General features: G+C 64.4%; 112 protein-coding genes and 2 pseudogenes (1 of these 114 cut by a window edge). 78 read left to right on the top strand and 36 right to left on the bottom strand.

The annotated features are described in order from the left end of the window. Positions 1-551, bottom strand: a pseudogene (gene aqpZ, locus AWB81_RS10610) (aquaporin Z); it reaches 150 nt to the left of the window's first position. A gap of 306 nt (positions 552-857) precedes the next feature. On the opposite strand from aqpZ, the gene AWB81_RS10605 reads away from it, so the two are divergent. Further along, positions 858-1,154 carry an H-NS histone family protein gene (locus AWB81_RS10605; RefSeq protein WP_062634959.1) on the top strand — a complete coding sequence of 99 codons (297 nt, stop codon included), beginning with the start codon at positions 858-860 and terminating at the stop codon, positions 1,152-1,154. Between the two features lie 136 nt (positions 1,155-1,290). Here the strand turns inward: AWB81_RS10605 and AWB81_RS10600 are convergent, their stop codons facing one another. Further along, on the bottom strand, positions 1,291-2,355 hold the full coding sequence (locus tag AWB81_RS10600) for a glycosyltransferase family 4 protein (RefSeq protein WP_062634957.1): 1,065 nt from the start codon (positions 2,353-2,355) through the stop codon (positions 1,291-1,293). Positions 2,356-3,021: 666 nt separating this feature from the next. On the opposite strand from AWB81_RS10600, the gene flhD reads away from it, so the two are divergent. The 15 genes from flhD to AWB81_RS10520 all read left to right on the top strand — a co-directional run bounded on the left by flhD (position 3,022) and on the right by AWB81_RS10520 (position 18,473). Beyond that, complete coding sequence (gene flhD / locus AWB81_RS10595) at positions 3,022-3,345, top strand: flagellar transcriptional regulator FlhD (RefSeq protein WP_062634955.1); 324 nt, start codon at positions 3,022-3,024, stop codon at positions 3,343-3,345. Positions 3,346-3,400: 55 nt separating this feature from the next. After that, positions 3,401-3,979 (top strand): flagellar transcriptional regulator FlhC, encoded by a 579-nt coding sequence (flhC, locus tag AWB81_RS10590; RefSeq protein ID WP_062634953.1) that lies wholly within the window; start codon positions 3,401-3,403, stop codon positions 3,977-3,979. Between the two features lie 165 nt (positions 3,980-4,144). Next, a complete protein-coding gene (gene motA / locus AWB81_RS10585) occupies positions 4,145-5,005 on the top strand; it encodes a flagellar motor stator protein MotA (RefSeq protein ID WP_062634950.1) in 861 nt (286 codons plus the stop codon). A gap of 36 nt (positions 5,006-5,041) precedes the next feature. Next, positions 5,042-6,151 carry a flagellar motor protein MotB gene (motB, locus tag AWB81_RS10580; protein ID WP_087134886.1) on the top strand — a complete coding sequence of 370 codons (1,110 nt, stop codon included), beginning with the start codon at positions 5,042-5,044 and terminating at the stop codon, positions 6,149-6,151. Positions 6,152-6,203: 52 nt separating this feature from the next. Continuing rightward, positions 6,204-6,590, top strand: a complete 387-nt coding sequence (locus AWB81_RS10575; RefSeq protein WP_062634948.1) for a response regulator — start codon at positions 6,204-6,206, stop codon at positions 6,588-6,590. Positions 6,591-6,684: 94 nt separating this feature from the next. After that, positions 6,685-8,946, top strand: coding sequence for a chemotaxis protein CheA (gene cheA / locus AWB81_RS10570; RefSeq protein ID WP_062634946.1), 2,262 nt, complete (start codon positions 6,685-6,687; stop codon positions 8,944-8,946). A 32-nt stretch (positions 8,947-8,978) separates the two neighbouring features. Continuing rightward, the gene (gene cheW, locus AWB81_RS10565; protein WP_062634944.1) at positions 8,979-9,503 is read left to right on the top strand and encodes a chemotaxis protein CheW; all 525 of its coding nucleotides are present in this window, start codon (positions 8,979-8,981) and stop codon (positions 9,501-9,503) included. A 725-nt stretch (positions 9,504-10,228) separates the two neighbouring features. Then, positions 10,229-12,067 carry a methyl-accepting chemotaxis protein gene (locus AWB81_RS10555; RefSeq protein WP_062634942.1) on the top strand — a complete coding sequence of 613 codons (1,839 nt, stop codon included), beginning with the start codon at positions 10,229-10,231 and terminating at the stop codon, positions 12,065-12,067. A 167-nt stretch (positions 12,068-12,234) separates the two neighbouring features. Further along, positions 12,235-13,161, top strand: a complete 927-nt coding sequence (locus AWB81_RS10550) for a CheR family methyltransferase (protein WP_062634941.1) — start codon at positions 12,235-12,237, stop codon at positions 13,159-13,161. Next, positions 13,158-14,039: a chemoreceptor glutamine deamidase CheD gene (gene cheD / locus AWB81_RS10545; RefSeq protein WP_062634938.1), complete on the top strand. Its 882-nt coding sequence runs from the start codon at positions 13,158-13,160 to the stop codon at positions 14,037-14,039. The genes AWB81_RS10550 and cheD overlap by 4 nt, the downstream gene beginning before the upstream one ends. Next, positions 14,036-15,145 carry a protein-glutamate methylesterase/protein-glutamine glutaminase gene (locus tag AWB81_RS10540; RefSeq protein ID WP_062634937.1) on the top strand — a complete coding sequence of 370 codons (1,110 nt, stop codon included), beginning with the start codon at positions 14,036-14,038 and terminating at the stop codon, positions 15,143-15,145. The genes cheD and AWB81_RS10540 overlap by 4 nt, the downstream gene beginning before the upstream one ends. Before the next feature lie 83 nt (positions 15,146-15,228). Next, positions 15,229-15,624 (top strand): chemotaxis response regulator CheY, encoded by a 396-nt coding sequence (cheY, locus tag AWB81_RS10535; RefSeq protein ID WP_062634934.1) that lies wholly within the window; start codon positions 15,229-15,231, stop codon positions 15,622-15,624. A gap of 2 nt (positions 15,625-15,626) precedes the next feature. Then, the gene (gene cheZ / locus AWB81_RS10530; protein WP_062634932.1) at positions 15,627-16,331 is read left to right on the top strand and encodes a protein phosphatase CheZ; all 705 of its coding nucleotides are present in this window, start codon (positions 15,627-15,629) and stop codon (positions 16,329-16,331) included. A 327-nt stretch (positions 16,332-16,658) separates the two neighbouring features. Beyond that, the gene (locus AWB81_RS10525; protein ID WP_062634930.1) at positions 16,659-17,183 is read left to right on the top strand and encodes a DUF2844 domain-containing protein; all 525 of its coding nucleotides are present in this window, start codon (positions 16,659-16,661) and stop codon (positions 17,181-17,183) included. An 18-nt stretch (positions 17,184-17,201) separates the two neighbouring features. Next, the gene (locus AWB81_RS10520; RefSeq protein WP_062634927.1) at positions 17,202-18,473 is read left to right on the top strand and encodes a DUF3443 domain-containing protein; all 1,272 of its coding nucleotides are present in this window, start codon (positions 17,202-17,204) and stop codon (positions 18,471-18,473) included. A 94-nt stretch (positions 18,474-18,567) separates the two neighbouring features. On the opposite strand, the gene AWB81_RS10515 is transcribed toward AWB81_RS10520, so the two are convergent. The 4 genes from AWB81_RS10515 to argS form a co-directional block, all read right to left on the bottom strand. After that, complete coding sequence (locus tag AWB81_RS10515) at positions 18,568-19,344, bottom strand: SDR family oxidoreductase (RefSeq protein ID WP_062634925.1); 777 nt, start codon at positions 19,342-19,344, stop codon at positions 18,568-18,570. Positions 19,345-19,359: 15 nt separating this feature from the next. Next, positions 19,360-20,013 carry a thiol:disulfide interchange protein DsbA/DsbL gene (locus AWB81_RS10510; RefSeq protein WP_062634923.1) on the bottom strand — a complete coding sequence of 218 codons (654 nt, stop codon included), beginning with the start codon at positions 20,011-20,013 and terminating at the stop codon, positions 19,360-19,362. A gap of 126 nt (positions 20,014-20,139) precedes the next feature. Then, positions 20,140-20,910: an SPOR domain-containing protein gene (locus AWB81_RS10505; protein WP_087134885.1), complete on the bottom strand. Its 771-nt coding sequence runs from the start codon at positions 20,908-20,910 to the stop codon at positions 20,140-20,142. A 156-nt stretch (positions 20,911-21,066) separates the two neighbouring features. Continuing rightward, the gene (gene argS, locus AWB81_RS10500) at positions 21,067-22,851 is read right to left on the bottom strand and encodes an arginine--tRNA ligase (protein WP_062634921.1); all 1,785 of its coding nucleotides are present in this window, start codon (positions 22,849-22,851) and stop codon (positions 21,067-21,069) included. A gap of 329 nt (positions 22,852-23,180) precedes the next feature. On the opposite strand from argS, the gene AWB81_RS10495 reads away from it, so the two are divergent. Next, positions 23,181-23,507, top strand: coding sequence for a DUF1840 domain-containing protein (locus AWB81_RS10495; protein ID WP_062634919.1), 327 nt, complete (start codon positions 23,181-23,183; stop codon positions 23,505-23,507). A gap of 172 nt (positions 23,508-23,679) precedes the next feature. Here AWB81_RS10495 and AWB81_RS10490 read toward each other — a convergent pair whose 3' ends face one another. From AWB81_RS10490 to AWB81_RS10460, 7 genes are all read right to left on the bottom strand, one after another. Then, a complete protein-coding gene (locus tag AWB81_RS10490) occupies positions 23,680-23,877 on the bottom strand; it encodes a hypothetical protein (protein ID WP_062634917.1) in 198 nt (65 codons plus the stop codon). A 153-nt stretch (positions 23,878-24,030) separates the two neighbouring features. Then, a complete protein-coding gene (gene metH, locus AWB81_RS10485) occupies positions 24,031-26,748 on the bottom strand; it encodes a methionine synthase (RefSeq protein WP_062634915.1) in 2,718 nt (905 codons plus the stop codon). Positions 26,749-26,787: 39 nt separating this feature from the next. Continuing rightward, the gene (locus AWB81_RS10480; RefSeq protein WP_062634913.1) at positions 26,788-27,870 is read right to left on the bottom strand and encodes a homocysteine S-methyltransferase family protein; all 1,083 of its coding nucleotides are present in this window, start codon (positions 27,868-27,870) and stop codon (positions 26,788-26,790) included. 207 nt (positions 27,871-28,077) lie between these two features. Continuing rightward, on the bottom strand, positions 28,078-28,335 hold the full coding sequence (locus AWB81_RS10475; protein ID WP_062634911.1) for a BTH_I0359 family protein: 258 nt from the start codon (positions 28,333-28,335) through the stop codon (positions 28,078-28,080). Positions 28,336-28,449: 114 nt separating this feature from the next. Next, positions 28,450-29,238, bottom strand: a complete 789-nt coding sequence (locus AWB81_RS10470) for an alpha/beta fold hydrolase (RefSeq protein WP_062634909.1) — start codon at positions 29,236-29,238, stop codon at positions 28,450-28,452. 70 nt (positions 29,239-29,308) lie between these two features. Continuing rightward, positions 29,309-30,547 (bottom strand): DUF3108 domain-containing protein, encoded by a 1,239-nt coding sequence (locus AWB81_RS10465; RefSeq protein WP_062634907.1) that lies wholly within the window; start codon positions 30,545-30,547, stop codon positions 29,309-29,311. Between the two features lie 136 nt (positions 30,548-30,683). Then, positions 30,684-31,523, bottom strand: a complete 840-nt coding sequence (locus tag AWB81_RS10460; protein WP_374730479.1) for an IclR family transcriptional regulator — start codon at positions 31,521-31,523, stop codon at positions 30,684-30,686. A 93-nt stretch (positions 31,524-31,616) separates the two neighbouring features. On the opposite strand from AWB81_RS10460, the gene AWB81_RS10455 reads away from it, so the two are divergent. The 4 genes from AWB81_RS10455 to AWB81_RS10440 all read left to right on the top strand — a co-directional run bounded on the left by AWB81_RS10455 (position 31,617) and on the right by AWB81_RS10440 (position 35,588). Further along, complete coding sequence (locus AWB81_RS10455) at positions 31,617-32,603, top strand: fumarylacetoacetate hydrolase family protein (protein ID WP_062634902.1); 987 nt, start codon at positions 31,617-31,619, stop codon at positions 32,601-32,603. Positions 32,604-32,762: 159 nt separating this feature from the next. Beyond that, positions 32,763-33,884 carry an ABC transporter substrate-binding protein gene (locus AWB81_RS10450; protein ID WP_235025758.1) on the top strand — a complete coding sequence of 374 codons (1,122 nt, stop codon included), beginning with the start codon at positions 32,763-32,765 and terminating at the stop codon, positions 33,882-33,884. A 23-nt stretch (positions 33,885-33,907) separates the two neighbouring features. After that, the gene (locus tag AWB81_RS10445) at positions 33,908-34,738 is read left to right on the top strand and encodes an enoyl-CoA hydratase/isomerase family protein (RefSeq protein WP_062634899.1); all 831 of its coding nucleotides are present in this window, start codon (positions 33,908-33,910) and stop codon (positions 34,736-34,738) included. Between the two features lie 76 nt (positions 34,739-34,814). Further along, complete coding sequence (locus tag AWB81_RS10440) at positions 34,815-35,588, top strand: PhaM family polyhydroxyalkanoate granule multifunctional regulatory protein (RefSeq protein ID WP_062634897.1); 774 nt, start codon at positions 34,815-34,817, stop codon at positions 35,586-35,588. Positions 35,589-35,662: 74 nt separating this feature from the next. Here AWB81_RS10440 and AWB81_RS10435 read toward each other — a convergent pair whose 3' ends face one another. The 3 genes from AWB81_RS10435 to AWB81_RS10425 form a co-directional block, all read right to left on the bottom strand. Further along, positions 35,663-35,908, bottom strand: coding sequence for a pentapeptide MXKDX repeat protein (locus AWB81_RS10435; RefSeq protein ID WP_062634895.1), 246 nt, complete (start codon positions 35,906-35,908; stop codon positions 35,663-35,665). Positions 35,909-36,011: 103 nt separating this feature from the next. Further along, positions 36,012-36,806: a molybdopterin-dependent oxidoreductase gene (locus AWB81_RS10430; RefSeq protein WP_062634887.1), complete on the bottom strand. Its 795-nt coding sequence runs from the start codon at positions 36,804-36,806 to the stop codon at positions 36,012-36,014. A 34-nt stretch (positions 36,807-36,840) separates the two neighbouring features. Next, positions 36,841-37,479, bottom strand: coding sequence for a cytochrome b/b6 domain-containing protein (locus AWB81_RS10425; RefSeq protein ID WP_062634885.1), 639 nt, complete (start codon positions 37,477-37,479; stop codon positions 36,841-36,843). A 192-nt stretch (positions 37,480-37,671) separates the two neighbouring features. Here AWB81_RS10425 and AWB81_RS10420 point away from each other — a divergent pair, with 192 nt between their 5' ends. Further along, positions 37,672-38,256 (top strand): sigma-70 family RNA polymerase sigma factor, encoded by a 585-nt coding sequence (locus AWB81_RS10420; protein ID WP_062635024.1) that lies wholly within the window; start codon positions 37,672-37,674, stop codon positions 38,254-38,256. Beyond that, positions 38,256-38,453, top strand: coding sequence for a zf-HC2 domain-containing protein (locus tag AWB81_RS10415; protein ID WP_062634883.1), 198 nt, complete (start codon positions 38,256-38,258; stop codon positions 38,451-38,453). The genes AWB81_RS10420 and AWB81_RS10415 overlap by 1 nt, the downstream gene beginning before the upstream one ends. A gap of 4 nt (positions 38,454-38,457) precedes the next feature. Here the strand turns inward: AWB81_RS10415 and AWB81_RS10410 are convergent, their stop codons facing one another. From AWB81_RS10410 to AWB81_RS10400, 3 genes are read right to left on the bottom strand one after another with little or no spacing between them, the layout of a single operon-like run. Further along, the gene (locus tag AWB81_RS10410) at positions 38,458-39,726 is read right to left on the bottom strand and encodes an SAM-dependent methyltransferase (RefSeq protein WP_235025757.1); all 1,269 of its coding nucleotides are present in this window, start codon (positions 39,724-39,726) and stop codon (positions 38,458-38,460) included. 6 nt (positions 39,727-39,732) lie between these two features. Beyond that, the gene (locus tag AWB81_RS10405) at positions 39,733-40,587 is read right to left on the bottom strand and encodes a DUF1365 domain-containing protein (RefSeq protein WP_062634879.1); all 855 of its coding nucleotides are present in this window, start codon (positions 40,585-40,587) and stop codon (positions 39,733-39,735) included. Beyond that, positions 40,584-41,873 (bottom strand): NAD(P)/FAD-dependent oxidoreductase, encoded by a 1,290-nt coding sequence (locus tag AWB81_RS10400; protein WP_062634877.1) that lies wholly within the window; start codon positions 41,871-41,873, stop codon positions 40,584-40,586. The genes AWB81_RS10405 and AWB81_RS10400 overlap by 4 nt, the downstream gene beginning before the upstream one ends. 251 nt (positions 41,874-42,124) lie before the next feature. On the opposite strand from AWB81_RS10400, the gene AWB81_RS10395 reads away from it, so the two are divergent. The 3 genes from AWB81_RS10395 to rfaE2 all read left to right on the top strand — a co-directional run bounded on the left by AWB81_RS10395 (position 42,125) and on the right by rfaE2 (position 45,116). Next, the gene (locus tag AWB81_RS10395) at positions 42,125-43,120 is read left to right on the top strand and encodes a MerR family transcriptional regulator (RefSeq protein ID WP_087134878.1); all 996 of its coding nucleotides are present in this window, start codon (positions 42,125-42,127) and stop codon (positions 43,118-43,120) included. Positions 43,121-43,615: 495 nt separating this feature from the next. After that, positions 43,616-44,488, top strand: coding sequence for a ferritin family protein (locus AWB81_RS10390; RefSeq protein ID WP_062634874.1), 873 nt, complete (start codon positions 43,616-43,618; stop codon positions 44,486-44,488). Between the two features lie 148 nt (positions 44,489-44,636). Next, complete coding sequence (gene rfaE2 / locus AWB81_RS10385) at positions 44,637-45,116, top strand: D-glycero-beta-D-manno-heptose 1-phosphate adenylyltransferase (RefSeq protein ID WP_062634871.1); 480 nt, start codon at positions 44,637-44,639, stop codon at positions 45,114-45,116. A gap of 18 nt (positions 45,117-45,134) precedes the next feature. On the opposite strand, the gene AWB81_RS10380 is transcribed toward rfaE2, so the two are convergent. From AWB81_RS10380 to AWB81_RS10370, 3 genes are read right to left on the bottom strand one after another with little or no spacing between them, the layout of a single operon-like run. Then, positions 45,135-45,374, bottom strand: a complete 240-nt coding sequence (locus AWB81_RS10380; protein WP_062634869.1) for a hypothetical protein — start codon at positions 45,372-45,374, stop codon at positions 45,135-45,137. 13 nt (positions 45,375-45,387) lie between these two features. After that, positions 45,388-46,185 (bottom strand): type III pantothenate kinase, encoded by a 798-nt coding sequence (locus AWB81_RS10375; RefSeq protein WP_062634867.1) that lies wholly within the window; start codon positions 46,183-46,185, stop codon positions 45,388-45,390. Beyond that, positions 46,182-47,096 (bottom strand): biotin--[acetyl-CoA-carboxylase] ligase, encoded by a 915-nt coding sequence (locus tag AWB81_RS10370; protein WP_062635020.1) that lies wholly within the window; start codon positions 47,094-47,096, stop codon positions 46,182-46,184. Before AWB81_RS10370 ends, AWB81_RS10375 begins: the two co-directional genes overlap by 4 nt. Before the next feature lie 175 nt (positions 47,097-47,271). On the opposite strand from AWB81_RS10370, the gene AWB81_RS10365 reads away from it, so the two are divergent. The 10 genes from AWB81_RS10365 (at position 47,272) to AWB81_RS10315 (ending at position 56,170) form a co-directional block, all read left to right on the top strand. Next, a complete protein-coding gene (locus AWB81_RS10365) occupies positions 47,272-48,399 on the top strand; it encodes an MlaE family ABC transporter permease (protein WP_062634865.1) in 1,128 nt (375 codons plus the stop codon). Then, positions 48,399-49,274, top strand: a complete 876-nt coding sequence (locus AWB81_RS10360; RefSeq protein WP_062634862.1) for an ABC transporter ATP-binding protein — start codon at positions 48,399-48,401, stop codon at positions 49,272-49,274. The genes AWB81_RS10365 and AWB81_RS10360 overlap by 1 nt, the downstream gene beginning before the upstream one ends. Before the next feature lie 58 nt (positions 49,275-49,332). Next, positions 49,333-50,292, top strand: coding sequence for an MlaD family protein (locus AWB81_RS10355; RefSeq protein WP_062634861.1), 960 nt, complete (start codon positions 49,333-49,335; stop codon positions 50,290-50,292). 164 nt (positions 50,293-50,456) lie between these two features. After that, positions 50,457-51,086 carry an ABC-type transport auxiliary lipoprotein family protein gene (locus AWB81_RS10350; RefSeq protein WP_062635017.1) on the top strand — a complete coding sequence of 210 codons (630 nt, stop codon included), beginning with the start codon at positions 50,457-50,459 and terminating at the stop codon, positions 51,084-51,086. A 49-nt stretch (positions 51,087-51,135) separates the two neighbouring features. Further along, positions 51,136-52,311: a VanZ family protein gene (locus AWB81_RS10345; RefSeq protein WP_062634859.1), complete on the top strand. Its 1,176-nt coding sequence runs from the start codon at positions 51,136-51,138 to the stop codon at positions 52,309-52,311. A 29-nt stretch (positions 52,312-52,340) separates the two neighbouring features. Continuing rightward, entirely contained in the window at positions 52,341-52,670 is a 330-nt protein-coding gene (locus tag AWB81_RS10340; RefSeq protein ID WP_062634857.1) for a (2Fe-2S) ferredoxin domain-containing protein, read from the top strand. A 13-nt stretch (positions 52,671-52,683) separates the two neighbouring features. Further along, entirely contained in the window at positions 52,684-53,310 is a 627-nt protein-coding gene (locus AWB81_RS10335; protein WP_062634855.1) for an alpha/beta hydrolase, read from the top strand. A 417-nt stretch (positions 53,311-53,727) separates the two neighbouring features. Further along, the gene (locus AWB81_RS10325; RefSeq protein WP_062634852.1) at positions 53,728-54,954 is read left to right on the top strand and encodes a D-alanyl-D-alanine carboxypeptidase family protein; all 1,227 of its coding nucleotides are present in this window, start codon (positions 53,728-53,730) and stop codon (positions 54,952-54,954) included. Between the two features lie 17 nt (positions 54,955-54,971). Continuing rightward, positions 54,972-55,874 carry a D-amino acid aminotransferase gene (locus tag AWB81_RS10320; protein ID WP_062634850.1) on the top strand — a complete coding sequence of 301 codons (903 nt, stop codon included), beginning with the start codon at positions 54,972-54,974 and terminating at the stop codon, positions 55,872-55,874. An 11-nt stretch (positions 55,875-55,885) separates the two neighbouring features. Further along, positions 55,886-56,170 (top strand): DUF493 family protein, encoded by a 285-nt coding sequence (locus tag AWB81_RS10315; RefSeq protein ID WP_062634848.1) that lies wholly within the window; start codon positions 55,886-55,888, stop codon positions 56,168-56,170. Here AWB81_RS10315 and AWB81_RS10310 read toward each other — a convergent pair. After that, complete coding sequence (locus AWB81_RS10310) at positions 56,154-57,107, bottom strand: transcriptional regulator GcvA (protein ID WP_062634846.1); 954 nt, start codon at positions 57,105-57,107, stop codon at positions 56,154-56,156. The genes AWB81_RS10315 and AWB81_RS10310 overlap by 17 nt on opposite strands. Before the next feature lie 141 nt (positions 57,108-57,248). Between AWB81_RS10310 and AWB81_RS10305 the strand changes: the two genes are divergently transcribed. From AWB81_RS10305 to AWB81_RS10280, 6 genes are all read left to right on the top strand, one after another. Further along, the gene (locus AWB81_RS10305) at positions 57,249-57,575 is read left to right on the top strand and encodes a DUF2917 domain-containing protein (RefSeq protein WP_062634844.1); all 327 of its coding nucleotides are present in this window, start codon (positions 57,249-57,251) and stop codon (positions 57,573-57,575) included. Positions 57,576-57,637: 62 nt separating this feature from the next. Then, a complete protein-coding gene (lipB, locus tag AWB81_RS10300; protein WP_062634842.1) occupies positions 57,638-58,420 on the top strand; it encodes a lipoyl(octanoyl) transferase LipB in 783 nt (260 codons plus the stop codon). A gap of 13 nt (positions 58,421-58,433) precedes the next feature. Next, a complete protein-coding gene (gene lipA / locus AWB81_RS10295) occupies positions 58,434-59,432 on the top strand; it encodes a lipoyl synthase (protein ID WP_062634840.1) in 999 nt (332 codons plus the stop codon). Between the two features lie 560 nt (positions 59,433-59,992). Further along, positions 59,993-61,294 (top strand): dicarboxylate/amino acid:cation symporter, encoded by a 1,302-nt coding sequence (locus AWB81_RS10290; protein ID WP_062634838.1) that lies wholly within the window; start codon positions 59,993-59,995, stop codon positions 61,292-61,294. Beyond that, on the top strand, positions 61,251-63,287 hold the full coding sequence (locus tag AWB81_RS10285; RefSeq protein ID WP_374730478.1) for a sensor histidine kinase: 2,037 nt from the start codon (positions 61,251-61,253) through the stop codon (positions 63,285-63,287). The genes AWB81_RS10290 and AWB81_RS10285 overlap by 44 nt, the downstream gene beginning before the upstream one ends. A gap of 25 nt (positions 63,288-63,312) precedes the next feature. Continuing rightward, positions 63,313-64,653: a sigma-54-dependent transcriptional regulator gene (locus AWB81_RS10280; RefSeq protein WP_062634835.1), complete on the top strand. Its 1,341-nt coding sequence runs from the start codon at positions 63,313-63,315 to the stop codon at positions 64,651-64,653. A 61-nt stretch (positions 64,654-64,714) separates the two neighbouring features. Here AWB81_RS10280 and AWB81_RS10275 read toward each other — a convergent pair whose 3' ends face one another. Continuing rightward, complete coding sequence (locus tag AWB81_RS10275; protein WP_062634833.1) at positions 64,715-65,251, bottom strand: peroxiredoxin family protein; 537 nt, start codon at positions 65,249-65,251, stop codon at positions 64,715-64,717. A 196-nt stretch (positions 65,252-65,447) separates the two neighbouring features. Here AWB81_RS10275 and AWB81_RS10270 point away from each other — a divergent pair, with 196 nt between their 5' ends. After that, the gene (locus tag AWB81_RS10270) at positions 65,448-66,011 is read left to right on the top strand and encodes a hypothetical protein (RefSeq protein WP_062635015.1); all 564 of its coding nucleotides are present in this window, start codon (positions 65,448-65,450) and stop codon (positions 66,009-66,011) included. 354 nt (positions 66,012-66,365) lie between these two features. On the opposite strand, the gene AWB81_RS10265 is transcribed toward AWB81_RS10270, so the two are convergent. Both AWB81_RS10265 and AWB81_RS10260 read right to left on the bottom strand, forming a co-directional pair. Beyond that, positions 66,366-67,913 carry a YifB family Mg chelatase-like AAA ATPase gene (locus AWB81_RS10265; RefSeq protein ID WP_062634831.1) on the bottom strand — a complete coding sequence of 516 codons (1,548 nt, stop codon included), beginning with the start codon at positions 67,911-67,913 and terminating at the stop codon, positions 66,366-66,368. Between the two features lie 96 nt (positions 67,914-68,009). Further along, the gene (locus AWB81_RS10260) at positions 68,010-68,270 is read right to left on the bottom strand and encodes an accessory factor UbiK family protein (protein WP_062634829.1); all 261 of its coding nucleotides are present in this window, start codon (positions 68,268-68,270) and stop codon (positions 68,010-68,012) included. Between the two features lie 424 nt (positions 68,271-68,694). Between AWB81_RS10260 and AWB81_RS10255 the strand changes: the two genes are divergently transcribed. The 7 genes from AWB81_RS10255 (at position 68,695) to ptsP (AWB81_RS10225) (ending at position 76,217) form a co-directional block, all read left to right on the top strand. Then, positions 68,695-69,033, top strand: a complete 339-nt coding sequence (locus AWB81_RS10255) for a P-II family nitrogen regulator (protein ID WP_014190273.1) — start codon at positions 68,695-68,697, stop codon at positions 69,031-69,033. Between the two features lie 31 nt (positions 69,034-69,064). Then, entirely contained in the window at positions 69,065-70,546 is a 1,482-nt protein-coding gene (locus AWB81_RS10250; RefSeq protein ID WP_062634827.1) for an ammonium transporter, read from the top strand. A gap of 292 nt (positions 70,547-70,838) precedes the next feature. Next, complete coding sequence (gshA, locus tag AWB81_RS10245; RefSeq protein WP_062634825.1) at positions 70,839-72,128, top strand: glutamate--cysteine ligase; 1,290 nt, start codon at positions 70,839-70,841, stop codon at positions 72,126-72,128. A gap of 86 nt (positions 72,129-72,214) precedes the next feature. After that, positions 72,215-73,171, top strand: a complete 957-nt coding sequence (gshB, locus tag AWB81_RS10240; protein WP_062634823.1) for a glutathione synthase — start codon at positions 72,215-72,217, stop codon at positions 73,169-73,171. A 302-nt stretch (positions 73,172-73,473) separates the two neighbouring features. Next, positions 73,474-73,962 (top strand): PTS sugar transporter subunit IIA, encoded by a 489-nt coding sequence (locus tag AWB81_RS10235; RefSeq protein WP_062634821.1) that lies wholly within the window; start codon positions 73,474-73,476, stop codon positions 73,960-73,962. A 31-nt stretch (positions 73,963-73,993) separates the two neighbouring features. Further along, on the top strand, positions 73,994-74,263 hold the full coding sequence (locus tag AWB81_RS10230) for an HPr family phosphocarrier protein (protein ID WP_062634820.1): 270 nt from the start codon (positions 73,994-73,996) through the stop codon (positions 74,261-74,263). Positions 74,264-74,459: 196 nt separating this feature from the next. Continuing rightward, positions 74,460-76,217, top strand: coding sequence for a phosphoenolpyruvate--protein phosphotransferase (gene ptsP / locus AWB81_RS10225; RefSeq protein WP_200822480.1), 1,758 nt, complete (start codon positions 74,460-74,462; stop codon positions 76,215-76,217). Here the strand turns inward: ptsP (AWB81_RS10225) and AWB81_RS10220 are convergent. The 4 genes from AWB81_RS10220 to gpmA form a co-directional block, all read right to left on the bottom strand. Beyond that, positions 76,214-77,437, bottom strand: coding sequence for an autotransporter strand-loop-strand O-heptosyltransferase (locus AWB81_RS10220; protein WP_062634816.1), 1,224 nt, complete (start codon positions 77,435-77,437; stop codon positions 76,214-76,216). The genes ptsP (AWB81_RS10225) and AWB81_RS10220 overlap by 4 nt on opposite strands. A gap of 144 nt (positions 77,438-77,581) precedes the next feature. After that, positions 77,582-78,340: a HesA/MoeB/ThiF family protein gene (locus AWB81_RS10215; protein ID WP_062634814.1), complete on the bottom strand. Its 759-nt coding sequence runs from the start codon at positions 78,338-78,340 to the stop codon at positions 77,582-77,584. A gap of 135 nt (positions 78,341-78,475) precedes the next feature. Beyond that, on the bottom strand, positions 78,476-80,056 hold the full coding sequence (locus AWB81_RS10210) for a S41 family peptidase (protein ID WP_062634812.1): 1,581 nt from the start codon (positions 80,054-80,056) through the stop codon (positions 78,476-78,478). Between the two features lie 349 nt (positions 80,057-80,405). Then, positions 80,406-81,152, bottom strand: a complete 747-nt coding sequence (gene gpmA / locus AWB81_RS10205) for a 2,3-diphosphoglycerate-dependent phosphoglycerate mutase (RefSeq protein WP_062634810.1) — start codon at positions 81,150-81,152, stop codon at positions 80,406-80,408. A gap of 195 nt (positions 81,153-81,347) precedes the next feature. Here gpmA and AWB81_RS10200 point away from each other — a divergent pair, with 195 nt between their 5' ends. From AWB81_RS10200 to AWB81_RS10180, 5 genes are all read left to right on the top strand, one after another. Then, complete coding sequence (locus AWB81_RS10200; RefSeq protein WP_062634808.1) at positions 81,348-81,773, top strand: rhodanese-like domain-containing protein; 426 nt, start codon at positions 81,348-81,350, stop codon at positions 81,771-81,773. Then, positions 81,770-82,030, top strand: coding sequence for a glutaredoxin 3 (grxC, locus tag AWB81_RS10195; RefSeq protein WP_062634806.1), 261 nt, complete (start codon positions 81,770-81,772; stop codon positions 82,028-82,030). The genes AWB81_RS10200 and grxC overlap by 4 nt, the downstream gene beginning before the upstream one ends. A 97-nt stretch (positions 82,031-82,127) precedes the next feature. Beyond that, a complete protein-coding gene (gene secB, locus AWB81_RS10190; RefSeq protein WP_062634804.1) occupies positions 82,128-82,598 on the top strand; it encodes a protein-export chaperone SecB in 471 nt (156 codons plus the stop codon). A gap of 35 nt (positions 82,599-82,633) precedes the next feature. Further along, positions 82,634-83,632 (top strand): NAD(P)H-dependent glycerol-3-phosphate dehydrogenase, encoded by a 999-nt coding sequence (locus tag AWB81_RS10185; RefSeq protein WP_062634802.1) that lies wholly within the window; start codon positions 82,634-82,636, stop codon positions 83,630-83,632. A gap of 25 nt (positions 83,633-83,657) precedes the next feature. Beyond that, positions 83,658-84,209 (top strand): O-acetyl-ADP-ribose deacetylase, encoded by a 552-nt coding sequence (locus AWB81_RS10180; protein ID WP_062634800.1) that lies wholly within the window; start codon positions 83,658-83,660, stop codon positions 84,207-84,209. Here the strand turns inward: AWB81_RS10180 and trmL are convergent. Together trmL and AWB81_RS10170 are read right to left on the bottom strand one after the other, a co-directional pair. Next, a complete protein-coding gene (gene trmL / locus AWB81_RS10175) occupies positions 84,182-84,652 on the bottom strand; it encodes a tRNA (uridine(34)/cytosine(34)/5-carboxymethylaminomethyluridine(34)-2'-O)-methyltransferase TrmL (protein ID WP_062634798.1) in 471 nt (156 codons plus the stop codon). The genes AWB81_RS10180 and trmL overlap by 28 nt on opposite strands. Positions 84,653-84,676: 24 nt before the next feature. Continuing rightward, on the bottom strand, positions 84,677-85,438 hold the full coding sequence (locus tag AWB81_RS10170; protein ID WP_374730480.1) for a ComF family protein: 762 nt from the start codon (positions 85,436-85,438) through the stop codon (positions 84,677-84,679). Positions 85,439-85,575: 137 nt separating this feature from the next. Between AWB81_RS10170 and AWB81_RS10165 the strand changes: the two genes are divergently transcribed. The 8 genes from AWB81_RS10165 (at position 85,576) to AWB81_RS10130 (ending at position 92,701) form a co-directional block, all read left to right on the top strand. Then, the gene (locus AWB81_RS10165) at positions 85,576-86,556 is read left to right on the top strand and encodes a methyltransferase domain-containing protein (protein WP_062634797.1); all 981 of its coding nucleotides are present in this window, start codon (positions 85,576-85,578) and stop codon (positions 86,554-86,556) included. Between the two features lie 212 nt (positions 86,557-86,768). Then, the gene (locus AWB81_RS10160; protein ID WP_062634795.1) at positions 86,769-87,245 is read left to right on the top strand and encodes a DUF2244 domain-containing protein; all 477 of its coding nucleotides are present in this window, start codon (positions 86,769-86,771) and stop codon (positions 87,243-87,245) included. Between the two features lie 89 nt (positions 87,246-87,334). After that, positions 87,335-88,972, top strand: a complete 1,638-nt coding sequence (gene coxB / locus AWB81_RS10155; RefSeq protein ID WP_062634793.1) for a cytochrome c oxidase subunit II — start codon at positions 87,335-87,337, stop codon at positions 88,970-88,972. 74 nt (positions 88,973-89,046) lie between these two features. Beyond that, the gene (gene ctaD, locus AWB81_RS10150) at positions 89,047-90,657 is read left to right on the top strand and encodes a cytochrome c oxidase subunit I (protein WP_062634791.1); all 1,611 of its coding nucleotides are present in this window, start codon (positions 89,047-89,049) and stop codon (positions 90,655-90,657) included. 73 nt (positions 90,658-90,730) lie between these two features. Next, a complete protein-coding gene (locus tag AWB81_RS45670; RefSeq protein ID WP_087134882.1) occupies positions 90,731-90,871 on the top strand; it encodes a cytochrome oxidase small assembly protein in 141 nt (46 codons plus the stop codon). A gap of 8 nt (positions 90,872-90,879) precedes the next feature. After that, positions 90,880-91,467 (top strand): cytochrome c oxidase assembly protein, encoded by a 588-nt coding sequence (locus tag AWB81_RS10140; protein ID WP_087134881.1) that lies wholly within the window; start codon positions 90,880-90,882, stop codon positions 91,465-91,467. Positions 91,468-91,509: 42 nt separating this feature from the next. Continuing rightward, positions 91,510-91,728: a DUF2970 domain-containing protein gene (locus AWB81_RS10135; protein ID WP_062634788.1), complete on the top strand. Its 219-nt coding sequence runs from the start codon at positions 91,510-91,512 to the stop codon at positions 91,726-91,728. 115 nt (positions 91,729-91,843) lie between these two features. Next, on the top strand, positions 91,844-92,701 hold the full coding sequence (locus tag AWB81_RS10130) for a cytochrome c oxidase subunit 3 (RefSeq protein WP_062634786.1): 858 nt from the start codon (positions 91,844-91,846) through the stop codon (positions 92,699-92,701). Between the two features lie 210 nt (positions 92,702-92,911). On the opposite strand, the gene AWB81_RS10125 is transcribed toward AWB81_RS10130, so the two are convergent. Beyond that, positions 92,912-93,121, bottom strand: coding sequence for a twin transmembrane helix small protein (locus AWB81_RS10125; protein WP_016344133.1), 210 nt, complete (start codon positions 93,119-93,121; stop codon positions 92,912-92,914). 90 nt (positions 93,122-93,211) lie between these two features. Between AWB81_RS10125 and AWB81_RS10120 the strand changes: the two genes are divergently transcribed. The 9 genes from AWB81_RS10120 to cyoD all read left to right on the top strand — a co-directional run bounded on the left by AWB81_RS10120 (position 93,212) and on the right by cyoD (position 101,535). After that, positions 93,212-93,952 (top strand): SURF1 family protein, encoded by a 741-nt coding sequence (locus AWB81_RS10120; RefSeq protein ID WP_062634784.1) that lies wholly within the window; start codon positions 93,212-93,214, stop codon positions 93,950-93,952. A 70-nt stretch (positions 93,953-94,022) separates the two neighbouring features. Continuing rightward, entirely contained in the window at positions 94,023-94,679 is a 657-nt protein-coding gene (locus tag AWB81_RS10115; protein ID WP_087134877.1) for an SCO family protein, read from the top strand. 12 nt (positions 94,680-94,691) lie between these two features. Next, entirely contained in the window at positions 94,692-95,801 is a 1,110-nt protein-coding gene (locus AWB81_RS10110; protein WP_062634782.1) for a COX15/CtaA family protein, read from the top strand. 9 nt (positions 95,802-95,810) lie between these two features. Next, complete coding sequence (gene cyoE, locus AWB81_RS10105) at positions 95,811-96,716, top strand: heme o synthase (protein WP_062634780.1); 906 nt, start codon at positions 95,811-95,813, stop codon at positions 96,714-96,716. Then, complete coding sequence (locus AWB81_RS10100; protein WP_062634778.1) at positions 96,713-97,315, top strand: SCO family protein; 603 nt, start codon at positions 96,713-96,715, stop codon at positions 97,313-97,315. Before cyoE ends, AWB81_RS10100 begins: the two co-directional genes overlap by 4 nt. Before the next feature lie 398 nt (positions 97,316-97,713). After that, positions 97,714-98,604, top strand: a complete 891-nt coding sequence (gene cyoA, locus AWB81_RS10095; RefSeq protein ID WP_062634776.1) for a ubiquinol oxidase subunit II — start codon at positions 97,714-97,716, stop codon at positions 98,602-98,604. Between the two features lie 3 nt (positions 98,605-98,607). Beyond that, a complete protein-coding gene (cyoB, locus tag AWB81_RS10090) occupies positions 98,608-100,593 on the top strand; it encodes a cytochrome o ubiquinol oxidase subunit I (RefSeq protein ID WP_062634774.1) in 1,986 nt (661 codons plus the stop codon). Then, positions 100,594-101,202, top strand: coding sequence for a cytochrome o ubiquinol oxidase subunit III (gene cyoC, locus AWB81_RS10085; protein ID WP_062634772.1), 609 nt, complete (start codon positions 100,594-100,596; stop codon positions 101,200-101,202). It abuts the gene before it with no gap. Further along, the gene (gene cyoD, locus AWB81_RS10080) at positions 101,203-101,535 is read left to right on the top strand and encodes a cytochrome o ubiquinol oxidase subunit IV (RefSeq protein WP_062634770.1); all 333 of its coding nucleotides are present in this window, start codon (positions 101,203-101,205) and stop codon (positions 101,533-101,535) included. Positions 101,536-101,590: 55 nt separating this feature from the next. Here the strand turns inward: cyoD and AWB81_RS10075 are convergent, their stop codons facing one another. Beyond that, the gene (locus AWB81_RS10075) at positions 101,591-101,887 is read right to left on the bottom strand and encodes a YciI family protein (RefSeq protein WP_062634769.1); all 297 of its coding nucleotides are present in this window, start codon (positions 101,885-101,887) and stop codon (positions 101,591-101,593) included. A 169-nt stretch (positions 101,888-102,056) separates the two neighbouring features. On the opposite strand from AWB81_RS10075, the gene AWB81_RS10070 reads away from it, so the two are divergent. Continuing rightward, positions 102,057-102,869, top strand: coding sequence for a MetQ/NlpA family ABC transporter substrate-binding protein (locus AWB81_RS10070; RefSeq protein WP_062635007.1), 813 nt, complete (start codon positions 102,057-102,059; stop codon positions 102,867-102,869). A gap of 46 nt (positions 102,870-102,915) precedes the next feature. Here the strand turns inward: AWB81_RS10070 and AWB81_RS10065 are convergent, their stop codons facing one another. Beyond that, the gene (locus tag AWB81_RS10065; protein WP_159938872.1) at positions 102,916-103,833 is read right to left on the bottom strand and encodes a bifunctional helix-turn-helix transcriptional regulator/GNAT family N-acetyltransferase; all 918 of its coding nucleotides are present in this window, start codon (positions 103,831-103,833) and stop codon (positions 102,916-102,918) included. A 336-nt stretch (positions 103,834-104,169) separates the two neighbouring features. Between AWB81_RS10065 and AWB81_RS10060 the strand changes: the two genes are divergently transcribed. The 5 genes from AWB81_RS10060 to nagE all read left to right on the top strand — a co-directional run bounded on the left by AWB81_RS10060 (position 104,170) and on the right by nagE (position 111,610). Then, the gene (locus AWB81_RS10060) at positions 104,170-104,904 is read left to right on the top strand and encodes a GntR family transcriptional regulator (RefSeq protein WP_062634766.1); all 735 of its coding nucleotides are present in this window, start codon (positions 104,170-104,172) and stop codon (positions 104,902-104,904) included. A 145-nt stretch (positions 104,905-105,049) separates the two neighbouring features. Next, positions 105,050-106,153, top strand: a complete 1,104-nt coding sequence (nagA, locus tag AWB81_RS10055) for an N-acetylglucosamine-6-phosphate deacetylase (RefSeq protein WP_062634764.1) — start codon at positions 105,050-105,052, stop codon at positions 106,151-106,153. Then, a complete protein-coding gene (locus AWB81_RS10050) occupies positions 106,146-107,153 on the top strand; it encodes an SIS domain-containing protein (RefSeq protein WP_062634762.1) in 1,008 nt (335 codons plus the stop codon). Before nagA ends, AWB81_RS10050 begins: the two co-directional genes overlap by 8 nt. Positions 107,154-107,165: 12 nt before the next feature. Next, positions 107,166-109,748 (top strand): phosphoenolpyruvate--protein phosphotransferase, encoded by a 2,583-nt coding sequence (gene ptsP, locus AWB81_RS10045; RefSeq protein ID WP_062634760.1) that lies wholly within the window; start codon positions 107,166-107,168, stop codon positions 109,746-109,748. Between the two features lie 77 nt (positions 109,749-109,825). After that, positions 109,826-111,610 (top strand): N-acetylglucosamine-specific PTS transporter subunit IIBC, encoded by a 1,785-nt coding sequence (gene nagE / locus AWB81_RS10040; RefSeq protein ID WP_062634758.1) that lies wholly within the window; start codon positions 109,826-109,828, stop codon positions 111,608-111,610. A 176-nt stretch (positions 111,611-111,786) separates the two neighbouring features. Here nagE and AWB81_RS10035 read toward each other — a convergent pair. Then, positions 111,787-112,027 (bottom strand): annotated as a pseudogene (locus tag AWB81_RS10035) (transposase); the annotation flags it as partial.

The raw sequence follows: 112,027 nt of genomic DNA, 5'->3' as shown, positions 1-112,027 counted from the left end.
GTTGGTGACCGGAATCGAGATCAGGTGGATGAGTGTCAGACACAGGCCGATCGCGATCGGGGCGAAACCGGCCGGCGCGCGACTGTCCGTCGCGCCGAGAATCACGAACAGGAAAAAGAATGTCATCACGACTTCGCAGACGAGCGCCGCGACCATCGTTTAGTGGCCCGGCGAGTGCTCGCCGAAGCCGTTCGTCGCGAAGCCGCTCGCGACCAGATCGAAGCCGGGCGCGCCGTTCGCGATAACCGAGAGACGTACGCGCCGAGAACCGCGCCGATCACCTGGGCGACGATGTACGGCGCGAGGTCGCGCGCCGGGAAGCGGCCGGCGACCGTCAGGCCGACGCTGACCGCCGGGTTCAGGTGGCAGCCGGAGATGTGGCCGATGGCGTAGGCCATCGTGAGCACGGTGAGGCCGAAGGCGAGCGAGACGCCCGCGAGCCCGATGCCGACGTGCGGGGAAGCGGCTGCGAGGACGGCGCTTCCGCAGCCGCCGAGCACGAGCCAGAAGGTACCGAAAATTTCAGCGCCGAGACGCTTTGCTAATTGCATGATGCTGCTTATCCTCAAAAGATGATTAAGCCGGGTGATCGACAAGACGTGGCGACGGCATAACGAAATAACGGACTTGATTTGCGTCCATTCGGGGTCGAAGTTTAATGTCGGCGGAACGGCCCGTTTGTCAACAATGGTTAACTGACTTTTAAATGGTCGAATCTTTTTCGGGATAAACAGGCTTTGTGCGTTGATTTGACTAAATCCGCATATTTGGAATTTTCGAAGGCGATGAATTGCATCTTTTTGTCGGCCCGGCTAGGCTCTCGTCCCATTCCGATTTGATAAAACAGGGAGTTCGAAATGTCGAAATATCTGGAGTTGAAAGCGCAGATATCACAACTTCAGGCACAGGCCGAGAGGTTGCGGCAGGAGGAGGTAGAGGCGGTCGTCGCGCAGATTCGCCAGCAGATCCTCGAATACGGGCTGACGCCGCAGGACCTCGGGCTGGCAGTCGTGAAACGCGGCCGGCCGCCGAAAAAGGAACCCGTGCCGCCGATGTATCAGGACCCGAAGTCGGGCGCGACGTGGAACGGCCGCGGCAAACCGCCGAACTGGATTGCCGGAAAAAATCGCGAGCGCTTTCTTATCGTTCGATGAACACGCGAAGTTTCCGTTATTCCAAAAAAAATGCCGCCTCGAAAGGCGGCATTTTTTCTGTCGATTGTCGCGACGCGTCTTAATGCGAATTCAGATTAAACGGGAAACGTCTCATCAGTACGCATTAAGCCGGGCATCAACCCACTGCGACCTGACGCAAAACCGGACGCTTTGCAGCCTGAAGCATCGACGTATAGCTTTCGACGTAATTCTGCGCCATTGTCTTCGAGCTGAAACGGCGTTCGAATTGCGCGCGAATTTCCGTGCGCGACAGTTCGTCGATTCGTTGCAGCGCGCCGACGGCACCCTGCACGTCCTCACAGATATAACCCGTCACGCCGTGATCGATCACTTCCGGCACCGAACCGCGATTGAACGCGATCACCGGCGTGCCGCAGGCCATCGCCTCGATCATCACAAGGCCGAAAGGCTCGTTCCAGTCGATCGGGAACAGCAGCGCCTTCGCGCCCGACAGGAATTCCGGCTTCTGCGCCTCGTTGATCTCGCCGACGAATTCGACGTGCGCCTGCGACAGCAGCGGCTCGATCGTCGACTTGAAGTATTCCTGGTCGGCCTTGTCCACCTTGGCGGCGATCTTCAGCGGCAGACCGCTTTGCGCGGCGATCTTGATGGCGAGATCGGCGCGTTTTTCCGGACAGATACGGCCAAGGAACGCGAGATATTCCGGCTTCTTGCTGGTCTGCGGCGTCAGCAGGTTCTCCGGCAGACCGTGGTAGATCGTGTTCAGCCACGCCGCCTGCGGCAGCGGCACGCGCTGCGAGTCGGAGATCGAGATCACCGGCGCCTTGGTGAACGTGTTGAAGATCGGCTGAAGTTCCGGCAAGTCGAGGCGGCCGTGCAGCGTTGTGACGAACGGCGTGTCGAGCCGCGAAAACAGCGAAAACGGCATGTAATCGAGGTGGAAGTGCAACACGTCGAATTCATGGGCGCGTTGACGGACGGTCTCCAGCAATAGCATGTGCGGCGCGATCGCGTCGCGGATCGACGGATCCAGGCGCAGCGCGCGCGGCCAGGCCGGTTCGAGCGTTGCCTTGGTTTCGGAGTCGCCGCTCGCGAAAAGCGTCACATCGTGGCCGAGGTCGACGAGTGCGTCGGTGAGGTAGGACACCACGCGCTCGGTGCCGCCGTAGAACTTCGGGGGAACTGCTTCGTGCAACGGTGCAATTTGTGCGATTCGCATATCGTGACTCTCCTGTTCATGAGGGCACCGCATATTCACGCCCCGGTCGAGCGTTGACGCGCATGCCTGTCGGACGGACAACGGTTTGCCGCCGTCCGAGATCGGCCCGGAAATCGACCGGGTTATCCCTTACGTTCATTATCGATAACGAGCCCGGCATTTCACCTTATTTTTCAATCGCTTAACCTTGTTACAGGACGAAACACCGCCTGTTACGAAGCGCGCGAATACGCGCGAAAAGCCCGTGCTTAAAGGCTTTGCGCACGATCCCAGCGAATTTCACCGCGGCGAGCGCGCGGACACCTCAGCAGTTTCCGGACCACGCCACAGCAGTTTCCGGGCCACGCCCGTCGCGCCGGGGCCCCGCCGGTGCGGGCTGTGCGGGCTTTTCACCGGATTGCTTCAGTAATTTCAAATCCTGCCGATAATCCGGCCATGCATGCGTCGAATACAGCGTTTAATTCCGTGTAGGAAATATTCCTACACGGAATTACGCATCGTACTGTCGGCAAATCGGAATGTTTGTCCGATACCGCGCCGCCGCCGATTCGCCGAAAATCCGCCTGAACATTAAAGGAGCGGGCCGATATTCCTTTTTGCATTTCTGGAATTCGAGCAAACGTTTCCACATTGCCAGACCAGGCAGGGTTTCGACTCGGGGAAAAAATGACGACCGGTAATGCCAGCATGCTCGCGGAAATCCGCGAGCTGAATCTGTCGTACTTGCTGCTCGCGCAACGCCTTCTTCAGGAAGACCGGCCTAGCGCGATGTTTCGCATGGGACTGTCGGAGGCGATCGCGGACGTCCTCTCCTCGCTGAATCTGGCGCAGCTCGTGAAGATCGCGGCATCGAGCCAGATCCTGTGCCGTTTCCGCTTCGACGACCACACGATCCTCTCCTCGCTCGCCGACAAGGGCAAAAGTGCCGCGCTCGCGCAATCGCACGCGGCGATCCTGATGGCGAACCAGCCGGCCGGCGAGATCGGCTGATCGGCGCATGAAGGCTCAACGGTTTTAATCAGGCAAACGCACAGTCCGGTTCCCTATGGCGACGAAAAGCGTGGTGGCGGAAGTCCGCGAAATCACCCTGGCGATCGAACTGATCGAACTGGGCGCGCGGCTGCAGCTGCTCGAAGCGGAGACGAGCCTGTCGCGCGACCGGCTCATCCGTCTCTATAAGGAACTGAAAGGCGTTTCGCCGCCGAAGGGCATGCTGCCGTTCTCCACCGAATGGTTCATGACCTGGCAGCCGAACATCCATTCGTCGCTGTTCTACGGCATCTACCGGTTCATCAGCCAGCACGGCGGCTGCGACACGATCCAGTCGATCGTGAAAAGCTACCGGCTCTATCTCGAACACATCGAACTCCACGGCGACGAACCGATCCTGAGCCTCACGCGCGCATGGACGCTGGTGCGCTTCTTCGACTCCGGGATGCTGCAGACGAGCACCTGTTCGCGCTGCACCGGACATTTTGTCGCACACGCGTACGACTTGCGCCAGGGCTATGTCTGCGGGCTGTGCCAGCCGCCGTCGCGCGCAGGCAAGACGCGCAAGGCGAGCGCGGCGCGCGCGGCCGAAGCCGAGACTGGCGCGACAGGCGAGGCAGAGCTGGCGGCGTAGCCGCATCGATCGGCGCGGCGCCACGTCTCCGCGTGGCCGGGCACGCGCGCCGACGCGGGTTTGATCGTTTGCCCGCGCCGATCTTTTCCCCCAAAGTTTTTGCGGTCGATGCCGTAAACCACTTAACGGCGGTCTCTCGCCGAATCGACAAGTGAGGACTCGACTGTGCTGATTTTCGTGGGAACGCTCGTGACGCTGTTGTCCGTTTTCGGCGGTTACGCGCTGGAAGGCGGCCACCTTGGCGCGCTCGTGCAACCGGTCGAAATCCTGATGATCGCGGGTGCAGGCGTCGGCGCGTTCATCCTCGGCAACGGCATGAAGACGATCAAGGCCACGCTGAAGGTCATCCCCACGCTGTTCAAGGGCTCGAAGTACAACAAGGACGTGTACATGGAGCTGATGGCGCTCCTCTACGTCCTGCTTGCGAAGGCGCGCAAGGAAGGCACGCTCACGCTCGAGTCCGACATCGACGATCCCCACAAGAGCCCGATCTTCAGCCAGTACCCGAAGATTCTCGCGGACGAGCACATCGTCGTGTTCCTGACGGATTACCTGCGGCTCATGGTCGGCGGGAACATGAACGCGTTCGAGATCGAAAGCCTGATGGACGAAGAGATCGAAACGCATCACGTCGAGGGCGAAGGGCCTGCGCAGGCCCTGCACAAGGTCGGCGACGCGATGCCGGCGTTCGGCATCGTCGCGGCGGTGATGGGCGTCGTGCATACGATGGCCTCCGCCGACCAGCCGCCCGCGATTCTCGGCGAGATGATCGCGCAGGCGCTCGTCGGCACGTTCCTCGGCATCCTTCTTTCGTATGGCCTGATCGGGCCGCTCGCGAGCGTGGCGGAACAGCGTGTCGCGGAGTCGACGAAGATGTTCCAGTGCGTCAAGGTGACCATCCTCGCGAGCCTTAACGGCTATGCGCCGGCCATCGCGGTCGAGTTCGGCCGCAAGGTCCTCTTCTCCACCGAGCGTCCATCGTTCTCCGAACTGGAAGAACACGTGCGTCGCGTGAAGGCGAAGTGACGTGCCGTCATGGCGCGTGACCTAAAAGGCATCGGGATGAGCAACGACAAAGACCGTCCGATTTTCATCAAGCGCATCGTGGGCCGCCGCAAGGGGCATCACGGCGGCGCGTGGAAGCTCGCCTACGCGGACTTCATGACCGCGATGATGGCGTTCTTCCTGCTGATGTGGCTGCTGAGTTCGGTGTCGCCGGTGCAGCGGCGCGGCATCGCGGAATATTTCAACATGCCGCTCAAGGCGGCGATCCTGGGCGGCCAGAGCACCGGCATGGATTCGAGCATCCTGCAGGGCGGCGGGCGCGACATTTCCAGCCCCGATCAGGGCACGACGCGCATGGGCGACGGCCAGACTTCGTGGGCCAAGCGCACTGCCGCCCAGCGCGACGAACAGCTCCTGAAGGAAGCGCAGAACGAACTCGAACGGCGCGAGCAGGCCCGCCTGCACGACCTGCAGGTGAAGCTGATGGCGGCGATCGAAGCAAATCCGACGCTGCGTCAGTTCAGGCAGCAGATCCGCATCGATTCGACGCTGACGGGCTTGCGTATCGAGATCGTCGATACGCAGAAGCGGCCGATGTTCGCGATGTCCAGCAACAACGTGCAGCCGTACATGCGCGACATCCTGCGCGAGATCGGCAGGACCCTGAACGACGTGCCGAACCGCATCGTCGTACAGGGGCACACCGACGCCGTGCAGTACGCGGGCGGCGAGAAGGGCTACAGCAACTGGGAACTGTCGGCGGATCGCGCGAATGCGTCGCGGCGCGAACTGATCTCGGGCGGCATGGATGAAGCGAAGGTGCTGCGGGTACTCGGCCTCGCGTCGACGCAGAACCTGAACAAGAAGGACGCGATGGACCCGGAAAACCGCCGCATCAGCATCATCGTGCTCAACCGCAAATCGGAAGAAGCGATGACGCGCGACGATACCTCCGCGACCACGCTCTTCGACAACGCCGCGGGCGCAGGCGGCAACGCGGCGCCGGGCGCGCGGCCGCTCATCGACAAGCTGGCGCCCGCCAGGGCGAGCGCACCGAAGCCATCGCCGCAGGCCGCGATCGAGTCGCCGATGCAGCGCGTTTCGACCGCGCAAAGTACAGCCACAGCCGCCACGACAGCCGCGGCGCCCACGACGGCGACGCAGTGACGGCTCCGCAGACAGCCACCCCTCGGCCGGACATCACGAGCAAGAGACTTCCATGATCAAGAACATTCTGGCAATCGACGATTCCGCCGCCATGCGGCAGATCCTCTCGGCCACGCTGACCCTTGCGGGCTACGGCGTGACGGTGGCGTCCGACGGCATCGAAGGGATCGAAGCGGCGCTCGCGGAGCGCTTCGATCTCGTGCTCACCGACCATCACATGCCGGGCAAGAGCGGGCTCGACCTGATCGCCGAGCTGCGCGCGAATCACGCGTACAAGGCGACGCCGATCCTCGTGCTCACGACCGAAAGCGGCGAGCCGTTCAAGGATGCCGCGCGCGCATCGGGTGCGACGGGATGGATCGAAAAGCCGCTCGACCCGGAGCTTTTGACCGAACTCGTCGCGGCGTTGTCGGAAGAAGCGCCCGAGGGTTCAAGCTAGGCTCAAGTATCTGAATAAATATCCGAAAAACCGGACACGACAACCGAACGCGCATAGCGACGCCGACTGACAGCATCTCTGCGGTGAATCAAGCATGACTCTCGACATTACCCAGTTCTATCAAACGTTCTTCGACGAAGCCGACGAACTGCTCGCGCAAATGGAGCAGCTCCTGCTCGTGCTCGACATCGCGAACCCCGATCCCGAAGACCTTGCGGCGATCTTCCGCGCGGCGCATTCGATCAAGGGCGGTGCCGCGACATTCGGCTTCACCGCGCTCACCGAAACGACGCACATCCTCGAATCGCTGCTCGATCGGGCGCGCAACAACGAACTCGTCCTGCGCCGCGACATGATCGATACGTTCCTCGCGACCAAGGACGTGCTCTCGGACCAGCTCGCCGCGTATCGCGCGAGCGCCGAGCCGGATGCGGCCGCGGCCGCGTCGATCTGCGCGAAGCTCGAGCGCCTGAAGAACGAGGGCGCGGTAGCACCGGCCGCACCCGAAGCGCCCGTTGCGGCGGCAGCGGCCGTCGCGCCCGTGCAGGCGGAATCGCTCTACGAAGGCCCGAATGCACCGCCCGCGCACGTGATCGCGCAGGCGGAGAAATTCATCGAAGACGACGGCAACTGGGACGGCGCCTTCGAGATGACGGATTCGGAATTGAATGCAGGATCCGCGCAGGACGCGACGCCGGGACACATCGGCGCAACGGGCGAAGCCGGCGCGGAAGCAGGACCCCACCTGAAAATTACGCTACGGGGGGTGGGCGAGAAGGACCAGGCTCTGTTGACGGAGGAGCTTGGGAATCTGGGCGGTATCGTCGAGCAGAAGAAGTCGGGCGGCGACCTCGTTTTGTGGCTCGACTCCGACGTCTCTTCGGATGACATCGTCGCCGTGTGCTGCTTCGTGATCGACGAGGCGCAGATCATCGTCGGTCGCGGTGATGGCGGAGCGGCGTCGCAGGACGAGGCGCCGGCGGCAGCAACCGAAGCAGTGGTTCACACGCAGGGCCAAGAGGCGGCAGCAGCAGCGCCCAAGGGAGAAGAAGCGGCACCGGCGGCGGCGCAAGCCGCTGCCGGCAACCGCCCGGCAGAAGCGCCGAAGGCGAGCGCTCCGGCCACGGACACGGACAAGAAGGCACGCCCGGCCGCAGCGGCATCGGCGGAAGGCAGCTCGATTCGCGTCGGCGTGGAGAAGGTCGACCAGCTGATCAACCTCGTCGGCGAACTGGTGATCACGCAGGCGATGCTCGCGGAAACCACCAGCACCTTCGACCCGGCATTGCACGATCGCCTCTTCAACGGCATGGCGCAGCTCGAACGTAACGCGCGCGACCTGCAGGAAGCCGTGATGTCGATCCGCATGATGCCGATGGACTACGTATTCAGCCGCTTCCCGCGCCTCGTGCGCGACATCGCCGGCAAGCTCGGCAAGGAAGTGGAGCTCGTCACGTTCGGCCAGGCGACCGAACTCGACAAGAGCCTGATTGAACGCATCATCGATCCGCTCACGCACCTCGTGCGCAATTCGCTCGATCACGGCATCGAGACCGTCGATGCGCGCCGCGCGGCGGGCAAGTCGTCGACGGGTCAGCTCGTGCTGTCGGCGGCGCATCACGGCGGCAACATCGTGATCGAAGTAAGCGACGACGGCGCCGGCCTGCGTCGCGACAAGATTCTCGCGAAGGCGCAGAAGCAGGGCATGCAGGTCAGCGAGTCGATGAGCGACGAGGAAGTGTGGCAGCTCATCTTCATGCCGGGCTTCTCGACGGCCGAGCAGGTGACGGACATTTCCGGACGCGGCGTCGGCATGGACGTGGTGAAGCGCAACATCCAGTCGATGGGCGGCCACGTCGAGATCATGTCGCGCGAGGGCAAGGGAACGACGACCAAGATCGTGCTGCCGCTCACGCTGGCGATTCTCGACGGCATGTCGGTGAAGGTCGGCAACGAGATCTTCATTCTGCCGCTGAACTTCGTGATGGAGTCGCTGCAGCCTGTCGCCGAGGATATCTACACGGTCGCCAACGGCGAGCGCGTCGTGCGCGTGCGGGGCGAGTACCTGCCTCTCGTGGCGCTGCATGACGTGTTTTCCGTCGAGGGTGCGCGCACCGAGCCGACGCAGGGCATCGTCACGATTATGCAGACGGAGGGACGCCGCTTCGCGATGCTGATCGACGAACTGGTTGGCCAGCAGCAGGTCGTGGTGAAGAACCTCGAAACGAATTACCGCAAGGTGCACGGCATTTCCGCCGCGACGATCCTGGGCGACGGCAGTGTCGCGCTGATCGTCGACGTGGCCGCGCTCAATCGCGAATCGCGTGCGCAGCACGGATCGCATGCTCATTCCTAATTTTGCAAACCCAACCGGATTCGGGGGCTAACGTGGCAGCAGACATTCAATCCATTCATTCCGCCGCGGCATCGCAGCGCCGCGACGCGCAGCACGCCGAGGCCGCAGGCCAGGAATTTCTCGTCTTCACGCTCGGCGCCGAGGAGTACGGCATCGACATCCTGAAGGTTCAGGAGATTCGCGGCTACGACAACGTGACGCGCATCGCGAATGCGCCGTCGTTCATCAAGGGCGTGATCAATCTGCGCGGCATCATCGTGCCGATCGTCGATATGCGGATCAAGTTCAATCTTGGACGTGTCGAGTATGACAACCAGACGGTTGTGATCATTTTGAATGTCGCGCATCGCGTCGTTGGGATGGTCGTCGATGGGGTGTCCGATGTGCTGACTTTGACCGCCGAGCAGGTCATGCCCGCGCCCGAATTCGGCGCTACGCTCACGACCGAATATCTCACCGGGCTCGGTACCGTTGACGGGCGCATGCTCATTCTCATGGACATCGAGAAGCTCATGACCAGCAAGGAAATGGAACTGATCGACATGGTCGCGGCTTGAGGATTTGCTGGCGCTTTGGGGTCCAACACCGTTTGATGTTTCTGCGCTCCTGTGGAACTTGCTTTGCCTTTGGTCTATTAGCACGCCCCTGTGCGGGGCGGCAGTTACTTTCTTTGCTGCTGCAAAGAAAGTAACCAAAGAAAGCAGCTTTTTCAGGCAGCAGTCTTAGCACGGCAACGCACTAGCAATACCGAGTGGGCCAGCCCCTAAGTGTCGCCCTCAAAGAACTTTAGCGGCTTGGTGCGCGGCACGCACTGTGACATCGCACAGCCAACAAATTGGCACAGCAGTCATTCATCCGTTTTCGCTTCGCTGGACGAAAGGTGCATTCGTCGCGCGGTTTAGGTTCGCGGTCGTTGCAATCCGCTGGTTCTCGGTTGTGCCCGTCGTCCGAGCGAGGCGCGGACGGACCGGAACGGAGTGCATACCACTCCGTTGGAGTTTCAGTGGTGTCAGTGCGTGCGCGCGCCAAGCCCAGTGGTCCTTTGAGGGCGACACTTAGGGGCTGCGCCACTCGGTATTGCTGGTGCGTTGACGTGTTGTGACTGCTGCGTGAAAAAGCTGCTTTCTTTGCTTACTTTCTTTGCAGCAGCAAAGAAAGTAAGTCCCGCCCCGGACAGGGGCAGTGCTAATAGACCAACACCAAACAAGCGCCTCAAACGGTGCCAACAAACAAACAGCAAAACGCAGCAAAAGAACCCGTACAGATTGAAGGAAACAGAATCATGTTCAAGAAGTGGTCGATTCGTACGACGCTGACCCTGGTGGGTCTGCTCTTCGTGAGCTTTGCGGCGGTGGTCGGTGCGCTGGCACTGACGGGCCTGACCTCGGCAAGCACCTCCTTATCCGCGCTGGCGCAACAGGACATGGTGTCGATCCGTGCGCTCGGCGAAGCCTCGTCGTACTTGCTGCGCTCGCGCGTGACGCTCGATCGCGTGCGCTCGCTCACGGAAGCGGGCAACGCCGATGAAGCCAGGAAAGCACTGGACCGCGGCCAGTTCCTGCTCGACAAGTCGAACGAGAACTGGAAGCTCTACATCGAAACGCCGAAGCCCTCGCTGCCGCAGGCAACGCTCGACTCAGTGATCGCGCAGCACGACGCGCTGCTGCACAACGGCGTCGAACCGGAATTCACCGCGATCCGCGCCGGCGACATGGCCGCCTATCACGCCATCGCCGATACGAAGATCAGCCCGATGTTCGTCGCGTTCGATACGGCCGCGTCCGCCGCCGTCGCGTTGCACCTGAAGCACGCGGAAGAACTGCGCTCGAACGCGACGTCGCACATCGAGACGCTCAGCGCGGCGATCGCCGTCGTGCTCGTGCTCGCCGTGCTCACTCTGCTGGCAACGCGCGTCGCGCTGCGCGGCCTGATCGTGCAGCCGATCAACGACGCCGTCGATCACTTCGAACGCATCTCGCGCGGCGATCTCACGAAGTCCGCGCACACCGACAAGACCAACGAGATCGGCCGCCTCTTCGCGGGCATCGAACGCATGCGCACGAATCTCACGCAGATGGTCGGCTCGGTCCATCGCGGTGCGGAATCGATCGACACCGGCGCGCGCGAAATCGCGAGCGGCAACACCGATCTCTCGCAACGCACGGAAGAACAGGCGGCATCGCTGCAGGAAACCGCGTCGAGCATGGAAGAACTCACCAGCACGGTGAAGCAGAACGCCGAGAACGCGCGCCAGGCGAGCCAGCTCGCGGTGAACGCATCGGATATCGCGTCGCGCGGCGGCAACGTCGTCGATCAGGTCGTCGACACGATGAACGCGATCGCGTCGAGTTCGAGCAAGGTCGTCGACATCATCGGCGTGATCGAGGGCATCGCGTTCCAGACCAACATCCTGGCACTGAACGCGGCCGTCGAAGCGGCCCGCGCCGGCGAGGAAGGTCGCGGTTTCGCGGTCGTCGCAGGCGAGGTGCGCTCGCTCGCGCAGCGCAGCGCGGCGGCGGCGAAGGAAATCAAGGCGCTGATCGGCGACTCGGCCGCGAAGGTCGAAAGCGGCTCGGAACTCGTCGCACAGGCGGGCGAAACGATGGGCGAGATCGTGCAGGCCGTGCGCCGCGTGACCGACATCATGGGCGAGATCAGCGCGGCCTCCGAGGAGCAGTCGGACGGCATCGAGCAGGTCAACCGCGCCGTCACGCAGATGGACAGCGTCACGCAGCAGAACGCCGCGCTGGTCGAGCAGGCGGCGGCAGCGGCGGCATCGCTCGAAGACCAGACGCGCCAGCTAAAGGACATCGTCGGGCACTGGCAGATCGAGAGCGGGGCCGTCAAGCCGAGCGCATCGGTCGCGGCGGCACGTCTGTCCGGCGCGGCACCGCGCGTCGAGCCGGCCCCGCTCAAGGCCGAAAGCCGCAACGACAGCACAAAAATCTCGCCGGAGCCTAACGTCGCGCGCAATCGCGCCGTTAATAAAGGTACGGGCACGGCCGCCGCCAGGCAAGGCGCGACGAGCGCCCCGGCAGCAGTGTCCGCAGCACCGGCCGTCTCGCCCCGCGCGACGGCGCGTGCCGCGGCCACCGCGGACGGCGACTGGGAAACTTTTTGACGCAGCACTTTTGAGGCAGTTCGATACGACCATGCAGGTTTTCGGCATCTCGCCCCGTGACGGGCGACTCATCGAAGCGCGGGCAACGGGCCGCCTGGTCGCCGAAGACCTGCATCGCGACGCGATGCGGCTTCAGTCAGGCAAAAGGCAGTGAGGCAAGAGGCATCATGATGGCAACGCGCCAAGCACGCATCGACACGACTGAACGTCCGCGGACCTCGGATGTCGAGCGCGATTTCGAATTCACGTCGGCGGATTTCGCCCGCATTCGCGAGCTGATCCACCGCCGCGCGGGCATCTCGCTGTCCGACCACAAGCGCGACATGGCGTACAGCCGCCTCGCGCGGCGCCTGCGCGCCTGCGGCATCGACACGTTCCGGCAATATCTCGACCGCCTCGAAGCGAGCGATGACAGCGCCGAATGGGAAGCCTTCGTCAACGCGCTGACCACCAACCTGACGGCGTTCTTCCGCGAGTCGCATCACTTCCCGATTCTCGCGGACTTCGCGAAGCGCCGCCAGCAGCCGGTCTCGGTGTGGTGCTCGGCGGCGTCGACGGGCGAGGAACCGTATTCGATCGCGATGACGCTGATCGAAGCGCTCGGCGAACATGCGGCGCGCCAGTGCACGGTGTTCTCGACCGACATCGACAGCCAGGTGCTCGCCAAGGCCGACGCGGGCGTCTACTCCCTCGACCAGGTGAAGCAGTTGAGCCCGGAACGGCTCAAGCGCTTCTTCCTGAAGGGCACGGGCGCGCATGCCGGTCTCGTTAAGGTGCGCCCGGAAGTGCGCGCGCTGGTGAAGTTCGATCGCCTGAACCTGACCGACGCGCACTACAACCTGAAGGGCCCGTTCGACGCGATCTTCTGCCGCAACGTGATGATCTACTTCGACAAGCCGACACAGGCGCAAGTGCTGTCGCGCTTCGAGCCGCTGATGAAGCCGGGCGCGCTGCTGTTCGCCGGCCACTCGGAAAACTTCACGTATGTGACGCAGGCATTCCGGCTGCGCGGCCAGACGGTGTACGAACTCGCGCGCGACGCGAAGGGCGCCGCTCCGAAGCAGGCGCGCGCGCTTGCCGGGGAGCCGGCATGAGCGGATTGCCGATCGCGTCGAACCTGTATTTCGACAACCACTTCCAGAAGCCTGGCGTGAAGCTGCTGCCGAACGAGTTCTACATGACGAGCGAGGACATGGTCCTCGTCACCGTGCTCGGTTCGTGTGTCGCGGCGTGCATCAACGACCGCACGGCGGGCATCGGCGGAATGAATCACTTCATGCTGCCCGATGACGGCTCGGACGCGTCGCATGCTTCGTCGGATTCGATGCGCTACGGCGCCTACGCGATGGAAGTGCTCATCAACGAACTGATCAAGCGTGGCGGACGTCGCGAGCGCTTCGAGGCGAAGGTGTTCGGCGGGGGCGCGGTGCTCGCGGGCATGACGACCATCAACATCGGCGATCGCAATTCGGAATTCGTGCGGCGCTATCTCGCGCTGGAAAAGATTCGCATCGTCGCCGAGGACCTGCAGGGCGCGCATCCGCGCAAGGTCGCGTTCATGCCGCGCACCGGCCAGGTGATGGTCAAGAAGCTGAAGACGCAGCAGGAAACGAGCGTCGTGGAGCGCGAGCAGGCGCTCGTGCGCACCACGCCGGAAGAACGCGCCGAGCGGCTCGCGCGGGCGCGGGCACGCGTCGAGCTGTTCAATCAGGCAGGCACTGGCGGCTCGAAGGCCCGCGTGGAACTGTTCGGCACGTCCGCTGTTTCCGCGACGGCCGCCCGTCCGGCAGCGGCGAAGCCGCGCGTCGAATTGTTCGGCGCCGCCGCTGCAACGACTGCCACCCGTGCCGATAACGGCACGGCAAAGACTACGGCGAAGCCGCGTATCGAATTGTTCGGGGCGGCGCAGGCTCCGGGCGTGAACGGTCTCGCTCGCGCGGAGCGCGGCGCCCGGACCGCGGAGGAAGCATGACCACCACCCAGCAAGGGCAAAAAATCAAGGTGCTGTGCGTCGACGATTCGGCGCTCGTGCGCAGTCTGATGACCGAAATCATCAACTCGCAACCCGACATGCACGTAGTCGCGACCGCGCCCGATCCGCTCGTCGCACGCGAACTGATCAAGCAGCACAACCCGGACGTTCTGACGCTCGACGTCGAAATGCCGCGCATGGACGGCCTCGATTTTCTCGAAAAGCTGATGCGCCTGCGGCCGATGCCGGTCGTGATGGTGTCGTCGCTGACGGAGCGCGGCAACGAAATCACGTTGCGCGCGCTGGAACTCGGCGCGGTCGATTTCGTGACGAAGCCGAAAGTCGGCATCCGCGACGGCATGCTCGACTACGCCGAAAAGCTCGCCGACAAGATCCGCGCCGCCTCGCGCGCCCGCGTGCGGCAGACGCACCACGTAGCGCACGCGGCAAGCGGCGGCGCGCCGGCCGCGGGCGCGAAGCCGGCGCCGATGTTCAACAATCCGCTCGTCAGTACGGAAAAGCTGATCATCGTCGGCGCGTCGACGGGCGGCACCGAAGCGATCCGCGAAGTGCTCGTGCCGCTTCCGCCCGATGCGCCCGCCGTGCTGATCGCGCAGCACATGCCGCCGGGCTTCACGAAATCGTTCGCGCAGCGCCTGAACGGACTCTGCCGCATCGCGGTGAAGGAAGCGGAGCACGGCGAACGCGTTTTGCCGGGTCACGCGTACATCGCGCCGGGCCACGCGCACCTCGTGCTCGCACGAAGCGGGGCCAACTATGTCGCGCATCTGTCCGATGCGCCGCCGGTGAACCGGCACCGGCCGTCGGTCGATGTGCTGTTCCGCTCGGCCGCGCAGCATGCGGGCAAGAACGCGCTCGGTGTGATCCTGACCGGCATGGGCCGCGACGGCGCTGCCGGCCTTCTCGAGATGCAGCAGGCGGGTGCGTACACCTTCGCGCAGGACGAAGCGAGCTGCATCGTCTTCGGCATGCCGCGCGAGGCGATCGCGACGGGCGGCGTGAGCGAGATTTCACCTTTGCAGGAAATGAGCCGGCGCGTGATGGCGCGGCTTGCATCGATGGGCGAACGCGTGCAGCGCGTCTGAGCGTTCGCGGCACGGATTCGGACTGGATTTGGAATCAACGCGCGGTGACGAGCCGCATTGAAAGAACACAGGAGTGACTGAAGATGGACAAGAACATGAAGATCCTCGTCGTGGACGATTTCCCGACGATGCGCCGTATCGTGCGAAACCTGCTCAAGGAGCTGGGCTATTCGAACGTCGATGAAGCGGAAGACGGCGCGGCCGGCCTCTCGCGCCTGCGCGGCGGCGGCTTCGACTTCGTGATTTCCGACTGGAACATGCCGAACCTAGACGGTCTCTCGATGCTCCAGCAAATCCGCGCCGACGCCACCCTGTCGCACCTGCCGGTGCTGATGGTGACGGCGGAATCGAAGAAGGAAAACATCATCGCGGCGGCGCAGGCCGGTGCGAATGGTTACGTGGTGAAGCCGTTCACGGCCGCCACGCTCGACGAGAAACTCACCAAGATTCTCGAGAAGCTGGCGAAAGCGGGGAGCTGATCGTGAACGATCTCACTAATCAAAGCGAACTCGCCGAGGTCGCCGAAAGCGACGGCGACGCATCGAGTGATCGCATCCTCGCGCGCATCGGCCAACTGACGCGTACGCTGCGCGATTCGATGCGCGAACTCGGCCTCGACAAGCAGGTCGAGGCCGCGGCGCAAATGGTGCCCGACGCGCGCGACCGCCTGAAGTACGTGGCGACGATGACCGAACAGGCCGCCGACCGCGCGCTGAACGCGATCGAACTCGCGAAGCCGATGCAGGAAGCGATGCAGCGTGACGCGCAGGCACTCGACGCGCGCTGGGGCGAGTGGTACGAAGCGCCGCTCGCGAAGACGGAGGCGGGCGAGCTGATCGCCGACACGCGGGGTTTCCTCCAGCGCGTGCCGGAAAACACGCAGGCGACCAACGCGCAACTGCTCGAAATCATGCTTGCGCAGGATTTCCAGGATCTGACCGGCCAGGTGATCAAGAAAATCACCGACGTCGTCTATCTGATCGAGCAGCAACTGCTCGGCGTGCTGCTCGAAAACATCGCACCGGAGCGGCGCGAGCAATTCGCGGCATCGGCGGCGGCGCTGGTTTCCGCGGGCATCAACCAGGACACGCTGCTCAACGGGCCGCAGATCAATCCGGAAGGACGCACCGATGTGGTGCAGGATCAGTCGCAAGTTGACGATTTGCTCGCCAGTCTGGGCTTCTAGGTCAGGCCGCAGGAATCCTCCGATAATTCGGGTACGGGGCGCATGAATGGCGCCTCGCGCGGGTTGTCGGGCGACTAATTTCGCCTTCTCGTCGTATTTTTGAGAAGAACCGCCCGGCGCGCGTGCGGTCCCGAACTTCCGGCTCACGGCTTTCGACTGGCATACTTCGCTTGCCTGGCCCCCACCGCGACCCGTCGCGACGCCGCGGGCCGACCTTTGCAAAGACCGTTCCGGCCCGATGGTGGCTGATCGAACGGTCGGACGCCAAACGCAGGAGGAGCAGTGAAGTCACCGATTCAATTCAACAAAGGCGACGCCGGGTCACTTATGACCCGACGCGCGGTTTCGCATGCCGTGTTGCCTTTGCTCGCCAGTCTGGTCGCTGCATTTGCCGCGGCCCCGGCCCACGCCGTACTCGGCGGCGCGCCGATGACGACGCCGAACGGCGCCACCGCGAACCGCGCCGTCGCCAAGACGGCGGTCGTGCCGGGCGCGTCGTCCGCAAGCGGGGCGTCCGCGTCTGCGACGTCGGGAGCCTCGTATTCCGTCCGTTCGACGACCCTCGGCAACGGCACTGTGGTGAACGAGTACGTGTCGACCGATGGCACCGTGTTCGGCGTCGCGTGGCACGGTGAGCGCATTCCCGACCTTCCGGGCCTGCTCGGCAACTATTTCCCGCAGTATCTGCAAGGCCTGAAGGCGCAGCGCGCCGCGCGCGCTAGCCGCGGGCCTGTCAGCGTGCAGGATTCGGGGCTCGTCGTTCATTCGGGCGGCCACATGGGCTCGTTCGCCGGACAGGCGTATCTGCCCGAGAAGCTGCCCGCCGGCGTCAGCGGCAGCGACATTCAGTAACGGACGGGAGAAACTCACATGCGTCCGACGCCCATCAGCAACGATTCACCTTCCCGATTCTTTCAGCGCGCGCTTCGCTGGCTTTCCATCGCGATGCTCGCGACCGCGCTCGCCGCCTGCGGCGGAGGCGACGACAACTCGAGCAGCAGTTCCAGCGGCAGCAGCGGCTCCGGCAGCGGCTCGTCGGGAACGGGCAACCAGCCGATCGTGGCCAACGGCAGCAACGCCGTCCCGATCACCGTCAACAAGGGTGCTGCGAACTTCGTGAACATCCCGAACGTGTCCGTGACGGTTTGCGCGCCCGGCACGTCCAAGTGCCAGACCATCGACAACATCCAGCTTGACACCGGGTCGTATGGACTGCGCATCGTCAGCTCCGCGGCGTCGCAGGTGCTCGGCAGCCTGCCGGTCAGCACCGCGCAGGCGGGCGGCCAGCTCGCCGAATGCACGCAGTTCGCCGACGGCTACACATGGGGCACCGTGCGCTCGGCCGACGTGAAGATCGGTGGCGAAACGGCATCGAACATTCCGGTGCAGGTGATCGGCGACCTCGAACCTTCGACGGTGCCGTCGAGCAGCTGCGTGAGCGGCAGCGACGAGCGCACCACTGACGACATCGGCGCGAACGGCATCCTCGGCGTGGGCAACGCGACGTACGACTGCGGCGTGAAGTGTCTGGACGCGGCGCAGAGCACGTACTACTCGTGCCCGGGCGGCACGAACTGCACGGCGACTGCCACGCCGCTCACGCAACAGGTCGTCAACCCGGTCACGCGCTTCGCTGCCGACAACAACGGCGTGATCGTGCAGTTGCCGCCTATCGACGACAACGGCGCCGCGTCCGCGAGTGGCACGCTGGTGTTCGGCATCGGCACGCAGAGCAACAACACGCTGACCGGCGTGACCAAGTTCGGCACCGACGGCTTCGGCAACCTGAGCGGCAGCTACAAGAACAATTCGGTGACGACCTTCTTCGACACTGGATCGAACGGCACCTTCTTTGCCGACAGCTCGATCACGGCTTGCTCGTCGTCGACGTTCTACTGTCCTTCGTCGGCACAGTCGCTCTCGAACGCGATTCGCGGCAGCGACGGCACCTCTGGAACGGTGACCTTCAAGGTGATCAGCGCGCGGTCGCTGACGTCGAGCGGCTCGAAGTTCGCGTTCAGCACGCTGGCCGGTAACTTCGGCGACTCGAACTTCTTCGACTTCGGACTGCCGTTCTTCTACGGTCGCCATGTGTATGTCGGCTTCGACCAGCCGGGCACTGCGCCTTACGTGGCGTTCTGACACCACGCGTCGGCTCGCGCCTCGGCGTGAGTCGAAACAAAAAGGCCCCGCGAGATCTCGCGGGGCCTTTTTCATTTGTGCGACGCCTGTTCGGTCAATCGTGACCGCCGCGCGGCTTGCGCGGCGCGCGCTCGAAGACGAGGTCGTAAGCCCAGCGCGGCAGAACATGGAGCAGCGCCCCCGCGACACGCATCTGCCACGGAAACGTCGCGTAGCGGACCTGGCGCGCGATGGCGTCGGCGGTCTTCGCGGCGAACTTGTCGGCGTCCATCAGGAAGGGCATCGGATAGGGGTTGCGCGCGGTCATTTCCGAGCGCACGTAGCCAGGCGCAATCGTGACGACGGCGACGCCCTGCGGCCGCATTTCGACGCGCAGTGCTTCCAGATACTTCGCCGCCGCCGACTTCGACGCGCTGTACGCGCCCGAACCCGGCAGGCCGCGCACGCCCGCGACACTCGCAATGCCGACCAGCGTGCCGCGCCTCGCGGTGGTCATCGCGGCGACGAACGGCTCGAAGGTCGCGACTATGCCGTAATAGTTGACGTCCATCACGTCGCGGAACGTCTGCAGATCGCCGTGGCCCGTGAGCGCGCCGCGGCTGATGCCGGCATTCGCGATCACGATATCGGCCGGTCCGTGTTCCGCGACGAAGCGCGCGGCGGCGCCGGCGAGCGCGTCGGCATCGCGGACATCGGCGGGATAGATGGAGATGGGGGAATCGGGAAAGCGCGCGGCGAAAGCTGCGAGCGATTCGGCGCGGCGGGCGACGAGGCCGAGAGCGGCCCCGCGCCGGACATATTCCTCGGCGAGCGCGAGGCCGATGCCGCTCGATGCGCCGGTGATGAAGACCTTCAGTCGGACTGCGTTCATGCGGCGCGCGGTGCGTCACATCTTCTTCGCGCGGATCTGGGCGATCAGATAGTCGAGCACCTGCGTGGTGCCGGGCAGGCTGTTGGTCTGGGACGGTCCGGTCACGTACTTGCCCTGCACGATGAGCGTCGGCACCCCGTCGATCTTGTAGTCCTGCAGGAGTTTGCTGTCGCGCTGGATCGCGCTCTGCGTCGAGAACGAGTTGTACGCGTCCATGTACTTCTTCTTGTCGACGCCCTGCGTCGCGAGGAAGTCGGCCTGCGCTTGCGGCGTCAGCAGATAGTTCTTCTTCACGTGAATTTCGTTGAAGATCGCGGGCGTGAGCTTTTCCGCGACGCCAAGCGCGACGAGCGCGTGATACATCTTCGAGTGCGGAATGAAGTCGTCACGAAAGGCGACCGGCACGCGCTTGAACACGACGTCCGGGCCCTGCTTCTTTTCCCAAGCTTCGAGATACGGCTCGAACTCGTTGCAATGTGGGCAGCCGTACCAGAAGAACTCGATGACTTCGACCTTGCCTGCGGCATCGACGGGCTGGGCCGCCTGCAGCACGGTGTAGTCCGTGCCCGCGACAGGCGCGGCTGGCGACGCGTGAGCCGCGTTCATGGCGCTCATCGCGCCGACTGCGATACCGAGGGAAACAGCAAGCGCACTGAACAGTTTTTTCATGATGACGGGAGAAGGTGCGTGGAGGAATGCGTGAGCACGTAAGTGGGACACAGGACGCTTAAGCCACACTTAAGCGTTGGTTCCAGTCCGCGCCCCTGGATGGCCAGGGGGCGCGGCGCGCGAGGCTTACTGCTTCGAGAAACGGATCACCGCGGTATCGACGCCGGCATCCGAAAGACGCTGGCGCACGTTGTTCATGTCCTCAAACTTCGTGAACGGACCGATGCGCACGCGATAGTACGTGACACCGCCCGCATCGCGTTCCGTGACCTTTGATTCGAAGCCCTGGAAGCCGAGCCGTGCACGCTGTTGCTCGGCGTCGGCCTGAGTCTTGTACGCGCCGACTTGCAGGAAGTAGCCGGTGTTCGCGTCGCCGGGAGCGGGCGGGGCGGCCTTCGCCGTCGCGGCGCCGGACGTGCCCTTGGCACCCGACGCGCTCGCCGTGCTGGTGGCGCTCGGCGCGCTCGCCGGCTTCTTCGTTGCGACGGCGCCGGAGCCTTGCGCCGGTGCGCCCGGCTTGGGAGCGACGGCCGCACCATTGCCGGAGGGCGGCACTTCGACGATCTGCGGCTCTTCCAGCATGCCCGACGACTGCGTCTGGTTGTTGGTCTGGCCCGGCGCGGTGTTCGGCGGCGCGGGCTGCGCGGCTTGAGGCACGGGTTGTCCGGGCGTCTTGCCTTGCAGCGGGCGGTTCGGGTCGTAGGGCTGGGCGGCGGCGGGCGCCGAGCCCGATTCGGCTGGCGGCGCGACCTTCGCGACGAACGGCGTGGGCGCGCGCGTGATGTAGAGCGCGACGATGACCGCGATCGCCAGGCCGACAATCAAGCCCAGCACGATGCCCAGAAAGGTGCCCCCGGTTTGCTTCGACTGCTTCGACGTGCGGCGTGGTTTTGCCATCGTATGAATCACCTGCAAAAAGTCTTCTGATCGGCCGACGATTATAACGGCGGCCCGAAGCGGACCAGCGCGCGACATCGCCGCCCGAGCGCGCCGAAAAATCCGAATTGCGCGACGGGCGGTGAAGCCGATGCACCGGGGTGTCGTTTAAAGCATTTACATCTTGGCCGGAGCGGACACGCCGATCGTAGCTAGGCCGTTTGCGAGCACCTGGCGCGTCGCCGCGAGCAACGCGATACGCGCATTGCGCGGCGCCTCTTCATCGACGAGAACGCGCTCCGCATTGTAGAACGAGTGGAATTCGCCAGCGAGGTCGCGCAGGTAGAACGCGACCGCGTGCGGCGCCAGTTCTTCCGCGGCGTGCGCGAGCATGTCCGGATATTCCGCGAGCTTGTTGAGCAAAGCCATCGCGCGTTCGCTGTCGAGCGGCGCGAGGTTCGCGTTCGCCGCCTGCGCGAGCTCGCCGTTGTAGCGCGTCTGCCAGTCGGAGAGAATCGTGCTGATGCGCGCGTGCGCGTACTGCACGTAATACACCGGATTTTCGTCGTTCTGCTTGAGCGCGAGGTCGATGTCGAATACGAACTCCGTGTCCGCCTTGCGCGAGATCAGGAAGAAGCGGACCGCGTCGCGGCCGCGGCGGATCGTTTCCTCGTCGAGCTGGTCAGGCGCCGTTTCGCTGCCCGGCGCCATGCCGCCCGACCACTCGATCAGGTCGCGCACCGTCACGTAGCTGCCCGCGCGCTTCGAAATCTTCACTTCCTGGCCGTCGCGCATCACGGTGACCATCTTGTGCAGGACGTAGTCGGGATAGCCCTTCGGAATGCCGATGCCGAGTCCCTGCAAGCCCGCGCGCACCCGCGCGATCGTGCCGTGATGGTCCGAGCCCTGCACGTTGATGACCTTGGTGAAGCTGCGTTCCCACTTCGCGCGGTGATACGCGACGTCCGGCACGAAGTACGTGTAGGTGCCGTCGGACTTGCGCATCACGCGGTCCTTGTCGTCGCCGTCGTCGGTGGTGCGCAGCCATAGCGCGCCGTCCTGCTCGTAGGTCTTGCCGGCCGCGATCAGCGCATTCACCGTCGCCTCGACGCGGCCTTCCTTGTACAGCGACGACTCCAGATAGAACTGGTCGAACTTCACGCCGAACGCAGTCAGGTCCATGTCCTGTTCGTGGCGCAGGTAGGCGACCGCGAACACGCGGATCGCTTCGAGATCGTCGACGTCGCCGCGGCCTTTCACCGGCTCGCCGTCCTTCGCCGCGACGGTCGCGCCCGCCATGTAGTCGCTGGCGATGTCGGCGATGTATTCGCCGTTGTAGGCCGCTTCCGGCCAGCCGGCGTCGCCGGGCTTGAGGCCGCGGGCACGCGCCTGCGTCGAGATCGCGAGGTTGTTGATCTGCACGCCAGCGTCGTTGTAGTAGAACTCGCGGTGGACGGCGTAGCCCTGCGTTTCGAGCAGGTTCGAGAGCGCGTCGCCGAGCGTCGCCTGACGGCCGTGGCCGACGTGCAGCGGGCCGGTCGGATTCGCCGACACGAACTCGACCAGCACGCGCTTGCCTTCCTCGCGCGACGAGCGTCCGTAGGCCGCGCCCTCGGCGAGCACCGCCGGGACCACGGCTTGCTTCGCGGCAGGAGCGAGACGCAGGTTGATGAAGCCCGGGCCGGCGACTTCGGCGCTCTCGACGAGGCCCTGCGCGGCCGGACTGGCGAGCACGGCATCGACGATCTGCTGCGCGAGCTGGCGCGGATTGGCGCGCAGCGGCTTGGCGAGCTGCATCGCGACGTTGCTGGCGACGTCGCCGTGCGCGGCGACCTTCGGGCGTTCGAGGACGATGGCCGGTTCGACGAACGCGGCTTCGGATGCGCCCTCTCTGGCGAGCGCGACTTGCTTGACCGCGTCGGTGAGGAGCGTTTCGAGAGTGAGTTTGTGTGCGGGCAGCATGCTGAGTGTGATCCAGTGGACCGGGTCCAGTGTGATGTGGCCGGCGCGGGCGCGTAATGTTTCAGCCCGCGCGCCGGCAAAGAGCGCGACCCAACCCGGGCAGGCGGATGTGGATGCGGCGGCTTCTCGCGCGCTCCACACTTTGCGACGATTCCGATTGCCCCGGATGTCGAAACCGGATTTTAGCAGGTGCTAATATGTCGAATCAGGGTCGCTGTCAGGGAAACACTCAGGGAAACAGTGGGGAAACCCACGCTTCGGGGCGCATGTGTCCGATACGCCGCCGACGCGTTTCGCTAACAACCCAACATAAGGAAAAGGACCTTGCCATGCTGATCACTTTCAAAACCAGTGCTGCGCCCGACGTGATGATGCTCGATAACCTGGCGGAGTATCTGCTCGGCATCATCGGCAAACATCTGAGCGCGCGCGGGGTCATCACTCATGACGAGCTGCCTGCTGCGATTCAAAAGCTGGAAGCCGCTGTGGTCGTCGACAAGAAAGAACGTGCCGAGCACGACGGGCATTTCCACGAAGGCGAAGAAGGCCACGAGCCGCACGAAATCCCGATCGGCCTCGCGCAGCGCGCCTACCCGTTTCTCGACATGCTGCGCCTGGCACAGAAGGCGAACACAGACATTCTGTGGGGCGTCTGACGCGCAGCGCTGCGCGTGCCGGATTAAGGAAGCGCTGAATACCGTCGTCATCGTGGAGCGCGCTCGCGCAAAAAAACCCGCATCGGCGACGATGCGGGTTTTTTCTTCCTGGCTCTTCTCGTTGCTGCCTGCGTCCTGCGCTACGGGGAACCGCAAAGCCCGGTGACCTGCGTTACTGCGTCTGACCGTTGGTATCCGCCGCGGGCGCGCTCGCGCCTTTCTTCGCCTTGGGTTTTTTCGGCTTCTTCTTGTGCTCGGTCATCGGCGGGGAATACGACGACACGCTGCTCGCCGGCTGCGCGAACGCAGCGGAACCGGACGTGAACAGGATGGCTGCGGCAACGGCCAAAACGGGCGTCAGCTTCTTCATGCGGCTTTCTCCGTGACAAAGATATGCGTGACCGTCGCCATGACGGACATTCGCAACGCCAAGTCTACGGAAATAAAAAAGTTCTGGCCGCGCTGCGCGTTGTTTTTCCGTATCACGCGGCGCGTATGTTCATGAGGCGTTTAACCGCGCGTTTCATAGCAGCGGAGCGAGCGCGCGCTCGGCGTCCGTCTTCGACAACGCCATGCGTTGCGCGAAACTTTCCACCTGATCGCCGCCGATCTTGCCGACCGAAAAATACGTGCTGTCCGGATGCGCCATATAGAAACCGGACACGCTCGCGGCCGGCAGCATCGCGAGCGATTCGGTGACGCTCATGCCGATTTCGCTAGCTTGCAGCACGTCGAACATGTCCTTCTTCACGAGGTGGTCCGGGCATGCCGGATAACCCGGCGCCGGACGGATGCCGCGATATTTCTCTGCGATCAGCGCCTCGTTGTCGAGAGTTTCGCTGGCCGCGTAGCCCCACAGTTCGCGCCGCACGCGCGCGTGCAGCGCTTCGGCGAACGCCTCGGCGAAGCGGTCGGCCAGCGCCTTCAGCATGATCGCGCTGTAATCGTCGTGATCGGCTTCGAACTGCTGTTCCTTCTTGTCGACGCCGAGACCCGCTGTCACGGCGAACATGCCGATGTAATCCGCGACGCCCGACTCCTTCGGCGCGATGAAGTCGGCAAGCGACCGGTTCGGGCGCATCACGCCGTCGACCACCGGGCGCACGCTCTGCTGGCGCAGGTTGCGCCACGTCAGCGCGACTTTGGTGCGCGATTCGTCGGTATAGATTTCGATGTCGTCGTCGTTCACGGTGTTGGCGGGCAGCAGCGTGACGACGCCGTTCGCCGTGAGCCAGCGGCCCTGGATGATGCGCGAGAGCATCGACTTGCCATCGGAGAACACGCGCCGCGCCGACTCGCCGACGATCTCGTCGTTCAGGATCGCCGGATACGGGCCCGCCAGATCCCAGGTCTGGAAGAACGGCGCCCAGTCGATGTAGTTGGCGAGATCCGCCAGATCGTAGTTCCTGAACACGCGCCGGCCGATGAACGTCGGCTTCTTCGGCGTGTAGCCCGCCCAGTCGATCTTCGTGCGGTTCGCGCGGGCCTCGGCGTAGGTCACCATCGGCTGCGCTTTCTTGTTCGCGTGCTGCGTGCGGATGCGGTCGTAGTCGGTCTTCAGGTCGTCGAGATACTTCGCCGCGCCTTCGTCGGACAGCAGACTCGACGCCACCGAAACGGAACGCGACGCGTCCGGCACATAGACCACCGGCCCTTCGTAGTGCGGCGCGATCTTCACGGCCGTGTGCACGCGCGAAGTGGTCGCGCCGCCGATCAGGAGCGGCGTCTGCTTGCCGCGGAAGTAGTCGTCGCGCTGCATTTCGGACGCGACGTAGGCCATCTCTTCGAGGCTCGGCGTGATGAGCCCCGACAGGCCGATGATGTCCGCGCCTTCCTCCTTCGCCTTTTGCAGGATGGTCGCGCAGGGCACCATCACGCCCATGTTGACCACTTCGAAGTTATTGCACTGGAGTACCACCGACACGATGTTCTTGCCGATGTCGTGCACGTCGCCCTTCACGGTCGCGATCACGATCTTGCCTTTCGGGCGCACGTCGGCGCCGGCGTCGGCCATGCGTTTCTTCTCTTCCTCGATGAACGGGATCAGATGCGCGACCGCCTGCTTCATCACGCGCGCCGACTTCACGACTTGCGGCAGAAACATCTTGCCCGCGCCGAACAGGTCGCCGACGATGTTCATGCCGTCCATCAGCGGCCCTTCGATCACGTTGATTGGACGGCCGCCCGCCTTCTCGATCTTCGCGCGCACTTCTTCCGTATCTTCGACGATGAAGTTCGTGATGCCGTGCACGAGCGCATGCGAAAGGCGCGCCTCGACCGGCTGGTTGCGCCATTCGAGGTTCTCTTCCTTCTTTGCGGCGCCGGTCTTGAACCGGTCGGCGCTTTCGAGCAGACGGTCGGTGCCGTCCTCGCGACGGTTCAGCACCACGTCCTCGACGCGTTCGCGCAGTTCCGGATCGAGGTCCTGATAGACGCCCAGCTGCCCCGCGTTGACGATGCCCATGTCCATGCCGGCCTGGATCGCGTGATACAGGAACACGGTGTGGATCGCCTCGCGCACCGGGTCGTTGCCGCGGAACGAGAACGACACGTTCGACACGCCGCCGCTCACCTTGGCGTACGGCAGGTTCTGCTTGATCCAGCGCGTGGCGTTGATGAAATCGACGGCGTAGTTGTTGTGCTCTTCGATGCCAGTCGCGATCGCGAAGATGTTCGGATCGAAGATGATGTCCTCGGGCGGAAAGCCCACTTCGTTCACGAGGAAGTCGTACGAGCGCTTGCAGATTTCGGTCTTGCGCTGGAAGGTGTCGGCCTGGCCCTTTTCATCGAAGGCCATCACGACGGCCGCCGCACCATAGCGGCGGATCAGCGTCGCGTGGTGGCGGAACGGCTCCTCGCCTTCCTTCAGCGAGATCGAGTTTACGATTGCCTTGCCCTGCACGCACTTGAGGCCGGCTTCGATCACCTCGAACTTCGACGAGTCGATCATGATCGGCACGCGCGCAATATCCGGCTCCGAGGCGATCAGGTTCAGAAAGCGGACCATCGCCGCCTTCGAATCGAGCATTGCCTCGTCCATGTTGATGTCGATGACCTGCGCGCCGTTCTCGACCTGCTGGCGCGCGACGGCGAGCGCCTCGTCGAACTGGCCGTTGAGGATCATGCGCGCGAAAGCCTTCGATCCGGTCACGTTGGTGCGCTCACCAACGTTGATGAAGAGGGAGCCTTCGGTGACGTTGAACGGTTCGAGGCCGGAAAGGCGCATCGTGTGATCGGTCATGGTGTGCTGTGCGGTATGGTTGTCGTTATGGGGCCGAAATCAGGCGGCGTCGCGATAGTGCGACGGCCACTTGCGCGGCTTCACATCGGCAAGCGCCTTCGCGATCTCCGCAATGTGCTCTGGCGTCGTCCCGCAGCAGCCGCCCGCGAGATTCACGAGCCCCGCTTCGGCGAACTCCTTCAGCAGGCCGGACGTCACATCGGGCGTTTCGTCGAAGCCCGTATCGCTCATCGGATTCGGCAGGCCCGCGTTCGGATAGCACGACACGTACGTATCGCAGAGCTTCGCCAGTTCGGCGATATACGGACGCATCAGCGCGGCACCGAGCGCGCAGTTCAGGCCGAACGTCAGCGGCCGCGCGTGACGCAGCGAATTCCAGAATGCCTCGACGGTCTGTCCCGAAAGAATCCGTCCGGACGCATCCGTGACCGTGCCCGAAACCATGATCGGCAGGAGTTCGCCGGTGTCCTCGAACAACTGGTCCAGCGCGAAAAGCGCGGCCTTCGCGTTCAGCGTGTCGAAAATCGTCTCGACCAGGAAGAGATCGCAGCCCGCTTCGAGCAGCGCCTTCGCCTGCTCGTAGTAGGCCTCGCGCAACTCGTCGAAGGTCACGTTGCGCGCACCCGGATCGTTCACGTCGGGCGAGATGCTTGCGGTCTTCGGCGTCGGCCCGATCGCGCCCGCGACGAAGCGCGGCTTGTCCGGTGTCGAGTGTTTGTCGCACGCCTCGCGCGCGACCTTCACCGATTCGCGGTTCATCTCGGCGGCGAGTTCTTCCATGCCGTAGTCGGCCTGGGCGACGCGCGTTGCACCGAAAGTGTTCGTTTCGACGATGTCGGCGCCGGCCGCGAGGTACTGGTCGTGGATCTCGCGAATGACCTGCGGCTGCGTGATCGACAGCAATTCGTTGTTGCCCTTGATGTCGCGCCCGTAGTCCTTGAAGCGCTCGCCGCGATAGGCTGCCTCGTCGAGCTTGTAGCGCTGGATCATCGTGCCCATCGCGCCGTCGAGTATGAGGATGCGCCGTTGCAGCAGCGCGGGCAGCGTCGCGCCGCGCGTGTATTCGCGGCGTGGCGGGCGTCCGGCGGTGGCCGGGGCGGTTGAATTGGCGGTCTCGTTCATGACAGGCAAGGCTCGCACCAGGTAAGAAGTTAGCCTGTCATTGTAGCCGGACGGCCAGAAGGCCGTCGCCGCCACGAGAGGCTCGACGGGCAAGGCGCGCCCATCTGGCAAAAAGCCCCGGCGCATTGCGCGCCGGGGCTTCGTGGGGGTGTCACCTGTGAGGTCGATGCGGCTCTGGGCGCCGCACTCTGTGACCCGTTGGTCGAGTCAGTGAAGGATCACCGGCTGGTTCATCAGAACGTCGAACTGACCCAGGAACTCGTCGACATCTTCGAGCGACGGTTCTTCTTCGATCAACTTCTGGACATGTTCGCGAAACTTGGCCGCCAGCGCGCCATCGATGAAGATTTCGCGCTGAGTGTTCTTGTCGACGATCTCGTAGCCGCCGGCCTTCATCGCCAGATGGTTGTCCTGCGGCGGGAACTCCACAACGCAATAGTTAGGGCTGTTGTAGATCATTTGCATGGCGACACTCCTTATTCCTGTTGCTCCTGGCATCCTGCACCATAAGTGGAGCGCTTGGGTTGGAATTCAAGGGGTGGCCTCGACGTGTTGCCAGAAGCCCATCGAGGCTTTCTTTTAGACAGAATTGCGCAAAAATGTTCCAAGAAGCGCGGTAAATTGCGTTGAGGACTCGATCGGGGACAGATGCGCCGCGTCGAGTGTTTCAAAAAGCGCACCCGGCACGGTGTCGGCGATCAGCCTGGAAGCAGCATTCGGCGTGCCCGCGTCGTGCCTTCCGGCAACGACGAGCGTGGGCTTTGCCACCGAACCCAGTTTTTCGCGTACATCGAAATCGCTAACGGCCTCGGCAGCGCGCGCGAAACCCTCTGGTGGCGTGCGCAGGATCGTTTCGCGAATCTGCTCGACCACTTCGGGATGCCGTTGCCGGAACTCTGCCGTGAGCCATCGTTCGAGTGTTGCTTCCACAATACTCGCTGCGCCGTTTTCGCGCACGGATGCCGCGCGCTGCCCAAAAATGGGACGTGCGTCTTCAGGCGTGAAGGCGGGCGCGCCCACGACGGTCAAAGTATCGACAAGCGAGCCGTGGTCGACGGCGAACTGTTGCGCGACCATCCCACCAATCGACAGGCCGACCACGTGCGTGCTCGGTGCGCCGAGTTTGTGCAGTAGTTCGGCGAGGTCGTCGGCGAGATCCCTGATGTTGAACGCGCCGGGCGACACCGCCGTCTCGCCGTGGCCGCGCAGGTCATAACGCAGCACGGTGTAATCGTTGCGGAAATAGCCGGCCTGCTGGTCCCACACCGACAGGTCGCCGGCCAGCTGGTGGATGAAGGTCAGCCATGGGCCGCCGCCTTCGTTGCTCAGCACATAACGCGTGTCGATACCGTTGATCGTCACCTGCATGTTGGCTCCGTAAAAATGCGATTGCGGATGGCGCCCTGCTTACTTCATCCCGATCGGGCCCCGGTCATCGCTAGGGTTTCTCGGGCTGTAAGGCCGCGGGCGCGGATTCGTCTGACGCATCTGTCGTGCCCGGGCCGCTAGTTCCGGTGCCATCGGGTGCCGGTGCGGCGGGCGGTTGCAGCTTGCCGCGCCACACCAGTTCAATCTGCAGGCCGTTCGGCTCGGTTTGCACGATGCGCGCCGGCAGCCAGCCGAGCGATGGCGCGAGCCACACGTCGATTCGACGGCGATCGCCCTCGCGGCGGGGCAGACGCGTAAAGTGGCGCGCGCTCATCGCGCCGCCGCGAGCCTGCACGGTTTCATCGCCGACAGTTTCGAACGACCAGACTTCGTTGCTGTCGTTATCCGCAACGCTGAACTGGCGCGCCACGCCCGGCGTGTACTTGTCGGGGGCGCCCCGCACGAGGCTCGCGAGTTGCATGAACACGCTGAAGCGATCCTGCGCGCCATCGGCGAGCGGCTGGCTCGCTGGCGTGCGTGTGTAGACGAGTTGCTTCGACTCGCGATTGAAGATCGTGACGTCGGCGGCGCGGCGGCCGCGTTGCTCGGAATACTGCTCGGGCGCGATGCCGAAGCCGTCGAGGTGGCCGTGGCTCGAATAGACGTAAGGGCCGACGAACGGAATCGGGATCGAGACGACCATCTCGTAGTGCTGGCCGTCGTTGATCCAGTGGATCGTGCCCGTCTGGTTCATCACGCCGTTCACGAGCGTGTCATAGCGCAGCTCGCCCGTTGGCGGGACGTCGAATTTGTCGCCGGATGCGGGGGGCGCCGATTTCGCTGATGCGTTTGCCGTCGCATTCGCCGCCGATGCCGCAGCGGCCTGCGAGGCCGCCGCTGCGCTGGCCGCGCCAGGCGCGGCGGCGGGCTGCGCACGGGCGTCGTCGCGCGCAACGCTCAATACCGGTGCAGCCGGCTTTGGCTGCGGCGCGGCGGGTTTCGGCGCTGGCTTCGGCACGGCCGGCGGGGCAACGGGCGCCGCGGGCGCTGCGGGCGGCGGCGCCTGTTCGACCGGCTTCGGCGTGAGCAGCGCGACCTGCACCGGCACGTCGTCGGCGGGTGGCGGGTTCGACGCGTTCCCGTTGCGCCCGACCCAGCGTGCCGCACTCCAGTGCAACGCGACGACCGCGAGCAGCACCAGCGCCCAGCGGCCCCAGCGGCGCGGCGGCCGGGAATCCGGGGGACGGGAAGCGCCGCTGCGCGGCTCGCCATCGGCGGGGCGCGGGCGGCGTAAGGGGAAAAGCGGCATCGGAACGGGCTTTGTGTGCGTGGCGAACGCGTGCGAACGCGGGGAAAGGGGCAAACGCTTATGACACGCCCCGCGAAAGCGATGTTCCGCGCTTTCGCATCGCGTTACGTTACGTCACGTTAGCGTCGATTGCGGGTCAGCGCTCCTGCTCGGAGTATCCCAGTTGATATGAAAGATCCGCCGCGCATGCGCGTAGCGCGGAATCGATTTCACCGCCCCAGCGCGTATCGAACGCGCCTTCGTGTCCGAGTGCGATCAGCCCGAGCGCGAGATCGCCGGTCGAATCGAAGACGGGCGTGCAGAACGCGTGGATCGTCGGCAGCAGCATGCCTTCGATGCGCGCCGCGCCATGTTCGCGCACCTCGGCGAGTAGCGGTTCGATCTCCGCCATCGTCTTGCGCGTCGCCGCGAGTTCGCGCTCGAGCATCGCTTGCGTCTTGCTGCGCGGCAGATACGCGGCGAACAGCAGCCCGGTCGCCGACGAAAGCAGCGGCATCACGTCGCCGAGTTTCAGCGACGCCTTCGCGGGATAACTCGATTCCATCCAGTGAACGACGGTCGGTCCCTGGTTGCCCCACACCGCGATGCCGACGGTCTGATCGAGCCTGTCGCGCAGTTCGGAGAGTGCGATGCGCGCGAGCTTCACGCCATCGACGCGCGCGAGCCGCGCAAGTCCCATCTGCAACGCGAAGCCGCCGAGTTCGTAGCGCCCGGACACCGGGTCCTGCGATGCGAGCCCAAGCCGCTGAAAACTCACGAGATAGCGATGCGCCTTCGCCGGGCTCATGCCGGCGCGCTGCGCGAGATCGCGCAGCATCATCGCGCGCGGTTCGTGAGTCAGGACGTTGAGCAGCCGGAACCCGACTTCGATCGACTGGATGCCGGAGCGCGCCTTTTCTTCGCCGCCTTCAATGGCGTCGGCGGTTTCGGAGGTGTCATCGGTTTCGTCGGCGGACTGGGGAAATTTGGAGGACATGGGAAATTTGCGAGCGAGCGGCGTGCCCCGCCCCGGATTCACCATCGTAAAATAGATTTCCCTCATCGTCATCCCACACCACCAAGTCACCCTATGAAACTTGCCACGCTGAAGGACGGCACGCGCGATGGTCAGCTGATCGTCGTTTCCCGCGACCTGCGCACGGCGGCGATCGCGGATGCGATCGCCGGCACGCTGCAGCGCGCGCTCGACGACTGGACCTTCTACGCGCCGCAACTGCTCGATCTCTACGAAGCGCTCAATCAGGGCCGCGCGCGCAACGCGTTTTCGTTCGACGCGAAGTCGTGCATGGCGCCGCTGCCGCGCGCGTTCCAGTGGGCCGACGGCTCTGCTTACGTGAATCACGTCGAACTCGTGCGCCGCGCGCGCGGCGCCGAGATGCCGCCCGAGTTCTGGACCGATCCGCTGATGTACCAGGGCGGCAGCGATGACTTCATCGGCCCGACGGACGACATCGTGTGCGCATCGGAAGCGTTCGGCATCGACTTCGAGGCAGAAGTCGCCGCGATCACGAGCGACGTGCCGATGACCACGAAACCCGACGAAGCGCTCAGGCATGTGCGCCTCTTGATGCTCGTCAACGATGTTTCATTGCGCCACCTGATTCCCGCCGAACTCGCGAAGGGCTTTGGGTTCTTCCAGAGCAAGCCGGCGACTGCGTTCTCGCCGGTCGCCGTGACGCCCGACGAACTCGGCGACGCGTGGCGCGAAGGCCGCGTGCATCGCCCGATGATCGTGCACTGGAACGGCAAGAAGGTCGGCCAGCCCGATTGCGGCACGGACATGGTGTTCCACTTCGGCCAGCTGATCGCGCACGTGGCGAAAACGCGCAACGTGCGCGCCGGATCGATCGTCGGATCGGGCACGATCTCGAACAAGGATGCAAAGCGCGGCTATTGTTGTATCGCGGAGAAGCGGTGCCTCGAAACCATCGAGCACGGCGCGCCGCAGACCGAGTTCATGAAGTTCGGCGACAGCGTGAAGATCGAAATGTTCGACGAAGCCGGCAAGTCGATTTTCGGCGCGATCGACCAGGCAGTCGTGGCCCTGCACGAGTGAGCGTGGCCACAGGGCGCAACGGGTTTCGCCCGATGCGCCAACGCTTCCGGGCGCCTTACACTTGCCCGGCAGCTTGAGATGCACAACAAAAACGAAAACGGAGACTTCGAAATGCAGCGTTGGCGAACAGGCCTGAAACGGTGGGTGGTCGGTGTATCGATGGCGATTTCGGCGGGCGCCTTCGCGCAGACGCCGCATGTGAAGATCGGGCTCGTGCTCTCGCTGACGGGGCCGGCCGCATCGCTCGGCATCCCCGCGCGCGACACTGTCGCGCTCTTGCCGAAGGAAATGGGCGGGCGCCCTGTCGACTACATCGTGCTCGACGATGCGTCCGACACCACGCAAGCCGTGCAGACCACGAAGAAGCTGATTTCCGAAGACCACGTCGACGCGATCATCGGATCGTCGATCACGCCGAACTCGCTTGCGATGATCGATGTCGTGGCCGAAGGCGAGACGCCGATGATCTCACTGGCGTCATCGTCGAAGATCATCGAGCCTGTCGACGCCAAGCGCCACTGGGTATTCAAGACGCCGCAGACCGACGCGATGATGGCGTCGGCCATCGCCGAGCACGCGAGCAACCACGGCGTGAAGACGATGGCGTACATCGGCCAGGCCGATGCGCTCGGCGAGACGTTCTATGTGGAAGTCGCGAAGTTCGCGCAACTGCACAAGATCGCGATGGTCGCGAACGAGCGCTTCAACCGCACCGATCCGAGCGTGACCGGCCAGATCCTCAAGATTCTCGCGGCGAAGCCGGATGCGGTGGTCGTCGGCGCGGCGGGCACGCCCGCGGCGCTGCCGCCGAAGACGCTCGCGATGCGCGGCTACAAGGGCAAGATCTACCATAACCACGGCACCGGCAACCGCGACTTCCTGCGCGTGTGCGGCGCCGACTGCAACGGCACGTTCCTGCCGACGAGCCCGGTGCTCGTCGCCGCGCAACTGCCGGACGATCATCCGGCAAAACGCCTTGCGCTCGCGTACATCAAGCTGTACGAGGCGCAGCACGGGCCGGGCTCGGTGTCGGCGTTCGGCTCGTATACGTGGGACGCGGGCATGCTGCTCGACCGCGCGATGCCCCTCGCGATCAAGGCGGGCGCGCCCGGCACGCCGGAGTTTCGCCGCGCGCTGCGCGACGCGCTCGAAGGCACCAAAAATTTCGCCGATACCAACGGGCTCGTGAACATGTCGGCGACCGATCACATCGGCCTCGATCAGCGCGCGCGCGTGATGGTCGAGATCAGCGACGGCAAGTGGGTGTATCAGCCGCGCTGACAGCCTCTTTCAAAGGAAGCGCCATGAGCGATGACCTCTCTTTCTATGCGCAGTACACGTCGCTGAAGTTGCGGCGCCATCCGCACGGCGTGCTCGAAGTCGTGATGAGCGGCGCGGGCACGAACAAGAGCAGCCTTGCGACCGCCGACGCTAACATGCACCGCGAACTCGCGGACATCTGGCGCGATATCGACCGCGATCCGGACACCCGCGTCGCGCTGATCCGCGGCGAGGGCAAAGGCTTCTCGGCGGGCGGCGATCTCGATCTCGTCGAAGCGATGGCGTCCGACTTCGACGTGCGCACGCGAGTCTGGCGCGAGGCGCGCGATCTCGTCTATAACGTGATCAACTGCAGCAAGCCCATCGTTTCCGCGATGCACGGGCCAGCGGTCGGCGCGGGGCTGGTCGCGGGATTGCTGGCCGACATCTCGATCGCCACGAAGACGGCGCGCATCATCGACGGCCATACGCGGCTCGGCGTCGCGGCGGGCGATCACGCGGCGATCGTGTGGCCGCTCTTGTGCGGCATGGCGAAAGCGAAGTATTACCTGCTGTTGTGCGAGCCGGTGAGCGGCGAGGAGGCGGAGCGCATCGGACTCGTCTCGCTCGCGGTGGATGAAGGCGAACTGATGCCGAAGGCGATCGAAGTGGCGAACCGGCTCGCCGCCGGCTCGCAGACGGCGCTCCGCTGGACCAAATACGCGCTGAACAACTGGCTGCGCTCGGCGGGCCCGACTTTCGATGCGTCGCTCGCACTCGAGTTCATGGGCTTTTCCGGGCCCGACGTGCAGGAAGGCATGCGCTCGCTGCGCGAGCGGCGTCCGCCCGATTTCCCGGACGGCTCGCCGTTCTGACCTTGACGAAGGATCATTGCGCGATGCGCGGCGTGACACTCCTCACGCGCCGCATCGCTTACCGAAGGAGATTCGCATGACCGATACATCCGGCGGTACGCCGCCCTTTGGCGCCTTTTCCGGCATTCCCGGCTTTTCACAGGCCGACATGATGGGAAAGATGTGGGAGCTGATGCGCCTCAATCCCTTCACGGCCGCCGCGATGCCGGGCGGAACGCAGGGCGTCGGTCCGTCGCTCTCGATGATGTCCGACATGCTCGCGCCGCTCTCGAACATCGAGGAACTCGACAAGCGCGTGACCGACATGCGCGCAATCGAGCAATGGCTCAAGCTCAACCTGAACATGCTGCAATCGGCGATTCAGGCGCTCGAAGTGCAGCGCGCCACGCTCGCGACGCTGCGCGCGTTCGGAGCGTATGCGCAGTCGTCGGTGGAAAAGGCGCAGGCGCCGGCGCCCGCCGAGAAGCCGAAAGCATCCGGCTGGCCGATGACGAGCGCGAGCACGAGGAGCGAAGCGCCGAAGCAGGCGCCGCTGCCCGAAGCGCGGAAAGACGAGAAGCCGGAGGGAGAAGACGCCAGTGAAACAGCGTTCGATCCTTCGGGATGGTGGAACCTGCTGCAGACGCAATTCAATCAGCTTGCGGGCATCGCGATGGCGCAGGCCACGCAGGCGGCACAAGCGGTGACGCCGGCTGCAAGCCCGTCCGCGAGTTCGGCACCGGCTTCGGCTACCTCGGACGAGAAGGACGAGGGCTTGGCGGCTTCATCCGACGATTCCGCCGCCGACGCAGACGCGGCAGCGAAAAAGGCGTCCGCAAAAAAGCCCGCGCCGCGCAAGAAGTCCGAGTGAACGGCTCTCGCGAGGCCACGGCCGGCTGATTCGTGCCCGACGTGCACGGCGCGCGCCGTGCACGCGTCGAAGCGTTACTGCGACATCGACGACGAAGCGCCGTGCTCCATGCCCATCGCGCCTTTCTTCTCCTTCTGGGGCTTTTTCATCGAGTCTTTCTTCATCGCGTCGTGGGACATGCCGTCCTTCGACATCGAGTCCTTGCTCATCGAGTCGTGCGACATCGCGTCGCCCGCCATCGCGCCGCTCGCCTGAGCGAACGCCATCGAACCGGAAAAAGCCAGCGCTGTAGTGATCGCTGCGGTGATCAGAAATTTCATGTCGACCTCATATCGTGTGAGAAGCTGTCCGGACGAGCCGGGGTGAATCGAAGTTGCGTCGCGGCGGCCAAACGAGTGGCAAAACGAATGGCATTTCGCCGCGTCACGAGCCTCCGAACCAGTTGTATCCCTGATCGACCCAGTAGCCGCCAGGGAACGTGTTGCTGACGAAGATCTCCATGACGTGCTTCGGATTCTTGTAGCCGAGCTTGGTCGGCATGCGCAGCTTCATCGGGAATCCGTATTTCGCGGGCAGCGTTTCGCCGTCGTAGGTGAAGGTGAGGAGCGTCTGCGGATGCAGCGCGGTCGCCATGTCGATGCTTTCGTAGTAGTCGTCGGCGCATTTGAAGCCGACGTATTTGGCGCTCGTGTCGGCGCCGACGCGTTTCAGGAACTCGGAAAACGGCGTGCCGCCCCAGCGTCCGATAGCGCTCCATCCTTCCACGCAGATGTGCCGCGTGATCTGCTCTGCGTGCGGCAGCGCGTAAAGCTCGGGCAGCGACCAGACGCGCTTGTCCGCCACGAGCCCGCTCACCTTCAGGCGAAAGTCTTCGCCGTCGACTTCGGGCGCGTCCTCGATGACGTAGAACGCGTTGAACGGAAACGGCCTCGTGAGTTCGGCGCGCGTATAGGTCGGGGCGAGGCGGTTCGGATCGTAGATCCACGCCTGCACGCCGTCGTTCAGGCGCGAGACGCGCGTGAGGAATGTCTCGACCGACTTGTTGTCGGAAATGCCGCAGCCGGTGAGCATCGCGAGGCCGCCGAGCGAAAGCAGTTGCTTGCCGAAGAGGCGTCGCGCGGGCATTTCGAGTTCGCGCCGTGCGTCGATCAGGAGCGACTCGCGATCGATGCCGGGCGCGATCGGTGTCTCCTTGCGGCGGGGTTTGGCGGATGTCATCTTCCGTTCTCCAGCTTGGTCTGTGCGTGAGGGGTCAGCGGCCGCGGATCATCGTGAGGAGCGAGCGCGGCACGAGCGCGACCATCGCCACATGAACGACGATGAAAGCCACCAGCAGCGACATCGCGACGAAGTGCACAATGCGGGCATTGTCATAACCGCCCATCAGTTCGCGCAGGTGCGGAAACTGCACCGACTTCCAGATCACGAGACCCGACAGCACGAGCACGATGAGATCGACTATCGCGAAGAGGTACGCGAACTTCTGCACCGCGTTGTAGCGGGCGAGGTCGTCGTGGGCGAGGTGGCCCGTCAGCGCGAGCCGCAGGTCGCGGAAGATCGCGCCCGGCGACACCGGCAATAACTTGCGAAAGAGACGGCCGGTGGTGAGGTTCATCGCGAGGTAGAAGAGGCCGTTGAAGAACAGCAGCCACATCGCCGCGAAGTGCCATTGCAGCGCGCCGCCGAGCCAGCCGCCGAGCGTGATGCCAGTGGGAATCGTGAAGCCCTTGAATACCGGCGACGCGTCGTAGATGCGCCAGCCCGAAAGAATCATCAGGATGACGGCGATGGCGTTGAGCCAGTGCGAGATGCGCAGCCACGCCGGCTGAATAACGGCGGCGCGTGCGGGCGAGCCGCCGGGAATGGCTGCATGCGACTGTTGCGCGGTCATTTTGGTTTCCTTTAAGCTGGTCGTCGTTCTGCGATTACCCTGCAGCACGGTTCTTTGAGGATTAGTCGTCGGGCGGGGCGGCGTATTACATCGTCGGGCAAGATTTTTTTACTGCCGGCGAGCCGCGACGAATCACCCGACCCGGGCCGCCGCGCGGCCATGTTCGAATTCCGTAAGCTGCCTTTTCGATCCATGAGCGAACTCACGTCGTCCGGATTTCAGCCCGATCTCGCGCGGCTGCGCGAGATGCTGCTGCGCTTTGCCCTGCTGCAGCTGCGCGATCGCACGGAGGCGGAGGACGCGGTTCAGGAAGCGATGCTCGCGTCGATGGCGCGCATCAGCGAGTTTCGCGGTCAGGCGCAGTTCAGCACGTGGGTGTTCGCGATTCTTAAGAACAAGATAGTCGATACCTTTCGCTTACGAGCGCGTAATCTTTCCAGCCATACTTACGACCAAGAGATACCGGCGGATGCGTTCGACGCGCTCTTCGACGAGCACGATCACTGGAAGAAGAACGAACGTCCGTCGGCGTGGGGCGACCCGGAGGCCACGCTCGCGCAGACCCAGTTCTGGACCGTGTTCGAACTCTGCCTGACGAATCTCCCGCCCGCGACGGCGCGCGTCTTCATGATGCGAGAGTTCCTCGATGTGTCGGTGGACGACGTGTGCGTCGAGCTCGCCATCACGAAGACCAACTGCGGCGTGATCCTGCACCGCGCGAAGATGGCGCTGCGGCTCTGCCTGCAGAATCGATGGTTCGACGAGAAAGGTGCCTGATGCTGACCTGCAAGGAAGCGACGCAATTGATGTCGAATGACATGGACCGCCGCACGACGCTTCACGAGCGCAACCAGCTTCGTCTGCACCTGATTACTTGCAGCGGCTGCCGCAATTACCGGCGCGACCTGCATATGCTGCGGCGAGCGTGCCGGGCGCTCGTCGGCCGTTCCGGCGGCGATTCTTCCAGCGACTGATGCGTCACGCGTGCGCGAGCGTGAACTGGATCACGTCCGTATTTGCATGCGCGAAAGCCGCCGCGCAGTAACACAGATAGAAATCCCACAAGCGAATGAACCGCTCGTCGAACTGCTGTTCGCGCACGGCGTCCACGCGCGCCAGAAACGCGGCACGCCAGAGCTTCAGCGTGCGCGCGTAGTCGGCGCCGAACGAGAGCTGATTGATCACCTTCAGCCCATGCTGGCGCGCGCATTCCGCAAAGGCCGAAGGCGAGGGCAGCATGCCGCCCGGAAAGATGTATTGCTGGATGAAGTCGCTGCCTGTCCGATAGCGTGCGAAGAGCGCGTCGTCGATGGTGATGGTCTGTACGCACGCGCGTCCACCGCGCTTCAGGTTGCGCGCGAGACACTGGAAATAAGCGGGCCAGTAGCGCTCGCCGACGGCCTCGAACATTTCGATCGAGGCGATCGCGTCGAACTGGCCGTGCGTGTCGCGATAGTCCTGAAGGCGCAACTCGATCCGTTCGGCAAGGCCCGCCTGCGCGATGCGCATCCGTCCGTGCGCAAACTGTTCCTTCGACAGCGTGACGCCCGTCACATGCGCGCCGGTCTCGCGCGTTGCGACTTCGGCGAACGCGCCCCAGCCGCAGCCGACTTCGAGCACGCGCGCGTCAGCGTTGTCGATGCGCAGTTCGCGTAGCAGCCGCCGGTATTTCGCGCGCTGCGCATCGGCGAGCGTGCGCGCCGGATCGTCTTCGAAGAGTGCGCTCGAATAGGTCATCGTTTCGTCGAGCCATAGCGCGTAGAAGGCATTGCCGAGATCGTAGTGCGCGTGGATGTTGCGACGGCTGCCCGCCTTCGTGTTCGTGCGCCGCAGGTGCCGCACGCGCTGAACGAGCCTGCCTGTCCACGAGCCGTAGATGGCGGTTTCGAGTGCCGCGCGATTGCCCACCAGGATGTCGAGCAGCGCGTTCAGATCGTCGCTTGTCCAGTCGCCGGCCAGATAGGTTTCGGCGAATCCGGTGTCGCCCAGCCGGAGCGCCGCCGTGCACACGTTCCAGTTCGCGAGCGTCACGCGCGCCCGCGGGCCGCCTGCCAGGCCGTGGCCGTAACGACGCACGGTGCCGTCGGGCAGTTGCACGTCCAGCGTGCCGTAGCGCAGCCGTTCGAGCAGCTTGAGCACGACGCGTCCCGCGCCGTCGATGCGTGCCGGATCGCGTGCGCGCATCGAGGGCACGAGCCGCGCGAACGGACATCGGAATTGCGATTCAGGGGATGGCTGTGCCGACATGGCAGCTCACCTGTCCTGCGCTTCGCATCGCGCGCGCGTGACCGTCGCGCCCGGCGGCCTTGGCTTGGCGATGAAAGGCACGCGTTTGAGAAAGAGCCTGAGCGCCTGCCAGTGAATCCTTGCGACCACGCCGAACGTCATCAGCGGATGGCCGAAGAACACGCGCAACACGTTCGACGCATCGAGCGCACGCGCCGTCCCGTCGATGCTCGTCACGAGAAGCGGCCCGTTCGCGTCGCCGTAGTCGATGCGCACGAGCGAGCGCCACGGACGGCCTTCTTGCGCCCGCGCGAAGAGAAAGCGGAACGTGTAGTCCCCTTCGACCTTGCAGAACGGCGATACGTGGAACACCTTGCGGGCCGTGAGCGGCATGCCGTTCGCAATCGGACGGCCGGTATCGAGCAGATAGGCATGACGTTCACCGAACGTGTTGTTCACTTCGCAAAGCACGGCGCGCAGTGCGCCGTCCGCCCGCTCGCACAGCCAGAAGCTAACGGGGTTGAAGACGTAGCCGAGCACGCGCGGGAACGTCTGCAGATAGATCTCGCCGTCGGCATCTTGGATGCCGTTCGCGTGAAGAAGTCCGTCGATCCAGTCGAGCGCGGTCAGCGCGGACGAATCGTCCTGCGCGCCGTGGTCGCGGTCGTAAAAGCTCAAGAGCCCGAAGCGGTTGTGAGCAAAAAGCCGCGAGTCGCCGGGTTCGCCACGCGCCTGCCGCGCCGCCCGCGCGCGCAGCGGCAGTCTCAGCGTGTACACGCGATACGAAAACGCATGCGCGACTGGCCGCAGCCGCCGATGCCGCACGCTGCCCGCGAGCAGCACATCGGGCGCTCCGAAGCGGAGCGGATCGTGTGCGTTCATGCGACGAATTCCGCACGCCGGGACGCCGCCGCGCGCTCGATCAGCCGCGCCGCGGCGGCGAGACCGGAGCTCAGGCCGTCTTCGTGGAAGCCATGGCCGGTCCACGCACCGGCGAACCACGTATGGCGGTCGCCCTGCAGCGAGGGCAGCTTTTTTTGTGCGTCGATCGCGGCCTGATCGAAGAGCGGATGGCTGTACGAAAACTCGCGCAGCACGCTGTCGGCGCGCGGCTCGCGCACCGGATTCAGCGAGACGATCACCGGCGTCTCGAACGGCAGCGGCTGAAGGCGGTTGATCAGGTAGTGGACGCAGACGCTCGTTTCGCCTTCAGTGCTGCGGCTCTCGTAGTTCCACGCCGACCACGCGCGCCGGGCCGGCAGCATCGCGGCGTCCGTGTGCAGCACCGCGCGATTTGGCAGATAGCGGATCGCGCCGAGCACGTCGCGTTCGGCGGCGGTCGCATCGCCGATCAGCGAGAGCGCCTCATCGCTGTGGCAGGCCAGCACGACATGGTCGAATGTTTCGATGCCGCGCGCGGTTTCGACCTGCACGTCTCGCCCGAACCGGCGCACCGAGCGGACCGGTTCACCCGAGCGCGCATGGGGGATGCCCGCGAGCATCCTGTCGACATAGATGCGCGAACCGCCCGTGACGGTCCGCCAGCGCGGACGATCCGCGATCTGCAGAAGCCCGTGGTTGTGGCAGAAGCGCACGAGCGTGCCGATCGGAAACGCGAGCATTTGCGCGACCGGGCACGACCAGATCGCGCCTATCATCGGGAGGAGATACCAGTCGCGAAATGCATCGGAGAAGCGTTCGCGCGCCAGAAAGCGCCCGACCGGCTCGGCGGACGGCGCAGTGTCGCCGCGCTGCAGCGCGAGCGCCGTCGCGATGCGGTTGAAGCGCACGATGTCCGCAAGCATGCGGAGGAACGCGGGCCGCAGCAGGTTGCGGCGCTGCGCGAAGACCGTGTTCAGGGTCGTGCCCGCCCATTCGAGCGCCGGTTCGCCGAGAGAGACGGAGAACGACATGTCGGTTTCGGTCGTCGGAACGTCGAGCTCCTCGAAGAGCGCGACGAGATTCGGATATGTGCTCAGGTTGAACACGAGAAAGCCGGTGTCCACGGCACGCGTGATGCCGTCGAGCGTGATGTCCACCGCGTTCGCGTGGCCGCCGAAGTATTCGTTGGCCTCGAAGAGCGTCGCTTCGATCGCGGCATCGCTCTGCGCGAGCCGCCACGCGCACGCCAGCCCCGCAATTCCGGCTCCGATGACAGCAACTCTCATGGCAACTCCGTGGTTCGAACGGTGTGCGCCTCGCCCGAGGCCGCCGGGCCGCCCGCTTCGGGCGGCGGTCTCTCAACTTACGCAGCGCGCGTCGATGCGGATGCAGTTGAACAAAGGACCAATCTTTGTCCATGATGGTTTGGAAAAATCGTCTATCATGGGATCACGGGTCTGGCGTTACAAGCCTTTCGTGATAAGGATTTAAACGCAGACTGCAACCGTGCAACTTCATCGACTGGAACATTTTGTCCATGACAAACATACCAGAAATTGACTCGGGACGAGAGCCGCCGGCGGACGGCGAGGGCGGGAATGACACGGTCGTGCCGCTCGCGGGCATCGGAATCGGGGCGATCGCGCACGAGATCGGGCTGACGAAGGACACCCTGCGCGTATGGGAGCGGCGTTACGGCTTCCCGCAACCGATGCGCTCGCCGGGCGGCGAACGCCTCTATCCGCAGGAACAGGTGACGAAACTCCGGCTCGTCAAGCGGCTCCTCGACGCGGGGCACCGGCCGAGCAAGGTGCTCGTGCAGTCGATCGAGATGCTGCAGCAACTGGCGCAGGAGTCGGGCGTCGGCCAGGATGCACCGGACGTGGAACTCGACCGGCTGATTCGCATGTTGCGCACCGGCGCCTACGACGACTTCCGCTTCGAACTGCTCAAGCGCGCGACACGCGACGGTCTCGAACGTTTCGTGCTCGATATCGCGGCGCCGCTTTCAGCGCGGGTCGGCAATGCGTGGGCGGCGGGCACGCTTCAGGTCTACCACGAGCACCTGTTCAGCGAGGCGATGCAGGTAACGTTGCGCACGCTGCTGCGGCCGCTCTCGGACGCGCTGCGCGGGCGCGGCGGCCGGCCGCGCATGTTGCTCACCACGCTCACCGGCGAGAGCCACGGGCTCGGCATCCTGATGGCGGAAGCGATCTTTTCGCTCTCCGAGTGCGAATGTATGGGGCTCGGCACGCAGACGCCGCTGCACGACATCGTCGATGCCGTGAATGCGCACAAGCTCGACATCGTCGCGCTGTCGTTCTCCGCGTCGATGCCGGCTCAGGCGGTGTCGAGCGGGCTTGCCGAGCTGCGCAACCTGCTGCCGGCGGAGGTCGGCATATGGGTCGGCGGCAGCAGTCCCGTATTGCGCCGCAAGCTGCCGGAGGGCGTGGAGCACGTGCCGGGGCTGACGCCGATCGACGAGACGGTCGCGACCTGGAGGCAGGCCGCCACGCAGGCGGCCGTGCTATAGTCGGTCGACATATTTTTGCAGTTCGGCGAGCGATCTTTCGGCTCGCCCGGCGGCGCCCAACCTACCCGAGGGCGCCCGGAGCACACCGCGCGCTCGCATCGGAGCGGGCGAACGCAAGGCTGTCATGATCGGCAGGCAAGCTGGTCGGGCGGTGAAAACGTGTCGGCGGCCCGAGCATCGCGGGGCGCCGCGGTCGGCTCCCTTCATACCCCAGGCACAGGTTTAGCTCCTCACCCAGGTAGACAAAAAACGCAAGGCGGCCCAGCCGAAATGCGGCGTCGCTACAACAGGCAAGCACGGTCAAACGTCGCAGCTGATTGCGGCGGGCGCTTATTGCCGTTTTATCGCGTCTGTGCGCCTGTTTCCCGCGTAAAATTGAAAGCTTGGTTGTTCGGCGCCACGCGGCAAGCCGCTCGGCAAACTTGCCCACGCGCGCCGGGCCGAAAGTAACTACAGACAGAATCTCGCACTAAGCGGCAGATCAGGGGTGGACCTATGAACACCATGCTTTATCCGGAACTTTATAAATCGCTGGAATCGGTCCGTTGGGATATGGAGAAAGATATCCCCTGGGACAAGTTCGATGCATCGCTGCTCACCGACGAGCAGGCGAAGACCATCAAGATGAACGCGATCACCGAATGGTCCGCACTTCCCGCAACCGAAATGTTCCTGCGCGACAACCATCATGACAGCGACTTCTCCGCGTTCATGAGCGTGTGGTTCTTCGAGGAACAGAAGCACTCGCTCGTGCTCATGGAGTATCTGCGCCGCTTCAAGCCGGACATGGTGCCGACCGAAGAGGAACTGCACGCGGTGCGGTTCGAATTCGATCCGGCGCCGCCGCTCGAAACGCTGATGCTGCACTTCTGCGGCGAAATTCGCCTGAACCACTGGTATCGCCGTGCCGCCGAGTGGCACACGGAGCCGGTGATCAAGGCCATCTACGAGACCATCTCGCGCGACGAAGCGCGTCACGGCGGCGCGTACCTGCGCTACATGAAGAAGGCGATGGCGACCGCCGGCGATACGGCGCGCGCGGCATTCGCGAAGATCGGCGTGCTGATGGCGTCGGCGCGGCGCACGGAAAAGCCGCTGCATCCCACGAACCTGCACGTCAACCAGGCGCTCTTCCCGCGCGACACGATCCAGTCGCGCCTGCCCGACCCGGAATGGCTCGAGCGCTGGCTCGACGACCAGATCCGCTTCGACGACAGCTGGGAGAAGAAGGTTGTCGAACGAATCCTGCACAACCTGTCCATCCTGTTCGAGCGCTCGTTCGCGACGGCGCAGGAACTGAACCGCTATCGCAAGGAAGTGGTGCAGCGTCTGCAGGCGGCGTCCGGTTCGGCGGAGCAGCCGGCCTGAAGAGTCGTATTTCGAAATCGCAATGAATCGACAGCCCGCCGGGGTCCGCCCGGCGGGCTGTTTTGTCTGGGCGGCGACCCGCGTCGTACGAGGGTACGGGCGCGCCGCGTGGCAAAATCCCTTCCTCCCGTTCCACCAGAGTACCGCGATGCCAGCCACTTTCGAACGCAAGATCACCACGCGCGACGCGCTCGCCGCGCTTCGCCCGACCCTCGCCGGCCCGGTCGTGTTCACCAACGGTGTCTTCGACATCCTGCATCGCGGGCACGTCACGTATCTGGCGGACGCGAAGGCGCTCGGTGCGACGCTGATCGTCGGCGTGAACAGCGATGCCTCCGTGCGCACGCTCGGCAAGGGCGACGACCGCCCGATCAATCGCGAAGACGACCGCATGGCGTTGCTGGCGTCGCTCGAAAGCGTCGACTGGGTGGTGAAGTTCGAGGAATCGACGCCGCTGCAGCTGATCGAAGCGCTGCGCCCGGACGTGCTCGTGAAGGGCGGCGATTACGACATGGACAAGCTTGCCGAATCGGTGGCGGTGCGCAGCTGGGGCGGCAAGGCGCTCGCGATCGCGTTCGAGCACGACCGCTCGACGACCGCGCTGCTACGCAAGGTCCGCGCGCAGTAACAGACTGCGCGGCGCCGCTTACTTCCCGAGCGGCGTCGACTGCACGGGCGCGGCCGGCGCCGGACCGCCGACGACCGCTTGGTCGCCGGCTTCGTCGGCCCGGAGCGGCCGCGCCGCCAGCGATTCCGGCCGCACCTGCTGCAACAGATGATGCGGCTCACGCCCGCCCGCTGAGGGCAGCGGGCCGAACGCGCCGCGCGCGACGGCGAACATCAGCAGGTTGGCGATGATGAGAATGGCGACGAGCCAGCGCAGCATGTCGGATGCTCCGTCAGGAAAGGTTGCGTGCGGCGGTGTCGCGGGCGATCAGCGCGAGTCCGGCCAGCACGAGTGAATCGTGGCGAGTATGCGGCACGTCGAGCGCACCGGCGATTTCGCTGGCGGCACCGCCGCCGAGCACGAGCCGCACGTCGCTCTGCCAGTCCGCGCGCAGGTCACGCCACGCGCGTTCGATCAGCCCGGCCTGCGCGAGCAGGCATCCCGACGAGAGCGCCGCGCGCGTGTCGGTCGCGAAGACGCTGCGGGCCTTCAAAGGCTCGTGGTCGAGCGCGCGGCGCGCGGCGGCGGCGTCGAGCGTCGGCAATTGTGCGGTGTGCGTGCCGAGCGAATGCATCATCAGCGACCAGCCCGGCGCGATCAGTCCGCCGGTAAATGTGCCGTCGGCGCGCAGGGCTTCGAGCGTCGTCGCGGTGCCGAAGGTCGCGATGAGCAGGTTTTCGCCCGCAAACGCGGCATGTGCGCCGATCAGGCCGCACCAGCGGTCGCTGCCGAGCGACGACGGTTCTGCATAGCAATTCGTCACGCCGCACTGGCGCGCCTGTGCGCGAACCGTCGTGCGCGCAAGGCCCGGCCAGCGGGCATCGAGCATCGTGTCGATGCGGTTCGCCGCCGATTCTCCCGCCACATTCGATATCCACGCATCGCGCGGCAACGGCTGCGCGGCCCAGTCCGGCTGCGCGTCATGGTCGACCGCGCCGCTCGCGAGCGCTGCGCCGTTCTCGTCGATCAGCGACCACTTGATCCGGCTGTTGCCCGCGTCGATCAAGAGCCGCGCCGTGCCGCCGCTCATGGACGCGATTCCGTGAGCCGCAGGCTGACGTCGCCCGTCGCGGCCGTGCGCAGGCCCTCGGGCGTGTCGATCTGCAACTGGCCCTGATCGTCGACGCCTGCCGCGACGCCGCGCGCCACTTCCACGCCCTGTTCGAGCAGGACGACTTCGCGGCCCGCATACGCGTGCGCCGCGAGCCACGACTGGCGGAACGGCCGGAAGCCTTCGGCGGAAAAGCGCGTGAGCGTCGCGTCGAGCGCGTTCAGGAGCGCAGCGAGCGTATCGGTGAGATTGGCGTTCGGCCACGCCCGCGACAGCGACGCCGGCGCATTTCCCGGCGCCAGCACGGCGGCGCTGCCCTGGCGGTTCGCTTCGTCGACCTGTGCAGCGAGTTCCGCCGCGCCGTGCAGGTTGATGCCGATGCCGATCACGACGGCCGTCGCCTGCGGTGTGTTCCACGCGGTTTCGATCAGGATGCCGGCGAGCTTGCCGTCGTCGATCAGGACGTCGTTCGGCCACTTCAGTGCGAGCCGGGCGGACGCCGAAAGCGGCAGCCGGGAAAGCGCGTCGAGCACGCCCGTGCCGATTGCGAGGCTCAGCCCGGCGAGGCCTTCGATCGGGCGCGCGACCACGCACGCAATCGAAAGGAGCAGCGCATTGCCCGGCTGCGCCACCCACGGGCGGCCGCGCCGTCCGCGCCCGGCCGTCTGCGAATACGCGACGCGCACGAGCGGCTCCAGACCGTTCTGGCCGGCCGAGGGATCGCGCGGGCGTTGCTTGATGCGCGCCATCAGGTCGGCGTTGGTGGAGCCGGTTTCATCGACGATCTCGACGGGCCAGTCGCGCACCGGCCGCGCGAGGAGCGTCGCGAGCCGCTCGCGGTCGATGCGCCAGGCGGCGTCGAGCGGAAAGGGCGAGTGTGGAGAGTTCATGATTCGCATTGTAGCCGCGGGCCGGCGCGTCAGGTCTCGCCCGTGCGCGCGCGCCGTCGCCCGAACGCCAGTCGCGGCGGGCGGTTCCGGCCGGCGGGAGCGCGTCGATAGGCTCATTTCCAACATAAAGCTTCGTTACAATGTGTGCTCCCTTTCCGCCAAGCGACTCCAATCCTTGAACTTCGACACTCCGCCCCGCCTGCGAGTGGAAGCCGGTCAGCAGGGCAAGGTGGTCCGGCTCTCCGGCCAGTGGACGGCGCTCGCGCTCGCGCGCGACCGCGCGAAGAGCGGCGTGACGCGGCGGCTGCGCGCGATCGGCAGGGAATCGATCCGCAACTGGGACCTGCTCTCGATCGAACGGCTGGACCACGTCGGCGGGCAGGCGCTGTGGCGCATCTGGGGACGGCGCATGCCGGAAGTGATCGCGCTGTCGGACACGCAGCGCGAGATTTTCGAGCGCGTCGCGCTGCTCGACGCCGAGCGCGAGGAGCCCGAGCCGATCGACCGCACCGATCCCGTCACGCGCTTCGGTCTCTTGCTGTTCTCGTTCTTCGAGCACCTGTACGGCGGCCTCGCGATGTTCGGCACCTTCGTCATCGACCTGATCGGCCTGGTGCGGCGTCCGAAACGCATCCCATGGACGGAAATCTCTGCCAATGTCTATAGTGCAGGCACGCAGGCACTCGCAATCACCGCGCTCGTCGCGTTCCTGATCGGCATCGTGCTGAGTTATCTCTCGGCGCAGCAGTTGCGCGTCTTCGGCGCGAACCAGTACATCGTGAATATCCTGGGGCTGTCGGTGATTCGGGAGCTCGGGCCGGTGCTGTCGGCGATTCTGGTCGCGGGGCGCTCCGGATCCGCAATCACCGCGCAGATCGGCGTGATGCGCGTGACCGAGGAACTCGATGCGATGCAGGTGATGGGCATCCCGCACGGCCTGCGGCTCGTTTTGCCGCGCGTGATCGCGCTTGGCATCGCGATGCCGCTCCTCGTCATGTGGACCAATATCATCGCGCTGTCGGGCGGCGCGCTCGCGGCGAAGCTGGTGCTGTCCATCGACATTTCGTTCTTCGTGCGCTCGCTGCCGAGCGTCGTGCCGATCGCGAACCTGTGGATCGGGCTCGGCAAGGGCGTCGTGTTCGGCATGCTGATCGCGCTCGCCGCGTGCCACTTCGGCTTTCGCATCAAGCCGAATTCGGAAAGTCTCGGCGAAGGCACGACCACTTCCGTCGTAACCTCGATCACCATCGTGATTCTCGCGGACGCCGTGTTCGCGATCCTTTTCCAGAACGTGGGCCTCTGATGTCGACGACTCTCGCCACCGCCGTACGCCACCAGCCACCGCCCGTCATCGCGGAGCCGGTGATCGAGTGCGAGGACGTCACGAAGCGCTACGGGCGCACCGTGATCCACGAGCATCTGAACCTGCAGGTGCGGCGCGGCGAGATCGTCGCGCTGCTCGGCGGCTCGGGCTCCGGCAAGACGACGCTCGTGCGGCAGATGCTCGGCCTCGAATCGCCGACGTCCGGGCGCATCCGCGTGCTCGGCGAGGAATGGGCGAGCATGGACGACGAAACCGCGCGCATGCTGCGCACGCGCTCCGGAATGATGTTCCAGCAGGGCGCGCTCTTTTCGTCGCTGTCGGTGTACGACAACATCGCGCAGCCGTTTCGCGAACTCGGCAAGATTCCCGAGGATCTGATCCGCGAATTCGTGATGCTGAAGCTGGAGATGGTCGGGCTGTCGTGCAAGCACGCGAGCAAGATGCCGTCGGCGCTCTCGGGCGGGATGGTGAAGCGCGTGGGCATCGCGCGGGCGATCGCGCTCGAACCGGAGCTGCTGTTCCTCGACGAGCCGACCGCCGGCCTCGACCCGAAGGCCTCCGACGAATTCGTCGACCTGATCGCGACGCTGCACCGCGCGCTCGGGCTGACGGTCATCATGGTCACGCACGATCTGGACACGATGGTTGCGCTCTCGACGCGCGTCGCGGTGCTCGCCGAGCGGCGCGTGCTGGTCGCGGCGCCGGTGGAAGAGGCGGTGGCGGTCGACCATCCGTTCATCCGCGAGTATTTTCTCGGCCGGCGCGGCCGACGCGCGTTGCAGGCGCTGCCGTCCGAGCGGCGCGCGAAGCTGCCGGCCATCGCGCTGGAGGAAGCACCTCTCGGCTTGAAGTGACGCGGGAAGCGCGGGAAAGGCTTACCAAAGAGCGAGTAGGAAGAAAAGGAACCTGTCGATGGAAAACAAATCCCATGCGTTCTGGGCTGGCCTCTTCACCATCGCCCTCGTTGGGGCGATCGCGTTCACGGCGTTCTTTTTCAACGTCGACCGTACGGTGCGCGTGCCGTACGACCTGATCGCCCGCACCAACGTGACCGGCCTTTTCACCGATGCCGCCGTGCGTTATCGCGGCCTCGGCGTCGGCAAGGTGGAGTCGATCCGCTTCGACCGCGCGCACCCGGGGCAGATCAGGATCCGCATTCTCGTCGACAAGAACGCGCCGATGACGCATTCCACCTACGCGACGCTCGGCTTTCAGGGCGTGACGGGCATCGCGTTCGTGCAGCTCGACGATACGGGCAAGGACACGCGCGACCTGCCGTCGTCGGTGAAGGAGGTGGCCGAGGTGCCGATGCGCCCCGGGATCTTCGACCAGCTCCAGCAGCGCGGCGACGTGATCCTGCGCAAGTTCGAGCGCCTCGCCGACGACGCCGACAAGTTCCTCTCCGACGACGTCCGCGACCAGCTGCTGGCGACGACGAAGAGCCTGCGAGGCGCCGCGGACGGCATCGCGACGCTCGCGAGCCAGGTCGGGCCGGCGGCCGCGCGTCTGCCGCAGACGCTCAACCGGCTCGACACCGCGCTGGCGTCGACCAACACGCTGATCCAGAGCCTGAACCGGCCGGACGGGCCGTTCGTGTCGAACCTGAACAAGGCTGGCGCGGCCGCGGAGCAGGCGGGCGTTGCGCTCGCCGACATGAACGATTCGCTGCGCGAACTGTCTGCCCGTGTCGGCTACGACACGCTGCCGCGCGTGAATTCGTTCGCGGACGACGTCAGCAGCGCCGCGCGTTCGATCGACCGTGCCGCCGATACTTTCAGCACGAATCCGCGCAGCGTGCTGTTCGGCGCCCCCGCGCAGGCGCCGGGGCCGGGCGAGCCGGGCTTTGCGTGGCCGGCGAAACCGGGCCAGTGAGCGGCGAACGAAAGGCGCACTGTAAGGCGAACTGAGCGGATTAGTCGGCGTCTTAAGGCCAATTCGTCGGTTTGCCTTAAAATTTGGCGCGCTAAAGTTTGACGCCTGACGTTTTTTTGCATCGAATCCGAGGAACTGTGATGCCACCCATGAATTTCGACGCGATGCGGAGTATCCGCTCGCTGCCGCGGCGCTGCGGTTTTCCCCTTGTCCTGGCCGCGCTCGCCGTGGCGGCGCTTTCCGGCTGCGCATCGGGTCCGCCCGCGGCGGTCTCGAACATCCGCTACGACCTCGGCGCGCCGCCCGCGATGGGCACGCCCGGCAACATGCCGCCGGTGAAGGTAGTCGGCGTGGCCGCGCCGCGCGATCTCGATTCCGACGCGTTTGTCTATCGCCTGCAGTACGCCGACGCGCTGCGCACCGGCGTGTATTCGAACAGCCACTGGACGATGCCGCCCGCGCAACTGCTGACGCAGCGCCTGCGTTCGGCGCTTTCGGCGCGCGGCCCGGTGCTGACCGGCGCCGACACGGTGCGCGCGCCGCTGCTGGAAGTCGAACTGACCGGCTTCGAACAGGTGTTCGACGCGCCAAACGAGAGCCACGGGCTCGTGTCGGTGCGCGCGACGCTCTCGCAGCAGGGCCGCGTGATCGGCCAGCGCACGTTCATGGCGCGCGCGCCGGCGAGCACGGGCGACGCCGCCGGCGGCGCGCAGGCGCTCGCCGCCGCCTCCGACGAACTCATCGCGCAGATGACCACCTGGCTCGGCGTGCAGCCGCTCGTCGCTTCGCAATGACGCACTGGTCGAGCGCCGCCGGACGGCGCGCGCCCCGCACGGGCGGCCGATGACCACAAAGCAGTGGCAGCGCCGCCCGTCGGCCTTCGCGCGACAGGCGCTCGCCGTGTACGCGGCGCTCGTGGTGTACGGGTCGCTGTATCCGTTTTCCGGCTGGCGCTCGCTCGGCCTCGGGCCATTCGCGTTTCTCACCGATCCGGTTCCGCAATACGTGACGGCCTTCGACGTCGTCACGAACGTGCTCGGCTACATGCCGCTCGGCGCGCTTGTCGTGCTCGCGCTGTATCCGCGCTGGCGCGGCGCGCTCGCGGTCGCGGCCGCGTTCGCGGGCGGTGCGCTCCTTTCCGGCGCGATGGAAGCGATCCAGACGTATCTGCCGACGCGTGTCGCATCGAATCTCGATCTCGCGGCGAATGCGCTCGGCGCGCTGATCGGCGGCGTCCTCACGGCGCCTGCGACCAGCATGCTGCTCGATCGCGGCTTGCTGCGACGAATCCGCTTCACGTGGTTCGAACGCGACGCCGCCTACGTGCTCGGTCTTTCGGCGCTCTGGCCGTTCGCGACGCTGTTTCCCGCGCCCTTCCTGTTCGCGCTCGGCGACCTGCCCCATGTGCTCTGGGACGGCCTCGATCCTTCGATGCAGGACGCGATCCTCGCGTGGACGCCCGCGTCGTGGGACATCGGCGGCTGGCTCGACGACTTCGGCGGCCTCCTGCCCGACGATTCGTGGGAAGCGCTGATCACGTCGTGCAACCTGTTCGCAGCCCTCGTGCTCGCGACGCTCTACACGCGCGAACGTGCACCGCGCATGCGCCTGATGCTCGCGCTGCTCGCCGTGACGCTCGGCGCAAAGGCGGGCGCGTCGTTCCTGCAATCGCGCGCGGGTCTCACGTTCGACTGGGCGACCGACGGTGCGCTCGAAGGCATCGCGATCGGCACCCTCGCCGCGATGTTCTCGCTCGCGCTGCCGCGCGCGCTGCGGGCGGGGCTCGCGGGCGCGGCTCTGGTGGTCGCGCTCGTGCTCGTGAACGTGCTGCCGGTGAACCCGTACTTCGACATCGTGCTTGCCGACTGGCGGCAGGGACGCTATCTGCACTTCAACGGCCTCGCTCACTGGCTCGCGTGGGTCTGGCCGTATGCGGCGCTCGGCTGGCTCGCGTCGGTCGCTGAGCGCGCCTGGCTCGCGCGGCGGCGGCGCGGCGGCGATCGGGATCGCTCGCTATAATCGACCGACACTCCTTCACGCCAAAGCTCATGGATTCTTTCTACAAGTATCACGTCTTCTTCTGCCTGAACCAGCGCGAGCCGGACGCGCAGCGTCCGAGTTGCGCGAACTGCAACGCGCAGGCGATGCAGGAGTATGCGAAGAAGCGCGTGAAAACACTGGGCCTCGCGGGCGACGGCAAGGTGCGCATCAACAAGGCGGGGTGCCTGGACCGCTGCGAGCTGGGGCCGGTCGTCGTCGTGTATCCGGAGGGGACGTGGTACACCTACATCGACGAAACCGACATCGACGAGATCGTCGATTCGCATCTCGCGAACGGCAAGATCGTCGAGCGGCTTCTCATCGATCAACCGGCCTGAGCGGCGCCCCTCCATGAACGCACACACCGAGAAATTCCTGATCGACGGCCCGGCGGGCAAGATCGAAGTCGCGCTCGACCGCGCCGAAGGCACGCCGCGCGGCATCGCGCTCGTCGCTCATCCGCATCCGCTCTTCGGCGGCACGATGGACAACAAGGTCGCGCAGACACTCGCGCGCACCTTCGTGCAGCTCGGCTACACGACGTATCGCTCGAACTTTCGCGGTGTCGGCCAGACGCAAGGCGAGCACGACAACGGCATCGGCGAGCGCGACGACCTGCGCGCCGTCATCGATCACATGCGCGCCGACCCGGGCCAGGCCGACGTGCCGCTCGTGCTCGCGGGCTTTTCGTTCGGCACCTTCGTGCTCTCGCACGTAGCCAAGCAGATGCGCGACGCGGGGCAGGCGATCGAGCGGATGGTGTTCGTCGGCACGGCCGCGAGCCGCTGGGAAGTCGCCGAGGTGCCGGAGACCACGCTCGTGATCCACGGCGAAGTGGACGAGACCGTGCCGATTCAGTCGGTCTACGACTGGGCGCGGCCGCAGGAACTGCCGGTCGTCGTGATTCCGGGTGGCGAACACTTCTTCCATCGCAAGCTGCATATCCTGAAGCGCGTGATCGTCGACGCCTGGCGCTAAAGCGCGCGATCTTTCGAAGCCGCCATGCTCGGCGCAAGCCTTCCGAAGGCTTTGCGCCGTTTTTTCTGCGTGCCCGAAAAATACGCAAATCTGTAGGACATCAGGCCGTATCCGAAGCAAAAGCGCATCGCGCGACGCGTATAATGGCGCAGACTTTTTGCGCTGAACGCCGAGGCGTTCAGCGTTTCGCTCGAGCACACGGCGCCTTCGTCGCGCCATCGCTTAGCCGCTTGAGAACCGATCGCGCGGCCGTCTGTCCAACGAGCGCTTTTTTCGCTGCGCCCGCGGCATCCGCTGGCACCCACGTCGAAACTACGCGCTCATCTGGCCCGAACGTCCGCCTGTTCAACCCGCGCTTCGCCCGTCATCCAACGAAAACCGACGAAGCGCCGATGCCTTTTCTGCCGACCCGATCCTATGCGCTTTTCCCCTTCCGGCCTGTCCTTTTTCATTCCCGAAGTTTCCCAACGCGTTCTGCATCGCGCCATCGCGGCCGCGATCGTGCTGCCCGCGACGCTCGCCGCCGCGAGCGCATCCGCGCAGGTGCCGCCGCCCGACGTGACCGCGCGCTCGTGGGTGCTCGTCGATGCCACCAGCAACCAGGTGCTCGCATCCGGCAACCCGGATGAACGCTCGGAACCCGCATCGCTCACGAAGCTGATGACCGCATATCTCGTCTTCGATGCGCTGCAGTCGAAGAAGATCAACATGGACCAGACCGTGATGCCGAGCGAGGCCGTGCGCCGCGTTCGCACCGACGAGTCGCGCATGTTCATTGAAGCGAACAAGCCGGTGACCGTCCACGATCTCGTCTACGGGATGATCGTGCAGTCGGGCAACGACGCGGCGATCGCGCTCGCGGAACTCGTCGGCGGCAGCGAGCAGAACTTCGTCGGGCTGATGAACGCGGCGGCGAAGCGGATCGGCATGAAGAACACGAACTTCGCCGACGTCAACGGCATGCCCGACCCGCAGCACTACACGACGGCGGGCGATCTCGCGGTGCTCTCGACGCGCCTGATCCGCGACTTCCCCGAGTACTACAACATCTTCTCGGTGCGCGACTTCACGTACAACAAGATCAAGCAGCCGAACCGCAACCGCCTGCTGTGGCTCGATCCGACCGTCGACGGCCTGAAGACCGGCCACACGAAGGCGGCCGGCTACTGCCTGATCGCAACGTCGAAGCGCCCGCTCAACGGCGTGCCCGACGCGAGCCGGCGCCTCGTCGCCGTGATGATGGGCGAGCCGAAAGAGCACAACCGCGTGCAGGACAGCCTGAAGATGCTGACCTACGGCTACACCGCCTATGACGCGATGCGGCTCTACAAGGCCGATCAGGTGATCGAATCGCCGCGCGTCTACAAGGGCGCCGAGAACAACGTGAAGGCGGGCGTCTCGACGGACCAGTACATCACCGTGCCGAAGGGCATGGGCGACAAGGTGAAACCGACGGTCACGCACAACGCGCTGATCGTCGCGCCGATCAAGAAGGGCCAGCAGATCGGCACCGTCAAGATGATGGCGGATGGCAAGGAAGTCGCGCAGTTCCCGCTCGTCGCGCTGCAGGACGTGCCGGAGGCGGGTATCGCCGGACGCCTGTGGGATTCGGCGCTGTTGTGGTGGGACAAGCGCAAGCAATGACGCAAGGAGCCGTCGCCATGAGTGCTGATCTCGATCCCGTCGTCTATCTGAACGGCGAGTGGGGCCCGTTGTCCGAAGCGCGCATTCCCGTGCTGGATCGCGGCTTCATCTTCGGCGACGGCGTGTATGAAGTCGTGCCGCTCTATGCCACGCCGCAAGGCCGCGCGCCGTTTCGCCTGACGCAGCATCTGGCGCGGCTCGCGCGCAGTCTCGGCAAGATCCGCATCGACAATCCGTTCGACGACGCCGGCTGGCGCACGCTGATCGCGCAGGCGATCGACGCAAATCGCGGCGAAGGCGACGCGCTCGTCTACATCCAGGTGACGCGCGGCGTTGCGAAGCGGCGCGGCCACGCGTTTCCGGCCGGCATCACGCCGACCGTCTTCGTGATGGTCAATCCGCTCGCGTTTCCGACCGACGCGAGCCGTGCGCAGGGCGCGCGCGCCGTCACCGCCGAGGACAAGCGCTGGCTGCATTGCGACATCAAGTCGGTTTCGCTGCTCGGCAACGTGCTGATGGCGCAGTACGCGGCGGAAAACGACGCGCTCGAAACCATCCAGTTGCGTGACGGCTTGCTGACGGAAGGGTCGTCGTCGAATGTGTGGATCGTGAAGGGCGGAAAGCTCTTCGGCGCGCCGCGCGGACCGCGCATTCTCGAAGGCATCCGCTATGCGCTCGTCGAAGAACTGGCGGCGGAAGCGGGCATCGATTTCGAGGAGCGCGAGATCACCGAGGCCGAATTGCGCGACGCCGACGAAATCATGATCAGTTCCGCGACCAAGGAAGTGATGCCGATCACCGTGCTGGACGGTGAGCCGGTCGGCGATGGCCGGCCCGGCGCGGTCTATGCTGCACTGTATGACGCCTACCAGCGGGCAAAGGCGCGCGAACTCGCAGACTGGGCTCTGCACGCCAAGTGAAGGAGAACGCCATGACCACCCCCGATACCCCCAAATCTGTCGACGACCTGTTCGATTTTCCCTGCGATTTCCCTATCAAGGTAATGGGCAAGACGCATCCGGATTTCCAGGACACCATCGTCACCGTGATTCGTGAACACGACGGCGAATTCGACGTCACGCGCATCGAAACGCGTCCCTCGTCCGGCGGCAACTACACCGGCCTCACGTGCACGGTGCGCGCGCAGAGCCGCGCCCATCTGGACGACATCTACCGCGCGCTCACCGGCCATCCGATGGTCAAGATAGTGCTTTGAGGTTTCCGATGGGCGCATCACATGCGGCAGGCGTGCATTCGTAGGTGCGCCTGAACTGCTCCGCCTCGTCGAAAATCCACGCGCGAAAGTCCTGCACCCGCTTGGTCTTCAGGAGCGAGGTCGGACAGACGAAAAAATAGGTCCACGGGCTCGGTCCGTCGATGTTGAACAGCCGCACGAGCCGCCCCGCGATGATCTCGTGCATCGCGAGCGAGCGGCGCACCAGCGCGATCCCCTGGCCATCGATGGCCGCCTGCAGCAAATTCGACGAATCCTCATACAGAACGCCGCGCTTGGGCTCGGGCAGGTCGGTAAGCCCGGCGGCGTCGAACCATGGACGCCATAGCTCGTCGTTCGAGCGCAGGAGCGGCATGCTCGCGAGGTCGCCGGGCGTGCGCGGCAGCTTGCCGCCGTTGAAGCGCGGCGAACAGGCGGGGAAAAACACCTCGTCGAGCAGCTTTTCCGCGTGCACCCCAGAATATTTGCCCTGACCGAAGCGAATCGCAACATCGACGTCGTCGCGGCTGAAGTCGGTGAGCGCGTTCGTCGAGAGCAGTTCGAGGTCGATTTCCGGATGCTTCTCGATGAAGCTGCCGACGCGCGGCGTCACGAAGCGCGCCGAGAACGACGACAGCATCGACACCACGAGCCGCCGGTCGCGGTCTCCGGAGCGCAACTGGCGCGTGGCCTCGGCGAGTGCGACGAGCGCCGCGCGGACTTCGGCGGCGTACTGACGGCCGCTATCGGTGAGGCGCACGCGCTTGCCGTCGCGGGCGAACAGCGACACGGCCAGCTCGGCCTCGAGCGCCCGAATCTGGTGGCTGACGGCGCCATGCGTGACGAAGAGTTCGTCGGCGGCGCGCGAAAAGCTTTCGTGGCGCGCGGCGGCTTCGAAGGCGCGCAGTGCGTTGAGGGCAGGGAGCTGGCGGAGGTCCATGGAAAATCGACAGTATGTTGATCGTGTAAAGCACTCGCTTCGCTAATTTACCTCACATAGCGACGAAAATTGCTCGTTTTGCTCGAAGCCTTACTGCGCCTAGGATTGTAGTCAGCAAAGCCAATCCTCACGGAGCAGATCATGCGAGAAATATCCACAAGCGTCACCTTCGAAATTCCTCCTGGCGAAACCGTGCCGATGCGCATCGCGCGCGGCACGCGGCTCACGGTGCAGGGCGCGGCGGTCTGGGCGACGCGCAGCAACGACACCGAAGACTACTGGCTCGCCCCTGGCGACAAGCTGAAGCTGCGCGAGCGCGAACGGCTCTGGCTCTCCGTCGAAGGTGAACGGTCTGCGCAGGTCGTCTTCACGATCGTGCCGCGCCCCGACCGGCGGGCGATCGGCTGGATCGCGCAGCGTTTCGATCGGATGCTCGATCGGTTCCGCTCGGGCTGGAGGACCGTCTGAGCGCGCGAAGCGCGGATTCACCGGCGGCGGGTGTCACATGATTTCGGTAAACTACCGGGACCATGTCAGCCACGCCGCTCATCTCTCCCCTCGATTCGAACTCCGCCGCGGCGACCGTCCTCGGGTCTGCCGCGCATCCGGTCACGCTGCGCTGGCGCGGCCTCGAACCCTACGCGCAAAGCTTCGACGCGATGCGCGCCTTCACTGACGCCCGCACGCCCGAAACCCCCGATGAAATCTGGCTCGTCGAGCATCCGCAGGTTTTCACGCTCGGCCTCGCGGGCGACCCCGCGCATCTGCTGATCGCCGATAGCGGCATTCCGCTCGTCAAGGTGGATCGCGGCGGCCAGATCACCTATCACGGGCCGGGACAGGTCGTCGCGTATCTGCTGCTCGATCTGCGCCGCCGGAAGCTGATGGTGCGCGAACTCGTGCGCCGGATCGAGGAGGCCGTGATCGAAACGCTTGCGGCGTATAATCTGGCGACTGATCGCAAGGCTGGCGCGCCCGGCATTTATATCTCACGACCGTTCGAAAACCAGCTCGCGGGCGGTGCGGATGCTGCACTCCACGGACTGCACGAAGGCGCGAAGATCGCCGCGCTCGGTCTGAAGATTCGCAACGGCTGTAGCTATCACGGCGTGAGCCTGAACGTGCGGATGGACCTCAAGCCGTTCCTCGCGATCAATCCATGTGGCTATGCGGGACTCGAAACAGTCGACATGGCGACGCTCGGCGTCGCGGCCAGTTGGCACGAAGTGGCCGGGCGTCTCGCAGACCGGCTAACCCACCACATCGACGGCGTCCCCGCCGCCGCTCAAACGCAGAACGGCCTGACCGTCTGAATGGATCGACCGAATGACTGACGCAACCGGAAACCTGGCTGGCGAACTCGCCACTTCTCCGACTCCCGCCGCCTACGACGCCACTGCCAAGCAGAAGGCGCAGGCCAAGACGGCGCGCATTCCGATCAAAATCGTCCCGATCGAAAAGCTGAAGAAGCCCGAGTGGATTCGCGTGAAGGCGGCGACCGGCAGTTCGCGTTTCTACGAGATCAAGCAGATCCTGCGCGAGCACAACCTGCATACGGTGTGTGAAGAAGCGAGTTGCCCGAATATCGGCGAATGCTTCGGCAAGGGCACCGCGACCTTCATGATCATGGGCGACAAGTGCACGCGCCGCTGCCCGTTCTGCGATGTCGGCCACGGCCGTCCCGATCCGCTCGATCCGGAAGAACCGCTGAACCTCGCGCGCACCATCGGCGCGCTGAAACTGAAGTACGTCGTGATCACGAGCGTCGATCGCGACGACCTGCGCGATGGCGGCGCAGCGCATTTCGTCGAATGCATCCGGCAGGTACGCGAGCATTCGCCGCAGACGCGCATCGAAATCCTGACGCCGGACTTCCGCGGCCGCCTCGATCGCGCGATCGGCATCCTGACCGCCGCGCCGCCCGACGTGATGAACCACAATCTCGAAACGGTGCCGCGTCTCTACAAGGAAGCGCGCCCGGGGTCGGATTATCATCATTCGCTCAAGCTGCTGAAGGACTTCAAGGCGCTGCATCCGGAGGTCGCGACGAAATCGGGCCTGATGGTCGGGCTCGGCGAAACCGAAGAGGAAATTCTCCAGGTGATGCGCGACCTGCGCGCACATAACGTCGACATGCTGACGATCGGGCAATATCTGCAACCGTCGGAGCACCATCTGCCGGTGCGTTCGTACGTGCATCCCGATACTTTCAGGATGTACGAGGAAGAAGCGTACAAGATGGGCTTTACGCACGCGGCCGTCGGCGCGATGGTGCGTTCGAGCTATCACGCGGATCAGCAGGCGCACGACGCAGGCGTCGTTTGAATTTGCGCCACGAACCGGCCAGATGAAAAAACCCACGGTGACGTGGGTTTTTTTTCGAGCGCCCGAATATCTGGTGCTCGGCCGGAAGCCGCCTGAAGGTTTCAAGCGGCGAAATTCGGATTTGCCGACAAATTTCTTGCCGATACGCTCCGCCGGGAAGTCAAAAAACTCCGGGAAAGCCCGTAGATAAAGGTTCTAAGGGAAAACCCGAGGCTCATCCGGATCGTCGGACGGGGTTATTCCGGAATTCCGGAAAGCCGGATCGAAGCCCTGCGAAGGTGACAAAAAAATCTTTTAAATCAAGGTTTTAGGCGCTACAAATACTGGCATCGACCTTGCAATACAAGAAGCCTCGTCCGCGAGGCCTCATAACAGTAAGGAGACAAGTCAATGCACCCCATTCCTTCGAAACGCCCCTGAATCGTCGTCGTAGCGGCCTGGCTGCTGCTCGCGGCGCGTTCATCGTGCGGACCCACCCAAATCCTGCACCGACGCACCTCGCACTCGCGGCTCGCCACTGGCTCTTTCTGCCCACTGCCTGAAACCTGCCTGGAACCATCGTGAAGAAACCTTTCTATAAAGTCCTCTACGTGCAAGTGCTGATGGCGATTGCTATCGGCATCGCGCTCGGGCACTTCTATCCGACCCTCGCCACCGACATGAAGCCGCTCGGCGATGGATTCATCAAACTCATCAAGATGGTCATCGGCCCGATCATTTTCTGTACCGTCGTGACCGGTATCGCCGGCATGGAGGACATGAAGAAGGTCGGACGCGTCGGCGGCAAGGCGCTGCTGTACTTCGAAGTCGTCTCGACCTTCGCGCTCCTGATCGGCCTCGCTGCGACGCACATCCTGAAGCCGGGCGCCGGCTTCAACGTCGATCCGGCGACCCTCGACAGCAAGGCCGTGGCGTCGTTCGCTGCGAAGGCGCACGGCCAGTCGACCGTCGATTTCCTGATGCACATCATCCCGGACACGCTCGTGTCGGCGTTCGCGCAGGGTGAAATCCTGCAGATCCTGCTGATCGCGCTCCTGTTCGGCGCCGTGCTCGCGCACGTCGGGGAGAAAGGCCGCGCGGTGACGAACTTCATCGACGGCCTTTCGCACATCCTGTTCGGCATGGTCGGCATCATCACGAAGCTGGCTCCGATCGGCGCGTTCGGCGCGATGGCGTTCACCATCGGCAAGTACGGCATCGGCTCGCTCGTGCCGATGCTCAAGCTGATCGGCACGTTCTATCTGACCTCGATCCTGTTCGTTGTCATCGTGCTCGGCGCGATTGCGAAGATGGTCGGCTTCAACATCCTGCGCTTCATCGCGTACATCAAGGAAGAGATGCTGATCGTGCTCGGCACGAGTTCGTCGGAAGCCGCGCTGCCGCAACTGATGCTGAAGCTCGAAAAGCTCGGCTGCTCGCGCTCGGTGGTGGGTCTCGTCGTGCCGACCGGCTATTCGTTCAACCTCGACGGCACCAATATCTACATGACGATGGCCGTGCTCTTCATCGCGCAGGCGACCAACACCGACCTCACGTGGACGCAGCAGCTGACGCTCCTCGCGGTGACGATGCTGACCTCGAAGGGCGCGAGCGGCGTGACGGGCGCGGGCTTCATCACGCTGGCAGCGACGCTCGCCGTCGTGCCGACGATCCCGCTGTCGGGCATGGTGCTGATTCTCGGCGTCGACCGCTTCATGAGCGAATGCCGCGCGCTGACGAACATCGTCGGCAATGGCGTGGCGACGGTGGTCGTGTCGGCGTGGGAGAAGGAGCTCGACCGCAACAAGCTGCGCGACGCGCTGTCGCACGGCGCGTCGGATGACACCGAAGAAGGCGACGCCGTTCCGGTCAAGCAGCACTGACGCCGCCCAGGACGATACGGCCATGAACGCGGCGAAGCATCCGGCGACCGATGCTTCGCCGCAGCCGTCTCTCTCCGGAGCCTATGCCACAATCGCGGAATCCAGTCATCCGGAATCCGCTCACGTGACGCGTCGCCTGCTTCTGTTCTTCGCGCTCGCTGCCGCCCTCGCGGCGGCCTGTGCGCTGACCTGGAACATCGCGTGGCAGCGTGGCATCGACGAATTGCGGCGCAATGCCGCCGTGCGCGTCGACCGCACGACGAATACGCTCAAGAGCACGCTGGAGCGCTACGAATACCTGCCTTATTTGCTGTCGCGCCATCCGTTCGTGCAGGAGGTGCTGACCGATCCGAACGCGCCGAACATCGAGCGTGCGAATCGCTATCTCGAAGACCTCAACGGCCGCGCCCGCGCGACCGTCACCTACATCATCCGGTCCAACGGCCTGTGCGTCGCGGCGAGCAACTGGCGCGCGACGGACAGTTTCGTCGGGTCGGAATATCAGTTCCGCCCGTATTTCATCGACGCCACCAAGGGCAACACCGGCCGCTTCTTCGGGCTCGGCACCGTGTCGCGGGAGCCGGGCTACTACATCTCGCAGCCGGTGCATCGCGAAGGTTCGCGCGAGATCGTCGGCGTGGCGGTGGTGAAGCTCAATCTCGAATGGCTGCAGAGCGCCGATGCGGCCGAGCCGCTCATCGTGACCGACGATCACGGCGTGATCTTTCTCTCGTCGGTGCCGGCGTGGAAATACCACACGGTGCGGCCGCTGCCGAAGAACATCGAGGCGTCCGTGTTCGCCACGCGCCAGTACGCGCAGCAGACCATCACGCCGCTGCCGATGACCGTCGTGAAAACGCTCGAAGGCGATGCGCAGATCGTGCGCGTCGGCGGCGGACTCAACGCGCCGAGTTATCTCGCGACGCGCCGTTCGATCGGCGAGCCCGACTGGCAACTCATCACGATGGCGCCGCTCGACCCGGTCGAAAGCGCCGCGCGCACGGCGGCCATCGTGACGGGGCTCGTCTTCGTGTCGCTGTGTCTGCTTGGCTTCTACTGGCGCATGCGGCGCGTGCGCGTACGCGACATGCTGCGCAGCCGCGAACTGTTGCAGACGGCGTATGCCGAACTGAACCAGCGCGTGGCGGAGCGCACCGCGGATCTGTCGGAAGCCAATGCGCGGCTCACGATGGAAGTGAGCGAGCGCACGCGCGCCGAGCAGGACCTGCGCGCCGCCCACGACGAACTGGTCCAGGCGAGCAAGCTCGCCGCGCTCGGCCAGATGGCGGCCGGCATCACGCATGAACTGAACCAGCCGCTCGCGGCGCTGCGCAGTTTCTCCGACAACACGCGCGTGCTGATCGAGCGCGGCGACCAGGCGGCGGCGCGCGAGAATCTCGAAGCGATCGCGTCGCTGACCGAGCGCATGGGCAAGATCACGAACCAGCTGAAACTCTTCGTCGCGAAGGCGCGGCCGCGCAACGCACGCACCGACGTCGCGCGCGCACTGCGCAACGTGCTGGCGATGCTGCGTCCGCGCATGCAGGAGGTCGCGCTCGACGTGGCGCCGGAACTGCGCCGTGAGGACTCGCCGGTGTACGTGCGCTGCGAGGACTTGCGGCTGGAGCAGGTGCTGATCAACCTGATCGGCAATGCGCTCGACGCGGTCGGCGCGTGCGATTCGCCGCGTATTTCCGTTTTCGTCGAGATCGGCGAGGACACGGTGGAACTCGTCGTGCGCGACAACGGGCCCGGCATTCCCGCCGACGTGCTGCCGCGCCTCTTCGAGCCGTTCTTCACGACGAAGGAGATGGGCCACGGCCTCGGGCTCGGTCTCGCGATTTCGTCGGCGATCGCGCGCGACTACGGCGGCACGCTCGTCGCGCGCAATCTGGCGATGGCGCTGGAGGTCGACGGGCCGGAGGGCGGTACGCAGGCCGACGCCGATCGCTCGCACGGTGCAGAATTCGTGTTGACGCTGCGGCGTGCGTAAAACCTTGTAGATGCGAGACCGAGCAATGACGACTGGCCTGCAGGTGATCTTTATCGAAGACGACGAACTCGTGCGGCGCGCGAGCGTCCAGAGCCTGCAACTCGCGGGCTTCGAAGTCGCCGGGCACGGCAGCGTCGAAGCGGCAGCGCGTTCGATCGACGCGGCGTTCCCCGGCGTGATCGTGAGCGACATCCGCCTGCCGGGCGCGAGCGGCCTCGACCTGCTCGCGCAATGCCGCGAGCGCGCGCCCGAGGTGCCGGTGATTCTCGTCACCGGCCACGGCGACATCTCGATGGCCGTGCAGGCGATGCGCGACGGCGCCTACGATTTCATCGAAAAACCGTTCGCCTCCGAGCGCCTGATCGAGGCCGTCCGGCGCGCGCTGGAGCGGCGCACTCTCGTGCTCGAAAACCAGGCGCTGAGGCGCGAGCTGGCGGGGCAGAGCAGCGTCGCGCCGCGCATCATCGGGCGCAGTCCCGCGATCGAGCAGGTGCGACGGCTGATCGCGAACGTCGCGCCGACCGATGCGTCCGTGCTCATCAACGGCGACACCGGAGCAGGCAAGGAACTGATCGCGCGAAGCCTGCACGATCTCTCGCCGCGGCGGGACAAACCGTTCATCGCAGTGAATTGCGGCGCGCTGCCGGAGCAGATGTTCGAATCCGAGATGTTCGGCTACGAGGCGGGCGCGTTCACCGGCGCGCAAAAGCGGCGCGTCGGCAAGCTGGAGCACGCGTCGGGCGGCACGCTTTTTCTCGACGAAATCGAGAGCATGCCGCTCTCGTTGCAGGTGAAGCTCTTGCGCGTGCTGCAGGACGGCGTGCTGGAGCGGCTCGGCTCGAACCAGCCGATCCGCGCGAACTGCCGCGTGGTCGCGGCGGCGAAGGGCGACATGGCGGAACACGTCGCCGACGGTACATTCCGGCGCGACCTGCTGTATCGGCTGAACGTGGTGACGATCACGCTGCCGCCGCTCGCGGAGCGTCGCGAGGACATCGTGCCGCTCTTCGAGCATTTCCTGCTCGACGCCGCCGTGCGCTATGAGCGCCCCGCGCCGCTCCTGACCGACCGTCAGCGCGCGGAACTGATGCAGCGCGACTGGCCGGGCAACGTGCGCGAACTGCGCAACGCGGCGGACCGGATGGTGCTCGGTGTGATCGACCATACGGCCGTGCCGCTCGACGCCGCGACGCAGTCGCTCAAGGAGCGCACCGAGCAGTTCGAGCGCGCGGTGATCGCGGAAGCGCTGCAGCAGTGCGGCGGCGTGGTGGCGTCGGCCGCCGACCGGCTGCAGCTCGGCAAGGCGACGCTCTACGAGAAGATCAAGCGCTACGGGCTCGCGGTGAAGAGCGAGGGCGAGCGTTGAGGGATAAAAAAACCCGCCTGCTGGGCAAAGCAGGCGGGTTTTTTGTCGGTGATGCAGCGGATCAGGCGGCGTTCAGCGCTTTGTCGAGCAGCGCATCGAGTTCGGCGAAGGTCGGTTCGCCGACATAGCGCTTCAGAATCTTGCCGTTCTTGTCGATGACAAACGTGGTCGGTGTCAGTTGCACGTTGCCGAACTGCTTGGCGACGCTGCCATCGTCCATCGCGACCTTGAACGGCAGGTTGCGCGTCTGCGCGTAGTTCGTGACGTACATCGGCGCGTCGTAGCTCATCGCCACCGCGACGAATTCCAGACCGCGGCCTTTGAAGCGGTTGTACGTGTTGATCATCTCCGGCATTTCCTTCATGCAGGTCTCGCAGCTCGTCGCCCAGAAGTTGACGAGATAGACCTTGCCCTTCAGATCGGCCGAGGTCGAAATCTTCTGGCCCGACAGCAGCGTGAACGTGGCGTCGGGTACGCGCTGCTGTCCGCCGAACGCGAAGTAGCCCGTGCAGGCGATGACGCCCGCGATGACCGCCATCACGATGTAGCGCAACGGACTCTTGCCGCGCGAGGGCGTTTGCTGGGTGGCTTGGGACATGTGGAACCTCGTGGAACCGGAAGACGGACTAACCGCGCGGACTGCGCCAGAAGTGCCCGTCATTTTAGCGCCAATCCGGGGAGCGGGCTCGCGCGTGCCGGAAGCTCCGGTATTCAGCGGCGATAATGACGGCTTTTGCGCATTTTTTTTCGTCATGAATCGAATTTTCGCTTTCGCTTTCGCTTTCGCTTTCGCTTTGCCCCGTCAGTTTGTCCGTTCTGCCGCTCGCCCGCTGCGCGCCGCGCTCTGCGCATCGCTTGCGGCCGGCGCGCTCCTCGCCTGCACGCCGGCCTACGACTGGCGCACGATCATGAACAACGACGACGGCTACGAAGTCACACTGCCGGCGAAGCCGCGCTCCGACGAGCGCGAAGTCCGCATCGCCGGACAGTCGATGAAAATGAAGATGCAGACGGCCGAAGCCGGCGACGCCGTGTTCGCCGTCGGCACGGTTGTGTTGCCGAGCGCCGATCCGGAGTTGCAGCGCGCCGCGCTCGACTTTCTTCAGAACGGCCTCGCCAGCAACGTGAACGTGCCGCCGTCCGCGCGCGCGACGCAGATCGAACTCGCGGCAGGTGGCCGCGTGCTCGGCAGCGAGATGGACGTGAAGGGCGTAAGCGGAGAGAAGCGCGAAGCGCATTCGATCCACGCGAGGTTTGTTGCGCGCGGCGTGCACGTCTATCAGGTGGCGATCGTATCGTCGAAGGAAGCGCCGCAAGAACAGGCGGATCAGTTCTTCACATCCTTCAAACTTTATTAGAACGTTTACTCCAATGTCGCCAGCCGATCAGAACGAGCGTGCTCAGACAGTCATCTCAAATTGAAATTTCGCAGCAGGTTTCGACGCTAATCCTCGGATTTATCTGAGTTTTTTGTTCTATCCACAACGTCTGTGGATAACTTTGTGGAAAAGAGTGTGCGGTTCCGCTCATAGCTCCAATTGGCGCGGACCCCATTACTTTGCCTCTAATCGGAGCAAATTAAATAATCCAATAAAATCAATGGTCTGAGAGGATGTGTGTTTTTCACCATTCGATACGACGAAAAGGCGCAACGGAGCGGCGCGGTGTGCATAAGTCAAGTCTTGACAAGCAGATTTTGCGGTCTTCGCCGTTCAAGCAATCGCCAACGCCCGCCGGTATTGAACCGCCTCGGCGACATGCGCGGCGCTGGCGGTGTCGGACGCGTCGAGATCGGCGATGGTCCGCGTCACCTTGAGCACGCGGTAATACGCCCGCGCGGACCAGCCGAAGCGCTCGCCCGCTTCGCGCAGCAACGCCTCGGCGGCTGGGTCGAGACGGCAAACTGTATCGGCTTCGCGGCCGTCAAGTTCGCGATTGGTCTTGCCTTGCCGCCGCAACTGCCGCTCGCGCGCGTCGGAGACACGGCGTGCCACACTCGCGCTCGATTCCCCGCGCACCGCGCTTCGCGCCGACAGTTCCGAGGGCGTCACCGCGGGCAGCTCGATCTGAATATCGATGCGATCCAGCAGCGGCCCCGACAGTTTGCGCAGATAGCGCGCGGCGATTTCCGGCGAGCAGCGGCATCGGCCGTTCGGATCGCCGCGCCAGCCACACGGACACGGATTCATCGCGGCGACCAGCTGGCACGCGGCCGGAAAGTCCGCCTGCTGCGCGGCGCGCGAGATCGTGATGCGTCCGGCTTCGAGCGGTTCGCGCAGCGTCTCCAGCACTTTCCGGTCGAATTCCGGCAATTCGTCGAGAAACAGAACGCCCAAATGCGCCAATGTGATCTCGCCCGGCTGCGGCGGATTGCGCCCGCCGACGAGCGCCGCCGAACTCGACGAGTGATGCGGCGCCCGAAACGGCCGCCGGCGCCACTGCTCGGGCGTAAAGCCGATCGAGCTTGCCGAGAGGATGGCGGCGGAGGTCAGCGCTTCGTCGTCGGTCATTGGCGGGAGGAGGCCGGGCAGGCGTGCCGCTAGCATCGACTTGCCCGCGCCGGGCGGTCCGATCATCAACAGGTGATGTCCGCCCGCCGCAGCGACTTCCAGCGCGCGACGCGCCGCCGGATGACCGATCACGTCCGCCAAATCGGACTGCGGTGCTTCTGCGCTGAAATCAGGCAAGGCTGGCGCGCGCACGCGCGCAAGCCGACCGTCGATGCTACCGGCGAGGTGCGCGCAGAGTGAAGGCAGATCGGCCGCGCCGAACACGTCGACGCCCGGTACGAGCGCCGCCTCGGACGCGCTCGCGAGCGGCAGATAGATCTCGGGCGGCGCTTCTTCGCTCGCGGCAAGCGCGTACTGGCGCGCGGCGCCGCAGACCATCGCGAACGCGCCGCGTATCGGACGCAGCGCGCCCGTCAGCGACAACTCGCCTGCAAACTCGCGGCGCGTGAGCGATTCAGCCGGAATCTGCCCGCTCGCGGCGAGTATGCCGAGCGCGATCGGCAGGTCGAATCGGCCGGACTCCTTCGGGAGATCGGCGGGCGCGAGATTGACGGTGATCCTGCGGACGGGAAATTCGAATCCGCAGTTCTGAAGCGCGGCGCGCACGCGCTCGCGGCTTTCGCGGACTTCGAGGTCGGGGAGGCCGACGATCGAAAAGGAAGGCAATCCATTGGCGAGGTGGACTTCGACGACCACCTCGGGCGCGCGCCCAGGCGCGGGCGCGCGGCTGCGTACCACGGCAAGCGACATGATTTCCCCAGATCCCGGCGCTCGATGACCCGGCGCCGATGCATTCGATTAAGTCTTCACGGCTCGCTTGGCCGAGGTGTGCTCAAAAACGGGGCATCAGTCCTGCGACATCCCGCCGGTAGTCAGCCGCTGTTCGAGCTGTGCGACGCGCGCCTCCAGTTCTTCGAGGCGCGCGCGCGTGCGGACGAGCACCTGTGTCTGTGTATCGAATTCCTCGCGCGTCACGAGATCGAGCTTGGAGAAACCCTGCGAAAGCATAGCCTTCATGTTCCTTTCGAGGTCTTTCGCCGGCGAATTCTTGAGTAGCTCGCTCATCTTCTGCTGGAAATCGTTGAATACGTCGTTGGGCTGTTTCATGGTTTTTCCTCTGATGCACAATTTTAGTGCATTCGTTCTTAGGTCAGTGCCCCGGCTCGCCGAATGATCGTTTTTGGTGCGCCACGAGAGTGCACCCGTCCGCCCTTTTGCCAAACGTGCCCCACCTCCGCCGCGCCCTTTTCTGCCGGACCTTGCGAGCACTCTAGCAACGAACCCGACGCGGCGCCAGCACGCTTCGGCCGCGTTGGCCATCCGGACGATGCTTTTGCCCGGCGTCGCCAAAAATCCCGCTTGGCCCGATGAACACTCGCATGGCACACGAGTTGCATAAGTGGCGCGGGCCTTTCCTGCACGCTCTTTTTTGGCGGCTGGCGGGCGGGACGATGCGGCGCACAACGATCACAAGGGTCAAAACAGCCGCTCGACAGGCATCGGGATCAGGGCACACCACAGCGAGGGTTACATGAAGCTCATTACCGCAATCATCAAGCCGTTCAAGCTCGACGAAGCGCGCGAAGCGCTGTCGGCGATCGGCGTCTCGGGCATCACGGTGACCGAGGTGAAGGGATTCGGCCGTCAGAAAGGCCACACCGAGCTCTATCGCGGCGCGGAGTATGTGGTCGATTTTCTGCCGAAGGTGAAGATCGAGGCCGCCGTGTCGGACGACATCGTCGACCAGGCGATCGAGGCAGTGGAACGCGCGGCCCGCACGGGCAAGATCGGCGACGGCAAGATTTTCGTCACCGCCATTGAACAGGTTATTCGTATTCGCACCGGCGAGACCGGCGCGGACGCTCTCTAAAAAGAATTCGGCGATAAGAGGAAACAGAAGAATGCGCAACTTATTGATGTCCTTGTTGATGGCGGGGTCGCTGATCGGCGCCAGTGTCGGCACCGCTCTGGCCCAGGACGCGTCCGCACCGGCCGCAGCTTCGGCCCCGGCGTCCGTTGCCACGGCAGCCGCAAGCGCACCCGACACCGCATCTCCCGTCAGCGCCAACACGGCGATGGCTTCGTCGGCTGAGGCCGCGGCTGCGTCCGGTGCATCGGAAGCCGCGCCTGCCGCACCGACCGAACCTTTCTCGGTCGATTCCTCGAAGATCAGCTCGGGCGACACCGCCTGGATGCTGACCTCCACCGCGCTCGTGCTGTTCATGACGGTCCCCGGCCTCGCGCTCTTCTACGCCGGCATGGTGCGCAAGAAGAACGTGCTCGCGACCGTGATGCAGAGCTTCGCGATCTGCTGTCTCGTGACGATCATCTGGACGGTGGTCGGCTACAGCATGGCGTTCACGCCCGGCAGCGCCTTCCTCGGCGGCTTCTCACGTGTGTTCCTGCACGGCATGAACTACATCAAGGGCGACAAGGCAACGACGCTCACCGTCAGCCACCTCGCCTCGACGATTCCGGAATCGGTCTACTTCGTCTATCAGATGACGTTCGCGATCATCACCCCGGCGCTGATCACCGGCGCGTTCGCTGACCGCATGAAGTTCTCGGCGATGCTCGTGTTCATGACGCTGTGGTCGCTGATCGTCTATTCGCCGATCGCGCACATGGTCTGGGAACCGACCGGCTGGCTGGCATCCGCCGGCGTGCTCGACTTCGCAGGCGGCACGGTCGTTCACATCAACGCCGGTGTCGCGGGCCTGGTCTGCTGCCTGGTGCTCGGCAAGCGCGTCGGCTACGGCCGCGAAGTGATGGCGCCGCACAACCTGGTGCTGTCGCTGATCGGCGCCTCGATGCTGTGGGTGGGCTGGTTCGGCTTCAACGCGGGTTCGGCGGTGGCGGCGGACGGCCGTGCGGGCTTCGCCATGCTCACGACGCAGATCGCGACCGCATTCGCCGCGTTCGGCTGGATGTTCGCGGAATGGATCGTGAAGGGTAAGCCTTCGGTTCTCGGCATCATCTCGGGCGCGGTTGCCGGTCTCGTGGCGATCACGCCGGCTTCGGGCTTCGTCGGAGTGACGGGCGCGATCGTGATCGGCATCGTCGCGGGCGTGGTCTGCTTCTGGTCGGCCACGTGGCTCAAGACGAAGCTCGGCTATGACGACTCGCTCGACGCGTTCGGCGTGCACGGCATCGGCGGTATCGTCGGCGCGCTTTTGACCGGCGTGTTCGCGGTCAAGGACATCGGCGGTTTCGACGGCAGCGTGCTGCTGCAGGCGAAGGGCGTGCTCACGACGGTCATCTACAGCGGCGTGGTCAGCTTCATCCTGCTGAAGATCATCGACATGGTCATGGGCCTGCGCGTGACGGAAGAACAGGAACGCGAAGGTCTCGACGTGACGCTGCACGGCGAACACGTCGAATAACGCATCACGCGGACCATGGCCGCGCGCGAGAGGCGCGGCCATGGTCCGGAACATACAAGCGCAGTACGGCTTCCAAACGAGCGCAGCGACTTTGCCCGCCTAACGGCGGGCATTTTTTTGGTTGGTCGAAAACGGGACATGCAGATGACGGCGCCCGCCTATCGCAACCATAGGAAAAATTGAGGGCGCAATCCCTGGCGGGAGCCCGGGAAACCTTGCCAAATAGCGGTTCATCCCCAAGTAGGCAAAGCAATTGCTCTACAATCTTTCCTCTCAAGTCCGCGAGAAATCAATGGTTCCGCATTTAGTCACGGCGTTAAACGGCCCGCTGCTCGATCTCGAGCGGAAGATCCTCGACGCCACGCCGGCCATCGAACGCTGGTTCCGCCTCGAATGGCAGGAACACACGCCGCCCTTCTATTGCTCGGTCGATCTGCGCAATGCAGGGTTCAAGCTCGCGCCCGTCGATACCAATCTTTTCCCCGGCGGTTTCAACAACCTGCCGCAGGAAGTGCTGCCGCTCGCGGTGCAGGCCGCGATGGCGTCGATCGAAAAGATCTGCCCGGACGCGAAGAATCTGCTCGTGATTCCGGAGCGCCATACGCGCAACGCGTTCTACCTCGAAAACGTCGCCCGGCTCGCGACGATCATGCGTCAGGCGGGCCTGCACGTGCGATTCGGCACGCTCGACGAGAACATCCACGGCCCGGTGACTATCGCGCTCGCGGACGGCCAGAAGATCGTGCTCGAACCGCTCGAACGCACGCCGCGCCGGCTCGGCCTGAAGAATTTCGATCCCTGTTCGATTCTGCTGAACAACGACCTGTCGGCGGGCATTCCGCCCGTGCTTGAAAACCTGCACGAGCAATACCTGCTGCCGCCGCTGCACGCCGGCTGGGCGGTGCGCCGCAAGTCGACGCACTTCTCCTGCTACGACGACGTCGCGAAGAAGTTCGCGAAGCTCGTCGAAATCGATCCGTGGATGATCAATCCGTACTTCGCGCACGTGGAAGGCGTGGACTACGAGGCGCGGACCGGCGAGGAAGCACTCGCGGACGCGATCGACGGCGTGATCAAGAAGATCTCGAAGAAGTATCGCGAGTACGGCATCAGCGAGAAGCCGTACGTCGTCATCAAGGCCGACGCCGGCACCTACGGCAAGGGCGTGATGACGGTGCACGACGCCTCCGAAGTCGCCGCGCTCACCAAGCGCGAGCGCGCGAAGATGAACGACGCGAAGGACGGCCTGCAAGTGCACGACGTGATCGTGCAGGAGGGCGTCCATACGTTCGAGCGCGTCGAGAACGCCGTGGCGGAGCCGGTCGTGTACATGATCGACCGGTATGTCGTCGGCGGGTTTTATCGCGTGCACGATTCGCGCGAGCGCGACCAGAATCTGAATGCGCCCGGCATGCATTTCGTGCCGCTCGGCTTCGAGCACACGGCGCTGCCCGACAGTCACGCGAAACCGGGCGCCGCGCCGCCGAACCGCTTCTACATGTATGGCGTCGTCGCGCGGCTCGGCCTCCTGGCGGCGTCGGTGGAACTCGAAAAGACCGATCCCGAAGCGATCCAGGTCTGACAACCTCCGTGCGCGGCGCTTCAACTGATTCGTGCGCCACCGCCGGACATCGATCAACCCAGGCCGCACGGCCACAATGGACCTTTATGGACATCCTTTTTATCGCCGATCCGCTCGATCGCTTCAAGATCTACAAGGACACGACCTACGCGATGATGGCCGAGGCCGCGGGCCGCGGTCACGTGCTCTACGCGTGCGAGCCGCAGCATCTCGCGTGGGCGGGTGACGGCGTCGAGGCGCGCGTGCAGCGCATCGCGATCGTCGGCGACGAGGCGAACAGCGACCGCTCGCCGTGGTACGCGGCCGAGCAGCCGGAACACATGCCGCTCACGCATTTCGACGCCGTCCTGATGCGCAAGGACCCGCCGTTCGACATGGAATATGTCAATTCGACGTGGCTCCTCGAAATGGCCGAGCGCGCGGGCGCCCGTGTATTCAACAAGCCGCAGTCGATCCGCGATCACTCGGAAAAGCTCGCGATCGCAGAATGGCCGCAGTACGTGGCGCCGACGCTCGTCACGCGCGACGCCGCGCGTCTGCGCGCGTTCCACGCCGAGCACGGCGACGTGATCCTGAAGCCGCTCGACGGCATGGGCGGCATGGGCGTGTTCCGGGTGAAGCGGGACGGCATGAACCTCGGTTCGATCGTGGAAATGCTGAGCGAGAACGGCGCGCGCTCGGTGATGGCGCAGAAGTTCATCCCGCAGATCACCGACGGCGACAAGCGCATTCTCCTGATCGGCGGGCAGCCAGTGCCGTATTCGCTTGCACGCATTCCGCAGGGCAGCGAAGTGCGCGGCAATCTGGCAGCGGGCGGCCTCGGGCGCGCGCAACCGCTTTCCGAGCGTGATCGCGAGATCGCGGAAACGCTCGGGCCGGTGCTGGCCGCGCGGGGATTGCTGCTCGTCGGACTGGACGCCATCGGCGACTATCTGACCGAAGTCAACGTGACGAGCCCGACGTGCTTTCGCGAAATCATGGACCAGACGGGTTTCGACGTTGCCGGCATGTTCATCGACGCGCTCGAACGCGCGGCGGGCTGAACGGACCAGACTGTTACAATCTGCCGACCGCGGATGGCATGCGGGAATTCGGAAAATCGGGGTACGATCCTGGCTTTGAAAGCCGTTTTAAAGCCTCAATTAAGGATCGTGGCGCAAGCTGCCGTTAGTACGTCGGATAAACGGGTGGCCGCGCCACAGCGTTTCGGACGGATCGCGGCTAAGCTTGAGCTTTCGGTCGATCCGCTCTCGAAACCGACGTCCCGGCAGCCGCATTCCCTGTTTCGCGGCGCATTTCGATGTTTACCGACAGTTTTCGTCGTTTTGAGGGCAGCATTCCTGACATGGCTGGCATTCTGATCATCGCGCACGCACCGTTCGCTTCCGCGCTCCGCGAGTGCGTCGCTCACATTTACGGCGGCTTGCCCGCCCGCATCGGCGTCATCGACGTGATGCCGGACTGCGATCCCGTCGAGGTTCGCGCGTTTGCGCGTTCGGAGATCGATCGTCTGAGGGAAGACAACGGCGCGATCGTGCTCACCGACGTGTTCGGCGCGACGCCCGCGAACATCGCGCAGAGCCTTGCCGGCGAGGACGTGCGCGTGCTCGCCGGCGTCAACCTGCCGATGCTCGTGCGCGCGGTCTGCTATCGCACGACGCCGCTCGACACGCTCACCGAGAAGATCCTGCAGGGCGGCTCCAAGGGCATCCAGGAACTGGATTGCACGACGCCGCAGAATCCCTGCGCGCTCGCGACGGCGAAGCCGGGCACGGCCGATCCCGCATCGTCGGCGAGCGCCGATCTCGTGACGGCGAAGGCGGTCGCGTCGTAGCCACTTCATTCACTCAGCGTTTCGGAGCATCATGCTGCAACAAGAAACAACAATCGTGAACAAGCTGGGGCTTCACGCACGCGCTTCGGCCAAGCTCACACAACTGGCAGCGAACTATCAGAGCGAAATCTGGATGAGCCGCAACGGCCGCCGGATCAACGCGAAGAGCATCATGGGCGTGATGATGCTGGCGGCGGGCATCGGCGCGACGGTCGTGATCGAAACCGAAGGCCCGGACGAGGGCGACGCGATGCAGGCGATCCTCGCGATGATCGCCGACAAGTTCGGCGAAGGCCAATAACGGACTGTCGCCCAGAGGACGTATCCACGAAAGCCGCGCATCGACGCGGCTTTTTTGTTGCGCGTCTTCTTCTTGCGCTGTATCGGGCCGCGCGAGGCGATCGAATTTATAATGATCGCGCCAGTCCGGACGCCATCGGGCGGCGAACCGTGGACCATGAGAGACCGCGGTCACATCACAACTAGAGGAGGTGCGCGTGTCCTTCACGCTGCATGGAATTCCCGTCTCACGCGGCATCGCCATCGGGCGTGCCTATCTAATCGCGCCCGCTGCCCTTGATGTCGACCATTACTTGATCGAACCGGACCAGATCGGCGCTGAAATCGAGCGCTTTCACGCGGCGCAGGAACTCGTGCACGCGGAACTCGACGCCCTGCGCGACGACCTCGCCGCCGACGCGCCCAGCGAAATGGGCGCATTCATCAATGTTCACTCGATGATCCTGAACGACGCGATGCTCGTGCAGGAAACCATCGACCTCGTGCGCACTCGGCGCTACAACGTCGAATGGGCGCTGACCGAGCAGCTCGAAATCCTGAGCCGCCATTTCGACGACATCGAAGACGAATACCTGCGCGAGCGCAAGGCGGACATCGAGCAGGTCGTCGAGCGCGTGCTAAAGGCGCTGGCGGGCGCACCGTCGACGGCATCGCTCGTCGCGCACAATGCCGCGAGCAACGGTCACAACGAGATGATCGTCGTCGCGCACGACATTGCGCCCGCCGACATGCTCCAGTTCAAGACGCAGGCGTTCAAGGGCTTCGTGACGGATCTCGGTGGACGCACCTCGCACACGGCAATCGTCGCGCGCAGCCTTGGGATTCCGGCCTCGGTCGGCGTGCAGCAGGCGAGCGTGCTGATCCGGCAGAACGACCTGATCATCGTCGACGGCGACCACGGTATCGTGATCGTCGATCCGGCGCCGATCGTGCTCGAGGAATATTCGTATCGGCAGAGCGAAAAAGTCCTGGAGCAGAGAAAGCTCCAGCGCCTGAAGTTTTCGCCGACGCAGACGCTCGACGGCACCAAGATCGAACTGTGCGCGAACATCGAATTGCCGGACGACGCGCAGACCGCCGTGGAAGCGGGCGCGATGGGCGTCGGCCTGTTCCGGACCGAGTTCCTGTTCATGAACCACAAGGACCGGCTGCCCGAGGAAGAGGAGCAGTTCGAGGCCTACAAGCGCGCGATCGAACTGATGAACGGCCGGCCGGTGACGATCCGCACGATCGACGTCGGCGCCGACAAGCCGCTCGATTCGATGAGCGGCGACGGCTACGAGACCGCTCCGAACCCGGCGCTCGGCCTGCGCGCGATCCGCTGGAGCCTGTCCGAGCCGCAGATGTTCATGACGCAGTTGCGGGCGATCCTGCGGGCATCGGCGTTCGGTCAGGCGAAGATCCTGATTCCGATGCTCGCGCACGCACAGGAAATCGACCAGACGCTCGACCTTATCCAGGAAGCGAAGCGCCAGCTCGACGACGCCGGCATCGCCTACGATCCGAACGTGCAGGTCGGCGCGATGATCGAAATTCCGGCGGCGGCGATTGCGGTGCGCCTTTTCCTGAAGCGGCTCGATTTCCTGTCGATCGGCACGAACGACCTGATCCAGTACACGCTCGCGATCGATCGCGCGGACAACGCCGTCGCGCATCTCTACGATCCGCTGCATCCGGCGGTGCTGAACCTGATCGCGTTCACGCTGCGCGAGGCGAATCGCGCGGGCGTGCCGGTGTCGATCTGCGGGGAAATGGCGGGCGATCCGACGGTCACGCGCCTGTTGCTCGGGCTAGGTCTCACCGAGTTCTCGATGCATCCGAGCCAGTTGCTGGTCGTGAAGCAGGAAATCCTGCGCTCGAACCTGAAGGCATTCGAGAAGCCCGTCGCGGATGTGCTCGCCGCCTACGAGCCGGCCGAACTCGCGACGGCGCTTAGCGCACTGCAGAAGGTTTAAAGCGTTTCCGCGAGCCGGTGCTCGGCAATCAGCCGATGCACCTCGCTAATCACATGTTCCGGCGAGATCGCCCATGTGCACTGAAAGCGCTGCGGTTTGTCGTGGCGGCGCGGGCACCAGAGGAAGTCGCGGGCGTCAAACTGGGTCGTCGTGTCGTTGAAGCAACTGTTGCACGCGTGGAAGTTGATCACGCGATAGGGCGTGCGGAATTCGGTCTGCGGATGCGAGAAGCCGCTGATCAACACGACCGGCGTCCCGACCGCCCACGCGAGCCACGACAGCCCGCTTCCCAGCCCGATGAAAAAATCCGCATGCAGCAAGAGGTTCGCGCGTTCCTGTAGCGGCCGATTACCCGTGAAGTCCTCGCAGCCGTCCGGCATCGTATTGATGTAGTCGCCGAGGCCATACTCGCGCTCGCGGTCGATGCACAGCACGCGATAACCCAGTTGCTTCAGATGCGCGATCACCGTCGGCCAGCCGCGCGGGTTGTTCCAGTACTTGCATTGCGCTGTCGCCTGCGTCGCGATGCAGACGTAGCGCTCGGGAATGCGCCGCGCCGTATCCGGGACGACGAGATTCGGCCGCCGCTCGGCGCACGGCATGCCGAGCATGTATGCGATCGAGTCCCGCATGCTGCTGACGCGCGGATCGGTCGGCTGATGATCGCGGTCGGTGTAGGGCGAGAAGAGTCCGAGGTAGTAGGTCGCGTAGGCGTCGGCGGCGAGAGCGTCGAGCGCTTCGCGCGTCACGAAACGGATGTGCGGATGGCTCGCTGCGAAGAGCGGCTGGAGATGTTCGGCCAGCAGCATGACCAGATCGCACCGATGCTGCGCGCGAAAGGCATCGACGATCGGCACCCACGCGAGCGAGTCGCCGAGCGCCATCGTGGACGGGCGCACTACGACCATCTTTGCGCGCGCGTCGTAGTCGTGCGAAAACACGAGCCGCTCGCCGTCGAGCACCACGAGCCTGAAACGCACGAAATACTTGCGGCGGCTCGTCACGACGACGCCGGCCTCGACCGGCTCGTCGAACAGCAGGCTGTGCGTATCGAGATCGATCATGCGCACGCGCCAGCCGTCGACGGGCACCTGCACGCGACAGCCATAGTTGAAGTCGTAAAGAATGCCCTCGGAGCCAGCGAGAACCGGGGCCCCCGGACTGGCGAATGTGCTTCGGGTAAGGCCGCGCTGCGTGCTCGCGTTGTCTGTGCCGCTCATTGAGACTCCGGTTCGATGGCGCCGGCATCCTGGTGCCGGCCGCCGGATGGGCGAAAAAAAGCAGCGCACACCTTAAGGCGGCGCGCCCATCGTCGAAATTGGAGAACTCTTAAATTTGAGATAGCGTCGGCAGACGCCCGGTGTTCAGCGGCTGTGCTGCGTGCCGCAGACGGGGCACGCCGGCTGGCGCGCGATGCGCATCGTGTTCCATTCCATGCGCAGCGAGTCGAGCATCATCAGGCGTCCTTCGAGCGTCTCGCCGAAGCCGCCGATCACGCGCAGCGCCTCGGCCGCCTGCATCGCGCCGATGATGCCGACTGTCGGCGCGAACACGCCCATCGTCGAGCACGCGACTTCCTCGAATGCCTGATCGGGCGGGAACACGCACGCGTAGCAGGGCGACTGTTCCGAGCGGAAGTCGAAGGTGCTGATCTGGCCGTCGAAGCGCAGCGCCGCGCCCGAGACCAGCGGCACTTTGTGCGCGACGCAGGCGGCATTGATTGCGTGGCGCGTCGCGAAGTTGTCGGTGCAGTCGAGCACGACGGTCATGCGCGGCACGTTTTCGTCGAGCCAGGCGGCGTCGGCGCGCTGCTTGAGCGCGTGAACCTTCACCTCCGGATTGAGCGCCGCGAGCGCATCGCGGCCCGATTCGACTTTGGGCCTGCCCACCGAGCGCGTCACGTGCAGGATCTGCCGCTGCAGGTTCGTGAGATCGACCGTGTCGGCATCGACGAGCGTGATCTCGCCGACACCCGATGCCGCCAGATACATCGCTGCCGGGGAACCGAGCCCGCCCGCGCCGATCACGAGCGCGTGCGCGTCGAGAAAGCGTTGCTGCGCCTCAATGCCGATCTCGTCGACGAGGATATGGCGGGAGTAGCGGAGGAGTTGGTCGTCGTTCATCGGGTGGTGCGGTGGACGTTGCGTCGACGCGAGCGCCGGCGGGGCGGCGCGCTTTGCGTGAGATATTTTAGATCGCGCGCCGCGTGAGGAAGAAACGTGGGCTTCGCGGCGCGGCGCCGCGAAGCCCGATACAGCTTACTTGCTCTCGGCCGTCGGCGCGGAAGCCGGCGCGGCGCCCGATGCCGGCGACGAGCCCGGCGTGGCTGGCAGTGCCGGCTTGACCGCGACCGGCGCCGAAGCCGACCGCGGCGGCTTGTTCTGCGCCAGCTTGCGCTCGCTGATCGACTTCGATTCGACGACCTGCTTGCCTTCCAGCTTGTTCAGCGCCTGCTGGAGCATGAAGTCGTCGGAGCTGCCGAATTCGACCGGCTTGCGTTCGCGATCCTTGCGGCGTTGTTCCGGCGTCTTCTTGTCGTTCTGCTCTTCCAGAATCCGCAGTTGTTCGAGACGGTCGGCTTCGCGCGCTTCCTGTTCCTTCTTCTCGTTCGGATCCTGCGTGTTCGCGAGGTGGTTCGAGTAGTCGACTTCGCGCGTCACGAGCGCGTCGTCCGGATCGCCGTCCGCGTACTGGTCGACCGGCACGTCGGGGCGCACGCCCTGGTTCTGGATCGACTTGCCGCTCGGCGTGTAGTAGTAGGCCGTCGTCAGGCGCAGCGCGGTGTCGGCGGTCATGGGACGGACGGTTTGCACCGAGCCCTTGCCGAACGTCGTCTTGCCGACGATCAGCGCGCGACGGTGATCCTGCAACGCACCGGCGACGATCTCCGAAGCCGACGCCGAATACGCGTTCGTCAGCACCACGATCGGCACCTTCTTGAAGATTGGTGGCACATCCTTCAGCGGATCCGAATCGAACGACGGCAGGCGGTAGTTCTCATAGGTGTCGCGGAAGGTCTGCTTCGCGTCGGCGATCTGTCCGTTGGTCGACACCACGACCGCGTTGTCCGGCAGGAACGCGCCCGCCACGCCGACCGCGCTCTGCAAGAGGCCACCGCCGTTGTTGCGCAGATCGATCACGAGACCCTTCAGGTCCGGCTGCTGGCGCGCGAGGTCCTGCAGCTTCGCCGCGAGATCGGGAACGGTGCGTTCCTGGAAGCTCGTGATGCGGATATAGCCGTAGCCCGGCTCCGGAATCTTCATCTTCACCGACTGCACGCGGATCAGCGCGCGCGTGACGGTGATCGGGAACGTGCGGTCGTCGGTCTTGCGGAAGATAGTGAGCGTGACCTTCGTGCCCGGCTCGCCGCGCATCTGCTTCACGGCCTTGTCGAGTGTCATGCCGCGCACGGGCTTGTCGTTGATGCGCGTGATGAGGTCGCCCGGACGGATGCCGGCGCGGAACGCGGGCGTGTCCTCGATCGGCGAAATCACCTTGATCAGCCCGTCTTCCGATGAGATTTCAATGCCGAGACCCGCGAAGCGACCCTTGGTCTGCTCCTGGAGTTCTTCGTAGTCGGTCTTGTCGAGATAGGACGAGTGCGGGTCGAGGCTCGACACCATGCCCTTGATCGCGGCCGTCAGGAGCTTCTTGTCGTCGACCGGTTCGACGTATTCATGCTTGATTTGCCCGAAGACTTCGGCAAACAACCGCAATTGATCGAGCGGCAGCGGCGCAGTGGCGGATTGCTGGGCGGACGCGGAGATCTGCAGGGTTGCGAGCGCGCCGGTAGCGAGGCCCGCGGCGATCAGGCCGATGTTTTTCAGGTTCTTTCGCATAGAGTGTTGCGGTCGGAAGCGGATTAGGCTGGATCGTAGGTGACAGGCCAGTATACATGGTCGTTTCCCGCAACGACTTAAACGCAGCTTAAAGGTGCAGGCAAAGGGCGCGCGGGCGGCGCGGCGGATGCGAGCCGCGCGCACGATCACGACGGACGGCGCGCAATGAACGGACGGACGACCTGACGGGGAAGCGCCTGCCTGTCACGCAGATGACGGGGTTGCCATGTGCGAAGGCGGCACATGACCGGAAGATCATCACGTCACGCAACGCCTTGCCGGCAGCCGACCAAATCGACGCCGGGCAAATGAAAAACGGGCCGGGGAACCACCCCGGCCCGCGATGCGGTCAGCCCGCCTTGCCTTGTTTCGCCACGGCGGCCTGCGCGGCGGCGATCGCTTCCTGGTCGCCGAGATAGTAGTGCTTGATCGGCTTCAGATCGGCGTCGAGTTCATACACGAGCGGCACGCCATTCGGAATGTTCAGGCCGACGATGTCGTCGTCCGAGATGTTGTCGAGATACTTGACGAGCGCGCGCATCGAATTGCCGTGCGCCGCGATCAGCACGCGCTTGCCCGACTTGATGGCAGGCGCGATCGACTCGTTCCACACCGGCAGCACGCGCGCGACCGTGTCCTTCAGGCATTCGGTGAGCGGCAACTGCTCGCGCGGCACCTTCGCATAGCGCGGATCGTTGTTGGACGTGCGCTCGTCGTCCGCCGCGAGCGCGGGTGGCGGCGTGTCGTAGCTGCGGCGCCAGACCAGCACCTGCTCGTCGCCGTATTTCTTGGCGGTCTCGGCCTTGTTCAGCCCGGACAGCGCGCCGTAGTGCCGCTCGTTCAGGCGCCACGAATGGACGACGGGCAGATACATTTCGTCCATCTCGTCCTGCACGTGCCAGAGCGTGCGGATCGCGCGCTTCAAGACGGAGGTGTAGGCGATGTCGAACGAGAAGCCGGCTTCCTTCAGCAGCACGCCTGCCTGGCGTGCTTCGCGGTTGCCCTGCTCGGTCAGGTCGACATCGACCCAGCCCGTGAACCGGTTTTCCTTGTTCCACGTCGATTCGCCGTGGCGGATGAGCACTAGCTTGTACATGTCTGATAGGTCGGTTAGTTGGGAAGCGGAAAAGCGGGAAGACCTGACGTTCGATCGTGTCCGATTGTGCTCGCAGCCGGGGGCGCGCGCCATCGTCCGAACAGCCGAAGCCATCACGGCAAACGGTTATTTTATAATGCCCCGATTATCCCGATTTTTTCTTTCTTCCCTTTCTCCACTTTCGGCGGCCCTTCCGTGAAGTTTTTCACCGATTACACGAACCTTGTACTCATCGCGATCGCCCTCATTTCCGGTGGGTTGCTCCTCTGGCCGGCGATTACCCGTCGTGGACGCGGCGGCGTTTCCGCTGCCGAAGCCACCACGCTGATCAACCGGCGCAACGCCGTGGTCATCGACCTGCGTTCCGCTGCGCAATACGCGCAGGGTCATCTTCCGTCGGCGCGACATCTCGAAATGGCGGACCTCCAAGCAAAGATCGGTCAAATCGCGAAGAATAAGAGCAATCCGGTCATTCTGGTGTGCCAGACCGGACAGCAATCGCAGAAGGCGAGCCGCGCCGTGACGGAAGCCGGCTACAGCGAAGTCCATGTTCTGCAAGGCGGTGTCGACGCCTGGCAGAAGGCCGGCATGCCGGTCGTGAAACAAGGAGCAGTCAAGTGAATAAAGTCGTGATGTACAGCACCCAAGTGTGTCCGTATTGCCAGATGGCCGAACGTCTTTTAAAGTCGCGCGGGGTCGAGCACATCGAAAAAGTGCTGATCGATCGCGAACCCGGCCGGCGTGAGGAAATGATGACCCGTACCGGCCGCCGTACGGTGCCGCAGGTGTACATCGGCGAAACGCACGTGGGCGGCTACGACGATCTTTCCGCGCTCGATCGCAAGGGCGGTCTGACGCCGCTACTGGAATCGGCCTGAGCAATTCCGTTGCGGCGAGAAGCCGCGACGGACGGCGTCGTCGCAAAAACCAACGATAGCGCGGCGCCGACCATCGAAATAATCAAGGGAATTCACCATGTCTGACGACAACAACCAACCGTTCTTCAACATCCAGCGCATTTACCTGAAGGATATGTCGCTCGAGCAGCCCAACTCGCCGGGGATCTTTCTCGAACAGGAAATGCCGTCGGTGGAAGTCGAAGTCGACGTGAAGGCCGAGCGCCTCGCGGAAAGCGTCTTCGAAGTGCTGGTCACGGGCACGGTCACCGCGAAGGTCACCGACAAGGTCGCGTTCCTGATCGAAGCGAAGCAAGCGGGCATTTTCGATATCCGCAACATTCCGGCCGACCAGATCGATCCGCTCGTCGGCATCGCCTGCCCGACCATTCTGTTCCCGTACCTGCGTTCGAATATCGCCGACGCGATCACCCGCGCCGGTTTCCCGCCAATCCACCTCGCGGAAATCAACTTCCAGGCGCTCTACGAGCAGCGCATCTCGCAGCTCGCGGCGGCTCAGGAAGGCGCGGCGAACGGCGCGACGCACTAAGCAGACTGTCCAACCCGCCGGACCCGGAGCCGAGCATGAAAGTAGCCGTTCTCGGCGCCGGAGCATGGGGCACCGCTCTAGCAGGCCATCTGGCCACACGCCACGACGCGGTGCTCTGGGCGCGCGATCGCGCGCTCATCGAATCCCTTTCCGGATCGCACGAAAACGAGCGCTATTTGCGCGGCGTGACGCTGCCGGCGTCGCTGCGCTTTGAAACCGAACTGGCCGCGGCGCTGACCCACGCTGCGGCTGACGATGCGCTGTGCGTCGTCGCGACGCCCGTAGCCGGCCTGCGCGCGCTATGCCGGTCGATGCGCGACATTGGCGTCGTTCCTGCGCACATCGTCTGGCTCTGCAAGGGCTTCGAAGCGGACACGCAGTGTCTGCCGAACGAGGTCGTCGCGGCCGAACTGCCGCAGCACGCGAGCAACGGCACGCTGTCGGGCCCGAGCTTCGCGCGCGAAGTGGGGCAGGGGTTGCCGGTCGCGCTGACGGTCGCGAGCAGTTCGCCCGTGCTTGCCGAGCGCACCGTCGCCGCATTCCATCACGGCGCAATGCGCATCTATACCGGCGACGACGTGATCGGCGTCGAAGTCGGCGGCGCGGTGAAAAACGTGCTCGCCATCGCGACGGGTATCTCCGACGGCCTCGGACTCGGCCTGAACGCGCGCGCCGCGCTCATCACGCGGGGTCTTGCGGAAATGTCGCGGCTCGGCGTCGCGCTCGGCGGCCGCGCCGAAACCTTTACCGGGCTCACGGGCCTCGGCGACCTGATCCTCACCGCGACCGGCGATCTTTCCCGCAATCGCACCGTGGGAATGCAGCTTGCAACAGGACGAACGCTCACCGAGATTCTCGCGGCGCTCGGCCATGTCGCGGAAGGCGTGCGCTGCGCGCGCGCGGTCCTCGCGCTCGCGCAGTCGCGCAATATCGAGATGCCCATCACGCACGCCGTCTGTCGCGTGCTGTTCGAAGACGTCACGCCGCGCGACGCGGTTCACGCGCTGCTCAGCCGGGACGCGAAAGCCGAATAAGGCGCGTCCTCCGGGGAAGTCTGCCATGTTCGCCGTGGGTCACTGCACGCTCGAAGCACAACTCGTCGACATCACGACGCTCGAAGTCGACGCCATCGTCAACGCGGCGAACAAGTCGCTCCTGGGCGGCGGAGGCGTCGATGGCGCGATTCATCGGGCCGCGGGACGCGACCTCAAGCGCGAGTGCGAGACGCTCGGCGGCTGCGAGACCGGCGACGCGAAGATCACCGGCGGCCACCATCTGCCGGTAAAGCACGTGATTCACGCGGTCGGCCCGCGCTGGAGCGGCGGCAAGCGCAACGAGCCGGCGCTGCTCGCGAGTTGCTACAGGCGCTCGCTCGAACTCGCCGGCGAGGCGCGCTGCAAGTCGATCGCGTTTCCTGCAATCAGTTGCGGCATCTACCGTTTTCCGATCGAAGACGCCGTGCGCATCGCGGTGGCCACCGTGATCGGCGCGCTTTCAAACGAGCCTTCCATCGAACGCGTGATCTTCGCGTGCTTCCAGCAGTCGATGCTCGACCTCTATATCAGACAGCTCGAAGAAGACATTCAGGCGCCGCCTTCGAAACCCGCCTGACGCCACGCCTCGAACGTCACCACCGCCACCGTATTCGACAGGTTCAGGCTCCGGTTGCCCGGCCGCATCGGCAGGCGCACACGCTGTTCGTTTGGGAACCGGCTCAGCACTGCATCGGAGAGGCCGCGCGTTTCGGCGCCGAACACGAACCAGTCGCCCGGCTTGAACGCGTGCTCGAAGAAAGGCGACGAACCGCGCGTCGTGAAGGCGAACATGCGTGCGGCATCGGGAGATTCCTTCGCGACGAACGCCTCCCAGTTCGCGTGCACGTGCATCTGCGCGTACTCGTGATAGTCGAGACCGGCGCGGCGCATCTTGGCGTCGTCGAGCGGAAAACCGAGCGGCTCGATCAGATGCAGGCGCGCGCCGGTGTTCGCGCAGAGGCGGATCACGTTGCCGGTATTCGGCGGGATTTCGGGTTCGACCAGAACGACGTTGAACATGGGTAGTGAGCCAGAAGTGCTTGGTTAATCTTTCGGCGTACGCAACGCGACGAAATTGGTCACGCGACGCGCGCCCGCCCGCTTGAGCGCGCGCGCGAGCGCATCGAGCGTCGCGCCGGAGGTCATCACGTCATCGACGATGCCGATGTGCAGTCCGCGCATGTCGCCCGTCACGGCGAACGCGCGTTCCACATTGCGCCGGCGCGTATCGAGATCGAGCTTTGACTGCGGCGCTGTTTCAATCGTGCGGCGAACGAGCAGGGCGTCGGCTCTCACGGCGAGACGGCGTGCGAGCGGTCTTGCGATCGCCCACGCTTGGTTGTAGCCGCGCGCGATCAGGCGTTTGTCGGACAGCGGCACCGGCGCGATCACATCGGGTGCCGGCAAGCCGCTGTCGTCGAAACGCGCGTGCAGATGGCGCGCGAATTCTCCTGCCGTGCCGAATCGCGCGCGAAATTTCAGGTCGAGCGCGAGCGTATCGAGCGGCGCGCGGTAGTCGGCGAGTGCGAGCGTTGCATCGAAGTGCGGCGGAGAATCGAGACAGGCCGCGCAGTGTAGTGCGGCGCCATCGAATTCGCGACGAGTCGCAGACAATGGCAACGCGCACGTCCGGCATCTCAATCGCGGCTCATTCCAATAGGATTCGTCGCATCCTCGACACACCAGCCTCTGCGACAAATTGCCGCACAAAGCGCATTGGCCTGGCAGCGCGACATCGCCGAGCCATCCGATGGCACGTCGCACGCGCCCGAGGACGCGCACGACCCCGACGTAGGCAGACGACATGGCGCGACTTTCGATCATCATGCTAGCGACCTCCGCAAAACAGGCGAATCCGCGTCATTCGGGCCTTGCGGCACCGCCTTTGCAGGCCGATTCCAGGACGACCGAGTATACTTCGCACTCTTCGCGAGCAGACCGCCATGTCCCCAACTTCCGCCAAATCTGGCCGACCGGCCTATGACCCGCGCCGTCTGCGCGAGATTTTCGACCGCCGCGCCGGCACCTTCGACGAGGTCGCGTTCCTGACGCGCGAGATCGCGCAGCGCATGCGCGAGCGGCTCGACTACATCAAGGTCGCCCCGACGCGCGCGCTCGACGCCGCCTGCGGCACAGGCGCCGATCTGCCGGGACTGCGCACGCGTTTTCCCGAAGCATCGGTGCTCGGTGTCGACATTTCATCGGCGATGCTCGCTCGCGCGAACGCCGCCGAAAGCGCCGACGCGCAAGCCGACGCGGGCTGGCGGCGCTTTCTTCCCGCCACGCTCAGCAAGGCGTTCGGCGCGCGCGGCCCACAACTCGCGCAGGCCGACTTCTCGGCGCTGCCGTTCGCGGCGGGCGCGTTCGAACTCCTCTGGTCCAACCTCGCGCTGCACTGGCATTCGCGTCCCGATCAGGTATTTCCCGAATGGCAGCGCGTGCTCAAGGTCAATGGCCTCCTGATGTTCAGCACCTTCGGTCCTGACACGCTGCGTGAGCTGAGCCGCGCGTATCGCGAGGCGGAAGCGTCGCTCGGCATCGCGCCGCAGCCGCACACGATCGATTTCGTCGACATGCACGATCTCGGCGACATGCTGGTGGAAAGCGGCTTCGAGATTCCGGTGATGGATCAGGAGGTGCTGACGATCACGTATCGTTCGCCCGAATCGCTTCTGAACGACGTGCGGCGCTGGGGCGCGTACCCGTTCGAGCGTGCCGCCAGCGAGCGCCCGGCCGACGCCGAAGCCTTGCGTAGCGCGGTTTACACGGCACTCGACGCGATCCGTCGCGAGGGCGGCACGATCCCTCTGACCTTCGAAGTGATCTATGGCCACGCGTGGAAGGCGGTGCCGCGCATGACGGCGGAAGGGCACGGCATCGTGCGTCTGGAAGACATCGGACGAGGCCCAAAGAAGGATCGCTGACGCGGTAAAGAGGGCATCTGTTATGTCTGAGATTTGCGTCCGAAAAGCGCGTAAAAACCTGCGTCAAATGGGCGCAGAGGCTTGTGGCGCTTGGCTTTGCGCTGTTCTGCCCCTTGCTTGTGGATGCATCGTAACGCGCCTATAATGCGTCAGTTTGTCGCCCGGCTGGCAATGATTTTAGTCAAGATCCGAGCAGATCGACGGAGGCGGCGATGGAAAGAAGCGCATTGCTGACGGACACGGAGCCAGTCCTCAAGGAGTGGCTGATGAAGCGTAACTGCTCCGCGTCGCCGCGCCAGTTCGTGGGCTTCTTTGTCTCGCTCGCGCTCTTTTCGCTCGCTATCGCGACCTTGCTGTTATTGAACGGCGCCTGGCTGGTGTTGCCGTTCACGGGTATCGAACTGTTCGTGGTGGGTGTCGCGTTCTTGATCTACGCGCGGCATGCAGTCGACTACGAACGCATCCGGTTGTTTCAGAACCGGCTGTTGATCGAACAGATGAATGCCGAAGAATTGACGCAGTTCGAATTCGATCCGCGCTGGGTGCGGATCGAAACGGGCGCGGCACCGAGGGATCCGCTCAAGATCGTTTCGCGCGGGCAATCGGTGCAAATCGGGCTACACCTTGCACAGCATCGTCGCAAGCAGTTCGCCGCGGAATTGCAGGCCTGGATCCGCCGCTGCGCGTGAAAGCGCGGGCGGCCGCGAACCGGGAGCAAAAGCGGGCGCAAAGGCAGCGCGTAACGCGCGACGGATGCACACGGGGGTCGAGGGTTTGAATGGAAATTTTGGGTAAGGATGCTATGAAAACAATCAAGCGAGCCCTCTCGGGCGTGCTGGCGGCAGGCGGGATGCTCGCGGCCGGCACGGCCCTGGCGGTCACCGACGCTCCTGGCGGGCCTCGTGTCAACGAGCTCAACTTCCAGCAGCCCGCGACGAAAATCGCCGAGGAGCTCTTTGGCCTCCATACGTTCATGCTGATCATCTGCGGGGTGATTTTCATCGGCGTGTTCGGCGTGATGTTCTATTCGATGTTCGTGCACCGGAAGTCGCGTGGCCACAAGGCGGCCAACTTCCACGAAAGCACCACCGTCGAAATCATCTGGACGATCGCGCCGTTTGTGATCGTCGTACTGATGGCGCTGCCGGCCACCAAGGCCGTCGTCGCGATGAAGGACACGACCAACGCCGATCTCACCGTGAAGGTCACGGGTTATCAGTGGAAGTGGGCGTACGACTACGTGAAGGGCCCGGGCGAGGGCATCAACTTCCTTTCGACGCTCTCCACGCCGCGCAGCGAGACGAACGGCCAGACGCCGATCTCGAATCTCTACCTGCAGGAAGTCGACAATCCGCTCGTGGTGCCGGTCAACAAGAAGATCCGCATCATCACCACCGCGAACGACGTTGTGCACTCGTGGTATGTGCCGGCGTTCGGCGTGAAGCAGGACGCGATTCCCGGCTTCGTGCGCGACACGTGGTTCAAGGCGGAGAAGGTCGGCACGTTCCGCGGCTTCTGTACCGAACTGTGCGGCAAGGAGCATGCGTACATGCCGGTCGTCGTCGAAGTGCTCTCGGACGACGACTACGCGAAGTGGGTCGACAACCAGAAGAAGAAGCTGGCCGCCGCCTCGGACGACCCCAACAAGACCTACACGATGGATGAGCTTAAGGCGCGCGGCGAGAAGGTCTACGCGTCGAACTGCGCGGTCTGCCACCAGCCGAACGGCAAGGGCGCGGGAGCGTTCCCGGCGCTCGACGGCAGCAAGATCGCCAACGGTCCGATCGCCGAGCACGTGAACATCGTGCTGCACGGCAAGGCCGCGATGCCGCCTTGGGCCACGGCGCTCAACGACGTCGAGATCGCCTCGGTCGTCACGTTCGAGCGCAATTCGTGGGGCAATCACACCACCGACATCCTCCAGCCGAAGCAGGTCGCGGACGCGCGCAACGGCAAGATGCCGGAAGGCGGCAACCATCTGGCCGCAGCGGGCGCGGCGGATGCTGCAGCGTCGGCACCGGCGGCGCAAGCGTCGGGCGCATCAGCCACTGAAAGCGCGAGCGCACCGGCAGCCCCGGCCGCCGAAGCGACGCAGGCCGCCGGTCTGCCCGCGAGCATCTACTTCGAAACCGGCAAGAGCACGCTCCCGGCCGAGGCGGCCGCCGCCGTGCAGGCCGCAGCGGCTTACGCGAAGGCGCACCCGGATGCGAAGCTGGCGCTGTCGGGCTTCACCGACGCCACCGGTTCCGCCGACAAGAACGCCGAACTCGCCAAGAGCCGTGCGCAAGCCGTACGCGACGCGCTGAAGGCAGCGGGTGTCGCCGAGGATCGCATTGTCTTGAAGAAGCCGGAAACCATCACGGGCGGTACGGATGCGAAGGAAGCCCGTCGCGTAGAGATCAGTCCGGCTGCTTGACGTGTCGCGCCCGTTCCGGGGATGGAGCGGGCGACTACCGCCAATTGCCGCAGTATTCGCTTTAGGAGATTGTCATGTCTAGCATCGGACACGATGTAGCCGCGGGTCACGACCACGCGCACGATCATGCGCATGAAACGCCTCACGGCTGGCGCCGGTGGCTGTTCGCCACCAACCACAAGGACATCGGTACGCTGTACCTGCTGTTCTCGTTCATCATGTTCCTCTCGGGGGGCGTGATGGCGCTGATGATCCGCGCCGAGCTCTTCGAGCCCGGCCTGCAGATCATGCGCCCCGAGTTCTTCAACCAGCTGACCACCATGCACGGCCTGATCATGGTGTTCGGCGCGATCATGCCGGCGTTCGTCGGTTTCGCGAACTGGATGATTCCGCTGCAGATCGGCGCGTCCGACATGGCGTTCGCGCGGATGAACAACTTCAGCTTCTGGCTCCTGCCGGTCGCGGCCGTGCTCTTGGTCGGTTCGTTCTTCACGCCGGGCGGCGCGACCGCCGCCGGCTGGACGCTGTACGCACCGCTCTCCACGCAGATGGGCCCGGGCATGGACTTCGCGATTTTCGCGGTCCACCTCATGGGCGCGTCGTCGATCATGGGCGGCATCAACATCGTCGTGACGATCCTGAACATGCGCGCGCCCGGCATGACGCTCATGAAGATGCCGATGTTCGCGTGGACGTGGCTGATCACGGCGTACCTGCTGATCGCGGTGATGCCGGTTCTGGCGGGCGCGATCACGATGGTGCTGTTCGACCGCCACTTCGGCACGTCGTTCTTCAACGCGGCGGGCGGCGGCGATCCGGTGATGTACCAGCACATCTTCTGGTTCTTCGGTCACCCCGAGGTGTACATCATGATCTTGCCGGCGTTCGGGATCGTGTCGCAGGTGATTCCGGCGTTCTCGCGCAAGCCGCTGTTCGGCTATAGCTCGATGGTGTACGCGACGGCGTCGATCGCGATCCTGTCGTTCATGGTCTGGGCGCACCATATGTTCGCCACCGGCATGCCGGTGACGGGCCAGCTCTTCTTCATGTACGCGACGATGCTGATCGCAGTTCCCACGGGCGTGAAGGTGTTCAACTGGGTCGCGACGATGTGGCGCGGTTCGCTCAGCTTCGAAACGCCGATGATCTTCGCGATCGGCTTCCTGTTCGTGTTCACGATGGGCGGCTTCACGGGCCTGATCCTTTCGATGGCGCCGCTCGACATCCAGATGCACGGCACCTATTACGTGGTGGCGCACTTCCACTACGTGCTGGTGGCGGGTTCGCTCTTCGCGCTGTTCTCCGGCTGGTACTACTGGGCGCCGAAGTGGACGGGCTGGATGTACAACGAAACGCGCGGCAAGATCCACTTCTGGGCGTCGATGATCTTCTTCAACATCACGTTCTTCCCGATGCACTTCCTGGGCCTCGCGGGCATGCCGCGTCGCTATGCGGACTACCCGGCGCAGTTCACCGACTTCAACCAGGTCGCGACGATCGGCGCGTTCGGTTTCGGTCTCGCGCAGGTGTACTTCCTGTTCGCGGTTGCGCTGCCGGCGTATCGCGGCGGCGGCGAGCTGGAGAAGGCCGCCGACAAGCCCTGGGATGGCGCGGAAGGCCTCGAATGGACCGTGCCGAGCCCGGCGCCGTTCCATACGTTTGAAAATCCGCCGACCGTCGAGTAAGACGCACGCAATGCTGCGAGGCTCCGGCCGGAGCCTCGCCAGGCAGGTCCTAATGGAACAAGAAGTCCACAGCATGACCCGGAATCCACAAGAAAGACGGTCGCCCGAGCAGATTCGCGCGGGCAACAAGCGGCTCGGCCTGATTCTGCTTGCCATCGTCGCCGTCTTTTTTATGGCAGCCGTCGTCAATCAGTTCCTGCTGTCCCGAGGGTGAGAAACGACGTGTCCAGTCCGCAAGAAGTGCAAGAAGCGCAGTCCGACCGCGCATTCAACCGCTCGATGCTCGTGAAGCTCGTCGTCGTGGCCGGGCTGATGTTCGGATTCGGTTTTGCCCTGGTGCCGATGTATCGCGCGATCTGCTCGATTACGGGCATCAACAACCTCGTGCAGCGCGATGTCGGCGCGCGCGAGGCGAAGAACACGCAGGTCGACGCGACCCGCACGATTTCGATCGAACTCGATGCCAACGCGCGCGGTCCGCTGCAGTTCAAGCCGGAGCAGAACAGTCTTGATGTGCACCCCGGCGAAGTGATGACGGTGATGTACCAGGTGACCAACGAGCAGGGGCGAACGGTTCAGGCGCAGGCCATTCCCAGTTACGCCCCGAAAGAGGCCACCGAGTACTTCAAGAAGATCGAATGTTTTTGTTTTACGCAGCAGACGCTCGCCGCCAACGAGACGAAGCGCATGCCGGTGGTGTTCGTCGTCGATCCGAAGCTGCCGAAGGATGTGAAGACGATCACGTTGTCGTACACGTTCTTCGAGCTCACCGCGCCGAAGTCGGTCGCGAAGGGCGGCAGCGGGACCTGAACCCTGGCGGGAACGTACGGCAAGCGAGGCAAGGAAAGAGCGATGGTCGAAGCAGACAAGCCGGGCAAGCCCGCACAGAAGACGAGCGTCCTGAGGCTCGTCAAGGCGGTGTTCTGGTCGTTTTTCGGCGTGCGCCGCAGGGCCGACCTGGAAAGCGACGCCGCCCAGTTGAACCCGTTGCATCTGATCGCGGCGGGTGTGATCGGCGCGGTGCTGTTCATTGTCGTGCTGCTGCTGGTGGTGCGGGCGGTGGTGGGTTAAGGAAACCTCAGGAATCGAACGAATCGAGTGGCCGGGCCGGCGTGGTGAGGATGATGGGACGCGCCGCCCCGAGTCGAAAGAAAACAAGCAACTGGATCGAAGTGGAGAATCAAAAATGAGCGGTCAAAACGATAGCCCGTACTATTTCGTGCCGCACCCGTCACGGCATCCGATCATGGCGGCCACCGGTCTCCTGGTGGCGCTCGGATCGCTGGCGTCGTGGGTCAACGGGCATAGCTGGGCGCCGTTCACGACGCTGCTCGGCGTGCTGTTCGTGCTGTTCGTGCTCTGGCACTGGTTCGGCGACGCCATCTCGGAATCCGAGGGCGGCATGTACGGCAAGCGCGTCGACACGTCGTATCGCTGGAGCATGAGCTGGTTCATCTTCTCGGAAGTCATGTTCTTCGCTGCGTTCTTCGGCGCATTGTTCTACGCGCGCGCCATCGCGATGCACGAACTGTCGAGTCTCGACTACAAGCTGATCTGGCCGGATTTCACCGGGGTGTGGCCGAACAACGGTCCGGCGGCGCTGGTCGGGCATTTCCGCTCGATGACGCCGTGGCCGCTGCCGACCATCAACACCGCGCTCCTGCTGAGCTCGGGCGCGACGCTGACGGTCGCTCACCACGCGCTGCGCGAGGACCATCGCAGGAAGGCGATCATCTGGCTCGGCGCAACGGTGATGCTCGGTCTGATCTTCCTGTTTTGCCAGGGCTACGAGTATTTCCACGCCTACAACGAACTGAACCTGACGCTCGCATCGGGCGTGTACGGATCGACGTTCTTCCTGCTGACGGGCTTCCACGGGTTTCACGTGTTCCTCGGCGGCACGATGCTGACGGTGGTCATGGTGCGGATGATCCGCGGCCACTTCACGGCGGAGCATCATTTCGCATTCGAAGGCGCGGCCTGGTACTGGCACTTTGTCGACGTCGTGTGGCTGGGGCTGTACGTCGTCGTGTACTGGCTGTAACGGTTTTCGCAACGCGGACGGTGGCGCGCAACGCGCCGTCCGCAACGTTCAGTCGCAAAGCACTGCTTGAGCGCCGCCCTCGACCTTCCCGGGCGGCGTTTTGTTTTTTGGACTGCGGGAGTTTTTTGCGCGAACGGGCGCGCCGATATGTCGCAGCGCCTGCGCCGGCCGCATGCCAAAAACGACGCCCCGGCGAACCTTCGTAGCGGCTCAGCGTCCCAGCGGAATGCCGGTCGACTGAATCCAGCCCATCCAGTGCGCGAACAGGATGAAGAGGAACAGCGAGATGGACAGCCCGACGCGCATGGCAAGCGACCACACCATCCGCTTGGTCTTGCCCCGGTCGGTCATCATGAAGTACAGCGCCGACCCGAGGCTGCCGATGATTAGGATGAATGCGATGGCAACGATGATGTGCATGAAACCGGCCAGCGATTGGCATGAGAAGTTGAAGCAATCGATTATCGCACCGCATGGAACGTGCCGCGTTGCCCGGAACGGATGCGCGGTATGAAGATCCGCTTCTGGCCGGCGGTCCTGATCCTGATCGCCGTCGCGGTGACGGTGCGGCTCGGGTTCTGGCAGCGCGACCGCGCGCATCAGAAGGAAGCGCTCAACGCGCGGATCGTCGCATTCGAGAACGCGCCCGCGCAGCGCGTGGGCGTGATGCCGATCCCGCTGAAGGACATCGAGTTTCATCGCGTGCTGGCGCGAGGCGAATTTTTGCCGGAGCAGGTCGTTTATCTCGATAATCGGCCTTATAACGACCAGCCGGGTTTTTATGTCGTGATGCCGTTTAAACTCGACGGAGGCGGCTACGTGCTGGTCAATCGCGGCTGGTTGCCGCGTAATCTCGCCGATCGCACGGGCATCGAGCCTTACGAGACGCCGAAAGGCGAGGTCGAGATCGAAGGCATTGCGCGCTCGAATGCGTCGCAGGCGTTTGAACTGGGCCGCGGCGGTTCGGCGGCGCGTCAGAAGATTCGTCAGAATCTCGACATCGCCGCGTACGCGGGAGAGATCGGTCTGCCGTTGCAGCCGTTCGTGATCCAGCAACTGAACAACACCGGCGACAGGCTCGTGCGCGACTGGCCGGCACCGACGCTCGGCGTCGAGCGCAACTACGGCTATATGTTGCAGTGGTGGGGCATGGCGGCGGCGGCGATCGGCTTCGGACTTTACGCCGCGCGTCGCGCCGCGAAAAAGAGCGATCCCGCCGACGAAGCGGACAATCACGCCAGCCACGCCTAAGCTTGAATCCAGTCAGCGCGCTTTTTTTAGCCAGCGCGCTGCGTAATCGAATAGAGGCCCCGTTTTGTCGATGCAAACACCACGTCCTTCGCCGTCCGCCATCAACAAGGCGCGCGCACAGCACCGCGAAGCCACGAAAGGCTCGTGGAACAAGGGCCGCTGGATGCTGCTGCTGCTCGCGCTCGTCTGCGCGGCGCCGGTCATCGCGTCGTATCTGATGTACTACGTGTTCAAACCGGCCGGCGGCACCACGAGCTACGGTGCGCTGATCGAGCCGCAGCGCCCGATTCCCGGCGACCTGATGGTCACCGACGAAAAAGGCCAACCGATGCCGCTCACCGCGCTGCGCGGCAAATGGCTGATGGTGATGGTCAACGGCAGCGCCTGCGACGAACAATGCGCGACGCGTCTCTATTTCATGCGCCAAGTGCGCGTGTTGCAGGCGGGCGAACGCGAACGCGTCGTGAACGTCTGGCTGCGTACCGACGACAAACCCGTCGACGACAAGATCAAGGCCGCCTATCCGCAACCGGATACGAGAATGCTTGTCGCAGATCAGAACGCTATCTCGAAATGGCTGCCAATCTCTGACGGCACGCAACTCACTGACCACATCTTTCTCGTCGATCCGAACGGCAATCTGATGGAACGTTTCCCGAAAAACCCCGATCCCGCCAAGATCAAGGGCGATGTGGCGAAACTTCTCAAGTGGTCGCGGATCGGTTGAGGGTTTAGAAGAATGTTCGTATTGCAACTCGGCCTGATCGGCCTCTGTATCGCGCTTTTGCCGCTCTCATACGTCTGGGTCAAGGCCGACGACAACAAATTCCGCAAGCTCGTCTGGCTGACGACGTTTCTCACGCTCGATCTGATCATGTTCGGCGGCTTCACGCGTCTCACCGATTCCGGCCTCGGCTGTCCCGACTGGCCGGGTTGCTACGGGACGTCGTCGCCGTTCATCGCGCATGCGCAGATCGCAGCGGCCCATCAGGCGATGCCAAGCGGTCCGGTCAGTATGGTGAAGGCGTGGATCGAGATGCTGCATCGTTATTTCGCGATGGCGATCGGCGTGCTGATCATCGCGCAGGTGGTGATCGCGTGGACGGCGCGTTTCAAGCGCCGGCCGCTGCACGTGTCGCCCTGGTGGCCGACGGGCATTCTTCTCCTCATCTGCGTGCAGGGCGCGTTCGGCGCGTGGACCGTCACGATGAAGCTTCAACCGGTCATCGTCACGCTGCATCTGCTGCTCGGGCTCGCGCTGCTCGGCGCGCTCGGCTGGCTTGCGGCGCGGCAAACGCCGATTCCCGTTCACGAGCCCGAAGCCGCGCGCTGGATGCCGGCGGCGCTGTTCGGGCTGGCGTTGCTGATCGTGCAAATCGCGCTCGGCGGCTGGGTCAGCACCAATTACGCGGTGCTCGCGTGCGCCGACTTCCCGCTGTGTGCCGGCCAATGGGTTCCGCCGATGAATTTCGAGCACGGCTTTCACCTGTGGCGCGCACTCGGCATGACGGGCGACGGCGATGTGATCTCGCAGGACGCGCTCGTCGCGATCCACTGGACGCACCGTAGTTTCGCTGTGGTCGTGGTGCTTTACACGCTGTGGCTCGCGTTCAGGCTGCGTCGTTTCGAATCGCTGCGCACGCCCGCAAACGCCGTGCTTCTCCTGATCGTCGTGCAGTTCCTGACGGGTCTCTCGAACATCGTTCTGCAATGGCCGTTGCCGGTCGCCGTGGCGCACAACGGCGGTGCGGCGATCCTGTTGCTGCTGCTCGTTATGCTAAACTTTCGAATCTCCTCCAGCCGTCCCGGCCGCGCCGTACTTCCCGCGCGCGACGTCGTTTCAGCGTGAATCCAAATCATGGAAAGCACGACAATCACCTCTCCCTCCGGTAACCGCCTCTCGCAATATCTCGCGCTGACGAAACCGCGCGTGACGCAGCTTGCGGTGTTTTGCGCGGTCATCGGAATGTTTCTCGCGACGCCCGGCATGGTGCCGTGGACCGTTTTGATCGGCGGTACAGTCGGCATCTGGCTGCTGGCGGGCGCGGCGTTCGCGATCAACTGTCTCGTCGAACAAAAAGTCGATGCGATGATGCGGCGCACGTCGTGGCGTCCGTCGGCGCGCGGCGAGATCACGACCACGCAGATCCTGCTGTTCTCGGCGGTGCTCGGCGGCGCCGGCATGGCGACGCTCTACACGTTCACCAATCCGCTGACGATGTGGCTCACGGTAGCGACGTTCGTTGGCTACGCGGTGATCTATACGCTGCTGCTCAAGCCTTACACGCCGCAGAACATCGTGATCGGCGGGGCGTCGGGCGCGATGCCACCGGCGCTCGGCTGGGCGGCCGTGACGGGCGCAGTACCCGGCGACGCGTGGATTCTCGTGCTGATCATCTTCGTGTGGACGCCGCCGCATTTCTGGGCGCTCGCGCTCTATCGCCGCAAGGACTACGAGAACGCCGGCCTGCCGATGCTGCCGAACACGCACGGCGAACAGTACACGCGGCTGCACATCTTCCTCTACACGGTGATCCTCTTCGCCGTCACGATGATGCCGTTCATTTCCGGCATGAGCGGTGTGATCTATCTGGCATCAGCGGTGGTGCTGGGCGCAGTGTTCCTCGGCTACGCATGGAAGATCTATCGCGAATACTCCGACGCCCTCGCGCGCAAGACCTTTCGTTATTCGATCGTGTACCTGTCGCTGCTGTTCGGCGCGCTGCTCGTCGATCATTACGTGCGCACGGTGATCGGCGCATGACGGTTCCGGCTCGCAGGACCTTCGGGCGCATCGCGCTCGCGCTGGCCGGTGCCGCGCTGCTGGCGGCGTGCAACAAGGCGCCCGACTTCAAGAATCTCGACATCACCGGCAATACCCAATTCGGCAGCACGTTCTCGCTGCCCGACACGTCGGGCAAGACGCGCACGCTCGCCGATTTCAAAGGCAAGGCCGTCGTTCTGTTCTTTGGGTACACTCACTGCCCGGACGTCTGCCCGACGACGCTCGCCGAGCTTTCACAGGCGCTGCAGCAACTCGGTGACGAGGGCAAGCGCGTACAGGTGCTGATGGTCACCGTCGATCCCGCGCGCGATACGCCCGAGTTGCTCGGGCAGTATGTATCGGCGTTCAATTCGTCGTACATCGGCTTGCGTCCTGCGAGCGACGCGGAGCTCGCGAAGGTCGCGAAGGACTTCCGCGTGTACTACGCGAAGGCGCAGGGCAAGACGCCGGGCGACTACACGATGGACCACACAGCCGCGAGCTACGTCTTCGATCCGGAAGGCAAGCTGCGACTTTTTGCCCGGGATGGCCAGGGCGTTCAGCCGTGGGTCCACGATCTGAAACTGCTGCTCGACTGAGGGCAGCGGTTCGCCGGATGACGGCTCAGCGACACGCAAGGTTGTCGGTCGAATTCGATCTACAACCATCATCGCCGATTCGACGGCAATTCCATCTCTTCTGCTTGTAACGACGCGGATGCGAGCGCGTGTCCGCCCCGTCATTCGATCAAATGCGGCCATCTTATATAGACATCCTAATTACATGGATGGCGACGCTCATCCCTCTTCTAAGAAGATCTTCAGACAAACCCCGCGATTTAGGGCGTTTAGACGCAGTCGTTATGTTGACCGGCGTCAATTTCTGCCTCGGTGGGCCTGCATAAAATTTCGCGCTGTAACGCCTTGCAGCGCGTTCCCCAGTGGGATCGCGCATCTCTCCCCGTCTGGAACGAATCAATGAAGATCAGGCAAATGATATGAACGGAAAACTCTTAAGAGGGATCTTGCTTCCCTTCTCGGTAGCACTGATCTCATGTCTCTCCGGATGTAGCAAACTGGATCTGCTGAATCCAAAAGGCAGTGTCGGGGTCGCCGAGAAGGAACTGATCACCACTGCGACGCTCGCGATGCTCATCGTCGTCGTACCGGTGATCATCCTGACGCTCGCGTTCGCGTGGCGTTATCGTGCGTCCAATCGCAACACCGTCTATGCGCCGAAGTGGGCGCACTCGACGGCCATCGAAGTCGTCGTCTGGACCATTCCCACGCTGATCATCCTCTTCCTCGGCATCCTGACATGGAAGACGACGCACGAACTCGATCCGTACAAGCCGCTCGAGTCGTCTGTTGCGCCGATCAACGTCGAGGTCGTCGCGCTCGACTGGAAGTGGCTCTTCATCTACCCGGATCTCGGCATCGCGACGGTCAACCAGCTCGCGTTTCCGGTCGGCACGCCAGTCAACTTCCGCATCACGTCCGATTCGGTGATGAATTCGTTCTTCATCCCGCAGCTCGGCAGCCAGATCTACGCGATGGCGGGCATGCAGACGCGTCTGCATCTCGTCGCCGACCATGCGGGCGATTTCGCCGGCGTGTCGGCCAACTACAGCGGACACGGGTATTCCGACATGAAGTTCAGGGCGCTGGCCAAGACGCCGGCTCAGTTCGACACGTGGGTCGCGAGCGTGAAGGCCTCCTCCGACCGTCTCGACATGAACGCCTACAACGTCGTGACGCAGCCGAGCGCGAACCAGCCGGTCAGGTATTTCTCGACCGTCGATTCGAAGCTCTTTCGCAACATCATCGCAAAGTACAACAACGGTAACGTCCTCGACTTCAAGGATGCTGCCTGCGCAACGCAGGGGTAACGCATGTTCGGAAAACTCACACTATCGGCGATCCCTTTCGATCAGCCGATCATCATGGGGGCCGCAGCCTTCATGGCGCTTCTGGTGCTTGGCATAGGGGGCGCGCTTACCGTCTACGGCAAGTGGAAATGGCTATGGACGGAGTGGCTGACGAGCGTCGACCACAAGCGCATCGGCGTCATGTATTGCGTCGTCGCCGTGCTGATGCTGGTGCGCGGCTTCATCGACGCCGTGATGATGCGTGCGCAGCAGGCCATCGCCTATCTCGATCCGGGCTTCCTGCCGCCGCATCACTACGATCAGATCTTCACCGCGCATGGCGTCATCATGATCTTCTTCATGGCGATGGCGCTGATGGTTGGCTTCTTCAATCTCGTGGTGCCATTGCAGATCGGCGCGCGCGATGTCGCGTTCCCGTTCCTCAATTCGCTGAGCTTCTGGATGACGGCGATCGCCGCGATCCTGATGAACGTCTCGCTCGTGATCGGCGAATTCGCGCAAACCGGATGGCTTGCCTACCCGCCGCTTTCGGAGTTGCAATACAGTCCGGGCGTAGGGGTCGACTATTACCTCTGGAGCTTGCAGCTGTCCGGCGTCGGCACACTCATCACGGCGATCAACTTCTTCGTGACGATCGTCAAGATGCGCGCGCCCGGCATGACGCTCATGAAGATGCCGGTGTTCACGTGGACCGCGCTCTGCTCGAACGTGCTCATCATGGCGACGTTCCCGATCTTGACGGTCGCGCTGGCGCTGCTCGGTCTCGACCGCTATATGGGCATGCACTTCTTCACCAACGACCTCGGCGGCAATCCGATGGTCTATCTGAACCTGATCTGGGCATGGGGACACCCGGAGGTGTACATCCTCGTGCTGCCGGCGTTCGGCATCTATTCGGAAGTGGTGGCGACCTTCGCCAAGAAGACCTTGTTCGGCTATCGCACGATGGTGTACGCGTCGTGCGTGATCATGGTTCTGGCGTTCCTCGTGTGGCTGCATCACTTCTTCACGATGGGCTCGGGTGCGAACGTCAACGCCTTCTTCGGCATTATGACGATGATCATCGCCATTCCGACCGGCGTGAAGATCTTCAATTGGCTGTTCACGATCTATCGCGGCCGGCTGGAGTTCACGGCGCCCGTTTTGTGGACCATCGGCTTCATGGTGACGTTCACGATCGGCGGCATGACGGGCGTGATGCTTGCGATTCCGGGCGCCGACTTCCTGCTGCACAACACGCTGTTTCTGGTGGCGCACTTTCATAACACGATCATCGGAGGAGTGGTGTTCGGGTATCTCGCCGGCGTTCACTACTGGTTCCCGAAGGCTTTCGGATTCAAGCTCAACGAGAAGCTCGGCAAGTGCGCGTTCTGGTGCTGGTTCGTCGGGTATTTCGTCGCGTTCACGCCGCTTTACGTGCTCGGTTTCATGGGGATGATGCGACGCATGAACCACTACGACAATCCCGCCTGGCAACCCTGGCTGATCGTAGCCGCGTGCGGTGCGGGCCTGATCGCAGTGGGCGTCGTGTTCCAGGTCGCGCAAGTGTGGGTGAGCGTGCGCAACCGCCATCTGCCTGAGTACCGCGACGCAACGGGCGATCCGTGGGGCGGCCGCACGCTCGAATGGGCGACGACATCGCCGCCGCCTGCCTACAACTTCGCAAACCTGCCTGTCGTCCATGAACTCGATGCGTTCGCGCACATGAAGGAAACGGGCCACGGCCTTGGACGTGACACGGTCTACCGCGACATTCACATGCCGTCGAACACGAGCGCCGGATTGTTTGTCGGCTTGTTTAGCCTTGCGCTGGGCTTTGCCGGGGTCTGGCATATCTGGTGGCTCGCTATTGCGGCGCTTGTGGCCATTGCCGTGACGGTGATCGGCTACAGCTTCCGTCGCAATGACGGCCATTACATCGATGCTTCGACGGTCCTTTCGATCGAGGAAAAACGCAGTCCGGCGCTTGCGGCAGTGGAGGTCAGCTAAATGTTGCAGAAAACTCTCGTTCTGGACCCGCTGGATTCCGGCGAAGAACACGTCCCGTCGCACTCGGTCTTCGGTTTCTGGCTGTATCTGATGACCGACTGCGTGATCTTCGCGTCACTGTTCGCCACGTTCGGCGTGATGGCGCATCAGTTCGCAGGCGGTCCAGGCGGCAAGGAGCTCTTCGATATCCAGGGCGTCGCGCTCGAAACCGTGATGCTGCTCCTGAGCAGCATCACCTTCGGCTTCGCGATGCTCGGCGCGCACCGTCGCAAGAGCGGCACGGTGCTGATGTGGCTCGCGATCACCTTCCTGCTGGGTCTCGGGTTCCTCTGGCTGGAATTCCGCGAATTCGGACATCTGCTTGACGAGGGCTTCGGCCCCGGCCGCAGCGCGTTCCTGTCGTCGTTCTTCACGCTTTTGGGCACGCACGGCCTGCATGTGACGCTCGGCCTCGTATGGATGGCCGTGCTCGCCGCGCAGGTCATCTGCAACCCGGAACTGTCCGAGCGTGAAATCCGTCGGCTGACGTGCCTGAGTCTTTTCTGGCACTTCCTGGATATCGTGTGGATCGGTGTCTTTACCTTCGTCTATCTCGCGAGCGTGATCTAAATGACTCATACGCACTCTTCAACGGCGGACCACGGACACGGCACGCTCGGCAGCTATGTCGTCGGCTTCGTGCTTTCGGTGCTGCTCACCGCGGCCGCGTTTGGCCTCGTCATCAAGGGCGTGCTGCCGCCCGATACCGCGCTACTCGTGCTCGGCGCGCTGGCCTTCGTGCAGATCGTCGTCCATCTGGTGTATTTCCTGCACATGAACACGTCGCGGGCGCAACGCTGGAATCTGATCGCGTTCGGCTATACCGTGCTTGCGGCGGCGTTCCTGATCGTGGGCACGATGTGGGTCATGCACAACGTGTCGATGAACATGATGTCGCGATAACCGGGTAACGCGAGCGTCTCGTGAAAGAAGGCGGCCATCGGCCGCCTTCTTTCGTTTACGCGCCCTGGGGCGACGGCAGGTTCAGGCCCGGCGCGAGCCGTGTCGCCTTGAACTCGATCACTTCGTAGTGCGCGAGCTTCTGTATCGCGAACGGATCCTCGGCGAGGATCGAATCGAGCCGGTCGCGATCGATCGCCGATGCCAGGATGATCCCGCCGTCGCGTGGCACCTTCGGACCCGCGGCGAAGAAAATGCCCGCGGCAAACTGGCGTTCGAGGAAGACGCGATGCGCATCGAGTGCATCGTCGATCTCGGCAAGCGCGCCCGTATAGCGCAGATTGATGACGTACATGTCGGTCGTTCCGGTTTGGATGTGTGACGATTTTAAGCCGGACGGTGCCTTTCACGCCGGCGTCGGAATAACGACATTCCAATCGCGTATTTCCGTTTGCACCACGAGTGTGCGAATATCCGCGGCCTCAGGCGAAGTACCCGTCATCATGTATCGAAGCGAGAACACCATGCAGCGCAGACATTTGCTCAAAGCCCTTTCCCTCATCACCGTGTCGGCCGCGCTTTGCTCGAGCGCAGGCGCCTATGCCGAAGGAAAAGTCATCAAGGTCGGCACGATCAGCGGTCCCGACGCGCAAATCTGGCAAGTCGTGCAGAAGGTTGCGAAGCGCGACGGCCTCGACGTGAAGGTCGTCGAATTCAACGACTACGTGCAGCCGAACGCCGCGCTCGACGCGGGCGATCTCGACGCGAACAGCTTCCAGCACCGGCCGTATCTCGACAGCCAGGTCAAGCAGCGCGGCTACAAGCTTGTCAACGCCGGACTGACATACATCTCGCCGCTCGGCGTCTATTCGAAGAAAGTGAAGTCGGTGAAGGATCTGCCGCAGGGCGCGAAGGTCGCGGTCCCGAACGATCCGTCGAACGAAAATCGCGCGCTGCTGCTCTTGCAGGCGCAAGGCGTGATCAAACTGAAGGCCGGCGCGGGCACGAACGGCAGCAACGCAACGCCGCTCGACGTCGCCGAGAATCCGAAGAAGATCAAGCTCGTCGAACTCGATGCCGCGCAGTTGCCGCGCACGCTCGCGGATGTCGACGCCGCGGCGATCAACACGAACTTCGCGCTGGCCGCCGGTCTTCAGCCGGGCAAGGACGCCATCGCACTCGAAGACGTGCACAGCCCGTACGCGAACCTGATCGCAGTGCGCGCGAAAGACAAGGACCAGCCGTGGGTGAAGAAGCTGGTCGCCGCGTACCAGTCTGAAGACGTGCGTCAGTTCCTGAAGACGGAGTTCAAGGGTTCGATCGTGCCCTCGTTCTGAGTCGACTCAGACGGCAGGACAAATGGCGCCTCACGGGCACCATTTTTTATGCGTCGACGGAAGAGAGCGAACGTCGCCAGCCGTCGTTCGCAGATGCGAATCCACGGCTCACGACGAACCCGCGAAGATCGGCGTGGGCTTCGTCGAATGAGCAGGACAGTTGCTCGTAGCCCGCGTCGAATGCAAACCGCGAACACGCCTCGACGAGACGCGAGCCAAGCCCATGCCGGCGCGCGCCCGGCTCCACAAATAGCAGTTCGATGCGCGCGAGCCTTTCCGACACACGCATCAGCATCGCGGCACCGATCCGCGAGCCATGGTCCTGTTCGGCGATCCAGCACACAGCGCGCCGCGCGTCGTGAGTCGCGCCATGCGGCGTGTCGAGAAAGCGCGTAATGACCGACGCCGCGCGCGCTTCGATGTCCGGACTGGCCTTGTCATGCGGAACAAACTGGGCGCAGCGCTCGACGATCCAGCCGAAGTCGCCGTGGCGCGGGTTGCGCAGGCGCACGCGTTCCTGATCGACGGGAGGCGAGAGCAGGCGTTCGATATCCGCCATCGAAGAGATAAGTTGCGCGCGTTCGCCTTCAGTAAAGCGATCGAGCGCTGCCGATATCTCGCCGAAGCTGCCCGCGCCGATTTCGTCGAAGGCCGCGCGGCCTGCCGCTGTCAGGATCAGGAAGTGTTTGCGGGCGTCGTCGATCGTGGGGCGCCGCACGAGGAATCCGTTGCGTTCGAACTTGCTCAATAGCCGGCTCAGATAGCCGGTGTCGAGCCCCAGGCTGCGCGCGACCTGCGCCGCCGTCTGCGATGGCTCGTACATGAGCACCTGGAGGACCCGCACTTCCGCCGTCGAAAAAAAGCTCTGGCGGAGACGCTCCTGCAAGGCACCCGTGTAGCGCGCATAGAAGTGATTGAAGCGCCGGACCGCCTCGGCGGCGCGGATGGGATCCGCACCAGTCATCATTCCCTCGTTCTCTCATTGTCCAGCTAGGTATGTGCGCATTAGTTCAGAGTCCGAAGCAAGTGTGTCCATTGTGCCCAAATAAAAGCACAAGCGTGCATCTTTGTGAAGGCGAACGAACTGGATTCTTTTGCGCGGACCGGTCGGGATCGAGTGGGCTGCGCATGCGGGTAAATCCCGATCCGTCGGAGCCTGCCCGTCGACTTGATAATTGCACTGTAACTAATTGATTTATATGAGTAAAAAGCAATTATGGAAGATTGAATTGTCGAAATTGACTGGTATTATTTTGGTTATATAATGGGCTCCAACAAGCGCTCCTGACCGGACAAATCGATGGACGAACGATGGCGAGAACTGGCTCCCGATGCGCAGAACAGCACGCCGCTGTACCTGCAGCTCGCCGCCCGCCTCGCCACTCGGATTCATGCCGGCGCATGGTCGGCCGGCGAGGCGCTGCCGTCGGAGCGAATCTTGTCGGACAGCGTCGGCGTGTCGCGGATCACCGCGCGCAAGGCCATCGCGCTCCTGGTCGAGCAAGGTCTGATTCGCCGGGTGCGCGGGGCTGGCAGCTTCATCACGCCGCGCGTCGAAGACCCGTTGTCGAGGCTCACGGGCTTCACGACGAAGATGGAGCAGCGCGGCTTCACGCCCGACTCGGTCTGGCTCGAGCGCGAAGTGCGCACGGCGAGCCGCGACGAAACCGTGCGATTGGGTTTGTCGCCGGGTGCGGGCGTTGCGAGCTTGCGGCGCTTGAGACGTGCGGACGGCATGGTGATGGCGGTCGAGCATTCCACGCTGCCGGCTTCAGTGGTGCCGCAGCCGCTTGCGATCGGCGCCTCGCTCTATCGATATCTAGAGGAGCGTGGCATGTCGGTTGTGCGGGCGTTGCAGCATTTTCGCGCGGTCAACGCGGGCGCGGAGATCGCGCGCCTGATGGGCGTGGCGCCGCGCGCGGCGCTGCTCGTCATCACGCGGATCGGCTACTCGGCTGACCAGCGCTCCATCGAACTGACGGACACGTATTGCCGCGACGATTACTACGACTTCGTCGCGGAGCTTCACCGATAGCAGCACCTACAGCGCCGGCACTCAAGGCGCGCACCACCCAAAAAAAAACGAGAGGACAAAGACGCCGGACGCAGATTTCGCCTGCTCGCAGCATGGCGCGCCCGGATTTCAGCCTCATCACGCATCGCGTTTCACAGAGAACTTCATGCTCAAAGGAAACATCCTCACGACCGACGGCTGGATCCACGGCTCGATCCGCTTCGAGAACGGGCGCGTCACGGCGCTCGAAGGCGAGCGCGTCGATCCGTCGACCAATGACGCCCCGCACATCCTGCCCGGCTTCATCGACCTGCACGTGCATGGCGGTGGCGGCGCCGACATCATGGAAGGCGGCGACGCGGCGCAGACCGTCGCGCGCCTGCACGCGCAGCACGGCACGACGAGCCTTCTCGCTACCACGATGACCGCGCCGCGCGACGAACTGATGAGCGTCGTCGCGGGTCTCGGCGAGCAGGCGAAGTACCGCGCGCCGGGCGGCGCGCGCGTGCTCGGCGTGCATCTGGAAGGTCCGTACATCAATCCTGGCAAGCTCGGCGCGCAGCCGGACGCCGCGGCCGTCGCCGTGCGCGACGAAGTCCTGAAATACCTCGCGCTCGCGCCGATCCGCGTCGTCACCATCGCGCCGGAAATCTCCGGCCATCTCGACATCATCAGCGAGATGGCGGCGCGCGGCGTGCGCGTGCAACTGGGCCACTCGCTCGGCACCTACGACGACGCCGTCGCCGCGCTCAAGCACGGCGCGCGCGGCTTCACGCACCTTTTCAACGCGATGTCGCCGCTGCATCACCGCGATCCCGGGATGGTCGGCGCGGCGCTCGCGCACGCCGAATACGCGGAACTGATTCCCGATTTGCTGCACGTTCATCCGGGGGCGATTCGCGCGGCATTGCGCGCGATTCCGCATCTGTACGTGGTGACCGACAGCACCTCGGCGTCGGGCATGCCCGATGGCGAATATCGCCTCGGCAGCCAGCACGTCACCAAATGCATGGGCGGCGTGCGTCTCGCGGACGGCACGCTCGCCGGCAGCACGCTCACGATGGATCAGGCACTGCGCAACCTCGTGTCGCTCGGACTGCCGATCGCGGACGTCTCGAACCGCCTGTCGCGCAATGCCGCCGATTACCTCGGACTCGAAGACCGCGGCCGCATCGCGCGCGGCGCCTGGGCCGACCTTGTCGTCATCGACCGCGAACTGGCGCTGACGGCCACTTATGTCGAAGGAGAATCGATTGTCGAATATGCTTAATGAGGCGCTGGCGTCAGCCGATGTCGTGGCCGCCCAGCTCGCCGATACCTCGAATATCGAGGCCCTTGCCGTCAAGCTTTCCGAAGCGCCGCGTCATGTCGCGCTCACGGTCGCTCGCGGCAGTTCCGACCACGCCGCGAGCTACTTCGCGAGCCTCACGATGAGCCGCATCGGCGTGCCGGTCGCGTCGCTGCCGATGTCGGTCGCCACCTTGCAGCAAGCGCCGTTGCGCGTCGCCGGGCAACTCGCCGTCGCGTTCTCGCAGTCGGGCAAGAGTCCCGACCTGGTCGGCACGATGCAGGCGCTGCGTGAAGCGGGCGCGTTCACCGTCGCCGCCGTCAACGCGCCGAACTCGCCGCTCGCCGACGCCTGCGAATGGCATCTGCCGCTCCTCGCCGGCGCCGAACTGAGCGTTGCCGCTACCAAGAGCTACATCGCGATGCTGTCGCTTTCCGCGATCGTGATCGCGCACGTCCAGCGCGACGTCGAATTGCTGAACGCGCTGAAGACGCTGCCCGACGCATTGCGCGCGGCGGGGAAACTCGACTGGTCGAAGGCCGTCGACGAACTGAAGGGTGTCGACCGCATGATCGTGATCGGGCGCGGCCTCGGGCTTGCCATCGCACAGGAAGCGGCGCTCAAGCTCAAGGAAACCTCGGGCATTCAGGCAGAAGCGTTTTCGAGCGCGGAAGTGCGTCACGGCCCGATGGAACTGATCGACCAGGACTATCCGCTGCTCGTCTTCGCGCCGCGCGGACCGGAGCAGGCGGGCCTGATCCAGCTCGCACGCGACATGCGCGCACGCGGCGCACGCGTGCTGCTCGCCGCCCCCGACGACATCGCGGAAGCCGATTTGCCGCTCGCCGTCACGGACCACCCGGCGCTCGATCCGATCGCCGCGATTCTTTCCTTCTATGTGATGGCCGCGGGTCTCGCCGCCGCGCGCGGGCGCAATCCCGACACGCCGCGTCATCTGAACAAAGTCACCGAAACTCACTGAGCGAGTAACCCGATGCGCCGTGCCGAGGAGTCACTGTTGAACCATTCCACCGCTAACCCGTTCGTGTTGCTCGCGCCGCTCATCGGCCCCGTCGTGCCGCTCGCCGATGTGCCCGATCCCGTCTTCGCGGAAGGCATGTTCGGCGACGGCATCGGCATCGATCCGCTCGAAGGCGTGCTCGTCTCCCCGTGCGACGGCACGATCACCCATCTCGCCCGCACCAATCACGCCGTCACGCTGCGCACGCCAGAGGGCGCCGAAATCCTGCTGCACATCGGCATCGATACGGTCGAGCTAGGTGGCAAGGGTTTCACGCCGAAGGTCGCGCAGGGCGCCGAGGTGCGCGCGGGCCAGGTGCTGATCGAATTCGACGCCGACTATGTTGCGCAGAACGCGCCGAGCCTCGTTTCCGTGATAGCGGTGGCTAACAGCGACGCGTTCGAGGTCATCGAGCGCGCCGGGCGCGGCGTGCTGAAAGCGGGAGGACGCCTGCTCGTACTGCGCGCAAAAGCCGGCGACAAGGCCGACGCCGCCCGCAGCGACGCCAACTTCACCGACGAAGCCCGCCGCAACGTAACGCTCGCTCACGCGGGCGGCCTGCATGCGCGGCCGGCGGCGCGCGCCCGGGAAGCGGCGCGCGGTTTCGACGCGAAGGTCGAAGTACGCTACGAAGGCCGCAAGGCGCCGATCGAAAGCGTCGTCGGATTGCTGGGGCTCGGCGCGGGCGAGGGCGCGACGATCGAGTTGCTCGGCATCGGCGCACAGGCGGCACAAGCCGTCGAAGCGGTCGCGACGGAACTGCTGCGCGCGGCGCACGGCGAAGTGGAAGAAACGCCGGCGCGCGCGAAGTCGCCCGCGCCGCAGATGGTCGCGCGCACGCCGGGCCAGCCGCTCGACCCGAACACGCTCGCGGGCGTGTGCGCGGCGCCCGGCATCGCGGTCGGCAAGCTCGTGCGCTGGGACGACCAGGACATTGCGCCGCCCGAGCAGGCGAGCGGCACATCGGCGGCAGAAAGCCACGCGCTCGACCGCGCAATCGCCAAGGTCGACGCCGAGCTCGACGAAACCGTGCGCACCGCGTCGCAACGCGGCGCGGTCGGCGAGGCGGGGATTTTCGCGGTGCATCGCGTGCTGCTGGAAGACCCGACGCTGCTCGACGCCGCACGCGATCTCATCAGCCTCGGCAAGAGCGCGGGCTTCGCGTGGCGCGAGGCGATCCGCGCGCAGATCGTGCTGCTCGGCAAGGTTGAAGACGCACTGCTCGCCGAGCGTGCCGCCGACTTGCGCGACATCGAAAAGCGCGTGGTGCGCGCGCTCGGCTACACGAACACGGCGGCGCGTGTGTTGCCCGACGAAGCCGTGCTCGCCGCCGACGAATTCACGCCGTCCGATCTCTCGTCGCTCGACCGCACGCGGGTCACCGCGCTCGTGATGGCGCGCGGCGGCGCGACTTCGCACGCGGCGATCATCGCGCGGCAGAGCGGTATTCCGGCGCTCGTCGCGGTCGGCGATGCGCTGCATGCCGTGCCCGAAGGCACGCAGGTCGTCGTAGATGCATCGGCGGGACGGATCGAATACGCCCCGACCGCGCTCGACGTCGAGCGCGCGCGGCTGGAACGCCAGCGCCTCGCGGGCGTGCGTGAGGTGAACCGCCGCCTGTCGGGCGAAGCGGCCGCCACCCGCGACGGACGCGAGATCGAAGTCGCCGCCAACATCGCCACGCTCGAAGACGCGCAAACCGCCGTCGACAACGGCGCCGACTCGGTCGGCCTGCTGCGCACGGAACTGCTCTTCATCCACCGCGCGTCGGCGCCGACGAAGGACGAGCACGCCCAGAGCTACCAGGGCATCGTCGATGCGCTGAAGGGCCGCACCGCGATCATCCGCACGCTCGATGTCGGCGCGGACAAGGAAGTCGACTACCTGACGCTGCCGCCCGAAACGAACCCGGCGCTCGGCCTGCGCGGCATCCGCCTCGCGCAGGTGCGCCCCGATCTTCTCGACGACCAGTTGCGCGGCCTGATCGCCGTGCAGCCGTTCGGCGCGGTGCGCATCCTGCTGCCGATGGTCACGGATTCGGGCGAACTCGTCCGTATCAGACAGCGCATCGACGAACTCGCGCGCGAAATCGGACGCACCGAGCCGATCGAAGTGGGCGTGATGATCGAAGTGCCGTCGGCGGCATTGCTCGCGGATCAACTGGCGCAACACGCCGATTTCCTCTCGATCGGTACGAACGATCTCACACAGTACACGCTCGCGATGGACCGCTGCCAGCCCGATCTCGCCGCTCAGTCCGACGGCCTGCACCCGGCCGTGCTGCGCCTCATCAAGGCCGCCGTGCAGGGCGCGGAGAAGCACGGCAAGTGGGTCGGCGTGTGCGGCGCGCTCGGCGGCGATCCGGTGGCGGTGCCGCTGCTCGTCGGCCTGGGCGTGACCGAACTGTCGGTCGATCCGGTGTCGGTGCCCGGCATCAAGGCGCGCGTGCGCAATCTCGATTACCCGTTGTGCCGCCAGCGCGCCGAGGATGCCCTCGCGCTCGAATCGGCGCAGGCAGTAAGAGCAGCAAGCCGCGAAATCTGGCCGCTGGACTAACGTCCGTCCGGCGCCGGGCGTTTCGCGTCCCGAAATCAAACCCAGCAACGACAAGACCTATATTTTTGGAGAACCCGATGGACGCTAACCCGTTTGCAAAGATGCAGCGACTAGGCCGCGCGCTGATGCTGCCGATTGCCGTGCTGCCTGTGGCCGGCCTTCTGCTGCGTCTCGGCCAGCCCGATGTTTTCAACATCAAGATGATCGCCGACGCCGGCGACGCGATCTTCACCAACCTGCCGCTCCTGTTCGCGATCGGCGTGGCGGTCGGTTTCGCGAAGGACAACAACGGCACGGCGGGGCTCGCGGGCGCGATCGGCTACCTGATCGAAATCGCGGTGATGAAGGACATCGATCCGAAGCTCAATATGGGCGTGCTCTCCGGGATCGTCGCGGGTTCGGTCGCGGGCTATCTCTACAACCGCTACAAGGACATCAAGCTGCCCGAGTACCTCGCGTTCTTCGGAGGGAAACGCTTCGTGCCGATTGTGACGGGAGTGGCCTGTCTGGTACTCGGCATCGTGTTCGGCTACATCTGGCAGCCGGTGCAGCATGCAATCGACGCGGCCGGCCTCTGGCTGACGACCGCGGGCGCACTCGGCACCTTCGTGTTCGGCTTGCTGAACCGCATCCTGCTGGTGACGGGCCTGCACCACATCATCAACTCGCTCGCGTGGTTCGTGTTCGGCACGTTCACGCCGCCGGGCGGCGGCGCGCCGGTGACGGGCGACCTGCACCGCTTCTTCGCTGGCGACCCGACCGCGGGCGGCTTCATGACGGGCTTCTTCCCGGTGATGATGTTCGGCCTGCCGGCCGCGTGTCTCGCGATGTTCCACGAAGCGCCGAAGGATCGTCGAGCGATCGTCGGCGGGCTGTTGTTCTCGATGGCGCTGACTTCGTTCCTGACGGGCGTGACCGAGCCGATCGAATACACCTTCATGTTCCTCGCGCCGATCCTCTACGCGATCCACGCCGTGCTGACGGGCCTCTCGCTCGCGATCTGCTCGGCGCTCGGCATCCACCTGGGCTTCACGTTCTCGGCGGGCGCGATCGACTACGTGCTGAACTACGGCCTCTCGACGCGCGGCTGGATGGCGATCCCGATCGGCATCGTCTACGGCTTGGTGTACTACGGGCTGTTCCGCTTCTTCATCCGCAAGTTCAACATGGCGACGCCGGGCCGCGAACCCGCGACGACCGATGCCGAAACCGCGTCGACGGAAAGCGCCGGTGGTTTCGTCTCGCCGACGACCGCACCCGCAGCGGCTTCGACGCGTGCAGCCCGCTATATCGCGGCGCTCGGCGGCGCGTCGAACCTGACGCTCGTCGATGCGTGCACGACGCGTCTGCGTCTGTCGGTGGCGGACACGGAGAAGGTGTCGGAAGCGCAGTTGAAGTCGATCGGCGCGCGGGGAGTGTTGAAGCGCGGCGCGACGACCGTGCAGGTGATCATCGGACCGGAAGCGGACCTGATCGCTGATGAAATCCGCTCGGAACTCGAGCATTCGTCGACGCGCGGCGCCACGCCGGCTTCGTCCGCGCCGGCTGCGGTGGCTGCCGCTCCCGCAGCGGTTGCCGCGACTGAGCAAGGCCCGCTCGATCCGGACCCGGCGCGCTGGCTCGCCGTGTTCGGCGGCGCGACCAACGTGTCTTCGCTCGACGCCATTGCGGCGACGCGCCTGCGCGTAGTCGTGCGCGATCCGTCGGCGGTGGATCGCCAGCGGCTCTCGACGCTCGACGTCGCCTGGGTTTCAGCCGACACGTTCCACATCGTCGTCGGTTCGGCTGCCGAGCGCTATGCGCGGCATTTGGCAACGCGTCTGCAGGGCAACGGCGGCGGCGCGGCGCCTCTGCCTGCCTGAGCCGAAACACGGCAGCAGGCATGAGGAAACGGCGCCTTCGGGCGCCGTTTTTACGTCCGCGCCGGATAAACGCGGAGAAAGCGCCGGGCAAGAAAATCTATGGTCACCCCCGTTTTTGCAACCTTGATTTTTGACCTTGTGGTTGGCTTGCTTAAATCTATCCGGCGTCGTTGTGGGGATAACTCCCCGCGCCACGATGAGAGCCGCTGCATGTACGATCGTGCGCCCTGGACCAGCAATCTGCGCAGGTTCTTGTCGCCTCTCTTGCTGATCCCCTGCAGGTTGGCCTTGCCGCCGGTGCTGTACTGGCGCGGTACTAACCCGATCGACGCGGCGAAGTCCCGGCTGCAACCATATTGCTTGCCATCGCCCATTTCGGCGGCTAGCACGCTCGCTGTGATAGGACCGACACCTGGG

The sequence above is a fragment of the Caballeronia arationis genome (assembly GCF_001544975.2).
Lineage (GTDB): Bacteria > Pseudomonadota > Gammaproteobacteria > Burkholderiales > Burkholderiaceae > Caballeronia > Caballeronia arationis.
The sequence above is the reverse complement of the archived record's forward strand: the minus strand, read 5'-3'. Positions and strand labels throughout refer to the sequence as shown.

Excerpts from the sequence above, each read along its gene's own strand:
- AWB81_RS10605 (WP_062634959.1), top strand. The coding sequence starts at position 858 with ATGTCGAAATATCTGGAGTTGAAAGCGCAGATATCACAACTTCAGGCA.
- AWB81_RS10600 (WP_062634957.1), bottom strand. The coding sequence starts at position 2,355 with ATGCGAATCGCACAAATTGCACCGTTGCACGAAGCAGTTCCCCCGAAG.
- flhD (WP_062634955.1), top strand. The coding sequence starts at position 3,022 with ATGACGACCGGTAATGCCAGCATGCTCGCGGAAATCCGCGAGCTGAAT.
- flhC (WP_062634953.1), top strand. The coding sequence starts at position 3,401 with ATGGCGACGAAAAGCGTGGTGGCGGAAGTCCGCGAAATCACCCTGGCG.
- motB (WP_087134886.1), top strand. The coding sequence starts at position 5,042 with ATGAGCAACGACAAAGACCGTCCGATTTTCATCAAGCGCATCGTGGGC.
- AWB81_RS10575 (WP_062634948.1), top strand. The coding sequence starts at position 6,204 with ATGATCAAGAACATTCTGGCAATCGACGATTCCGCCGCCATGCGGCAG.
- cheA (WP_062634946.1), top strand. The coding sequence starts at position 6,685 with ATGACTCTCGACATTACCCAGTTCTATCAAACGTTCTTCGACGAAGCC.
- AWB81_RS10555 (WP_062634942.1), top strand. The coding sequence starts at position 10,229 with ATGTTCAAGAAGTGGTCGATTCGTACGACGCTGACCCTGGTGGGTCTG.
- AWB81_RS10550 (WP_062634941.1), top strand. The coding sequence starts at position 12,235 with ATGATGGCAACGCGCCAAGCACGCATCGACACGACTGAACGTCCGCGG.
- cheD (WP_062634938.1), top strand. The coding sequence starts at position 13,158 with ATGAGCGGATTGCCGATCGCGTCGAACCTGTATTTCGACAACCACTTC.
- AWB81_RS10540 (WP_062634937.1), top strand. The coding sequence starts at position 14,036 with ATGACCACCACCCAGCAAGGGCAAAAAATCAAGGTGCTGTGCGTCGAC.
- cheY (WP_062634934.1), top strand. The coding sequence starts at position 15,229 with ATGGACAAGAACATGAAGATCCTCGTCGTGGACGATTTCCCGACGATG.
- AWB81_RS10525 (WP_062634930.1), top strand. The coding sequence starts at position 16,659 with ATGACCCGACGCGCGGTTTCGCATGCCGTGTTGCCTTTGCTCGCCAGT.
- AWB81_RS10520 (WP_062634927.1), top strand. The coding sequence starts at position 17,202 with ATGCGTCCGACGCCCATCAGCAACGATTCACCTTCCCGATTCTTTCAG.
- AWB81_RS10515 (WP_062634925.1), bottom strand. The coding sequence starts at position 19,344 with ATGAACGCAGTCCGACTGAAGGTCTTCATCACCGGCGCATCGAGCGGC.
- AWB81_RS10510 (WP_062634923.1), bottom strand. The coding sequence starts at position 20,013 with ATGAAAAAACTGTTCAGTGCGCTTGCTGTTTCCCTCGGTATCGCAGTC.
- AWB81_RS10505 (WP_087134885.1), bottom strand. The coding sequence starts at position 20,910 with ATGGCAAAACCACGCCGCACGTCGAAGCAGTCGAAGCAAACCGGGGGC.
- argS (WP_062634921.1), bottom strand. The coding sequence starts at position 22,851 with ATGCTGCCCGCACACAAACTCACTCTCGAAACGCTCCTCACCGACGCG.
- AWB81_RS10495 (WP_062634919.1), top strand. The coding sequence starts at position 23,181 with ATGCTGATCACTTTCAAAACCAGTGCTGCGCCCGACGTGATGATGCTC.
- AWB81_RS10490 (WP_062634917.1), bottom strand. The coding sequence starts at position 23,877 with ATGAAGAAGCTGACGCCCGTTTTGGCCGTTGCCGCAGCCATCCTGTTC.
- metH (WP_062634915.1), bottom strand. The coding sequence starts at position 26,748 with ATGACCGATCACACGATGCGCCTTTCCGGCCTCGAACCGTTCAACGTC.
- AWB81_RS10480 (WP_062634913.1), bottom strand. The coding sequence starts at position 27,870 with ATGAACGAGACCGCCAATTCAACCGCCCCGGCCACCGCCGGACGCCCG.
- AWB81_RS10475 (WP_062634911.1), bottom strand. The coding sequence starts at position 28,335 with ATGCAAATGATCTACAACAGCCCTAACTATTGCGTTGTGGAGTTCCCG.
- AWB81_RS10470 (WP_062634909.1), bottom strand. The coding sequence starts at position 29,238 with ATGCAGGTGACGATCAACGGTATCGACACGCGTTATGTGCTGAGCAAC.
- AWB81_RS10465 (WP_062634907.1), bottom strand. The coding sequence starts at position 30,547 with ATGCCGCTTTTCCCCTTACGCCGCCCGCGCCCCGCCGATGGCGAGCCG.
- AWB81_RS10460 (WP_374730479.1), bottom strand. The coding sequence starts at position 31,523 with ATGTCCTCCAAATTTCCCCAGTCCGCCGACGAAACCGATGACACCTCC.
- AWB81_RS10455 (WP_062634902.1), top strand. The coding sequence starts at position 31,617 with ATGAAACTTGCCACGCTGAAGGACGGCACGCGCGATGGTCAGCTGATC.
- AWB81_RS10450 (WP_235025758.1), top strand. The coding sequence starts at position 32,763 with ATGGCGATTTCGGCGGGCGCCTTCGCGCAGACGCCGCATGTGAAGATC.
- AWB81_RS10445 (WP_062634899.1), top strand. The coding sequence starts at position 33,908 with ATGAGCGATGACCTCTCTTTCTATGCGCAGTACACGTCGCTGAAGTTG.
- AWB81_RS10440 (WP_062634897.1), top strand. The coding sequence starts at position 34,815 with ATGACCGATACATCCGGCGGTACGCCGCCCTTTGGCGCCTTTTCCGGC.
- AWB81_RS10435 (WP_062634895.1), bottom strand. The coding sequence starts at position 35,908 with ATGAAATTTCTGATCACCGCAGCGATCACTACAGCGCTGGCTTTTTCC.
- AWB81_RS10430 (WP_062634887.1), bottom strand. The coding sequence starts at position 36,806 with ATGACATCCGCCAAACCCCGCCGCAAGGAGACACCGATCGCGCCCGGC.
- AWB81_RS10425 (WP_062634885.1), bottom strand. The coding sequence starts at position 37,479 with ATGACCGCGCAACAGTCGCATGCAGCCATTCCCGGCGGCTCGCCCGCA.
- AWB81_RS10420 (WP_062635024.1), top strand. The coding sequence starts at position 37,672 with ATGAGCGAACTCACGTCGTCCGGATTTCAGCCCGATCTCGCGCGGCTG.
- AWB81_RS10415 (WP_062634883.1), top strand. The coding sequence starts at position 38,256 with ATGCTGACCTGCAAGGAAGCGACGCAATTGATGTCGAATGACATGGAC.
- AWB81_RS10410 (WP_235025757.1), bottom strand. The coding sequence starts at position 39,726 with ATGTCGGCACAGCCATCCCCTGAATCGCAATTCCGATGTCCGTTCGCG.
- AWB81_RS10405 (WP_062634879.1), bottom strand. The coding sequence starts at position 40,587 with ATGAACGCACACGATCCGCTCCGCTTCGGAGCGCCCGATGTGCTGCTC.
- AWB81_RS10400 (WP_062634877.1), bottom strand. The coding sequence starts at position 41,873 with ATGAGAGTTGCTGTCATCGGAGCCGGAATTGCGGGGCTGGCGTGCGCG.
- AWB81_RS10395 (WP_087134878.1), top strand. The coding sequence starts at position 42,125 with ATGACAAACATACCAGAAATTGACTCGGGACGAGAGCCGCCGGCGGAC.
- AWB81_RS10390 (WP_062634874.1), top strand. The coding sequence starts at position 43,616 with ATGAACACCATGCTTTATCCGGAACTTTATAAATCGCTGGAATCGGTC.
- rfaE2 (WP_062634871.1), top strand. The coding sequence starts at position 44,637 with ATGCCAGCCACTTTCGAACGCAAGATCACCACGCGCGACGCGCTCGCC.
- AWB81_RS10380 (WP_062634869.1), bottom strand. The coding sequence starts at position 45,374 with ATGCTGCGCTGGCTCGTCGCCATTCTCATCATCGCCAACCTGCTGATG.
- AWB81_RS10375 (WP_062634867.1), bottom strand. The coding sequence starts at position 46,185 with ATGAGCGGCGGCACGGCGCGGCTCTTGATCGACGCGGGCAACAGCCGG.
- AWB81_RS10370 (WP_062635020.1), bottom strand. The coding sequence starts at position 47,096 with ATGAACTCTCCACACTCGCCCTTTCCGCTCGACGCCGCCTGGCGCATC.
- AWB81_RS10360 (WP_062634862.1), top strand. The coding sequence starts at position 48,399 with ATGTCGACGACTCTCGCCACCGCCGTACGCCACCAGCCACCGCCCGTC.
- AWB81_RS10355 (WP_062634861.1), top strand. The coding sequence starts at position 49,333 with ATGGAAAACAAATCCCATGCGTTCTGGGCTGGCCTCTTCACCATCGCC.
- AWB81_RS10350 (WP_062635017.1), top strand. The coding sequence starts at position 50,457 with ATGCGGAGTATCCGCTCGCTGCCGCGGCGCTGCGGTTTTCCCCTTGTC.
- AWB81_RS10345 (WP_062634859.1), top strand. The coding sequence starts at position 51,136 with ATGACCACAAAGCAGTGGCAGCGCCGCCCGTCGGCCTTCGCGCGACAG.
- AWB81_RS10340 (WP_062634857.1), top strand. The coding sequence starts at position 52,341 with ATGGATTCTTTCTACAAGTATCACGTCTTCTTCTGCCTGAACCAGCGC.
- AWB81_RS10335 (WP_062634855.1), top strand. The coding sequence starts at position 52,684 with ATGAACGCACACACCGAGAAATTCCTGATCGACGGCCCGGCGGGCAAG.
- AWB81_RS10325 (WP_062634852.1), top strand. The coding sequence starts at position 53,728 with ATGCGCTTTTCCCCTTCCGGCCTGTCCTTTTTCATTCCCGAAGTTTCC.
- AWB81_RS10320 (WP_062634850.1), top strand. The coding sequence starts at position 54,972 with ATGAGTGCTGATCTCGATCCCGTCGTCTATCTGAACGGCGAGTGGGGC.
- AWB81_RS10315 (WP_062634848.1), top strand. The coding sequence starts at position 55,886 with ATGACCACCCCCGATACCCCCAAATCTGTCGACGACCTGTTCGATTTT.
- AWB81_RS10310 (WP_062634846.1), bottom strand. The coding sequence starts at position 57,107 with ATGGACCTCCGCCAGCTCCCTGCCCTCAACGCACTGCGCGCCTTCGAA.
- AWB81_RS10305 (WP_062634844.1), top strand. The coding sequence starts at position 57,249 with ATGCGAGAAATATCCACAAGCGTCACCTTCGAAATTCCTCCTGGCGAA.
- lipB (WP_062634842.1), top strand. The coding sequence starts at position 57,638 with ATGTCAGCCACGCCGCTCATCTCTCCCCTCGATTCGAACTCCGCCGCG.
- lipA (WP_062634840.1), top strand. The coding sequence starts at position 58,434 with ATGACTGACGCAACCGGAAACCTGGCTGGCGAACTCGCCACTTCTCCG.
- AWB81_RS10285 (WP_374730478.1), top strand. The coding sequence starts at position 61,251 with ATGACACCGAAGAAGGCGACGCCGTTCCGGTCAAGCAGCACTGACGCC.
- AWB81_RS10280 (WP_062634835.1), top strand. The coding sequence starts at position 63,313 with ATGACGACTGGCCTGCAGGTGATCTTTATCGAAGACGACGAACTCGTG.
- AWB81_RS10275 (WP_062634833.1), bottom strand. The coding sequence starts at position 65,251 with ATGTCCCAAGCCACCCAGCAAACGCCCTCGCGCGGCAAGAGTCCGTTG.
- AWB81_RS10265 (WP_062634831.1), bottom strand. The coding sequence starts at position 67,913 with ATGTCGCTTGCCGTGGTACGCAGCCGCGCGCCCGCGCCTGGGCGCGCG.
- AWB81_RS10260 (WP_062634829.1), bottom strand. The coding sequence starts at position 68,270 with ATGAAACAGCCCAACGACGTATTCAACGATTTCCAGCAGAAGATGAGC.
- AWB81_RS10255 (WP_014190273.1), top strand. The coding sequence starts at position 68,695 with ATGAAGCTCATTACCGCAATCATCAAGCCGTTCAAGCTCGACGAAGCG.
- AWB81_RS10250 (WP_062634827.1), top strand. The coding sequence starts at position 69,065 with ATGCGCAACTTATTGATGTCCTTGTTGATGGCGGGGTCGCTGATCGGC.
- gshA (WP_062634825.1), top strand. The coding sequence starts at position 70,839 with ATGGTTCCGCATTTAGTCACGGCGTTAAACGGCCCGCTGCTCGATCTC.
- gshB (WP_062634823.1), top strand. The coding sequence starts at position 72,215 with ATGGACATCCTTTTTATCGCCGATCCGCTCGATCGCTTCAAGATCTAC.
- AWB81_RS10235 (WP_062634821.1), top strand. The coding sequence starts at position 73,474 with ATGGCTGGCATTCTGATCATCGCGCACGCACCGTTCGCTTCCGCGCTC.
- AWB81_RS10230 (WP_062634820.1), top strand. The coding sequence starts at position 73,994 with ATGCTGCAACAAGAAACAACAATCGTGAACAAGCTGGGGCTTCACGCA.
- AWB81_RS10220 (WP_062634816.1), bottom strand. The coding sequence starts at position 77,437 with ATGAGCGGCACAGACAACGCGAGCACGCAGCGCGGCCTTACCCGAAGC.
- AWB81_RS10215 (WP_062634814.1), bottom strand. The coding sequence starts at position 78,340 with ATGAACGACGACCAACTCCTCCGCTACTCCCGCCATATCCTCGTCGAC.
- AWB81_RS10210 (WP_062634812.1), bottom strand. The coding sequence starts at position 80,056 with ATGCGAAAGAACCTGAAAAACATCGGCCTGATCGCCGCGGGCCTCGCT.
- gpmA (WP_062634810.1), bottom strand. The coding sequence starts at position 81,152 with ATGTACAAGCTAGTGCTCATCCGCCACGGCGAATCGACGTGGAACAAG.
- secB (WP_062634804.1), top strand. The coding sequence starts at position 82,128 with ATGTCTGACGACAACAACCAACCGTTCTTCAACATCCAGCGCATTTAC.
- AWB81_RS10185 (WP_062634802.1), top strand. The coding sequence starts at position 82,634 with ATGAAAGTAGCCGTTCTCGGCGCCGGAGCATGGGGCACCGCTCTAGCA.
- AWB81_RS10180 (WP_062634800.1), top strand. The coding sequence starts at position 83,658 with ATGTTCGCCGTGGGTCACTGCACGCTCGAAGCACAACTCGTCGACATC.
- trmL (WP_062634798.1), bottom strand. The coding sequence starts at position 84,652 with ATGTTCAACGTCGTTCTGGTCGAACCCGAAATCCCGCCGAATACCGGC.
- AWB81_RS10170 (WP_374730480.1), bottom strand. The coding sequence starts at position 85,438 with ATGTCGTCTGCCTACGTCGGGGTCGTGCGCGTCCTCGGGCGCGTGCGA.
- AWB81_RS10165 (WP_062634797.1), top strand. The coding sequence starts at position 85,576 with ATGTCCCCAACTTCCGCCAAATCTGGCCGACCGGCCTATGACCCGCGC.
- AWB81_RS10160 (WP_062634795.1), top strand. The coding sequence starts at position 86,769 with ATGGAAAGAAGCGCATTGCTGACGGACACGGAGCCAGTCCTCAAGGAG.
- coxB (WP_062634793.1), top strand. The coding sequence starts at position 87,335 with ATGGAAATTTTGGGTAAGGATGCTATGAAAACAATCAAGCGAGCCCTC.
- ctaD (WP_062634791.1), top strand. The coding sequence starts at position 89,047 with ATGTCTAGCATCGGACACGATGTAGCCGCGGGTCACGACCACGCGCAC.
- AWB81_RS45670 (WP_087134882.1), top strand. The coding sequence starts at position 90,731 with ATGACCCGGAATCCACAAGAAAGACGGTCGCCCGAGCAGATTCGCGCG.
- AWB81_RS10135 (WP_062634788.1), top strand. The coding sequence starts at position 91,510 with ATGGTCGAAGCAGACAAGCCGGGCAAGCCCGCACAGAAGACGAGCGTC.
- AWB81_RS10130 (WP_062634786.1), top strand. The coding sequence starts at position 91,844 with ATGAGCGGTCAAAACGATAGCCCGTACTATTTCGTGCCGCACCCGTCA.
- AWB81_RS10125 (WP_016344133.1), bottom strand. The coding sequence starts at position 93,121 with ATGCACATCATCGTTGCCATCGCATTCATCCTAATCATCGGCAGCCTC.
- AWB81_RS10120 (WP_062634784.1), top strand. The coding sequence starts at position 93,212 with ATGAAGATCCGCTTCTGGCCGGCGGTCCTGATCCTGATCGCCGTCGCG.
- AWB81_RS10115 (WP_087134877.1), top strand. The coding sequence starts at position 94,023 with ATGCAAACACCACGTCCTTCGCCGTCCGCCATCAACAAGGCGCGCGCA.
- AWB81_RS10110 (WP_062634782.1), top strand. The coding sequence starts at position 94,692 with ATGTTCGTATTGCAACTCGGCCTGATCGGCCTCTGTATCGCGCTTTTG.
- cyoE (WP_062634780.1), top strand. The coding sequence starts at position 95,811 with ATGGAAAGCACGACAATCACCTCTCCCTCCGGTAACCGCCTCTCGCAA.
- AWB81_RS10100 (WP_062634778.1), top strand. The coding sequence starts at position 96,713 with ATGACGGTTCCGGCTCGCAGGACCTTCGGGCGCATCGCGCTCGCGCTG.
- cyoA (WP_062634776.1), top strand. The coding sequence starts at position 97,714 with ATGAACGGAAAACTCTTAAGAGGGATCTTGCTTCCCTTCTCGGTAGCA.
- cyoB (WP_062634774.1), top strand. The coding sequence starts at position 98,608 with ATGTTCGGAAAACTCACACTATCGGCGATCCCTTTCGATCAGCCGATC.
- cyoC (WP_062634772.1), top strand. The coding sequence starts at position 100,594 with ATGTTGCAGAAAACTCTCGTTCTGGACCCGCTGGATTCCGGCGAAGAA.
- cyoD (WP_062634770.1), top strand. The coding sequence starts at position 101,203 with ATGACTCATACGCACTCTTCAACGGCGGACCACGGACACGGCACGCTC.
- AWB81_RS10075 (WP_062634769.1), bottom strand. The coding sequence starts at position 101,887 with ATGTACGTCATCAATCTGCGCTATACGGGCGCGCTTGCCGAGATCGAC.
- AWB81_RS10070 (WP_062635007.1), top strand. The coding sequence starts at position 102,057 with ATGCAGCGCAGACATTTGCTCAAAGCCCTTTCCCTCATCACCGTGTCG.
- AWB81_RS10065 (WP_159938872.1), bottom strand. The coding sequence starts at position 103,833 with ATGACTGGTGCGGATCCCATCCGCGCCGCCGAGGCGGTCCGGCGCTTC.
- AWB81_RS10060 (WP_062634766.1), top strand. The coding sequence starts at position 104,170 with ATGGACGAACGATGGCGAGAACTGGCTCCCGATGCGCAGAACAGCACG.
- nagA (WP_062634764.1), top strand. The coding sequence starts at position 105,050 with ATGCTCAAAGGAAACATCCTCACGACCGACGGCTGGATCCACGGCTCG.
- AWB81_RS10050 (WP_062634762.1), top strand. The coding sequence starts at position 106,146 with ATGCTTAATGAGGCGCTGGCGTCAGCCGATGTCGTGGCCGCCCAGCTC.
- ptsP (WP_062634760.1), top strand. The coding sequence starts at position 107,166 with ATGCGCCGTGCCGAGGAGTCACTGTTGAACCATTCCACCGCTAACCCG.
- nagE (WP_062634758.1), top strand. The coding sequence starts at position 109,826 with ATGGACGCTAACCCGTTTGCAAAGATGCAGCGACTAGGCCGCGCGCTG.